Origin of the sequence: Vibrio sp. V15_P4S5T153 (assembly GCF_963874485.1) — a bacterium.
Taxonomy (GTDB): domain Bacteria; phylum Pseudomonadota; class Gammaproteobacteria; order Enterobacterales; family Vibrionaceae; genus Vibrio; species Vibrio anguillarum.
Genome location: NZ_CAWNHR010000020.1, coordinates 57,672 through 173,014 on the forward strand (window position 1 = coordinate 57,672; position 115,343 = coordinate 173,014).

Here is a 115,343-nt window from a genome sequence, read left to right on the forward strand (position 1 = left end):
TAATGAACTCTTGTGCGCTTAACGTACCTGTACCCATGACCGCTGCTGCAATAATTCCAACTTTAATCAATTTATTCAATGCCATGAATTTTCCTTCCTTATTCATTATTAACCCCATAGATAATTGTTGTTACACCCTTCCCACCTGAAGTTGCTGTGGTGTTGGCTACGTTCGTTCACCCCAATCACAGAATTATCCATGCTTATGACGACTGACTCACTTGCCGCCTACCCGCAACTTCAAGTTGTTTGGGTATCGGGGGAGTTTCCTCATCTAGAAACGGCATCTTTTTCAATCCGTATGTTGAAAAAGTGGCTAAATAATACCAAAAAATCGATACATAATTACAGGAATGTTAAAAAATGTAGCGAAATTGGCTATCAATAAGCGTCATTGTCAGAGCCAAAATATGGCAATAGCTTGCCTATCAAGGAGTTATTCCTCTTTCTGCTGTGACAACTTATTGCTGAAGATGTGAAGAGAATCACGCCGACTTGACTCAGTGTGATTCTACTAGAGAGTGAGATGAAATGCGTTTAGTGACAAATTACCCTGCGTAATCAAACAGATCACAGACTGAATCAAACAGCTGCTTTGTCGTTACGTTCAGTGTCGGTGTGATAAAAATGGTATCGTCACCGGCCACCACACCCAAGATGCCTTCTGATTTGCCCAGAGAATCAAGTAACCGAGCAATAAGCTGCGCCGCCCCTGGCCCGGTATGAATCACTACCAGCGCGGCATTGTGATCTATATCTAGCACTAATTCACGCAGTGAACTTGATACGGTTGGTACACCGAGTTCAGCAGGAAGGCAGTAGACCATCTCCATTTTTGCGTTGCGAGTGCGTACCGCGCCAAATTTAGTCAGCATGCGAGATACTTTGGATTGGTTGATATTATCAAACCCTTCATTACGCAGGGCATCGACAATGTCACCTTGAGATCCAAAACGTTCTTCTTTTAATAGATTTTTAAAAGCACGAACCAGATTATCTTGCTTATCATTATTGTTGCGCATAGTTATCGTCTTCGATTAGCCATTTATTGCTGCATATTCTCGCATAGCTATGCAGTCATCGCCAAATTATCGTCCAAAAGTGTCTAAAAGGTCACTGTAAACTTTTATGTAAAACTTTGGTCGAATGGCAACTTAACTCTTTGTCGGTAAAGATAAACAAGGTCATAATTGCCATCGGTGCTGTAGCACGATTTTAGCGAATTGCGCGAGGTCGCAAAGCTAGCGTTAATTGATTGTAATCATATTGTGATTGCTATAGTTTTCTAGCTTAAAAATACCCTACACAAAAACATTTATAAGAGATTTATTCTCAAGGAGAACTACGATGAAAGTAGCTGTTATTGGTGCCGCTGGTGGCATCGGTCAAGCCCTAGCACTTCTACTTAAAAACCATCTTCCTGCTGGTTCCGATCTGGCGCTGTATGACATCGCACCGGTGACTCCGGGCGTTGCTGCCGATCTAAGCCACATTCCTACTCCCGTATCGATCAAAGGCTATGCTGGCGAAGATCCAACACCTGCGCTTGAAGGTGCGGATGTAGTCCTTGTTTCTGCTGGTGTCGCTCGTAAGCCGGGTATGGATCGCGCAGATCTGTTTAATGTTAACGCTGGCATTGTGAAAGCATTGGCTGAAAAGATTGCGGTTGTCTGTCCGAAAGCCTGTGTGGGCATTATCACCAACCCTGTTAATACAACAGTACCTATTGCAGCGGAAGTCTTGAAAAAAGCAGGCGTTTACGACAAGCGTAAGCTATTTGGTGTGACAACGTTGGATGTGATCCGCTCAGAAACGTTTGTCGCGGCGCTAAAAGATAAAAACCCTAGCGAAATTATTGTGCCTGTGATTGGCGGCCACTCAGGCGTCACTATCCTTCCTTTGCTCTCGCAAATTGAAGGGGTTGAGTTCACGGCCGAAGAAGTGGAAGCCCTAACTAAGCGTATTCAAAATGCAGGCACCGAAGTGGTGGAAGCGAAGGCGGGTGGCGGCAGTGCAACACTGTCAATGGGTCAAGCGGCTTGCCGTTTTGGCTTATCATTAGTCAAAGCACTACAAGGTGAACCAGGTGTTGTGGAATGTGCCTACGTTGACGGTGGTAGTGAGCATGCTTCATTCTTTGCACAACCGATTAAACTCGGTAAAGAGGGTGTCGAAGAAGTGTTGAGCTATGGTGCATTGAGTGCCTATGAACAAGCCGCGTTAGATGGAATGCTGACAACACTGAAAGGTGATATTCAGCTAGGTGTTGATTTCGCCAAATAAAGAATAACCTTATCTTATACAAAAATGCCGCTTGCTCATCCAAGCGGCATTTTTTATGGTTTTTACCAATATTTTTGTATGATGATGCTTTGAACTGTGTAATATGCGGTTTTTTTTACTGAGCAGTGCATTATTTTCGTCGTGAACTTACAAACTTTTTGATCCCTAGCAATGAATTTTACTATTGACTCACTATCTCAGTGATCGCGATCACATAGGGATTGATGTCTGGTAAATATGTTCTCTAAAATAGCACCTTCCTCTAATGTGTAAACACTCACTGGATAGTTCCCATGGATAATAAGCTTGGTTTGGGCTCACTAACAGCACTGGTCATTGGTTCAATGATTGGCGCTGGTGTTTTTAGCCTGCCACAAAACATGGCCTCAGTCGCCAGCCCTTTGGCGGTAATGATCGGTTGGGGGATCACTGGCGTTGGTATGATCTTTCTCGCGCTCTCTTTTCAACAACTTGCCATTCATAAACCTCATATTAATAGTGGCGTATTTGGTTTTGCTCGAGAAGGATTTGGTGACTTTGCGGGTTTTTGTTCCGCATGGGGTTACTGGTTTAGCGCCATGGTGGCTAATGTCTCTTATCTGGTAATTGTTTTTAGTACCTTAGGTATGTTGTTTGATACACCAGATAACGTGATGTTTGGGGCGGGTAATACGTGGCTTTCCATTGGGAGTGCATCAGTATTACTTTGGTTGGTGCATGCGTTGGTCAAAAAAGGAGTACAAACGGCCGCATTCATTAATCTGATTACCACCTTTGCTAAAATGATCCCTCTCGTGTTGTTCATCATTTGTGCCGCTTTTGCTTTTTCTTGGGATAAATTCACATTGGATTTTACAGGCTTACACTTCGGTGCTGGCCATGATCTGCTGGATCAAATAAAAAGCACTATGTTGATCACGGTATGGGTGTTCATCGGAATAGAGGGAGCGGTTGTTGTGTCAAGCCGTGCTCGCCACCGTGCTGATATCGGTAAAGCTACTATTCTCGGTTTGCTTACGGCGTTGACCATTTATGTATTGGTCACCTTATTGTCGATGGGCGTGATTAAACCAGTTGAATTGGCGCAATATCAGAACCCTTCAATGGCCAAAGTGCTGACGACTATTCTTGGTCCTTGGGGCGAGTACATTATCGGTGTTGGATTAATTATTTCGGTGTGCGGTGCTTTTCTTAGCTGGACGGTCCTGGCCTCCGAAGCGCCATTTTTATGTGCTAGAGATAAGATGTTTCCTGCCATCTACGCCCAGCAAAACGAAGCGGGGAGCCCAGTAAAAGCGTTAACTCTAACCAATATTTGCATTCAGGTCTCACTGATTCTGGTGATGTACGCAGGCAGTACCTACGATACGCTGCTGATCTTCGCTTCAGAAATGATCCTTGTTCCCTATTTTTTGATCGGCGCCTTTACGTTAAAGATCGCGATTGAACAGAAGAATAAAGGCAAACTTCTGGTGATAGGTTCTTGTGCCACCATTTATGGGATTTGGCTTTTGTATGCCTCTGGTTTGCACTATTTGATGCTCTCCGCGCTACTCTACTTACCTGGGCTCTATTTCTACATGAAAGCTAAACGAGAGCAGGGCATTCATCCTTTTCAAGGCAAAGAAAAGTTAGGAGCTTGTGCTTTAACGATCGTGGCTGTTTTTGCATTTGGCATGATTTGGCAAGGCGGGTTTTAAATAACGCTTAGAATCAAAAGGAGCCTCAATTGAGGCTCTTTTTGTAGCGGTGCATTTTTAGGCAAAGATCGATTCTTCGTCCAAGCTAGCTGCTGTTCTACTTTGTCCTATTCACAGCCATATGAGCTAGAGCTATCAGTGCTTGTTTATATTCACTTTCTGGCAGGATAGACAGCTCATTGATCGCTTTATCGGCTTCTTCGAGCGCTTTGTTGGTTGTGTATTCAAGCGAGCCTGTTTGTTTCATTGCCGCTAGAATCGCATCAAGCTGTTCCATGCCATTGGCTTTTTCGATGGCCTCACGGATCATCTCTTTTTGTTCGGGTGTACCATGCTGCATTGCGTACAATAGAGGAAGTGTTGGTTTGCCTTCCGCTAAATCATCGCCCACATTTTTGCCCATTTCACTGCCATCAGAGGTGTAATCCATCACGTCATCAATGAGCTGGAAAGCCGTGCCAAGGTATTTACCATAGTTCTGTAATGCCGTTTCAATTTCAGGAGAAGCATTACTTAATATCGCACCAATCTGGGTCGCTGCTTCAAACAAACGCGCCGTTTTCGAGTAGATCACCTGTAGGTAATTTTCCTCGGTAGTGTTTGGATCATTACAGTTCATCAATTGCTGCACTTCGCCTTCAGCGATAACGTTCACCGCATCGCTCATCAGCTCAAGGATCCTTAACGATCCTAGTGTAGTCATCATTTGGAAGGAACGCGTGTAGATGAAATCCCCCACTAACACGCTCGCTGCATTGCCAAATGCCGCGTTCGCTGTTGCTTTGCCACGGCGCATATCCGATTCATCGACAACGTCGTCATGCAACAAGGTTGCCGTGTGGAGGAATTCAATAAATGCAGCGGCAGTCGTGTGCGCTTCACCTTGATAACCAAGGGCTCGAGCCGACAAAATAGCCAGCAAAGGACGCAGACGTTTCCCACCTCCGCTGACGATGTAGAATCCTAATTGATTGATTAAAGATACATCAGAGTTGAGCTGAGCTTGAATCGTTTCATTCACTTTTGCCATGTCATCGGCAGTAAGCGTTTGGATAGCTTTAAAATCCATGGTTAATCCGGCTGAAGTTAGAACCTATAAGGTGTTGTGTTCTTCTATAATTCTCGAATAATACACTAAAAAACGTTGATTAATACAAGGCTTAAAGGCATGATTGCGCCACTTTTCATTGGCGATTAGCTTTTCGCCAATTTTTTCAAAATATGGCTTGTCTTGGGGTACTCATTCGCGTAGAATCTGCGCCCTATTGATGATTAGTTTAGCGCACACCCAAATTGCTCAAATAAAAAGCATACGGCTGTGCGGAAAGAGCGGAGTAAAATATGTACGCTGTTTTCCAATCTGGTGGTAAACAACACCGTGTAAGCGAAGGTCAAACTCTTCGTTTAGAGAAATTAGACGTTGAAACTGGTGCAACTGTTGAATTTGATAAAGTTCTACTAGTTGCTAACGGTGAGCAAATCACTGTTGGGGCACCTCTTGTTGAAGGCGGTAAAATTACTGCTGAAGTAGTACAACACGGTCGTGGCGATAAAGTTAAAATCGTTAAGTTCCGTCGTCGTAAACACTCTCGTAAACAACAAGGCCACCGTCAGTGGTTCACTGAAGTGAAAATCACTGGCATCAACGCTTAAGTAATTTAGGAGAGTTTAACAATGGCACACAAAAAAGCTGGCGGTTCTACTCGTAACGGCCGCGATTCAGAAAGCAAACGTCTTGGTGTTAAGCGTTTCGGTGGTGAATCTGTTCTTGCAGGTAACATCATCGTTCGTCAACGTGGTACTAAGTTCCACGCAGGCACTAACGTTGGTATCGGTAAAGACCATACTCTTTTCGCTCTTACTGAAGGTAAAGTGAAATTTGAAGTTAAAGGTCCTAAAAACCGTAAATTTGTTAGCATCGACGCTGAATAAATTTATACCTAACTGAACTCAAAAGCCCTGCCGTTACGGTGGGGTTTTTTATTTATCAGCCGAACAGAAAAGAAGACACTCTAATCACTAGAGTTTCTCCTTATGTGTTCCAATTGTGGATAAAACGAAGGATGATCACGGTCGATCCTGAATGTGTATCTGCTAGAATTTATATCATTGTATGACAATGATATCGCAACGCAAAGAGCGTGGAGTAACAAATGAAATTCGTTGATGAAGCGATAATTAAAGTCGAAGCGGGTGATGGCGGTAACGGTGTCGTGAGCTTTTGGCGTGAAAAATTCGTGACGAAAGGCGGCCCTGATGGCGGCGATGGCGGCGATGGCGGCGACGTTTATATCCAAGCCGATGAAAACTTAAATACCTTGGTTGATTACCGATTCCAACGCTTTTACGCTGCTGAGCGCGGCCAAAATGGTGGCGGTGCTAACTGTACAGGTAAGCGCGGTAAAGACATTACTTTGAAGGTGCCTGTTGGGACTCGAGCGGTTGACATTCACACCAATGAAGTTGTGGGTGAAGTTGCAGAGCATGGCAAAAAAGTGATGGTCGCTAAAGGTGGCTGGCATGGTTTAGGTAATGCTCGCTTTAAGTCATCCGTTAACCGTGCACCACGCCAAAAAACCATGGGTAAAAAAGGTGAGGTGCGCGAATTACGCCTTGAGCTTTTATTGTTAGCTGACGTGGGTATGCTTGGCTTGCCGAATGCGGGTAAATCAACCTTTATTCGTTCTGTTTCAGCAGCGAAGCCAAAAGTCGCTGATTACCCCTTCACTACGTTGATCCCAAGTTTGGGTGTCGTGAGTGTGGTTCCTGAGAAAAGTTTCGTGATCGCTGATATTCCAGGCTTGATTGAAGGCGCGGCCGATGGTGCTGGTTTAGGTATTCGCTTCTTAAAGCACTTAGAACGTTGCCGAGTGTTGCTGCATATGATCGACATTCTTCCTATTGATCAAAGTGATCCTGCGCAAAATGCGCTGACCATCTTTGATGAGCTAGAGCAATACAGTGAAAAAGTGTCACAAAAACCTTGTTGGTTGGTGTTCAACAAAGTTGATCTGATGCTTGAAGAAGAAGCCGATGAAAAGATCCAAGAGATCTTAGATGCGCTGGCTTGGGAAGGGCGATACTTCAAAATTTCGGCAGTAAACCAACAAGGTACGGCGGATTTGTGCCGTGAGTTGGCTGACTATATGGAAACGTTACCTCGTGAGCAGGAAGAGCTCAGTGAAGCTCAGAAAGTCGATTTCATGTGGGATGATTACCATAAAGATGAGATGAACAGCCAAAATGTGATCACTGAAGATGGTGATGACTGGGATGATTGGGACGACGAAGAAGATGACGGCCACGTTATCTATGTTCGTGATTAATTTTCCTGAATTGATTGAGCCGCAATAATTATTGCGGCTTTTTTATAGCTAAATCATATTTAAAGCACCCAATTTCGGGCACACTATTGGGCTTTTAGGACGTTCGGAAAGGAATCATGACATCCAAACAGAGGCTTGTTTCTCGATTGATCGCCCAGGCTGGGCAAATGTTGTTGGCTCATGGTGCGGAAAGTACACTGGTGGGCGATATTATGCGTCGCATGGGAGCGGCGTGTGGCATGAGTGAAGTGGAAGTATCGCTCTCGGCGAGTTCACTTGTGCTAACCACGGTTTACGATGGCCATTGCATTACGACTGCGCGCCGTTGTCCTGATCGTGGGATCAATATGCGGGTAGTGACGCAAGTGCAACGGATCTGCATCATGATGGAAAAAGGGATTTTAGATTATTCCCTTGCGCAGAAAAAACTCAATCAGATCAGCCCTGAACGCTACAACCGTTGGTTGGTTGTGGTAATGATTGGTCTTTCTTGTGCTGCGTTTGCTCGTTTAGCTGGCGGAGATTGGACGGTGTTTACGATGACGTTCATTGCTTCTGCGGCGGGTATGATTGTGCGCCAAGAGATTGGGCATCGCCAATTTAATCCGCTTGTCAACTTTACGGTGACCTCATTTGTCACTTCGATCATTTCAGCGCAAGCTATCATCTACCAGCTAGGCAATAAACCAACCATTGTGATGGCTTCTTCTGTACTGATGTTAGTCCCCGGTTTTCCTTTAATTAATGCGGTCGCGGATATGCTTAAAGGTTATATCAATATGGGTATTGCCCGTTTTGTGATGGCAAGTTTGCTGACGCTGGCAACGAGTTTGGGCATCGTTGCGGCGATGAGCGTGACGGGTGTATGGGGGTGGTAGCGATGGATTGGATGAATTTATTACTCGGTTTAGCCAATGATATGTTTTTTGCTGCAATCCCAGCCGTTGGTTTTGCTTTGGTGTTTAATGTTCCTGTACCAGCCCTAAAATATTGTGCGTTAGGTGGTGCGATTGGTCATGGCTCACGTTACTTAATGATGCAATTTGGAATTCCCATTGAGTGGGCGACTTTTTTTGCTGCAACTATCGTTGGAATGATTGGCGTGCGTTGGTCGCGTAAATTTTTAGCTCACCCTAAAGTGTTTACGGTAGCGGCTTTGATCCCAATGGTTCCCGGGGTTTTTGCCTTTAAAGCGATGATTGCAATGGTTGAAATTAACCATCTTGGTTTTACGCCAGAGCTGCTGGCGATACTGATGGATAATTTTTTAAAAGCGATGTTTATTATCGCGGGCTTAGCGGTTGGCCTTGCGGTGCCGGGTTTGTTATTCTATCGGCGCAAACCCATAGTGTAAGGGCATGGGCTATCTTTCGTGATGACACTTTAGGATCTTATTTATGATCATCAGCATGATTGCCGCGATGGCAGACAATCGGATTATTGGTAAAGACAATCAAATGCCATGGCATTTACCGGCAGATTTTGCATGGTTTAAACGCTGTACGTTGGGCAAACCAGTGATCATGGGGCGAAAAACTTATGAGTCTATTGGTCGTCCGTTACCTGGTCGCCATAATATCGTGATCAGTCGTGATGCTTCATTGGCAATTGATGGGGTGAGTATTGTCTCTTCGATTGAAGAAGCTATTGAGGTTGCGGGTCATGTGGATGAAGTGATGATCATTGGTGGCGGCTCTATCTATCAAGCCTGTATGCCACAGGCCAATAAACTATACCTCACCTTTATTGACTTAAATATTGAGGGAGATACGCAATTTCCCGAGTGGGGGAGTGAGTGGCAAGAAGTTCATCGTGAAATGTATCAAGCGGATGACAAAAATGCTCACAACATGCAGTTTGTGGTTTTTGATAAGCAATAGAGGATTTCGGATCGATATTAAGCAACGATCCGGATCTTTTTATTCGTTAGCCTTTATGGGTTAACGCTGGTTGAGTGAAGTAGTGTTTATCTTCCCAGCGTAGCATGGTCAAACATCCTCCCCACACACAGCCAGTATCAAGCCCTATCACTTCGTCGCTGCGGTAACCTTCTAATGCAGCCCAGTGGCCAAAGAGGACTGTTTTATCGAGTTTAAGGCGTTTGGGTAGGGCAAACCACGGTAACAATTCTTCATCTTTTATTTCTTGAGGGGGAAGTTTGCACGCCATATCAAGACGCCCATCAGCAAAGCAAAAACGCATCCGAGTATAGGCATTGATGGTATAGCGATAGCGGTCAATCCCTTCTAGCTTCGAGCTCCACATATCAGGTGTGTTGCTGTACATCTGCTCGATAAGCCAACGCCAACGATCACTTTGCAAAATACTTTCGACTTCTTTTGCTGCTTGACGTGCAGTTTCAAGATCCCACAGAGGAGAAATCCCCGCATGGCACATAACAAAGTCAGCATGTTCAGCGAGGAGCGGTTGATGGCGCAACCAAGTGAGCAGCTCTGTTGCATCGTTGGCTTGTAATATGGGTAAGGTTTTATCACGAGGTTTACATGGGTGGATGCCCAGCGATACGGCCAGTAAGTGAAGATCGTGATTGCCTAGAACGATACGTGCCGAACTACCCAATTGTTTGATAAAACGTAGCGTTTCTAGAGATTTAGGACCTCTTGCAACTAAGTCGCCAGCGACCCACAGTGTGTCTTGTTGTGGTTGAAATTGCACTTGAGCCAATAAACACTGTAGTTCATCAAAACAGCCTTGAATGTCGCCGACAATATAGTTCGCCACGGCTACCTCTTTTAATTTAAAACATTAGGAATAGCGAGACGAAAAGGCTCAATTTCAACAATAAATTCAGCGTCCGCTTCATCTAACATAATGTAATGACCTTGCATAACACCGACTGGCGTTTCTAACGCCGTACCACTGTTATAGCGGTACTCATCATTGGGCAAGATAATCGGTTGTTCCCCGACCACGCCATCACCTTCCACAGACATCTGTTTGCCATTCGCATCGGTAATTAACCAACGGCGGCTCATCAGCTGTACTTGCTGGTTGCTGAGATTACGGATGGTCATCACATAGGCAAAGATATAGCGGTGTAAGTCGGGATTGGACTGCTCGGGGAGATACTGGGTATGGACTTGGATTTTGATACAAGGTTCAGAGATATCCATGTTAACTCCTTGTTTTTATAGATGAGCGATAGACATTGGCCGTTTATCGCTCAATCGTTATTAGGCGTGATGAGCGTCTAACCAGTTTGCCATAGCAACAAACTGTTCAAGTGTTAGGTTTTCCGGGCGCATGCCAGGGTTGACTCCAAGTTCTTCTAGCGTTTCCACTTCAATCAAACCTTTGTAGCAGTTGCGTACGGTTTTACGACGTTGGTTAAAACCATCTCGGCAGACACGCTCTAACCATTTCATGTTTGTCGTGGGATGCGGCAGTACTTCATAAGGCACCAAACGCACCACGGCTGAATCAACTTTCGGTGGCGGCACAAAAGCCGTTGGCGGAACTTCTAACACAGGAACCACTTTGCAGAAATACTGCGTCATAACCGTTAAGCGCCCGTAAGCTTTACTGCCGGGACCAGCAGCTAAACGGTTGACCACTTCTTTTTGCAGCATGAAGTGCATATCTTGAATATCTTTATGAAATTCAAATAAGTGGAACATTAATGGCGTTGAAATGTTGTATGGCAAGTTGCCGAAAATGCGCAGTTTATTATTCGGCTTCACCAACTGCGTAAAGTCAAAGCGCATCGCATCGCCTTCGTGAATCGTCAATTTACTCGATAATTCTGGGTGGTTGCGCAGGCGCTCAGCTAAGTCACGGTCTAGCTCAATAACAGTGAATTTATCCACTTCGCGGCCGACTGGCTCAGTTATCGCTCCAAGACCGGGGCCGATCTCAACCAAATTTTGTCCCGGACGAGGGTTAATCGCAGAGACGATGCCATCAATAATGTATGGATCGTTTAGGAAGTTTTGACCAAAACGTTTACGCGCTTTGTGCCCTAAGTGGACATCATTTCTCATAGTTTTCTCGAAATTAATTAGGTTTCTTTTCTACCAAGTCAATCGCGTAGGCGAGTGCTGTTCTAAAGCTCCCTGTATCCGCAAGCCCTTTCCCTGCCAATTCGAGTGCGGTGCCATGATCGACCGATGTTCTTATAAAGGGTAGACCAAGAGTAATATTTACTGAACGACCAAAGCCTTTGTACTTTAATACGGGCAGGACTTGGTCGTGATACATGCCTAAAACAGCATCGGCATCTTGCAAGTATTTGTCATTGAAGATGGTGTCGGCTGGTAGTGGGCCAATCAAATTAATGCCATCTTGTTGACGAATTTTTTCTAGCGTTGGAGTGATGGTTTCTATCTCTTCACGGCCCAGACAGCCATCTTCTCCCGCGTGTGGGTTTAAACCACACACATAAATTTTGGGTTGAGCAATGGCAAATTTTTCCACCAAATCTTTATGCAAAATAGTGATGATTTTTTCTAACCGCTCGACCGTTACTGCCTTTGATACATAAGCCAGTGGAATATGTGTTGTCACTAGCGCGACTCTCAACCCTTCTGTTGCGAGCATCATAACCACCAGTGGAGTATTAGATTTTTCAGCAAAGAATTCAGTATGGCCGCTAAATGCAACGCCAGCTCGGTTGATCACCCCCTTGTGCACAGGGCCGGTGACAATAGCATCAAATTCATCATTCATACAGCCTAAAGCTGCTCTTTCTAATGTATTTAATACATAATGTCCATTGGCTTCATTCAGTTTCCCCGTCATCACCGGTGCGCCGAGGGGAATATGATCCACTACTAACCGTCCCGCCTGCTGTGGTTTTGGTGCAGAGATGACTGAGTAGTCTTCCAATATAACGTCAATATTGAGCTCTTTAGCGCGCTCTGCAAGCAAGCTTTTGTCCGCGCATACCACCAGTTGATGTGCCCAATCTTCTTTTGATAAGGCCAGCACCAAATCTGGGCCAATACCCGCGGGCTCGCCAGCGGTAACCACGATGCGTTTAATTGTCATCTTGGTTGTCCTGTATAATTTCTACAAAGGCACTGGCACGCATTTCTTGTAGCCATGCGCTGGCTTCTTCATTGAATTTTCGATTAAAAAGAATGCGATAAGCTTTGTTTTTCAGTGCAGAGTCGGTGCGGTCAACTTCACGGCGATCAAGCACTTCGACAATATGCCAACCATGAACTGTTTTAAAGGGTTCACTGATTTGCCCAATAGCTAATGTTTCGATTTGATGTTGAAACTCCGGCACATACAGATCTGGTGTTTGATAACCCAGTTCACCATTTTGCGCTGCAGAGCCGGGATCTTGGCTGTATTGCTGAGCCAGTTCGCCAAAGGTCGCTTCACCAGCTTTAATGCGACGGATGAAGTCATTAAGCTCTTTTTGTACGCCGTCATCACTTAAAATAACGGTGGGTTTAACCAAAATATGACGCGCATTGACTTCCGTGACCGCGACGGTTTCTAACCCTTTGACATCATCAATTTTAAGAATGTGGAAACCGACGCCACTACGAAATGGTCCAATAATGGAGCCTTTGTTTTGCATTTTGATTTGGTCGGCAAAAATCGTCGGCATTTCTTCTTTGCGCATCCAGCCCCAATCACCACCTTGCAGTGCTTTCGGGCCTTTTGAATAGGTATAAGCCATGGTGCTAAAATCAGCGCCTTGGTTGAGTTTTTCGACTAAGGTTTTGGCTTGCTGTTCTACTGCGGTTTTATCTTGAGTATCGTCAACACGCAGTTGGATGTGACTGATTTTATATTGCACCGTTGCATTGGTTTCTTGCGCAAGAATATTGGCTAAGTTGTCCACTTCGTCCGGTAATATATTGATCCGGCGACGAACTAAAGCATTGCGCGCTTCACTTGCTGCAATTTCTTTACGTACTTGTTCGCGGAATTCCGCATAAGTCAGCCCTTCAGCAGTAACAGAAGCGTTAAGCTGTTCTAGGGTTTGATTATTGTTTTTCGCGATGTCGGCGATCGCGTCACTGAGTCGGTTATCGTCAATGCGAACGCCAATGCGTTGTGCTTCTTGTTGCTGAATGGTATCAATAATCAATTTTTCAACCACTTGCTCACGCAACACTGTGTCTTCGGGTAGCGTTTGACCATTTTTCTTTGCATTAATGGTCAAGGTTTTTAATGCACCATCAATGTCACTCTGTAAAATAACGCCACTATTGACGATGACGGCGACGCGATCGAGCTCAACAGGAGCAGCGTATGCGGTGTTTAGGCTTAATGTTGCCATCAATCCAATCAGTGTGTGTTTCCACAATTTCATTTGTAGTCCTATCAAAATGAGCAAGGGCCTTTACGCTTAAGCAAAGGCCGGATAAATTAGTTGTTTAGGAAAAATGGACGACCATAACTTAATGAATTTCCAGCGCTGTCTACGCCCGTCGTTCCGGAACCTGCACCAATCGTGGTGCCAAAACCGACAATACCAAAGTTCAAACTAAAGTTATTTTCGTAGAGTGGCGTAGCATTAGGATCAGTAACAAAATCACCATCCCATTTCCGCAGTTGATTACTATAAGTAAAACCAATATACCAACAATCTGAGGTGTAGCTTAGGTTAGCCAGCCACTCCAGGCTCTTTTCCGTGGTTAAATCGTAGAAGTACTGTCCGCTAGCATTCCACTTTTTGGAGATCTGATACCCAGCCAGTAAACCGGCTTGTGAAATGCCATCTTTGGTAATGGCATTAATATTGGTAATTGTATCGCCAACGGTATTATCAATATACTCTTTGGTGACGTAACGATAGTTAGTTTGAATGTATCCAGAACCCACTCGATACTCTAGGGTACTGTTGGCCAGTTGCATCTTACTGCTGTCAATGTCGTACTGAACCCCGCCATGGTAGAAGAGTAAATCATCATAGTTGAAGTCCATTTCGACGGCCCAAGCCGAATAGTTGGAAGTGTTGGCTGAATTATCTCCCTCATTAGGGGAGGAATTCTTGAGATCTTTTTTGAGGTAAAAAATCTGGCCAAAAGAGATATTTAAACGTTCTTTATACTGATCGTCGAAAAACCGTGAAGAGGCACCGTAGCTGATCTGATTTGCCGGGGCAATATAATCGACACCACTGTATTTACGGCTGCGGAATAAACCATAATAATCGGTTTGCAGTAGCGTTGTATCGTACAGCCCGATATTGCGCTGATCTTCTCTCGGTACGTACAGGTACTGAATCTGCGGCTCAAGTGTCTGCGTATAATCATCAAACAGAACCGTATCTCTTTCCAGTACTAATCCCGCATGAGTTCTAAATTCCGGAATGATGCGTGAAACGCTCTCTTTTAGGTCTTTATAGTTATCCGAATTGAGGTCAACACCGCTGAGATCTTGTTGGTAATAAGTACCAAGCACTCGCGCTTCGGTTGTCCAAGTGCCCCAGGTGTTACTGATAGGAATAGTAAAGCCCGGTTCAATGTGCGCTCGGGTGGCTGCAGGTTTTCCTCTTGCATCGGTTTCAAAACGCGATAGATGGCTCACCATATCAAAGTTCAAATACGGTAATAATTCGGGCGCATAGTAATTAAACGCAATCTGTGGCATCAAGCGATAGGGTTGGTTGGTGCTAGTTTTGTCTTCTGTAAGCAGCTGAAAGTCGCGAACCAGTATCGATGAATCCCAATTGTGGGTCCGGTAGGTGGCTTTACCTTCTTGGATAAGCTGACCATCTTCTCGGTTACCGATACCTGAGTCTAAGTCACTAAAGTAGCTAATGTCACTGACTTGAGAGTAGTCAATTTCAAACTTCCAAGCTTGGTTGAAAATACCACTGTGTTGGTATTGGAAGCCCCAGCGGCTGCCCTTTTCTGGATGTTTTTGGTCATCAGGTAAATATTCAGATTTAATGTTACCTGTACCAAAATCATTCAGATAACGGAATTCACTGTTTAATTGCGTACCGCGTTCTTGCATATATTTAAAGGTCGTTTCTAGGTCATAGTTTGGCGCTAAGTTCCAATAAATAGGTACTTGGGCTTCAAAACCATCGCTAGAACCGTAAGAAACGGTAGGGTATAAAAATCCCGTTTTACGTGTGTCGCCAATCGGCACCGTAAGAAATGGCAGATAAAAAATCGGAATATTTTGAATCTCGAAGCGCGGATTATAAAAAGTGGCTTGCTCTTCATTTTGGTCAATATCAATGCTGGATGCTTTCAATCGCCATGCATTATTACCTTCAGGGCAAGAGGTAATCGAACCATCTTCTATCTCATAAACGGCCTTACCCGTTTTGGAAATATACACAGCTTCACCACGGCCGGGTTCACACAAAAATTGATATTTTGTGTTCTCTAATGTCATTAAATCCGTATTAAGATTGTTTGTGGCTTTGTCAGAAATGGTCCTTACTTCACCGTCACTGAAGTTGACATTACCTTGCGCAACCACAATATTATCTTTCTGATGCAGGGTAACGGTATCCGCTAGAATGCGTTTTTTACCTTGAACAACGACCACATTGCCTGAGTAGTTTGCGCGTTCACCGTTCACGGCTTCTAGCGTATCAGCCTCGACATTAATCGGTTGCTGACTTGAGTTTTCTGCTTCAGGTTCGTTGATCAAACATTGATCTATAGCGGGCATTTCCTGCACACTATTGTCTAACATAGCTTCTGCTTGAGTCTGTGGCACAAAAAGAGCTGCGCTAATTGAAGCGGCTAACAAGGTGCGGGAAAAACATGACATCGAGTTGTACTATCCTGTTTGAACTTGATTGATTCGGAAGATGGATGGCCGAATGTAAAATAAAACGTTTCTTATCATAAAGGAAATTGAAGCTCCCGGCACTATCAGACCGCTTTACTCCTGAAAAATTCATAGATTGAGAGCACATAATGCATATTTTTGGCAAAATTCTTGGCGCTTTTTTTGGCTTCTTATTTGGAGGACCGTTTGGCGCATTTTTTGGTTTGTTTCTCGGGCATCAATTTGATAAAGCTCGTCGTTTGAATCAAGCGGGGTTTAAAACTAGCTCATTTGGTTCAGGGCCAAGCCAAACTGAGCGACAAGACGAATTTTTTAAAGCCGCTTTCGCGGTCATGGGACATGTTGCTAAAGCGAAAGGGCAAGTCACCAAAGAAGAGATCCAGCTAGCTACCATCATGATGGAGCGTATGAACTTACATGGTGAGCAACGTAAAGCGGCTCAAGATGCGTTTCGTGAGGGGAAAGAGAGTGGCTTTCCTTTAGAGGAAGTGTTGGAGCGTGTGCGCCTTTCGACGGGTGGACGCTTTGACTTGTTGCAATTTTTTCTCGAATTGCAAATATCAGCCGCGTTTGCCGATGGGGATATTCACCCTAGCGAGCGCAATGTACTGCACAAAATCGCTCGTAGTTTAGGTTTCTCATCCGATCAACTGGAAAGACGCTTGCGTATGCAAGAAGCGGCCTTTCGTTTTCAACAAGGCGGAAATTTTGGTGGCCAACAGCAAGGCTATCAGCAATCTGGGCAGTGGCAACAAGCCGCACAAGCTGAACGCCTCACTGATGCTTACGATGTGTTAGGCGTGAGTAAAGATGCGGATGCTAAAGAGATTAAACGTGCCTATCGCAAATTGATGAATGAGCATCACCCAGATAAATTGATGGCCAAAGGCTTACCACCAGAGATGATGAACGTTGCGAAAGAAAAATCGCAAGAGATCCAAAATGCGTACGATTTGATTAAGAAAGAGAAGGGTTTTAAGTAACCGGCTATCGTGAATTACCGCGAACGTTCCAATCGATTGAGCTGGTGAAAACTGGCTCTTTTTATTATGAGCATACGCAAGACACAAAAAAAGCCAAGTTTGAAAACTTGGCTTTAGAAAGTGGCTCCCCCTGCAAGACTTGAACTTGCGACATACGGATTAACAGTCCGCCGTTCTACCGACTGAACTAAGGGGGAACAGAATGTTTGCTTATCTTATGCAGATAAATGGTGCCGACTACCGGAATCGAACTGGTGACCTACTGATTACAAGTCAGTTGCTCTACCTACTGAGCTAAGTCGGCGCCGAATCAATAAGCAGTGCTCATTGATGAAAAGTGGCTCCCCCTGCAAGACTTGAACTTGCGACATACGGATTAACAGTCCGCCGTTCTACCGACTGAACTAAGGGGGAACAGGTTTTAAAGAATGGTGCCGACTACCGGAGTCGAACTGGTGACCTACTGATTACAAGTCAGTTGCTCTACCTACTGAGCTAAGTCGGCACATTTTTATCTTTAAATTTATTGTCTGTGCTAGGCACCAACAATTTAGAAACTGTGGTGCCCGGAGGCGGAATCGAACCACCGACACGAGGATTTTCAATCCTCTGCTCTACCGACTGAGCTATCCGGGCGACGGGGTGTATTAAAAGGTTTTTCGCATTTAACGTCAACAGTAAAATGCAAAAAAAATGTCGTTTGTTGTTTTTCTATACTTAGTGACTCGTTTTTGCCCATTTTCGTTAAAAATTAGTGTCAGATTAGATAGGGAAAGAGGCGTTGAAAAGAAAATAGGAGCTTTGAATGGAGCAAATAGCGAATAAAAGCGCGTTGAAAAACACACGTTTATCCGCTTGGTTACACTAAAGGAGCAAACTCACCAGACTGGTTTTAGTTTTTGACGGAAAATGGACTGACCCATAATTCAATCGTTGTAGAGGTAATCGCTGTAGAGGTAGAGGGGATTGGATAAATATGGCAGGTAATAAAAAAGCCAAGTCGTTAGACTTGGCTTTAGAAAGTGGCTCCCCCTGCAAGACTTGAACTTGCGACATACGGATTAACAGTCCGCCGTTCTACCGACTGAACTAAGGGGGAATTATCTGTGTAAGTCTAAGACTTCGCACCAAATAATGGTGCCTCGAGGCGGAATCGAACCACCGACACGAGGATTTTCAATCCTCTGCTCTACCGACTGAGCTATCGAGGCAATAAATGGTGCCGACTACCGGAATCGAACTGGTGACCTACTGATTACAAGTCAGTTGCTCTACCTACTGAGCTAAGTCGGCGCACTTTATTTATTGCTTGCTGCTACTTTAACAAAAGCACCAACAATTTAATTTGTGGTGCCCGGAGGCGGAATCGAACCACCGACACGAGGATTTTCAATCCTCTGCTCTACCGACTGAGCTATCCGGGCAACGGAGCGCTATTAAACGGATTTTCCCTTCAATCGTCAACTGCTTTTTGGAAATATTTTGAAAAAACGGTTTGTTTGCTGCGAATTTAGACAAAGCTGCGCTTTTTTATCCACCTGAGTTAAATTCCTTTTTGAATTTTGCTACTTTTTCTAAGTACCTTCTCGATTCAGCATTAGGGTGTTTTTGGGTCAGCGCCCAATAGACTTGATTGGGTTGCAGTGAATTTAAGTCCCTCATCGCTCGTTTCCTATCTTTGCTAAAGGTATTGAGTACTCCTCCTGTACCGCCGTTGTAGGCCGAAATCATACTGTATTCGAGCGACGTTGGATGGCTGACCTCTTTGAGGTAGCGGTTTTTCAGAATATAAAAATAGGCCGTTCCCGTATCAATATTTTTTTCGGGATCAAACAGATATTCAGGGCTGGGCTCACCAGATTTATTTTTGACCAGTTTAAAGACATCTCGACCTGCGGTTTTAGGGACCACTTGCATCAGGCCATACGCATTGGCCCAACTGACAGCGTAGGGGTTAAAGCTACTTTCAGTTTTTATGATCGCGTAGATGAGATCTTCGGGAATGTTATATTTTTTCGAGGCTCGGTGCACGATGTCGGCGTATTTATAACCTCGTTTAGAGGCATGATCCGCTACCATAGGAATTTCCACATAGTAGGCTTTTTTGAAATCAACGTTCTTAACTTTTAATTTATTTTCAATAAGATAATCAGCAAATCGATTCGCGCGCCAACCCCACTGGATCGGTTGTTTATCTTGATCAAGTACTTGATTGTACAAAAATGGCTGACCATTCAATTCGATATTTTGTGAAGAGAAAAGGTCAACGTGTGCGGGATCATCAGGCGTGAGCAAGGTGGTAATAATGGCATTGCGCAGATGTTTTTTGGGGTCAGTTGGGGAAACTGTTTCGATAATAATGGTTCCCGTGGAGAAATTAACTTCAGAGCGACTCAGGTAATTATCGATGTATTTTACATAGTTGCTTTTACCGGCCACTTTGATCTCTTTACTGCCCCAACGTTTCTCAATGTTGCCAGAAAAACTGCTGATCAGTGCATCTAAGGCGGCGGTATCTTTGACAAATTGCCCGGGTAATTGCGCTAAGTTTTTGGCAAAACGGTTGGTCGGCTCATAATCGACGCTGTATATGCGTTCAACTAATTCTCGGCTACAACCGGCCAGTAGCATTGCAATAAAAAAGTAAGTCAGCTTTCTCATTATCTTCCCAATACAAAAATGACATCAGAGCGTTTACCATGATGTCATTGATTATCCTCGAAATAAATAAGGTATCTCTTATTTGCTTGGTGGCGTGTAGCCTTCGATATGGACCTCTTTTCCTTCAAATAGGAAGTTGGTCATTTCGGTTTCCAGCAATTTACGATGTTCAGGGTCCATCATATTGAGTTTTTTCTCGTTGATCAGCATGGTTTGCTTATGCTGCCATTGTGCCCAAGCCTCTTTTGAGATGTTGTCAAAAATACGTTTACCCAATTCACCTGGGTACAGTTGAAAATCCAAACCGTCGGCTTCTTTATTTAGTCGAGCACAAAATACAGTGCGGCTCATGGTCACTTCCTCTTCGGTGTTTTAAGGGTTAATTTCAAATGGAAGGCTTTCTAGCAACTGTTTTACAGGAGCGGCTAAGCCGATTTGTTCCGGTTGGGCTAAGTTATACCAAAGACCTTTGCTTGCTTCCATGATGATGTTCGGTTGTTGAGATAACTCCACCAAGATCGGTGTGATCTCTAAATGATAATGGCTAAACGTGTGGCGAAAAGCGATGAGTGGGCGAATAGAGCGGATAGCGCTCTCTTTGATGGCTCTGTGATCAAGTTGATCTTCGATGGCGCTATTGGGGTTTTCAGGGAAGCAAAATAATCCACCCCAAATTCCACTTTGAGGGCGCTGTTCTAACCATACTTGATGGTTATGGTGTAGCATCACAAACCAAGTTTGCTTGGTTGGTTTGTCTGTTTTTGGTTTTTTGCCCGGATAATCGAGTGGGTTATTTTGTTTATTGGCGATGCAAAAAGATTCAACTGGGCAGAGCGTGCATTTCGGTTTGCTGCGTGTGCAGACCATCGCCCCCATATCCATCATGGCTTGGTTATATTTATCAACATCTTGCGCTGGCGTATTTTGTTCGGCATGTTGCCACAACTGAGTTTCAACCTTTTTTTGCCCCGGCCAGCCTTCGACAGCAAAACAGCGGGCTAAAGTACGCTTTACGTTACCATCTAAAATGGCGTGCGGCTGCTTATAAACCGAAGAAAGCACCGCCGCAGCGGTTGAGCGGCCAATACCCGGTAGAGCATTCATCTGTTCGATATCAAGGGGAAACTCACCGCCATATTCGCTGGCCACTATTTTGGCTGCTTTGTGTAGATTGCGCGCACGTGCGTAATAACCAAGGCCGGTCCATAGGTGCAGTACCTCGTCTTGTTCTGCATTGGCTAAATCAATCACGGTTGGAAAACGTTGCATGAAGCGTTCGAAATAAGGGATTACCGTTGCGACTTGAGTTTGTTGGAGCATAATTTCCGACAGCCAAACGCTGTAGGCCGTTTTGTTTTGTTGCCACGGCAAATGTTTGCGCCCATAGGCGTCATACCATTTTAAAATGGCGTTAGCGAAAGGTGTCACGACAGGCTCTTTGGTTTATAGTTTTAGTGGAGCAAAATTGCACCACATAAATGTGACGTTGTAAAACGGACAAATTGTGTGGATTTATCCAACAAGTTTATTTCGATAACACTTGCACCGAGAATAATTCTTTGGATAATCCCCGCTTTGATTAATCAATGTGCAGGCAAGATCAATGAGTGAAGTAACCACCAACGAATATACCGAAGAAGGCAAAATACTGCGTCGAATCCGTAGTTTCGTTCGTCGTGAGGGTCGATTAACCAAAGGCCAAGAAGCGGCAATGAATGAATGTTGGCCAACAATGGGTATTGATTTCCAGCCACAATTGCTCGATTGGGCGGCGGTTTTTGGTAACGATAACCCGGTGGTTTTAGAAATCGGTTTTGGTATGGGCGCTTCATTAGTTGAAATGGCTAAAAATGCACCGCAAAAAAACTTCTTTGGTATTGAAGTGCATAGCCCAGGTGTTGGCGCCTGTTTGTCAGCCGCTCGTGATGCTGGCGTGACTAATTTACGCGTGATGTGCCATGATGCAGTGGAAGTATTTGAACACATGATCCCTGATGGCAGCCTGCATACACTGCAACTGTTCTTCCCTGATCCTTGGCATAAAAAACGTCACCATAAGCGCCGTATTGTGCAGTTAGAATTTGCGGAAATGGTGCGTCAAAAACTAAAAATGGAAGAGGGCATCTTTCATATGGCGACGGACTGGGAAAACTACGCTGAGCATATGATTGAAGTGATGAATCAAGCGCCGGGCTTTGCCAATATTGCCGCAGAAGGTGACTATATTCCTCGTCCAGAAGAGCGTCCTTTGACTAAATTTGAAGCGCGTGGTCACCGTTTAGGTCATGGTGTGTGGGATATCAAATATAAACGCACCACGTAACGACTCACTTTTGTTGCTGCAACAAAATTAGCGATTAAAGAAAAGCCAACATTGTTGTAATGTTGGCTTTTTCGGCCTTAGCGCCCTACGAAAATCATTATAAAAATAGAGAAAAACATTTCTCACCCGAGGTAAGGTCACCCATGAAGCTAACACCCAATCTACTTGCTGATATTTTGTGTGAGGTTCGCCCACTGATCGGCAAAGGAAAAGTCGCCGATTACATTCCTGCTTTAGCCAAAGTACCGAATAACAAGCTGGCGATCGCGGTTTACACCAATCAAGGTGAAGTGATTTCGGCTGGAGATGCCACGGAAGGATTCTCAATTCAATCCATCTCTAAAGCTTTGAGCTTAACGCTCGCTATGATGCTTTATAAACCAGAAGAGCTATGGCTTCGTGTCGGAAAAGAGCCTTCAGGCCAAGCGTTTAATTCGATGATCCAGCTTGAAATGGAGCAGGGCATTCCGCGTAACCCTTTTATCAATGCTGGAGCTATTGTGGTGGCGGATATGCTGCATAGCCGTTTATCAGCCCCTCGGCAGCGCTTACTGGAGTTTGTACGTCAGTTGTCGGGTGAAGAGGGCATCGTATACGACAAAGTGGTAGCGGCTTCAGAAATGATGCACAGCGATCGCAATGCCGCCATCGCCTATTTGATGCGATCGTTTGGTAATTTCGATAATGACGTTATCCCGGTACTGCACAACTATTTTCACGCTTGTTCACTTAAAATGAGCTGTGTTCAATTAGCGAAAACCTTCAGTTATCTGGCGAATAAAGGGGTGTCCGTGCATACCAAGGAAGCGATAGTAACGCCGACACAAAGTAAGCAGATCAATGCCTTATTGGCGACTTGCGGTTTGTATGATGGCGCAGGAGAGTTCGCTTATCGTGTTGGCATGCCGGGTAAATCGGGCGTAGGTGGCGGTATTATTGCTGTTGTTCCTGGGGAGATGACGATTGCGGTTTGGTCGCCAGAGCTTGATGCGTCAGGTAATTCTTTAGCGGGCACTAAGATGTTAGAACTCTTGGCTGAGCGTATTGGTCGCTCTATCTTTTAAGTTCAATATTTTCTGACAGCCCGTGTTTTTGGCAAAAGATTGGCTACCGATTAGGTTAGCCAATCTCTGTTGGGGTTATCTTTTTAGTCGTCAGCCATAAAGGCTTCGAGCAAGTCATTAAGAAACAGTTTTCCTTTTTCTGTGATTTGCCAGTGACTTTCGGTTTGCGTTAAATAGTGTTCGGCTAGTGCCCAATCTATCGTTGACTGAATCACGCTTAAACTTAATCCAGTTGTTTCAACAAAGTCTTGTTTCGGACAAGGTTCCATCAAGCGAAAGCGGTTCATGAAGAATTCAAAAGGGCGATCCGCAGCGGCGACTTCAAATTCGTCATCCAAGTAAGGTTTGAGTAAATTGAGATAGCCACGCGGATGCTTCACCTTAGTGGTGCGTACAATACGCCCATTGCTAAAGCTGAGCTTGCCATGCGCGCCACAACCAATCCCTAGATAATCACCAAAGCGCCAGTAATTTAAGTTGTGTTGGCATTGATAGCCGGGCTTGCTATAGCCAGAAATTTCATACTGCACGTACCCAGCGGCGGCCAATTTTTGGTGACCCAGCTCAAAAATATCCCACAGCGCGTCATCATCTGGCAAAGTAGGCGGTTTAAAGTAGAAAACCGTATTAGGTTCAATGGTCAGTTGATACCAAGAAAGATGAGGTGGGTTTAGTGCAATCGCTTTGTCTAAATCGGCCAGCGCTTGTTCACAGTTTTGATCGGGTAAGCCATGCATCAAATCTAAGTTGAAGCTGTTTAAGCCAATTTGATGAGCTAATTGAGCGGCATTAACCGCTTCTTGCTGACCATGAATTCGCCCTAAACGTGCCAGTTTTTGTGGCTCAAAACTTTGTACACCAATCGAGATGCGCGTCACCCCTGCTTGTCGATATCCAACAAAACGGTCAGCTTCTACCGTGCCCGGGTTGGCCTCCATGGTGATTTCAATCCCAGGCTTAAACGCAATACGCGCTTCAATGCCTTGCAGCAGGCGAGCAATACCTTCAGCAGAAAAAAGACTCGGTGTACCACCGCCAATAAAAATGGAATGCAATGGGCGAGGATGGTCTGCAAGGCGATATTTGGCGATATCGGTATCGAGATCCTCCAATAGCGCATCAATGTATGCACGTTCAGGAATATCGTGCTTTAGCGCGTGAGAGTTAAAATCACAATAGGGGCATTTTTGTACACACCAGGGGATGTGCACGTACAAACTCAGCGCGGGTGGTTGCAACATTATGAATTTTGCTCGCTTAAGGTTTTAAATAGCATTTTTAGCGCTTTGCCACGATGTGAAAGCTGCTTTTTACGTGCAGGTAGCAGTTCTGCTGAAGCGCAGTTATCTTCGGGGACAAAGAAGATCGGATCATAACCAAAACCGTTACTGCCGTGAGCTTGGTGCAAGATGCGACCTTGCCACGTACCATGGCAGACCAATGGTGTTGGGTCATTTTCGTGACGCATGAAAACCAGCACGCAATGAAAACGAGCGGTGCGTTGTTCGTCTGGTACACCTTCCATTGCCGCTAATAATTTTTCTAGGTTTTGTTGGTCACTGGCATTTTCACCGGCGTAGCGCGCCGAGTAAATCCCCGGAGCACCTTGCAGATAATCCACTTCTAAGCCGGAGTCATCGGCAATCGCAGGTAAGCCAGTGATTTTGGCAGCATGTCGTGCTTTGATGATCGCATTTTCAATAAAGGTGGTGCCAGTCTCTTCGGCTTCTGGGACGTTTAATTCTGTTTGCGCCACCACATCAAAACCGAAATCAACCAGCAGATCAGCCATTTCGCGCACTTTGCCTTGGTTTCCTGTGGCTAATACTATTTTTTTCATTGCACTATTTCTCTATTCTTCGACGTAGAATTTTTGGGTGAATTTAAGCTTACCGGTGCCTTTTAAGCCCGCATCAACCTCAATGTCAAAACTCAAATTCTCTTCATTGGTAATGGGGAATTCAGCGAGGTAATAAATCGCGTTGCCCTCTTTGAATTGTTTAAATTCAAGTTCACGTACCTGACCGATTAGGTTTTTCGCATTGCCTTTGAGTGTCGCTTCCATAGCTGGTTTACCTAAGGCCGAGTTATCTAATACGCTGATGTTTAAAATAGCCGAGTAACCATTACGTTTTAACTGATAACTGCGCGCCACTTGTGGCGTTAAAAATGTTGAGTTGAAAGCTGAGTAGTGAACTTCAACATTCTTGATGGTTTGAAACTGCTCGGCGAGTGTGGGTAGCGAAATAAAGGCTATAACAAACGCTATCATCCATTTACGCATGTGGTGCTCCTTACAAAACAGAGTGGGCTAAATAAAAAGCCATCACAAGATGGCTTCAATCGGCTCTGGTATCACTTGAGGTGAATGAATTCGGACTTGTTTATGACGTCCCAATTCCCCTTTTTCTATCTCGATTAAACCTTTGGCGACTTTAAATTGTTTGGCCAAGAATTTGGTTAAATGCGCGTTGGCTTTGCCATCAACAGGCGGGGCTGTGATGGCAATTTTGAGCTCCTCACCATGCAAGCCGACGATACTATCGCGGCTTGCTTTGGGTTGGATATAGAGCTTGAGGATTAGATCCTCTCCCTCTTGCCAAACAGCAGATGACATTACAACTGATACCATACTGGGCCAATAAAATCGCCCATTAGGAAGTTCGCAAACTGCAGCACAATAAACAGCACCAATACACTTAAATCAAAACCACCCATCGCTGGTAGGATACGGCGGATCGGCGCAAGCATCGGCTCTGTTAATTGATGAAATACGTATTCAATCGGGCTGCGGCCTTGGCTAACCCAACTGAGAATAGCGCGGATCAACAGCACCCAGAACAGCAAACCGCCAGCGGCTTTGACTAACGAGAGTAAGCCTAAGAATAAAAAGTAGACGCTAAAACTAACCGCACCACCTGATGCCACCAGCATTAAGGCAATAAATTTCAATACGCACAGCACGTACGCAAAGAGAACCGTGGCCAAATCTAGGCTACCAATGGATGGAATCGCTCGGCGCAGTGGGCCAACCACAGGTTGCGTTGCTTTGACGATAAACTGGGAGAATGGGTTATAGAAATCGGCACGCGCTGCTTGTAACCAGATACGTAAAATTACGACCATGATGTACAGATCAAACAGGGTGGAGATCAAAAAACTCATTGAATTCATAGCTAGCCCTTAATATGAGTAGAGTGTCGTTTGCGCTTTTGCGCTATAGCTTAGTGAAACGCCACTAGGATTAAAACAGTTTTTCCATTTCTTGTGCACGAGTTACGGCCGCTTGCATCGCTTGTGCAACGATATTGGCAAGTTGATGCTCGTTAAAGGTGCGAATCGCCTCGGCGGTGGTGCCGCCTTTGGAGGTCACTTGTTCACGCAATGTCGAGAGTTCAATCTCAGGGTTTGCCACCACCATTTCGGCTGCGCCTAACGCCGCTTGTTGTACTAACAAACGGGCCGTTTCTTTATCAAAGCCTTGAGCGATGGCTTCGTTTTGCATCGCTTCCATAAACAAAAAGAAGTAGGCAGGCGCACTGCCTGCAGCGGCGATGATGCCATTAATGGCGGACTCGTTTTCAACCCAGCACACTTCACCAACGGCTTGTAGCAATTGTGCGGTAAAGCGTTTGTCTTGCTCTGATACGCTTGGAGTGGCAAATAGACCGCTCATGCCTCGATTGATCAGCGAAGGTGTATTGGGCATGGCGCGTACTAGTTGCAGTTCGGTCGCCAGCATCCCATTAAGGCGTGCCGCAGAAACACCTGCTGCAATGGAGATCACCAACTTATTTCTAAAATCAATGGATTGCAAAGGTTGACAGACACTGGCCATCAACTGCGGTTTGACCGCCAGTACCATCACATCGGCTTGCTGCGCTGCGGCAAGATTATCGCTGGTGGTGTGAATGCCATAAGCACTTTCCAGTGGTTTGCGTCTTGTTTCTGACGGTGCGGTCGCGGTAATTCGATCAGCTGGATAACCGCTGGCGACTAAGCCTGCAATAATTGCTTTGGCCATATTGCCTGCACCGATAAATGTGATGTTTCTCTGCTGCATCTGCTGACCTCTAATTGCTTGTCGCTGATTGATTATTATGTGGTTGATAGATAAGCCAGTGCTAAGCGTAATCACGCGCACCAAAAATAGCGGTGCCGATCCTCACCATAGTGCTACCAGCTTCAATCGCCGCTTGCATGTCGCCACTCATGCCCATTGAGAGCGTATCTAACCCTGAAAAACGTTCAGACAATTGCGCTTGTAAGCTCGCCAGTTTTTGAAATGCGGCAAGTTGCGCAGCGTAATCGGGGACATTCTCAGGAATAGACATCAGTCCTCTTAACGTGAGGTTGGGTAGCGCGGATATCAACTCTGCCAACTCAACTATTTCGTGTTCACCAATGCCCGATTTCGAGCTTTCGCCGCTGGTGTTGACTTGAATCAAGACCTGTAGTTGTGGCATGCCTGCTGGGCGTTGATCATTTAAACGCTGGGCAATTTTACTTCGATCCACCGTATGCACCCAAGCAAAGTTCTCGGCCACAATGCGCGATTTATTGGACTGAATTGGGCCGATAAAGTGCCATTCTAAATCCAGTTCGGGGTGCAAGGTATTGAAGTATTGAACTTTATCCGCGCCCTCTTGCACATAGTTTTCACCAAATAAACGTTGCCCAGCGCGCGCCGCTTCTAGAATTGCCTCGACAGGTTTGGTCTTACTGACCGCTAAAAGTTGCACTCTCTCTCGAGCGCGTCCACACTTTTGTTGTGCACTTTCAATTTGTGAAGTGATCTGTTCAATGTTTTGTTGAATACTACTCATAGCCTGACTTTACTAAGGAAATTAAATGGATATCGCTGAGCTACTGGATTTTAGTGTAAAGCACAACGCTTCGGATCTACACCTATCTGCAGGTGTTCCACCTATGGTACGGATAGATGGTGAAGTAAGAAAGCTCGGAGTGCCTGCTTTTACTCATGCTGACGTGCATCGTTTGATTTTTGAGATCATGAACGATGCTCAGCGTAGTGAATTTGAAGAGAAACTGGAAGTGGATTTCTCATTTGAGCTGCCTAATGTAGGGCGTTTTCGTGTCAATGCTTTCCATCAATCTCGTGGCTGCTCTGCGGTTTTCCGGACGATTCCTACGGTGATCCCAACCTTGGAAGAACTACAAGCACCTGACATTTTTAATAAAATCGCCAATTATGAGAAAGGATTGGTGCTGGTGACTGGGCCAACAGGGTCGGGTAAGTCGACCACATTGGCAGCAATGGTTGATTACATTAATTCTCATCACAACAAACACATTTTAACCATTGAAGACCCAATTGAGTTTGTGCATAGCAACAATAAATGTTTGGTTAACCAACGTGAAGTGCACCGAGATACCCACAGTTTTAAAGCGGCGCTACGCTCGGCGCTGCGCGAAGATCCGGATGTAATCTTGGTCGGTGAGCTGCGCGATCAAGAAACCATCAGCTTAGCGTTAACCGCGGCTGAAACCGGGCATTTAGTGTTTGGCACGTTACATACCAGCTCTGCGGCGAAAACCATCGACCGGATCATTGATGTGTTTCCCGGTAGTGATAAAGAGATGGTTCGTTCAATGCTCTCTGAATCATTGCGAGCAGTGATTGCGCAAAAGCTGCTAAAACGTTTAGGTGGGGGCCGCGTCGCATGTCATGAAATTATGCTTGCCACTCCAGCGATTCGTAACTTGATCCGCGAGGATAAGGTTGCGCAGATGTACTCCATCATCCAAACGGGTGCGGCGCATGGCATGCAAACCATGGAACAGAATTCCAAACAGTTGATTGCGCAAGGTATTGTCGATCAAGAAGAAGTGCAGAAAAAACTGGAAGTCAATTCATCACCATTTTAAGAGAGAGCTCATGGAACTGAACCAATGTCTTGAGGGTATGTTGACTCAAAAAGCTTCCGACTTGTACCTCACCGTAGGAGCGCCAGTGTTATTTCGCGTCGATGGAGAGTTAAGAGCTCATGGCGAAAAGTTATCCCAAACGCAGGTGATGGCGTTGTTAGATGCCATGATGGATGAGGATCGCCGCCGTGAATTTCAACGCACACGTGAAGCCAATTTTGCAGTAGTGAGAGAGATTGGCCGTTTTCGTGTCAGTGCTTTTTTTCAGCGTGAGCTGCCCGGTGCGGTGATCCGCCGTATTGAAACTCATATCCCCACTTTTGAAGAATTAAAGTTACCGGGCGTGTTGCAAGATCTCTCGATTGCAAAGCGTGGGCTGGTGCTGGTGGTCGGCGCGACGGGGTCGGGCAAATCGACCACCATGGCGGCCATGACGGGTTATCGTAACTCGCACCGAACTGGGCATATTTTAACAGTGGAAGATCCGATTGAGTTTGTGCATGAGCATCAGCGTTGCATTGTGACCCAGCGAGAAGTAGGGTTGGATACCGAGAGTTACGAAGTGGCTCTGAAAAACTCTCTGCGCCAAGCCCCTGATATGATTTTAATTGGTGAGATCCGTTCACGTGAAACGATGGAATATGCGATGACCTTTGCCGAGACAGGTCATTTATGTATGGCAACGTTACATGCTAACAATGCCAACCAAGCGCTTGAGCGAATTTTGCATTTGGTTCCTAAAGAGCAAAAAGAGCAGTTTTTGTTTGATCTGTCGATGAACCTCAAAGGCGTCGTGGGGCAGCAGTTGATCCGCGATAAAAATGGCAAGGGACGACATGGTGTGTTTGAGATTTTACTCAACAGCCCTCGAATTTCCGATTTGATCCGCCGCGGTGATCTGCACGAATTGAAAGCGACGATGGGCAAATCAAAAGAAGTGGGGATGCAGACTTTTGACCAAGCACTATATCAACTGGTCGTTGAGGACAAAATCAGTGAACAAGATGCACTGCACAGCGCTGACTCGGCTAACGATTTACGTTTAATGTTAAAAACAAAGCGTGGCGAAGGGATCAGCAGTGGCACATTGGATAACGTGCAGATTGATATGGAATAGTCGCAGTTTAAGACGAACAATCCCGAACTCGATTCGGGATTGTGCTGCGCCGCTGTATTAAAGTTAAGTTACGCGCCCCATTGCGCTTCAAACCAGCTCTCTAAGATCACTACAGCTGATTGGCAATCGACATTGCCTTTGCTCAGCGCCTTATAGCCGCCCATGGCAAATAAGTCGGCGCGGGCTTCCCGGGTTGAAAGCCGTTCGTCATGCATCTCGACGGCTAAGCCAAAGCGCCCGTGTAAACGCTGCGCAAATTTTTTGGCTCGTGGGGTAATGGTTTCTAATGCTTTGCCGTGCAAATCTGTTGGTAGCCCTACCACCAATAAATGGGGTTGCCACTCTTTGATCTGCTTTTCGATCTCTTCCCAATGTGGAATTCCGTCATTGGCTTTAAAGGCTTTAAGTGGTGATGCGGTGCCTGTAACTTCTTGGCCAATCGCACTGCCGATGCTTTTGGTGCCAAAGTCAAAAGCCATAATGGTTCTGGATGTCATAATCAGTATCTTGAATGGTGCAATAAAGGCTCTAAAAAGGCGCGTTACCTAGTTAGAGCCGTAAAGGTTAGAGCCGTAAAAGTTAAGCATGCCCAGCTTGCGCTGAGAGTTGGATGGGATCAATGCCGAGTTTTTTAATCGCCTGATTCCACTTATCGTGAATGGGCGTATTAAAGATAACCTCTGGATCGGCCTCAATGGTTAACCAAGAATTTTCAGCCAGCTCTAACTCAAGCTGACCCGGCTCCCAGCCTGAATAACCCAGAGCCACAAGATAGTGACTTGGTTCGGCATCTGTGCCCAGTACCGCTAAAATATCTTTCGATGTGGTGACGGCAATGTCATCGCTCATACGGATGCTGGACTCATAATGATCTTTCGGTCGATGTAGAATAAACCCACGATCTTCAGAAACAGGACCGCCATTCAAGACGGGCCTTTTTAGGCTATCAAGTTGAAGCTTCGGATAGCTTGGCTCAACATCGACTTGGTTTAACATGCCGCCCACGGTGATATCAATCGGCACATTAATCATCAAGCCCATCGCCCCTTCTTCATTGTGCTCACAGATGTAAATAACACTGTGCTTGAAGTAAGGGTCTCTCATACTTGGCATGGCGACTAAAAAATGATTTGTAAGATTCATACTGCCTCCAACCTATCGCAAATTACTGGGCAAGAGTTTGCCCAGTTCAGCATGACTTGTTGATTCGACGCTCAATCGCGTCCATCAACTTACCGGTAATTGAGATATCAAAGGCGGCCTCTATTTCACGAATACACGTAGGGCTCGTCACGTTGATCTCAGTGAGCTTGTCGCCAATAACGTCAAGTCCGACAAAGATTAAGCCTTTTTCTTTCAATGTTGGAGCAATAGTTTGAGCAATTTTTTTATCGGTTTCGCTTAGCGGACGCGCTTCACCACGGCCACCAGCTGCCAAATTGCCACGGGTTTCACCTTGTGCCGGAATTCGCGCTAGGCAGTAAGGCATTGGTTCACCATCGACCACTAAAATACGTTTATCACCGTTGCTGATGTCAGGTACAAAAGTTTGCGCCATACAGTAGTTTTGGCCGTGGTTAGTTAATGTTTCGATAATGACAGATACGTTTGGATCACCCTCTTTAACGCGGAAGATAGATGCCCCGCCCATACCGTCTAACGGTTTTAAAATCACATCACCATGTTGCGCGTGGAAGGCTTTAATTTTTTCCGCTTTACGCGTCACTATGGTGGTTGGCGTTAGTTCAGGGAACCATGCCGTAAACAGTTTCTCATTGCAGTCACGTAAGCTTTGCGGCTTATTGACGATTAATGTTCCTGCTTCTTCTGCTCGTTCTAGAATGTAGGTTGCGTAGATATATTCAGTGTCAAACGGCGGATCTTTACGCATCAACACTGCATCGAGATCAGCCAGTGGAATAGTTTGCTCAGATAAAAACTCATACCAACCGTTCGGATCTTCTTTCAATGTAACCACTTTGGTATCGGCAAAAGCGACACCTTGATCTAAGTGTAGATCATTCATCTCCATATAGTGGATTTCATAACCACGACGCTGCGCTTCTAGCAACATGGCAAAGCTGGAATCTTTTTTGATGTTAATGGACGAGATAGGGTCCATGACGATACCAAGTTTAATCATTGTTTTTCTCCGGTTAGCCAAGATCGCCAAAGCGAACTTGAAGAGCAGTAATAGCCGTTAAGGCCGCAGTTTCAGTACGCAGTACGCGTGGGCCTAGCAAGGTTTCTTCAAAATGGTACTGTTCAGTCATGCTAATTTCTGATTCTGATAAGCCCCCTTCAGGGCCAATCAACAAACGGACTTTATTGATGGGTTGAGGCAGGGTATTAATCGAATACTTCGCACGTGGATGTAAGTTGAGCTTGAGCGCATCACTGGGTTCGGCACACCACTCTTCCAACTGCATAATTGGGCGGATCAGCGGCACTATATTGCGGCCGCACTGCTCACAAGCGCTGATTGCAATTTTTTGCCACTGTTCCAGTTTTTTCTCAAAACGTTTGGCATCTAATTTCACGCCGCAACGTTCAGAAATCAAAGGCGTGATGGTATTGACGCCAAGTTCGACCGATTTTTGAATGGTGAACTCCATTTTGTCTCCACGCGAGATCACCTGCCCAAGGTGTAAATTAAGAGGCGACTCACAGCTGCTTTCGACTCTTTTCAACACATTGACCAGCACATTTTTTTTGCTGACCTCGGTAATTTCCGCTGGGAATTCCGCGCCACTGCCATCAAAAAGCAGTACTTCTTGGCCCGCTTGCATGCGTAACACCCGGCCAATATGCCCAGCCGCATCATCATTGAGAGCAATAATGCTTGAGGGTTGAAGAGGAGTCGGATGATAAATTCTAGGGATACGCATGGATAGTTCCTACCTGACGTTGAATAGCCATTAACATGGATGCTTTACACTGAAAAAACAAGGGGCAAGGGCGAGTTTCAATCACGAAAATGGCCCACAAAAAGTACCTCATGAACGGCACTGTTGCTGCACAAATGGGTTGTGATTGCCTTGAACTTTGGCAATTCGCTGATCGCGTTTGCATTCCCACTCATCGGCTGGGTATTGGCGATTCCACGCTTGCATTAGCTGTGTTTGAGACTTGGATAACTGAAAGCCATAGTTTTGGCTCATGTACAGATAGGTACGAGCAATTGAGCCACGTGCTCTATCGGGTGGCATGACTTTGCGTTGTTTAAAATCGACCTGCATTTCACAACGGCCATAGCTTTCACCTTCTACGCCATTCCACTGACTGAAATTGTAGTTTGAACGGTCGCCGTTGACTTCGCCAATCGCCGGCGTCAGGTTGTGGAGGTCAGCTTCCATCGAACGAAAAATAGTATCATTTTTGGTGCAATTTTTACGCCCACCTTGTTGCCAGCACTGACGCTGGTGGCCAAATTGCCAAGCCGGGACGACGTGTTCCCATTCAATGCGGCTGGCGCGAGTTTGCTGTTTGCGAACTTGGTAACCACAAGCTTGTAAGTCGGGCGTGCCTTTCTTACCTTGCCATGCTATGTCACAACCGCAGTAAAAGCTCACTGGATGATCATGATAGATTTTCAATGCTTCTTTTTTAGCTTGAGAAAAGGAAGCGGGAGGCGCAGCTAGGGCACAAAACGAGAACAGAGCTAAGCTGCTATTCACAAGCAATAAGCGAAAATAGGACATCATTTAGACTGATATAAGTATGGTTTTTATAAGTCTAACACTCAGATTAAAGAATAATAAATGATGTTTTTGTTGTTAATTGCAGATGAGTGTAATCACACCGCTGTGGATTCAAGTAGCAGCAACCAAAGTTTATTTAGGAAAGCTGCACGCCAGTAAAATGGAGCGTTTGTGCACAGTGTTGGCAGCGGTAGGTGGCTTGATTGCGCATCACTTTATTGTGGCGACGGACAGTGAGCGGGTAATGCGCACAGGCGCAGCGATATTCAAAGGTTTTACCTTGCACTGAAGAGACTTCAAAGCGATGAGTGGTATTGGCTGGTAAATGAAACACTTGATTCATCACAGCCTGCCACTCTTTACCGTGTGGAGGAACGCGACCATAGCGCTGGTAGGTAATTAGGTGGGCGATTTCATGTGGGATCACTTCATCGAGAAAGGCGCGTTGATTTTCAGCAAACAGCACTGGATTCAGTCTGATTTCCCAACGTTGTAAATAAGCCTTACCTGCCGCCTTTCCCCGCAACTGATAGTTGATACTCGGCATAGGGAAGTCGTGTTGAAAATAGTGACGAGCGGTTGTGATGCACTGCTTTGCTTTTACTTGCGCACGGTAATGTAGCTCAAAATTAGGCACAGATTCATTCCTAGAAAAAAGCCCTTGCGAATGAGCAAGGGCTTACAAATTTAAACTAGGTTGAAAATTACTTCAAGCCAGCAAAGTCACGTAGGATGGCGGCTTTGTCAGTCGCTTCCCAAGGAAACTCTTCACGGCCGAAGTGACCGTAAGCGGCAGTTTTCTTGTAGATCGGTTGCAGTAAATTGAGCATTTCTTGTAGGCCGTATGGGCGTAGGTCGAAGTGCTGGCGTACCGCTTCAATGATGATCTCTTGGGATACTTTCTCAGTACCAAAGGTTTCGACCATGATTGAGGTTGGATCTGCAATACCAATCGCGTATGACAACTGAATTTCACAACGATCAGCAAGGCCAGCCGCTACGATGTTTTTCGCTACATAACGCGCCGCGTAGGCTGCACTACGGTCTACTTTTGATGGATCTTTACCAGAGAATGCACCACCACCGTGACGCGCTGCGCCGCCGTAGGTATCAACGATGATCTTACGACCAGTTAAACCACAGTCGCCCATTGGGCCGCCAATCACAAAACGACCGGTTGGGTTGATGAAGAATTTGGTCTCTTTGCTAAGCCACTCGGCTGGCAACACAGGCTTAATGATCTCTTCCATGACGCCTTCGCGTAGGTCAGCTGTCGAGATAGAGTCGCAATGTTGCGTTGAAAGAACGACGGCATCAATTCCAACAATTTTACCTTGGTCATATTGGAAGGTAACTTGAGATTTTGCATCAGGACGTAGCCAAGAAAGCGTGCCATTTTTACGCACTTCTGCTTGTTTTTGCATCAAGCGGTGAGCGTAGGTGATCGGTGCTGGCATCAGGATTTCAGTTTCGTTGGTCGCGTAACCGAACATAATACCTTGGTCACCGGCGCCTTGTTCTTTAGGATCGGCCTTATCAACACCTTGGTTGATATCAGGTGACTGTTTACCAATGGTATTCAAAACGGCGCAAGAATTGGCATCGAAACCCATCTCTGAGTTGACGTAACCAATTTCACGAACGGTTTGGCGAGTAAGCTCTTCAATGTCCACCCATGCAGAGGTCGTGATTTCACCACCAACCATGACCATGCCGGTTTTCACGTAAGTTTCACAAGCAACGCGCGCTTTGATGTCTTGTTCTAAAATCGCATCCAAAACTGCATCAGAAATTTGGTCTGCAATTTTATCTGGATGGCCTTCTGAAACGGATTCAGAAGTAAACAGGTGCTTAACCATGAGAGCTCCACTTTTATTCGTTGGACTATGGCAAGCTTTGCTCACCATCGTTATTCATTAGTTTATGTAGGTGTTTCTACATCTAGACGTCTATTCTAGTTTTGAATAGTCGAATTACAAGTTATTTTTACGCCTGTCTGTAAACCAAACGTTTGCTTATAATTTAGATGAAAAATTGGAGTTTGGTTTTTTATCCTAAAAATAAGCGCTAAAGAGCACTATTTCTCCAGTAAAACGTTTGCAGTGAGAAAAGTGCTTTGAGAGAATAGCCGCGCTATTTTCAGCCCATTTCCGTTAATTTGAATTCGCTTAATGCACTCAGGAGCAGACATGTCTTCCCGTAACCTTGTTTCTAATAAAGAACTCGCCAATGCCATCCGTGCTCTTAGTATGGACGGTGTTCAACAAGCTAACTCTGGTCACCCTGGTGCACCGATGGGTATGGCCGATATCGCTGAAGTTCTTTGGCGTGGCCACTTAAACCATAACCCACAAAACCCACAATGGGCTGACCGCGACCGTTTTGTGCTGTCGAACGGCCACGGCTCAATGCTGATTTACTCTTTATTGCACCTGAGCGGTTACGCGCTGTCGATTGATGATTTGAAAAACTTCCGTCAATTGCACTCAAAAACACCGGGTCACCCAGAATACGGTTACGCGCCGGGCATTGAAACCACCACGGGCCCACTAGGCCAAGGTATTACCAATGCGGTCGGCATGGCGATGGCTGAAAAAGCACTGGCGGCGCAGTTCAACAAACCGGGTCACGACATCGTTGACCACTTCACTTATGTGTTCATGGGTGATGGCTGTTTGATGGAAGGCATCTCGCACGAGGCGTGTTCTCTGGCGGGCACACTGGGTCTTGGCAAACTGATTGCGTTTTGGGATGACAACGGCATCTCTATCGATGGTCATGTGGAAGGCTGGTTCTCTGATGACACGCCAAAACGTTTTGAAGCGTACGGCTGGCATGTTATTGCTGCAGTTGATGGCCATAACGCTGAAGCGATTAATGCCGCGATTGAGGCTGCGAAAGCAGACCCTCGTCCAACCTTGATTTGCACCAAAACCATCATCGGTTTTGGCTCGCCAAACAAAGCGGGCTCACACGACTGTCACGGTGCCCCTTTAGGCGCTGAGGAAATCAAAGCGGCGCGTGAATTCCTGGGTTGGCCGCACGCACCTTTCCACATCCCTGCCGACATTTACGCGCAGTGGGATGCCAAAGAAGCTGGCCAAGCGAAAGAAACCGCTTGGAATGCCAAGTTTGAAGCCTACGCCACTGCGTACCCTGAGCTTGCAGCTGAGTTCAAACGTCGCGTAAATGGCGAGTTGCCAGCAGAATGGGAAGCGAAAGCGAGTCAAATTATTGCTGACCTTCAAGCTAACCCAGCCAATATTGCGTCACGTAAAGCGTCACAAAATGCGCTGGAAGCGTTTGGTAAAATGCTGCCAGAATTTATGGGCGGCTCGGCGGACTTGGCACCGTCTAACCTCACCATGTGGTCGGGCTCTCAATCGCTCACCGCGGAAGACTTCTCGGGTAACTACATTCACTACGGTGTACGTGAATTCGGTATGACGGCCATCATGAATGGTATCGCGTTGCACGGTGGTTTCGTTCCTTACGGCGCAACCTTCCTGATGTTTATGGAATACGCCCGTAACGCGATGCGCATGGCGGCGTTGATGAAAATCCAAAACATCCAAGTCTACACTCATGACTCGATTGGCTTGGGTGAAGATGGTCCAACCCATCAACCGGTTGAGCAAGTGGCTTCACTGCGTTTGACACCGAACATGAGCACATGGCGTCCGTGTGACCAAGTGGAATCAGCCGTCGCATGGAAGTTGGCGATTGAGCGTAAAGATGGCCCATCAGCGCTGATTTTCTCTCGTCAAAACCTCGCGCAGCAGCCACGCAGCGAAACGCAAGTTGCCGATATCGCGAAAGGTGGTTACATCCTAAAAGAGTGCGCGGGTCAGCCTGAGCTTATCCTGATTGCCACTGGCTCTGAAGTTGAACTGGCGGTAAAAGCTGCAGAGCAACTTACAGCCGAAGGTAAGAAAGTGCGCGTAGTTTCGATGCCATCGACTGATGCGTTTGATAAACAAGACGCAGCTTACCGCGAAGCGGTATTACCAGCGGCCGTGACTAAGCGTATCGCCATTGAAGCAGGTATCGCAGATTTCTGGTACAAGTACGTGGGTTTTGGTGGCAAGATCATCGGTATGACTACCTTTGGTGAGTCAGCGCCGGCGGATCAACTGTTCAAAATGTTCGGCTTTACGAATGAAAACGTGGTGAAACAAGCACAAGAGCTGCTTGCTTAAGTCTTCTTATTTTTAATGCAAAAGCCCAGCGAGTCATTCGCTGGGCTTTTTTGATCTTGATGTTTATGATGCTTTCCATTCTTCAGGACAGGCTTGACGTAGCGCGTCGATAAACAGACGCAGTTTGAGCGGATGTCTGCCTGCTGGATAATGACAACTAATTTCAGTGGGTGGCGACAACCATTCTGGCAAGCATGCTTGCACACTGTTTGGGTGCGCTTGTTCAAAGCCTTTGGCAAACCATGTCGGCAGTAAGCCGATGCCTCTTCCTTTGGCTATCGCATCCGCTTGCATAGCTAAATTATCACTCTGCAAGCGGCTTGTGAGCGCAGGTAAAAGATAGCTGCCGTGAATAGGATGGATGAGAGCCAAGGCTTCTTGGCGAAAAGCGATAAAATCAATCCAAGGATGTTTGACTAGATCCTGTGGATGCTCTGGCATGTCGTTATTGGCAAGATAGTGTGGCGACGCATAAGGTGAATATTGCCAATGGCCGAGCAATTCACGTCTCCAGCCTTGTTGAGCAAACGGGCCAATCCAAATCAGTAAATCAGGCTCAAGATGCGACTCTTCTGCCACATATTGGCTGTAGAGTCGAATGTTGATTTCGGTGTGGGTTTGCATGAATTCATCCAATACATTGCTCAACCAGCCACGAATTAAGTTCGGATGAACCACCAAGGTCATTTCACCGCTGATTTGGTTATTAAACTCTTGCAGTGCTTCATGGCTTTTTTCTGCTAATTCAAGCAGTTGTTCTGTATAAACTGCAAAAACTTGCCCAGCTTTAGTCAAAGTTAGACGGTTGCCTTGCCGAGCAATTAAGGCTTGTCCGAGATCGTTTTCCAAAGACGCCAAACGTCGACTGAGGGTGGACTTAGGCTGTTCCAGCGCTTTCGCCGCCGCAGTCAGGCTTTTGTATTGACAGAGAGCATGGAAAGCTTTGATCGCACTGAAATCATGCATAAGTAAAATGGCCTTTTAATCTAATCATCACTGTGTTCCATATTTGGTATCGACCATTCCATCTGTCTATCTATCTCAATCATCAAAATTATGAATAATCCACTCCTGAAATTAATAATCATTATCATTTAAAGGAGTGGTACATGTCCAGACTCAATCCGCTGAATGTTGCAATTACTGCGGCGCTCGGGTTATTCACCTCATCACACGTGTTCGCTGAAGAAATTCAATCTTATGAGAAATTAGTGGTGACGGCGGCTGGTTTTGAACAAACACAAGCGCAGGCTCCAGCGAGTATCAGTGTGATTACACGAGAAGAGTTGCAATCACGTTATTATCGTGATGTAACCGATGCACTGCGCAGTGTGCCGGGCGTGTTGGTGACTGGAGGTGGTGACAAAACAGACATCAGCTTGCGCGGTATGAGTTCAAACTACACCTTGATGTTAGTCGATGGTAAGCGTCAATCTTCACGTCAAACTCGACCAAATAGTGATGGCCCAGGTATTGAGCAGGGATGGATGCCACCACTGCAAGCCATTGAACGAATTGAAGTGATTCGTGGCCCAATGTCGACTTTGTATGGCTCAGATGCCATTGGTGGTGTGATCAACATCATCACACGAAAAGATAATCAAGAGTGGTCAGGCAGTGTTCAGTTGGATACGGTTTTCCAAGAAAATCGCGATTCTGGCGATCAGAACGGCGTCAACTTCTTCCTGACAGGGCCACTGGCCGACAATCTTTCTCTGCAAGTTTATGGACAGAGCACCGAACGCGATGAAGATAAGATTGAACGTGGCTACCAAGACAAAAGCTTAAAAAGTTTAACTTCAAAGTTGAACTACCAACTTAATGAGCAGCATGATCTGACTTTTGAAGTGGGCACTTCCGCACAAGATCGCCGAGGCAATGTAGGGTTATCCGTGCCAACGACAGGTTGTAAAGGTGGGTGCGAAGACAGCTTAAACGAATACCGTAGAACCTATATTTCCCTTTCTCACCAAGGGGATTGGGGCGACTATGGTGTGTCGGATACTTATGTCCAACGTGAAGTAAGTAACAATAAAAGCCGTGAGATGGAGATCATCAATACGGTGGCTAAATCAAGCTTAGTGGTGCCATTGACTAACAATACGGCAACCGTAGGCATTGAGGCTTCACATTCAAAGTTAGAAGATTTTACCTCAAATAAAGCCTCTGATTTAACTCAGATTGAAAGCACTCAATGGGCGGCGTTTGTTGAAGACGAGTGGCGCATGACCGAGTCGTTTAACCTAACCTTAGGTGGCCGTGTTGACCACGATGAAAATTATGGTTCTCATTTTAGCCCAAGAGCGTATGGCGTGTGGACCATCAATCCAGCGTGGATTCTGAAAGGTGGCGTGGCCACGGGTTTCCGTTCACCGCAGCTCAGAGAAGTCACGCCAAATTGGGCGCAGGTGAGTCAAGGCGGTAATATTTACGGTAATCCAGACTTAAAACCCGAAACCTCGATTAACAAAGAGTTGGGGTTGATGTACAAAAATGGAGAGGGTCTTAACGCGAGTTTGACTTTCTTCCATAATGATTTCAAAGACAAAATTACCCGTGTTGTGTGCCCAAGCAACGTCTGTACTGCAGGCCCGAACGAGTGGGGCTCTGATCCCACTTATCGAGTGAACGTTGATGAAGCGTACACGCGTGGGGTCGAAAGTACGCTCGGTTTACCTATCACAGAAACGGTTTATTTCAACGCGAGTTATACCTTTACTGACTCAGAGCAAAAAACCGGAAAATATCAAGGTATGCCACTTGAGCAACAACCTGAGCATCGCTTCAGCGCTGATATTGATTGGCAAGCGACTGACAACTTGAGCAGTTGGTTGAAGCTGACTTATCGTGGAAAAGAGAGCAACCCAGTCACTGGCCCTTCTCGTAGCAGCTTGATTGAGCCAGCTTATCAGTTCATCGATACTGGCATCACTTACGCGCTTTCTTCTCAAGTAAGCTTGAAAGGTGCGATTTACAATCTACTCGATGAAGAAATTTCATACCAAGAATATGGCTATGTAGAAGATGGACGTCGTTATTGGTTAGGTATTGACGTTAACTTTTAAACCATCAATACCGCAAATGAAATGGCTCCCGTTTGGTGAGCCATTTTTTATGGTCATCTTTCTTGTCGTAGCCGCCGTTGCTTGTACCTTGAGTCCGTTTAGAAACGGAATCTTTTGCGACAACTGATGGCTTGGGGTGTTGCTCTTGGTCGCTATCGGTTACTATCTGTACCACGAAAAAAGTTAAGACGATGGAATGATGCTTAAAGTCGCGATCAATGGTTTTGGGCGTATCGGGCGTAACGTGCTGCGTGCGATATATGAAAGTGGAAAAAGTCAGCAGATAAAGGTGGTGGCGGTGAACGAGCTGGCGCTACCTGATGCGATGGCGCACCTACTGCAATACGACACTACTCATGGTCGATTTGGTAAAAAGATCACCAATGATCAAGAGCATATCTATGTTCATCATGGGCTGGATGAGTATGACTCGATTCGAATTTTGCACCTTAGTGAAATCAAACTTCTGCCATGGCGCGATTTAGGCGTTGATATTGTGCTCGACTGCACGGGTGTGTACGGCTCAAAAGCCGATGGTTTGGAGCACATTGAGGCAGGCGCAAAGAAGGTACTCTTTTCACATCCCGGCTCACATGATCTCGATAATACGATCATTTATGGGGTCAACCATGAGACGCTAACCGCAGAACATCGCATTGTGTCGAACGGATCCTGTACCACCAACTGCATTGTACCGATTATTAAAGTGCTTGATGAAGCGTTTGGTATCGATTCAGGAACCATTACCACTATTCACTCGTCAATGAATGATCAACAAGTGATCGATGCCTACCACACCGATTTGCGTCGAACACGTTCCGCCAGCCAATCCATCATTCCAGTGGACACCAAGTTGCACAAAGGAATTGAAAGGATCTTTCCGAAATTTTCTAACAAATTTGAAGCGATATCAGTGCGCGTACCGACAGTTAATGTCACCGCGATGGATTTGAGTGTCACAATTAATACAAATGTGAAAGTTAATGACGTAAATCAAACCATTGTTAACGCATCTCAGTGTACATTACGTGGCATTGTTGACTATACTGAAGCTCCGCTTGTTTCCATCGATTTTAACCACGATCCCCATAGTGCGATTGTTGATGGTTCACAAACAAGAGTGAGCAACGGGCAGCTTGTTAAAATGCTCGTTTGGTGTGATAACGAATGGGGCTTTGCGAATCGCATGCTGGATACGGCACTCGCAATGCAAGCATCCGAGTAGTAGCAGGATGATGGAGATTTATTTATTTTCAGGCTTGAAATAAATAACTCAAATCTCCATATCGATAACCAGTTTGAAGAATTTATAGGCTCGGCAAGGTTGCCGGGTTTCCAAAAACTTTATTTATTAATATTTGAGAGGACAAACCATGTCTGTAATCAAGATGACCGACCTGGACCTAGCAGGTAAACGCGTATTTATCCGTGCTGACCTAAACGTACCAGTGAAAGATGGCAAAGTAACTTCTGATGCACGTATTCTTGCATCGCTACCAACAATTCAGCACTGCCTAGCGGCGGGCGCTAAAGTGATGGTTACTTCTCACCTAGGTCGTCCAACTGAAGGCGAATACGCGGAAGAGTTCTCTCTACTACCAGTGGTTAATTACCTAAACGACGCTCTAGATTGCGAAGTGAAACTGGCAAAAGATTACCTAGATGGCCTAGAGCTAAACGCAGGTGAGCTTGTTGTTCTAGAAAACGTTCGCTTTAACAAAGGCGAGAAAAAGAACGAAGAAGAACTATCTAAAAAATACGCCGCTCTTTGCGACGTATTTGTGATGGATGCATTTGGTACGGCTCACCGTGCACAAGCCTCAACTCACGGCATTGGTATGCAAGCACCTATCGCTTGTGCTGGTCCACTATTGGCAGCAGAACTTGAAGCACTAGGCAAAGCTATGGATAACCCAGAGCGTCCATTAGTGGCTATCGTTGGTGGCTCAAAAGTGTCTACTAAACTAACGGTTCTAGAATCGCTATCTAAAATTGCTGACCAACTGGTTGTTGGCGGTGGTATTGCTAACACTTTCATTGCAGCAGCAGGCCACAACGTAGGTAAGTCTCTATATGAAGCAGACTTGCTTGAAACGGCTAAAAAGTTGATGAAAGAGTGTTCTATTCCAGTAGCAACAGATGTTGCTTGTGCAAAAGCCTTTGATGAAAACGCAGAAGCGGAAATCAAAAACGTGGCGGATGTTCAAGATGACGATATGATTTTCGACCTAGGTCCAGACTCAACCGCACAACTGGCTGAAATCATCGCTAACGCAAAAACCATTCTATGGAACGGTCCTGTTGGCGTATTTGAATTCAAAAACTTCGAAGCAGGTACAAAAGGTATCTCTGAAGCGATTGCGAAATCTGCAGGTTTCTCAGTGGCTGGTGGTGGTGACACACTAGCGGCAATCGACAAGTTCGGTATCAAAGCCGACGTATCTTACATCTCTACTGGCGGCGGTGCATTCCTTGAGTTTGTTGAAGGCAAAGTACTACCAGCGGTTGAAATGCTAGAAGCACGCGCGAAAGCTTAATGACTAATGAAAGCGGGAGTGATTCCCGCTTTCTTGTTTGCTGCACGTGTGTTTTTATTCTGATAGAATGACGCCAGTTGTGAGCAAACGTTTGCAAGAATTTAAACTTAACTGTTTTATTTTTAAAACGATAGAAAAAATAGGATCAAATCCATGTCTAAGATCTTCGATTTCGTAAAACCAGGCGTAATTTCTGGCGATGACGTACAGAAAGTATTTGAAGTTGCAAAACAAAATAACTTTGCTCTTCCTGCAGTAAACGTAGTGAACACTGACTCTATCAATGCGGTTCTTGAAGCTGCATCTAAAGTTAAAGCGCCAGTGGTTGTTCAGTTCTCTAACGGTGGCGCGGCTTTCTTTGCTGGTAAAGGCGTTAAACTTGCTGGTCAAGGTGCACAAATCCTAGGTGCGGTTGCTGGCGCGAAATATGTTCACGCTGTAGCAGAAACTTACGGTGTGCCTGTTATTCTTCACACTGACCACGCTGCGAAGAAACTACTTCCTTGGATCGACGGTCTACTAGACGCAGGCGAAGAGTTCTTCGCTCAAACTGGTAAGCCTCTATTCTCTTCTCATATGCTAGACCTTTCTGAAGAGTCTCTAGAAGAGAACGTTGAAACTTGTGCGAAATACCTAGAGCGTATGGCTAAAATGGGTATGACTATCGAGATCGAACTGGGTTGTACTGGTGGCGAAGAAGACGGCGTAGACAACTCAGACATGGATTCATCTGAGCTGTACACTTCTCCTGAAGACGTAGCTTACGCTTACGAGAAATTGAGCGCAGTGAGCCACCGTTTCACTATCGCAGCTTCTTTCGGTAACGTACATGGTGTTTACCAAGCGGGTAACGTGGTACTGACTCCAACTATCCTACGTGATTCACAAGCGTATGTTTCTGAGAAATTTGGCCTTCCAGCGAACTCTCTAAACTTCGTATTCCACGGTGGTTCTGGTTCTTCTGAAGCCGAGATCAAAGAGTCAATCAGCTATGGTGTTATCAAAATGAACATCGATACTGATACTCAGTGGGCAACTTGGGACGGTATCCGTCAGTACGAAGCTGAAAACCATGATTACCTACAAGGTCAAATTGGTAACCCTACGGGTGAATCTGCGCCAAACAAGAAATACTACGATCCACGCGTATGGCTACGTGCTGGTCAAGCATCGATGGTTGCTCGTTTAGAGAAAGCCTTCGCTGACCTTAATGCGATCGACGTACTATAAGTTCATTTATCTGGACTAAGTGATGAACCCGCTCAATGAGCGGGTTTTTTTATGGCCGAGATTCAGACAAAATGACTGGCGGATTGTTAAAATATTGCTTAACCTCTAACAAGCTCATATCAATGCTTCCAAGTAACTATTTGTTTTGTCAGTGTTTACATAAAACTGACTTTGCAACATAACCAAAGTGAGATATTGTGCCAAAAAACTGACACTCTACTGTCAGTCGTTTTTTGTCTTTGATGTTCAGTGGTAACAACAACATTCAAAATGATTTTATAAAGAGGAAATGCAATATGTCAGGTGAATCAATGGGCATCGAAGCTCCATTAGTCGATGGTTTAGCGCAAGCCAATACTTGGCTGACCAATAATTCAGATCTTTTGATACAATACGGCGTCAATATTATTTCCGCTATTCTGATCCTATTTATCGGTAACATTGTTGTTAAAGCTGTGGCTGGAAGTGTTGCCAAGGCTCTGAAAAAGAAAGACATGGACAAAGCAGTTGTTGAGTTTGTTCATGGTCTAGTCCGTTATACGCTATTTGTGGTGGTATTAATTGCCGCTTTAGGTCGCATTGGTGTGCAAACCGCTTCTGTTGTAGCCATTATCGGTGCGGCTGGATTGGCGGTTGGTTTAGCGCTACAAGGCTCCCTATCAAACTTTGCTGCGGGCGTTTTGATTGTGGCATTCCGCCCATTCAAATCCGGTGATTACGTGGAAGTTAGTGGTACTGCTGGATCGGTTGAATCGATTCAAATTTTTTCAACAGTACTGCGCACGCCTGACAATAAAATGGTGATTGTGCCTAATGGTTCGATCATCAGTGGCCCAATTGTTAACTATTCACGCCATGACACTCGTCGTATTGATTTGGTGATTGGTGTTTCTTATAAGTCCAATCTGCAAAAAACCAAGGAAGTGCTGGCTAAAGTAGTCGCGGCAGAGCCTCGTTTGTTGAAAGATCCTGCACCGACTATCGGTGTAATGGCCTTGGCCGATTCTTCAGTCAATTTTGTGGTTCGCCCTTGGGTGAAAACGGCAGAGTATTGGGCTGTTTATTTTGATTTGTTACAAGCCATCAAAGAAGAGTTAGATAAAGAAGGTATTGAGATCCCATTCCCACAAATGGATGTTCATCTGAATAAAATGAATTAATTCATTTTCAATCAAGTGAAAAGGGCATGAAATGATTATTCAGTTCATGCCCTTTCTTTTTGTTGGTTATACACTTACACCAGATATTGAATTGCCAGCCCTTTTGCAAGGATAAAGGCGATGCTAAACATCATTGCAGCCACGGCCATGTCTATTCCTTTCTTCACGTTAGGCTTTGAGAGCGTCGGCCCCAGCTTCGCAGCACCAATTGATAAAGAATAAAACCATACAAAAGAGGCCATCATGGTTCCTAGCGCAAACGCGATGCGATCATGGCCTTCAAACTGACCACCAATCGATCCCAAAATCACAACCGTATCTAAGTATAAATGTGGGTTAAGCACAGTAACGGCTAACGCGCCTAGAATAACCGTTCGTTTACCACGTGCGATCACTTCGCCATCCGATTCATTAGTGCTTGTTGAAGTGAAGGCACTCCTTAAAGAAATAAATCCATAAAATGAGAGAAAAGCAACACCGCCTAAGGTAACCGAGGTCAGTAAGATTTCGTTACTTGAGAGTAGGGCACCGCCACCAAATATACCCAGAGAAATAAAAATCACATCCAGTAGACTACAGATGGTCGCCGTCGTTAAGTGGTGATTGCGCTTAATTCCTTGGTTTAGCACATAGGCATTTTGTGCACCAATAGGAATAATCATCGTTGCACCTAATCCAAAACCTTGTAGCAAAATCCACACATTCACAGCTCACCTCATCGTAATAATTCAATACAGTGAGCGCACAATAGCGAGAGTATAAAAATAAGTATAATTAATGATTTTAATATTATATTAGTAATACTAATAATCATAAAAAGGAGCCTAGGATGAGAGGGCTAGATTACAAATGGATTGAGGCATTAGATGCGGTACTGCAACAAGGAAGCTTTGAACGAGCCGCTGAAAATCTCTATATTTCACAATCGGCTATTTCTCAAAGAATCAAGCAACTAGAGAGATTTATCGCCCAACCGGTCCTGATTCGAGAGCAGCCACCAAGGCCAACGCTGGTGGGAAAAAAATTGCTAGGGTTGTATCGTAGGGTGTGTTTGCTTGAAAATGAACTGGTGCCTGAATTGATGAATGAGGAGAATACGCGGCCCGTTTCAATAGCTATTGCCACTAATGCGGACAGTTTGGCCACTTGGTTACTTCCTGCGTTATCGAATACGATGAAAACGCGGCAAGTTGAGTTGAACCTGACGGTTTTTGGTGAGTCACGTACGATCGAAAAAATTAAAAATGGCGAAGTAGCTGGCGCAATAAGCTTAGAATCGCAAGCCATTCCTGGTTGTCATGCTGACTACTTAGGCCGAATGGACTATGTGTGTGTTGCCAGCCCGGAGTTTTATCAGCGTTATTTCTCTCAAGGTGTGAACTTTCATACTTTAAAAAAAGCACCAGCGGTATCGTATGATCAGTATGATGATCTGCATAAAAAATATTTGCATGATCACTTCAATGTGCCAAGAGATGCCGTCATAAACCATACCGTGGGTAGTTCAGAAGCTTTTGTTAAATTAGCCCTATCCGGTGCGGCGTATTGTTTGATCCCCCGCTTACAGATAGCACAAGAGCTCGAAATAGGCACGCTTACCGACATTACACCAGGGTTCATTTTAACCAACCGTATTTATTGGCATCATTGGCAGTTAGAAACGGGAATATTACAGGAAATTTCTCAGGCCATCGTTCAATATGCTCACCAAGTGTTGCCGCAATGACAAAAGTTCAACGTCAAAGTTGTGTCATTTCATAAGCTATTAACTGTGCTTATATAGAGTATCGCCTATGATGTATTCACCCATTTGAGTAAGGTAACTCCCATGAAATTAATGACAAGTGTAACGCTATTATCTGGATTGCTCAGTTTTGGTTCTATGGCGCAGGAAATCAATTTTCCTCATCTTTCAACGACAGGTTATGGTGAAGTCGTTGCGGTACCTGATATGGCTGAGTTTTCAGTTAAAGTGGTTGAATCAACGCTGACGGCGGAGCAGGCAAAAAGAGCGGTCGACAAAGTGGTAGAAGCATTTGTGGCGCGTTTGAAAGAATCCGGTGTGACTTCCCAACAAATATCGAGTTCAAATCTCTACCTTGCCCCTCAATATCACTACCCTAAGTCCGGCAAGCCTGAGTTAGTGGGTTATCAAGCAACAAGAAGTGTCACGGTTGAGGTTGAAGATTTAAGCCAGCTTAATCAATACCTTGATGTAGCGCTCGGTGAGGGCATTAACCAAGTCGACAATATTCAACTTAAAGTTCGGAATCAAGATCAATACCAGCAACAAGCTCGGCTAGCGGCGATTCAAGATGCGAATACCAAAGCACTATCATTGGCGGAAGGATTTAAGTTGAAATTAGGTGATGTGTGGCAGATAGACTACAACTCGCCCAGCGTGCAGCCGATTATGATGCGTGCTATGGCAATGGATGCAAAATCTGAATCTAATAGTTACCAAGACTCGACGCTTATTATTCGCGATAGGGTGGACGTAGTCTATCAATTAAACAACTAAGCCCTTACCTAAGCTACTGATTGATTTGTTAATTTAAAATGGATAAAAACGAGCCTTTACTTCCATAAATTGATTGTATTATTAATCGGTAGCTTTTTGTTTTGTCTATTTTTTAAGATGCTATAATCCGCTCATCACTATTTAGGGTTAATATTTAGACAAGTCATGAGATACACAAAAATAATCAGCATCCTTCTCATCATTTGTTTCTTATTCAGCGCAATAGTGACTGGGTATTACTATCAGCGCTACCAAGAAGTGAAAGACAACGCAACGCAAAACACGGTAGCGGAGGCGTTTGATCAACTCAATGAAAGTGAGCGACAGTATCGGGGGTTGAAAGCTCAGGTCGGTTCCATTATTGATTTGCTTAGTCGAAGCCAAAGTTTGTATGAATTTATTTTTTCTCCTTCAGAGATAAACCAGCAGCATCTTGAAAATATATGGTCTTCTGTTGCTGAAAAGCAGACATGGTATAGTTCGATTACACTTTTGGATTTATCTGGGCATGAGCGACTTCGTATTGATTATTCTGCGGACAACCATTTAGCCTCTAGTGCAAAAAATCTTCAAGACCTGTCACATCATGGTTATGTTGCCTTTGCAGAAAACCTGTCAGAGGGAGAAGTGGGGGTTTGGGGCATTGCATTGGCTAGTGCTCGAAGTGCTGCGGCTATACAGCCGATGCTATGTGTGATTACGCCAGTTACCGTATTAGGGGAGCGAAAAGGCTATTTAGTCCTCAATGTTGATATTTGGTCACAATCTTCGCGTTTAAATCATGTCCGTGATCCACAATTAACTCCTGAGCTGATCGGCGATTCAGGTTTCTATTGGTCTTCCAACGATAAAACCAAATTATTTGGAGACTTATTACCGTCCAATCAATACGAGAATCTTGCACTTCTGCTACCGAAAACTTGGCAGCAGATGCAGACAACTCCTTCTGGCTATGTATTCGAAAATGGCAAGGTTACGGTTTATAAAACCCTTAAATTTGCTTCATTGAAACCTGTTTTTTTGATGATTCAACTCACCGATGAGCAATTAGATCATCGAGCGAAGCGTGACGTCAACGATTTAATCAAAGAAGCTTTTTTTGTCTTCTTCGTTATACTCATTTTTGCGCTTCCCATGGTTTCTATGGCGTTGCATTACCATCATCGAAGTATTGAAAGCAAACTGGCAAGAGCGGCCTTGAATGGTATGTCTGCAGTGATGATCTCAGACAGAAAGCACAAAGTGATGATGGTTAATGGCGAATTTGAAAAGATCACCGGTCTGACTATTGACGAGATAAAAGGCAGTAACGCATTAAAGTTACTGCTCAGTCCAAATGGTATGGAGTTTATGCTCGAGGTGCTTGAAGAGGTATCGCAGCAACATTTCTGGGAAGGTGAAGTAGAAATGGTCAATACACAAGGTGAGACTCTAACCGCCATCATGAGAATTCAAGCGATTAAAGAGGCGACTAAAGTCAGTTATTACATCACCTCTTTAGTCGATATTACTCAGTACAAAGTCTTAGAAAACCGATTGCGAGAATTGAGTGAAAAAGATGCGTTAACTCAGCTATGGAATCGCCGTAAATTTGAAGCAGAATTGCAGCATCATACGCACATCATTCAACGTTATCCCGAAAGCCATCATGTTTGCCTTGTCTTAATTGATATTGATTACTTTAAACGAGTGAATGATGAACAAGGACATGATGAAGGGGATCGCGTCATTATTAAAGTTGGTGAGATTTTGAGCCAAACATTGCGTACCACGGATTTTCTGGCACGTATTGGCGGTGAAGAGTTTGCGATTATTATGCCGCATACTTCTGTCGAAGAGGCGGAGATTGTCTTGAACCGCTTACGAGTCGCAGTAGAGGTAGAGCAAAGTCTTACCGTGACCATCAGCGCTGGCTTTACTGACTTAACCGCAGATGGTAAACGCTCGTATAAATGCGCTGACATTGCTTTATATGAGGCCAAAACCTTAGGGCGAAATCGAGTTTCACTGTGTAAAAGTAGTGATGATCTTGCTTAAGGCATACTTACAAAGAGTGATGGGCTTGGTAAGTAAACGTAAATAGCGGAAATAAAAAATCGGGGCAAGCCCCGATTTTTTCTGCTTTGTATTCGACGTTCGATTATAGAACGTGAACAGAAGCTGTGTTGGTTGTACCTGAGGCAACAAGTGCACCAGAAACCATCACTACGATGTCACCCTTCTTGCCTAGACCAGAAGCCAGTGCAATCTCTTTACCATTGATGTAGAACGCATCAGTGCTGTCGATAGTATCAACAACAACCGGTGTTACACCTTTAGTTAGAACGAGTTGAGCCGCCGTTTTCTTGTTAGTAGTTACAGCAATGATGTTCGCAGTTGGGAAGTACTTACGCACTGAACGAGCTGATTTACCCGCTTCAGTTGCGACCACGATAAGTGGAGCCGCCAATTTCTCAGCAGTATCTACTGCACCTTTACATACGGCTTCAGTAATGCGTAGGCGTGGGCTGTCTAAACGAGAACCCAACTCCGCTTGTAGAACGCGGTCTGTACGAGCACAGATTTGCGCCATGATAGTGACCGCTTCAACAGGATATTTACCTTTTGCTGTTTCGCCAGAAAGCATCACTGCATCTGTACCATCCATTACCGCGTTGGCTACGTCGCCAGCTTCTGCGCGAGTTGGACGTGGGTTCTTGATCATTGAATCAAGCATTTGAGTTGCTGTGATAACCACTTTACGTGCGCGGTTACATTTTTCGATCATCATCTTCTGTGCAAAGATAACTTCTTCAGCAGGGATCTCAACACCTAGGTCGCCACGAGCAACCATGATACCGTCAGAAAGCTCAAGAATTTCGTCGAAGTTATCAACGCCTTCTTGGTTTTCAATTTTAGAGATGATTTGGATATCTGCGCCGCCGTTTGCTGTTAGCAGTTCGCGGATTTCACGTACGTCGTCAGCTTTACGAATGAAAGAAGCTGCAACAAAATCAACGCCTTGCTCACAACCAAATTTAAGGTCTGCTTTATCTTTTTCAGAAAGAGCTGGAAGGTTCACTGAAACGTTAGGAAGGTTAACACCTTTGTTTTCACCTAGCGCGCCGTTGTTCAGCACTTTACATTTCACTTCAGTTTCTGTGGTTGCAATCACTTCCATTTCAATCAGGCCGTCATCAACCAAAATTTTGTTACCTACAGTAAGGTCTTTAGCAAAACCTAAGTAAGTCACGGCAACTTTATCTTTGTTACCTACAACGGTTGCATCAGTAGTGAAAGTGAAATCCTGGCCAGCCACGAGATCAACGTCATCACCATTTTCTAGTTTGATGGTACGGATTTCAGGACCTTTAGTGTCTAAAAGGATCGCAAGCTGTTTACCAGTGTTTTCCATTACTTTACGGAAGTTCGCAATACGAGTGCCGTGTTCTACGAAGTCACCGTGAGAGAAGTTCAAACGCATAACGTTCATGCCAGCATTCACTAGCTCAGTAAGCTTCTCTACAGATTCAGTTTTAGGGCCAATCGTACATACGATTTTGGTCTTTTTCATGGAAGGTTCTCTCCGGTAAATATGATTACAATTTGAAGTTGGTTGAGTGTTCTAGCGTCATCACAAGCGGCAATTTTTCTTATCTATTACCCAACAATATTAATGTGATTTTGTGACATTAGAGCTGAAAGTCTTTCAACAGTTTAGTCATTTTATGACCAAGCATTGTCGATTTTATAGCGTTATTTTGCCACTTATTGAGTTTAAATCGGTTAAGTTGCAAAAGAATAACAGTCAATTCTGTAATTTTTTTTCTTTTCGGCGCGAATTCTACCACCTAATGAGTTCAATATCACTGCCTAAGAATTGTCTTAGGACAAGGTTTTAGCGTGAATTATTAATTTTTTAGATCGAAATAAATAGACAATAAAGTTTCGATTCGATTAATATTGCTTTCGATTCGTAATCTTGAAGAAAAATATAAATGTCGAAACGAAACACACAACTGAGAAGACACACCATCGCTAACCTTGTGAATGAACAGGGTGAGGTCAGTGTTGATGCACTCTCTGCTCAGTTTGAAACCTCAGAGGTGACGATTAGAAAGGATTTGGCCTCTTTAGAGAAAAACGGTCAACTCTTGCGCCGTTACGGTGGTGCGATTGCACTGCCTAAAGAGGTGGTCAATGATGAGTTTAATCCTAAAGTTTCGAATCGAAAGATAAAGCTGGCTAAGGCGGCGGCTAAGTTAATTCGAGATCACAATCGCATCGTTATTGACTGTGGTAGTACTACGGCAGCATTAATTCAGCAACTGAATGATAAACGCGGTTTGGTTGTGATGACCAACTCATTGCACGTAGCGAACGCCCTTAATGAACTAGAAAGTGAACCGACACTATTAATGACGGGCGGTACTTGGGATACCCATTCAGAGTCATTTCAGGGCAAAGTGGCTGAATCGGTACTGCGTTCTTACGATTTTGACCAACTGTTTATTGGCGCTGACGGTATTGATCTTGAACGTGGCACCACCACCTTTAATGAACTGATTGGCCTGAGCAAAGTGATGGCCGAAGTCTCACGAGAAGTGATCGTGATGATCGAATCAGACAAAGTTGGCCGAAAAATTCCCAACCTTGAGCTCGCTTGGGAGCATATCGACGTGTTAGTGACCGATAACGATCTAACCGTTCAAGATGCCGCATTGATTGAATCGCACCAAGTGCGAGTGATCCGAGCTTAATTAACCCCTATTCAACCATTCCTAAATAAAGGCCTTCGCTTGCGGCTTTAGGGATGAAGCATAAATCTAAAATGGAGTAAAAACCTTATGTGTGGAATCGTCGGTGCAGTAGCACAACGAGATGTGGCTGAAATTTTAGTGGAAGGACTACGCCGTTTGGAATACCGCGGTTATGATTCAGCCGGTGTTGCTGTGGTGGATAGTGCGAGTCAATTAACGCGCGTTCGCCGTTTAGGCAAAGTGCAAGAGCTAGCCGATGCAGTCGAAAAGCAACATGTTGCCGGAGGCACAGGCATTGCGCATACGCGCTGGGCGACACACGGTGAACCTTCCGAAATTAATGCTCACCCACACATGTCGGGCGATATTGCGGTTGTGCATAACGGCATTATCGAAAACCATGAAACGCTACGTGATGTTCTGCGTGAACGCGGCTACCTTTTTGAATCGCAAACCGATACTGAAGTGATTGCTCACCTTGTTGAGTGGGAACTGCGCACGGCCAGTTCACTTCTTGAAGCGGTGCAAAAAACGGTTAAACAACTCGAGGGTGCTTACGGTACTGTGGTGCTTGATCGCAAAGATCCAAGCCGTGTTGTGGTTGCTCGCTCCGGTAGCCCGATCGTGATCGGTTTTGGTGTCGGTGAGAATTTCTTAGCTTCAGACCAATTAGCTTTGCTGAATGTTACACGCCGCTTTATGTATCTTGAAGAGGGTGATGTCGCGGAAGTTACGCGCCGCGATGTGACGGTTTTTGCTGCAAACGGCGAACAGGTGACGCGTGAAATTAGCGAATCTAACGCAGAGCACGACGCTGGCGATAAAGGTAAATATCGTCATTTCATGCAAAAAGAGATCTTTGAACAGCCAACGGCATTGATTAACACCATGGAAGGCCGTATCACCAAAGACAGCGTAGTGACAGAAAGCATTGGTGTGAACGCTGCCGAAATTCTTAGCCAAGTGGAACATGTACAAATCGTCGCTTGCGGAACGTCGTACAACGCAGGCATGACAGCGCGTTATTGGTTTGAAGCATTGGCAGGCGTGAGTTGCGATGTGGAAATTGCCTCTGAATTTCGCTATCGCAAATTTGTGACTCGTCCAAATAGCTTGTTGATCACGCTTTCTCAATCCGGTGAAACGGCAGATACCTTAGCCGCTTTGCGCTTGGCGAAAGAAAAAGGTTACATGGCCGCGATGACTATTTGTAACGTAGCAGGTTCTTCGCTGGTTCGTGAATCTGACTTTGCATTCATGACTCGCGCTGGAACAGAGATTGGTGTGGCGTCAACCAAAGCCTTCACTACTCAGCTTGCAACCTTGCTAATGTTAGTGACCGCTCTTGGTAAACAAAAGCAGTGCATTAATAAAGAAAAAGAGGCGGAAATTGTTGAAGCACTGCATGCACTGCCTGCACAAATTAATGCAGCCCTTGCCTATGAAAAGCAGATTGAAGCACTGGCTGAAGATTTCGCAGATAAACACCACACTCTATTCCTAGGTCGTGGTGAGTTTTACCCTATCGCGCTTGAAGCGTCATTAAAGCTGAAGGAAATCTCTTACATTCATGCTGAAGCATACGCGGCGGGCGAATTAAAGCACGGCCCATTAGCACTGATTGATGCTGACATGCCCGTTGTCGTGGTCGCGCCAAATAACGAGCTGTTAGAGAAGCTAAAATCGAACATTGAAGAAGTACGTGCTCGTGGCGGCTTGCTGTATGTGTTTGCCGATCAAGACGCTGGCTTTGCGGCTGATGAAACAATGAAAATCATCACCATGCCACACGTGAGTGAAATTACCGCGCCGATCTACTACACCATTCCAATGCAGCTTCTTTCTTACTATGTCGCATTGATCAAAGGCACGGATGTCGATCAACCTCGTAACCTGGCCAAAGCCGTAACGGTTGAGTGATACAAGGTGGTTAGAGCGCATATTGTCGGAAGACAATAAAGTTTGATCGTTTTTCTTTGCTCAAACACTTGGCCGAGGTGATGTAAACAAGCGACTCGGCACAAACCCGCTTCTGCCACTTAATGCTTCAAAGTAGAAGCTCATAACGCTTTTGTTCCTCCCTCTTTTAGGGGAGGAAATCAGTTTTGTGAGCGTTGGGAGTAAGCCATTTATTATAATGGATGCAGTTTGCTAAAACAGTTTTTGTCCCATTACGAGTTTGCGTAACAAAATGATGCTCTTCCTTCGCAGAATATTGTCCGATTCATGCCTAATGACTGACCATTCAAAACCGATGCGTACTTTCTAATAATGTCGTTAGTCATACCGCGTATGCTAAGCAGCCTAAATTTGCATATCATTTCGATTAGCAAAGCCTCTGCCTCTAAAGAAGTGGTTTAGGTGAAGTCTTTAACGGAACTTATTTTGCTTCCTATAGACTTTTATCTAAATTTGCGTGGCGCTGTAAATGTTCAATAAATATCGGGATCTTTTTTGCCAAGTGTTTTCTGGAAGAGTAAAAGAGATATAAAACCAAATCTTCAGGCTCGTACTCCATTTTTATTATTTCCAGAGAACCTACCTCTATCTCATTACGACAAGATTCGGTTGGCAATATCGCGAACCCCAAACCAGCTAACGCACCTAATTTAGCTAGATGTCCACTATTGACTTTAAATGAAGACTTTACCTTTTGGGTTGTCAGCTCACCTTTAGCGTTTTTAAATACCCACGGTGTCCCGTTTAACGCCGTAAAACTACTTATACAAGGAACATGTTTCAAATCGGTAATCTGGAAAGGTCTTCGCGTAGTCTGAAGGAATGTGGGAGATGCCACCACCGCACTTGGCCAACATTTAACCTTCTTCGCGACCCAATTAGTGTCTTCGAGGCTTCCTCGATGAAAGCTTAAAATGATGTCAAACCGATCAAACAAATCCTCTTTAGGGCTAAGACTCGTATCGCAACATAATGAAATTGAGGGATGTTGAGTACAAAACGAAACCACTGCTTGGGCTAAAGCTGGTGCATCAGGCATCAACACTCTCAGTTGACCCATGACTTCATGGGAGTGCAGTGCCACTTCCTCAAGAGCATCATTAAGTTTGTCTAGCAACGGCTGTGTGCGTAAGTAAAGATGTTCTCCTGCGTCTGTCGGAGCGATTCGGCGTGTGGTTCTGTCAAATAGTCTTATATCTAGCCGCTCTTCGAGTAAAGCGATATGGCGACTGACATTTGAACTCGGTAAAGATAGACATTCCGCGGCTCGTTTAAAGCTTTTGTTCTCATAAACGCAGTGAAAACTTTTTAGCCACTGCTGATCAATCTTATCAAGCATCTCATTTAATCCCATTAAGTTGGATTATCAAACCCATTTAAACCACTTTATTACCAGAAGTTGGCTTATACAATATTCCTCACTACGTTACCTAGTGAGGCATCCCATGAGTTGGTTAGAAAGGTTAATAGATAAGAAGAAGATCATCAGTACACATAAAGCGCCGATTCCCGAGGGAGTATGGATTAAATGTCCGTCCTGTGACCAGATCTTGTACCGTATAGCCCTCGAGGGAAATTTAGATGTGTGCCCAAAATGCGATCACCATATGAGGATGTCAGCTCGCCGCCGATTAGATAGCTTTTTGGATAAAGCAGAGCGAATTGAGATTGCCAGTGAATATGAGCCGAAAGATTTGCTGAATTTTAAGGATCTAAAACGCTACAAGGAACGTCTTGTTCTCGCCCAGAAAAGTACAGGAGAAAAAGATGCGTTAATTGTAATGAAAGGAAAACTAATGGGCTTACCTATTGTGGCCTGTGCATTCGAATTCTCTTTTATGGCTGGTTCAATGGGGGCAGTGGTAGGCGCACGCTTCGTTAAGGCTATTAATACGGCTATTGATGCAAATTGTGGATTGGTATGCTTTTCTGCTTGTGGGGGCGCTCGAATGCAAGAATCACTCATCGCATTGATGCAGATGGCTAAAACCAGTGCTGCCTTGAATCAGTTATCAATGGCTAAGTTACCCTACATATCTGTGCTGACCGATCAAACTTATGGGGGGGTATCTGCAAGTATCGCCATGTTGGGTGATATTAACATTGGTGAGCCGAAAGCAAGGATCGGATTTGCAGGACGCCGAGTTATTGAACAAACCGTTCGAGAGAAACTACCAGAGGACTTTCAGCAAAGTGAATTCCTCTTAGAACATGGTGCTCTAGATATGATTGTGGATAGACGTGAGATGCGCAAACGAATTGGTGGACTGGTCGCTAAAATGACCAATACCACTATTCCACTGGATGTATAGTTTATAGGCTCAGTTATGCTCTAGAGCGGAAGTTGATAAACGTTCTGTACCTCCCCTTGAAGGGGAGGGAATCAGTTTTGTGAGCGTTGGGAGTAAGCCATTTTTAATTTGAAAGCGCCCCTGATAGTGCTATCCAATATGCGAAACTCAGCTCTGTTTTCTTCAAAAGGAGTGCTAGGTTGGGGGAGTGTGTTATAGGGATACCTCCCCTTAAAAAGAGGAGGTATAAACAACCCGAACAACAGAGTTAAAGCGTGTGATGGGTGAGGTATTCGTATGCTTCCTTAGTGCCCATGTAGCGGCTTAAGCTGCGCACCGGAACGTTGCGTAAATCGACCACAATCAAGCCATCTAACGAATCATTAAAATCAGGGTCTACGTTAAAACTGACTAACTTGCCATTTAAACCGAGGTATTGACGCAGTAGCACCGGTACGCTTTTCCCTTCATCCAACCGGGCAATCACTTTTGAAAGCAGCTGTAAATCAGCCAATGCACTCAGCAAACTGGCATTCCAAGGAGCTTGTTGCTTGGGGAGTGGGTTACTTGCCTCAACCAAATGGGCGTGTTGGTTATTGTAGTAGTGCTGCGTCATTGTGTCGGCTAATAAACGGCGCGCACTTTCACTGTAATCATTGCTGATACTTACGGGTCCAAATAGGTGCGTATAGTGCGGGTTTCGGTGCACATAGGTTGCGATTCCCTTCCAAAGCAGCAATAGCGGAGCCATACTTTTTTGATACTCGATGTCGACGACTGAACGCCCCATTTCAATTGCATTACCTATGGTATTGAGAAAGCGGTGGTCATACTGAAACAGCGTTCGTGAGTACAAACCTGCAATACCGCTTATCGGCACAATACGGTCGACCAAGCCTAAACGGTAAGCTCCGACCAATTTCTGCGCTTCGCGATCCCAAATGAATAGATGCAGGTAGTTGCGATCGTATTGATCGATATCGAGGGCGGTGCCAGTGCCTTCACCTACCAGCCTGAAATTGTGCTCTCGCACTCGTCCTATTTCGTGCAGTAACGAGGGGATGTTTTCTGCGCTGGTACAATACACATCGAATTCGTTATGCCTTAATAGATGATCAGAAAAAGAAAGCTGCTCAATATCGTGTAACAAAGCGCTTAGGGGGAGCCGCTGTGCAATGGGTTGTAACGGCTCATCATTGGTTTTATTGCGCTTGGTTGGGTTGATGTGACTTAAAAGGTAGGTGTTGAGCCTTAAATAGCTGACCAGCGTCTCATCACACAGATGTTGGATTTCTTTATGATTGATCGCATCGCCAATGGCGATTTCGATACGCTGATGCTTTTTATTGAGCAGTTCACGGCCCAACATTAACGTTCTTAGTAGCGGGTGGATTTTTCCAGCCACGTAAAAGCGTTTCGAATTTTGCCCGTTGATGAACACAGGTAACGCCGTCGCTTGATGCTTTTGTATCAGTCGGCTGACTGAACGGCTCCACTGTTTGTCTTCCAGTTTCTGCGTTTTACTATCAACCAATTGTGACACTTCGCCCGCAGGAAACATCAATAGCAGCCCTTCTTGAGCAAGGTGTTTATTGGCAGCTCTCAAGGCTTGCATATTCGCTTTTTGCGCGGCTTTGTCTTCAAAAACATCCACACCAATGAACAGCGAATCTAACTCTGGTACGGTTTTTAAATAGTGATTGGCTAATATCTGCACGTCTGAGCGAATTGAAAGCAGCATCTCAGCCAGAATAACGCCTTCCACACAACCAAGTGGGTGATTTGCAACAACGACTGTCGCGCCTTGAGTGGGAACTTGAGCTAATGATCCTTTCACCACTTGGTAGTCAATACCCAATACCTCTAACGTAAAACGCAAAAATGTTGCGGTATCGCAATGGGGTGGGCGTTGTGCATAAAACTTATCTAAACGAGTTAGGCCTGTCGCCCACTCAGTGAAGTGTTCGCCTAGTCCAAACGGCGTTTTTCTCGGTAATTTAAAAGGGCTTATCGTGAGCATAGCAACCTCGCATTTTATGCTTTGTGCTTATGCTAGAGAGGGAAGATGACAATCTGGCTGCGATTAAGTGAGTAATTGATGGCTGTTTTTTTACAGTTTAATGAAATCCGTCTCAAACTGGAGATAAATTAGAATCTTGGATGCAACAATGATTTTTTAGTAAAACTAAATAATTTATTGCTCACAAAATGAAGCAAATTTGTGTTGATGCGACATTTTTGGTGTTAGCTTGTAATGGCTGTAAAAAATATAAAAATGTCAATTGAACCTTTGTTTTGCTGATCTGGAATAGACGGGAGCTTCGTGCTCCCGTTGCTGTTTTTAGCGCGAGGTTGCTTATTTCTTTTCTTCTTTATTTTGCCTTGCTGCCAATCCATTCATTTAAAAAGAGACTTTACCGCGCAATGATTTATTGGCCGCTATCCGTTTTTTCTCGTCAACTCGCCGACGTTGAGAGCTTTTTGTCGGTTTGGTTGCCCGGCGCGGTTTTTCTATCACCATCGCAGAAAGAATAATTTCTTTGAGGCGTTTGAGTGCATCTTCTTTATTCAGCTCTTGGGTGCGGTGAGATTGCGCTTTGAGGACAATAACGCCCTCTTTGGTCATTCTGGAATCTGGTCTTTCGAGTAATTTTTGTTTGTAGATGTCCGGTAACGTTGAGCGTCTGATGTCAAAACGTAAGTGGATCGCACTGGAGACTTTATTGACGTTTTGCCCGCCATTTCCGGCTGCACGAATCGCAGTAAGTTCGATTTCCCAGTCTGCCAGTTCAATAGTGTTGGATAGTTTGAGCATACAACCAAAGTAAAAATGTGTTCAATCCGCATTCTAGTTGAGGTGGCTAAGGTTATCTACCGCAGATTGTGGCTAGATTAGGAAAAGCGATACAGAGTGACGTATTGCGAAATCGCAGCGAAAACTTGCTTGATACGAGCAAGTTTCTACCCGGACGAGCAAGTTCTTGCTCGAAAATGAAAGCTTGTAATCTAATTGATTGAAATTTAACTATTTTTGTTTTGGCATCCCCTTTGCTTTAAGAAACATTACATAACGCGATGCAATTTCCATCGCTTTTTCTTACTGAATAAGGATTAAGTCATGCCAACTCCATGTTATATCTCTATCGAAGGCGAAACTCAGGGTCTCATCACTGCAGGCGCTCTTTCTACTGACTCTATCGGCGATGCTTTCGTTGAAGGTCATGAAGATCAAATGTTGGTTCAAATGTTTGACCACGTTGTGACAGTACCGACTGACCCACAATCAGGTCAGCCTTCTGGTCAACGTGTTCACAAACCATTCAAATTCACCGTTGCGCTAAATAAAGCGGTTCCTCTTCTTTATAACGCGTTGGCGTCTGGCGAGAAGATGAAATCGGTTGAGCTAAAGTGGTACCGCACGTCTATTGAAGGCAAACAAGAGAACTTCTTCACCACTAAACTTGAAAGCGCGTCTATCGTGGACATTCATTGCGAAATGCCACACTGCCAAGATCCTGCGAACGGCGACTTCACGCAAAACGTTACGGTTTCTATGTCTTACCGTAAAATCCTGTGGGATCACGTGAACGCGGGTACTTCAGGTTCAGATGACTGGCGCAAACCAGTAGAAGCGTAAGCTTTGATTTGGGTGGCTGGTTGATGTTGCGTAAGCAAAGCCAATCCGGCCAGCCACCTTTTTTAGCCTTAAGCAAAGTGCATTCAATGAGTGTGACTTGCTTAAGGCTTTGCTGTTTCTAGTGTAAAGAGGATGGAAGATGGCCACGCTGAATTTTACGTTAAAGGTTGACGGGCTCGCCGACGATGCATTTGTGGTGCGAGAATACCACGGACAAGAATCCTTATCGGAGAGTGTGCTGGCTAATGGCGAGCCTTGTTATGGGTTTCGTTACCACATTGAGCTCGCAAGCCGTCAATCAACTTTGAGTGCAATCGATGTCGTCGACAAAACGGCTCAGCTAACGATTTTTCGTAATGACGGGGTGGTGCAGCGCGTGCATGGCATCGTGCGCCAGTTCAGTAAAGGCGATATTGGTCATCATCACACCTTTTACTCACTCACTTTAGTACCTGCATTAGAGCGCTTGTCGCTGCGCCAAAATAGCCGCATCTTCCAGCTTAAAACTGTACCTGAAATTCTTTCCATTGTGCTACATGAGATGGGCATTGACGACTATGCCTTCGCACTTAAACGAGAATGTCTTCAGCGCGAATTCTGCGTACAGTACCGTGAAACCGATATCCACTTTTTACACCGCTTAGCCGCCGAAGAGGGCTTGGTCTACCACCTCCTGCATGAAGAAGGTAAACATACCCTCATTTTCAGTGATGATAGCCAAAGCTTAACGCAGCTTGATACACCGATCCCTTACAATGTGCTGTCCGGTGGTATCGCTGATACGCCTTACATTTCCAACTTAATCAGCCACACGCAATCGCAAGTGGCGGAAAGCCAATTGGCGGATTACAGCTTTAAAAAACCGACTTACGGTTTTAAGCAAAGTGCACTCGGCACCGCGATGGATTACCAGCAGACCCACTATGAACATTTTGATTTCCCGGGTCGATTTAAAGACGATGAGAGCGGCAAAGCGTTTAACCAAATTCGTTTAGAGTACTTAAGAAGGCAGGCGCGTACTGCACAAGGTCAAAGCAATGAAGCGCGTTTGCAAGCCGGAACCCTGTTTGATTTGGTCGAGCATTTAGATGATAGCGCGAACCGTGATTGGGTTGTGGTGCAAGTAAACCATCAAGGCCGGCAGCCGCAAGCATTAGAAGAGTCTGGCGGTAGTGGTGCAACGACCTACAGTAACCAATTTACCTTGATCCCGGCCGATGTAACGTGGCGCGCAACACCACACACCAAGCCGCAAGTGGATGGCCCATGCATCGCCCACGTGGTTGGCCCCGATGGCGAAGAGATCTTCTGCGATGAGTATGGCCGCGTTAAACTGCATTTCCCATGGGACAGATATTCCAACGGCGATGAGCACAGTTCATGTTGGGTGAGGGTGTCGCAAGGTTGGGCTGGCAGCCAATACGGCATGATGGCTATCCCAAGAATTGGCCATGAAGTGATTGTCGATTTTTTAAATGGCGATCCTGATCAACCCATCGTCACGGGCCGCGCTTATCACGCCACCAATAAAGCGCCCTACACACTGCCAGATAACAAAACCAAAACCGTACTGCGCAGTGAAACGCATCAAGGTGAAGGCTTTAATGAGCTGAGTTTTGAAGATCAAGCAGGGCAAGAGAAAATCTACCTGCACGCGCAAAAAGACTATGAAGCGCTAGTGCTTAATGATGCCACCACCCACATCAAACACGATAAACACCTGACAGTGGATAACGACCAGTTCAGCCACATCAAAAATAACCAACACCTAACGGTGGAGGGCGAAAGCCGTCAGAAAATAGCGTTAGATCGTAGCTTTGAAGTGGGTGGTTCACTGCACCAAAAAATCGGTGAAAAAACGGTTTTTGATTCAGGTAATGAAGTGCACCTTAAAGCAGGCAATAAGTTGGTGTTAGATGCGGGTAATGAGATCACCATTAAAGCTGCGGGCAGTTTTATCAAAGTGGATGGCGGCGGAGTGCACCTAGTCGGGCCTGCGATCAACCTTAACTCCGGTGGCAGCGCAGGCAGCGGCTCGGGTTATGGCGGTGTTGTAGCGGCGTTGCCTATGGGGTTGGCAGCGCCAAGTGCGCCGGATGAAATATTGCTTGCTCCAATTTCTGCATCAATGACCAGCCTATTACCAGCGTTGGCTACATTAGATTTACCCATCACAGAGCTATGTCAAAAGAAGGCTGATGGCAGTTGTCCAAAACCTAATTGTGAGTGTGTCTGATGAAGAGCGATGATAACCAATATTTGCTTGTGGTTGATGCACTTAGAGTGACCGATGCCAAACAAATTTGTACACAAGACAATAACGAGTGGGGGCCTCTTTATTTGGGAACGGAGTGGCAACCACAATTGGAAAACAGCCCCATCTGGGTCAAAGTGACACCAGATGATCCTTTATGGCAGTTGTGGGAAAATGACCAAACTTGGGCAACGAGCGCCGTGATATTCGTATATTCTGATAACCAAGAGCTCAACGATATTGTCACCTCATTGCAGAATAACATTACCGCGCTAAGCGCGGATGGGCGTTTATTTCTGCTGCGCTTTTATTCTCCTTACACTCTATCAGTTATCGCAAAATATGGTGATGAGGCGGTCACTAATGCTGTTTTAGGCGCTGCTCGTTCGGCTTGTTTATCACCGCTTATTTCTCAGGAGTACGGGATGGAGAACGTTCAACATACCCGTTTCAATAGCCAGCAAACTCCGCTTTCACTTCCTAGCGCACTTATTGAGGAATTATTGCAATGAGCTCCCATATAATTCAACCCGGTGATACGCTCTCTGTATTAGCCAAACGTTACAATACCGATATCAAGACTTTACAGCGGTTGAATGCCCAACAGATCAAAGATATTGATCTCATTTACAACGGTAATACTTTGGTTTTACCGGAAGTCTACGATTTGGCTAGTGGTGAGCGAGAGGCTAAGCAAATCTTATCCAATGATCTGCTTACTCTCTCTGAATGCAGTGTTCCGCAATTTGTCGATGCTTTATATGTTCCAGAGCATCCGAATACCAGAAAACAGATGCTGATATTGCTTACCGCAGAGGCCAAAAAATATGTGCTTGAAGATAACCAGCGTTGTAAGGCCGCTTTGCAAGGGGATAAAGAAACCGTTCTTAAGCAGCTCACTAAACTGGGTGTGATGGATCAATTCAATAGCATCGCCCATGAAGCTTTTTTAAAGCATATTGATGAGCAAAAAGCCAAGGATTACCGAGAAGCGCTGTTGGAACACATGGCCTTATCCTACTGTTACCAAAACGATGTACTGCAATTTCCTTTAGACAATGAGCGTATAGGGCTCAGTAGTATCAATTCACGTCAGCAAAAAATTGAAGAACGATATGAAGACGCATTACGTGATATTGAACAACGTTCCCAAGGTTCAAACTGGCTTCCCATCGGAGGAATGATGGGAGAAATCATGTTAACTAAAGATGCGATTGCCGGAGCTGATAATTACCGAGTTGCACAACTCAAAAAATTACAGAAGTCTCTGATAAAGCAGCTCGAAAAAAGCATTCAACGCTTTGAAAAAGAGGCGATGGATTTTGCTGCCAAAACGAGCCTTGAGGAGCAAGGTAAACATTACCAATTTTCTGATAAGCATGCCTATTACACCTCAAACGTTGAGCTTAAAATTTATAACGCATTAGAAACTATCAAAAAAGAACGTAAAAAGCTTGGGTTATGTGACGATATCGACAGCGCAGATTTAACTATTTCTACCGCGATACCCTCATTAAAAACCGCGTATGAAAGTTATCAGTATTGGCAAGGCACTGCGCATACGGTTTTAAATCGTCTAATGAATCAAAGAGGTCGTTGGGACCCTAGGGCTTTTTTCACTAGTACTAAGAGTGATAACCGACTGCAAAATCCGTATTTTTATGCTGCGGTATACCAGCTTAATCAGACCGGAACGGTACTTAAAGAGCAGTGCTTAACGGAAGATGAACTCTTTAAAGGCTGGGAGCAGGTTGAGCAAGTAAGGATTGCGATTAAAGAGCAGCGCGCCAGTATTGCTGATTTACAAAAGCTGTTGAATAGCATTGAGCGGCAGACGCCCATTGATAGTGCAATGGGGTATTATTGCGTTTATGTACTGAACTTGCTTTTACTGCAAGAGGTCGCGCTGCGAGTAGAAAATTTTGCTGAGCGGTTGGGGGAGAATGCGCAGTACGCTCAATACGTTAAAAGTTTATTGCGCTACGCGGAAGCGGCGCAGCAACGTCGTGAAAGTCTCTCGGCACTGGCCACTCAAAATGTCAACTCCCCCCACTGGGATTACTTGAAAAGAGACATTACCTTTATCGGCGATGTTCCAGTTTGGGATGATTCATCCCGTACGGTATTGGTCCGCGAAACTCACTGGCAACCCCAAAACCTCAATAACCAGATTTTTGCCAATAGTGGTATTAATCAGCGAACCGTAGTGGAATGTGCCCTCTCTTCTGATCCAAAGACCGCGCTTTATATCTTGTCTGATAGCCCTGTGCTTTCTTCCAATGTGGCTGAAAATAAAAAATGTACTTCGGTGATTTCGTTAAACCTGGCGACATTAGCTGCACGGGAGAAAGGCAAAATCACGGCAGGACTCAAAAAGGCACTGGGCAGTGAATCGGTATTGAAAAGTCTGAAGTTTGAGCAAACCGCAACTTGGGCTAACGTTGAAGACATTGTGTTTCCTTGGCAAACAAAACGTTTTGAAAATGAAATGTTTGGCATTAATACTGCTTACGAAACCAGCGGTGGTGTACAGTTTGCCCGTTATGTTTACAGCGCTGAGGCAAAAGTTGATCATGAACTGATCAAAGCCGATTCCTCTACGCTAGTGAAAATCGATCTGAATGCTGGTTTTTCATTAGCCAGTGCTGAGCGCTGCTTCACGATACGATTCCCTAATTCGGGATCCTTACCATTAGATATTCCGTATCGTGTCAGAGAGAGTAACGAACGTCGAATCAAAAACATAGGCACGGCCGTCTTAGTGATTGAGGGCAAAGTCTATGGCGTATTAGGAGCCAGCCTTAAGTTGGGGACGGAGCTGAATATTGGCAATATCGAAGAAGCTCGTGCAGGATTTGGAGCCCAACAAGTCAAGCCGCTTGGCATCAAGGGGACGGTACCGAATAGAGCGGATTACAGCTCTTACGCTGTATCATCATTGGGTACACGCGGCAGCAATGACAATGCGATTGGAGCTGGTATTAAAGCGGAAGCCTCTGCTTTTGCTGGGCTTGAAGCGGGCGGTATGCTGAGCTGCAAATACGATTGGACAAAAGATCTAAAATCGCCACCGCAAAACCTGTTTAAAGTCAGCCAAGATTTTAAAATGAGCCTAGGCATTGGCTATGATGGTGTGTTGCAATGCACTTTTCAAAATGGCCGCTTTATTTTTATCACGGCGCTGGGTGCCAGTACCGGGCTGGGAATTGGGGGTAAGTTTGCCACCGAACTTAACCCAGCGGCTGCGAACGACTTTTTCGCCGCTTTACTCGCGGTGATGCAAAATTCGGGCTTCCAACGTTTTGAATTTTTTGATGAATCAGGAGAGGTGAATACCTTTGCTGCGTTTAACACAATATTGACCGTGGCGGCAGCTTTTGGTCTTACGGTTGGGCAAGTGATGATGTTACCTTTTAACATCATCAGCAATATGGAAAAGCAAGCCAGTGATAAAGATAATGCTTATTTTGTGGCGAACTTTTTACTTTCGAAGGAGCATCAGCGAGAAAACCAACAATGGATCGCCAATATGCCCGCTGAAACGTTAGCTAAGCTATTGTCGGTACTGGTCCATTACAATGATATTCCTTTTTGGGGAGATGCATCGAGACTGAGAGCGGCTACTCGTAATGAAAATCAGCGTAAGGCGATCAACCAAATATTACTCTGGTTAGGGGGAGAAAAGGCTAATCAAAGTGGTATGCGCCGTTTTGAAAATGCGCTGCAGCGCATGGGGCTAGCAGATCCTACTCAATTAGATAAAGCGGAGCAGTGGCCGCGTTATGCAAAAAATGTATTAAGTTTACGCGATTTCTTTAGCAAAGGTTTTTCTCAACCGTATGAGAATCCAAATGATCAAGATAAAGGTAAATATATGAGAGACCTTGGGGATCAGTATAATGACTTCCGTAGAAATATTAATTGGCTGACTAAAGAGAGTAAGATTCTAGTAAAAAACACCCTGAGCTCAGCACGCCGTGCTCGTTTAAGTACCGACTATACCGCACTGCCTGCTAGTGATAAGGCGCAGCTTGAATACCTAAAAACCAAGGGCTATCGACTTGTTAACTGGTTACCAGAGAAATAAACATGAAAAAAATTATCTTTATCTGCCTGATTCTATTACATAGCGCCGTTTGGGCGATGGAATCTGTTGAACAGGGCATTCGCTTGTTTAATCAAAAAGAGTATCAACAAGCGCAGCAAATTTTTCAGCAGCAATCGGATTCTGGCAGTGCTTATGCGACGTTTTGGTTGGGCGTTACCCAGTACAAAAATCGCCAGCACTTTGAGGCTGGAGATACTTTTTTAAAAGCGGCAGAGATGGGCGACCCATGGGCAATGGGGGTGTTATCTGAGTATGAGTATTACGTTAACCATCCTTGTGGTTATTTGGGGTGGCCTTGTGATAAAAAATGGTACGACTTGGCGATAAAGGGCTGGAAGAAAGAAGTTGAAAAAGGAAATGGGAAGGCGCTATTGCAACTACAGTTTTTTACAAACCAATGGCGCAATTATATTCCATTTTTAGGGCGTTATCTTATTGATAAAAAATATATCGAAGCTTTTGAGCTCGGTAGTTTAAATGCCGTTCTTTATGTGAGTCGATTTAGTAATATATCTGTCGAGGATGAAATTAAATACCTCAAGTTAGCCGCCAATCAAGGCTATGCACCGGCAATGGAAACACTTTATTATCGGATCAATACCATTGGTTATGATGAAGCTATGAAATGGATTAATAAAGCGATCGAATTAGGTTATGCGGAAGCGGCGAGAACGCTATACCTTGCCTATCGAGTAGGTGAAAAAGACCGTGATGGTAATGTCATTCTTCAACCAGACCCTAAAAAGGCCTATTTCTACAACCGGTTAACAGGAGCATTAGGTGGCGAAGAAAAATTAGCGCGTTTAATTACTCAGGAGCCTGTACATGATAAAGATGGGATTCCTTTAGCTGATGAAAATGGTGAACCTGTGTTTGAAATTCTCGTTACTGAGCAAGAACAGGCTGAAATGGATAAACAAGTAGCTGAATTTGTAAAAGACATTAAGCCTAATCTATTTTTGGATGAAACCTCGATTGATTTGTTCTAATTCGTCTGTACTTATGGTGGTGCGCTATTGGTCTTACTGTGGTTTTGATGAATACGTCGCCTTTCTGTGTTGCGCAATTCATCGAAGTTAATGGCAAATTCATAGCCTACACGGCAAAAGCATAAACTACCTAAACCCTTAAAGTAAAAGCAACATCGCAACAAGCTTAATCAACGAATCTGATAAGGAGCAAATCAATGGCAAATGGTGCATTAGTAGGAGATATCGGATCCGATCATGATGGTTTTCCTCCGACGCCGATCACCGCTGGGTCACCGACGGTAAAAATTGATGGCAAAGCGGTGGCAAGGCAGGGCGACCCGCTAGAGCCTCATGACAAACCGAAAAACCCAAGCCATCCACGTGCAATTAAAGGCGGCTCGGGTAGCGTTATGATTGATGGCAAGCCCGCCGCGCGAGTAGGCGATGCCGTTGACTGTGGTGGCGTAATTATTGGTGGTTCATCGGTCAATATTGGTTAGGGTTGTAGCCCATTTAATCAATAAAGCGGCGCTTCAAATCTTGAGTGCCGCTTTATTGTTTTAAGCACAGCAGCTTTAGCACCAGTGAGCCAGCGTTATCCCTCTTTATGAAAAGAAATTCTACGGCCAGAAACGGAGCGAACAATGATCCGCCATATCTTATTAATCAAATTCAAACCACAAACTCAGCCTGCCGACATCCAACAGCTCAAGTCGCTGTTTGAAGCCATGCCAGAGAAAATTGAGGGGGTCTCCGCTGTTGAGTGGGGCGTGAACGACAGCCCAGAAGGTAAAAACCAAGGTTATACCCACAGCGTTTTAATGACATTTACCGATGAGCAAGCACGCCAAAATTACCTACCTCATCCAGAGCATAACGTGCTAAAGGATGTCTTTCGTCCTTTGCTCGAAGAGATCATCGTTTTCGATTATTCGATTTAGTCACAAGCCAATAATCCTATAGGCGCTCACCCCATGTTGGATAGGATGGACTCTAGATTCTTTAGCTTGTTTGGCTTGAGTGTTAGCTAAGGGGCTATTCTTTTCGCCATGATGTACCACCAGAACAGTCGATATTTAGCCGTTAGTACATTCGATGGTACATTAAATCATCGATGTCACAAGAGACTATGAATGCTGAATAATTTGGTACGTATTGATTTAATTGGCTTTGTGGGTTTTGATGGATGTTATCGGAGAGAAAGTGGTGGCCCCTCCCAGACTTGAACTGGGGACCAATCGATTATGAGTCGACTGCTCTAACCACTGAGCTAAGGGGCCAAATTAGGTGTGTGATTATAGGGGATGGAGTTATGAGTGTCTACCCGCAAAATAGGGTAAATGCGCTTAGTTTTTATCCACTTAAACTATGAGATAAAAAAAGGTGAGCTTGTGCTCTAATGCCGATCAGTTAAGACTTTAATCGGCAGATCAGTTGAATGATCCTACCTTTATGTAAAAATCCGATAGACCTTGTTTATCGGATTTTTTTATGCACATTTCTCAAGCCCTCAATATCATCAACAGTTATAAACCCAATCAAGTTGAAACACTCGCAGACCTCTTGCCCATTGAGCTCATCAATAGTGCTTATGAGCTTACGGATACCGTTACTCTAAGAAAACGAAAGCTCACTTTAGAGTCGATGGCATGGTTACTGGTTGGCATGGCTATTTATAACGATAAATCCATGGCTGACATTGTCAATATGCTCGATATTGTTGACCGCACAGGTAAGCCATTTGTTGCTCCAAGTGCATTAACACAGCAAAGAAAAAATCTTGGTGAATCAGCGGCTAAAGCGCTTTTTGAGTGTACGCAAAGTCATTGGTTCAAACAGGCTAACTTACCAAACTGGAACGGACTTACGTTACTGGGTGTTGATGGGGTTTTATGGCGAACAGAAGACTCGAAAGACAATGCTGAAGCGTTTGCTAAGCCCACTAATCGGGATGGTAAAGAAACACAGTACCCACAGGTGCGCATGGTCTGTCAGATGGAGCTGAGCAGTCATTTAATCACAGGCAGTGCTTTTGACTGTTATACCGTCAATGAAATGAAGCTGGCAGAGCAGCTTATCGAAACGACCCCCGATAACAGCTTAACGCTCTTCGACAAAGGCTTTTACTCCCTAGGTTTACTTCAAGCATGGCGTTCGCACGGCATCAATCGCCATTGGCTTATCCCGATGAAAAAAGGGCTGATTTATGAAGTCGTTCAGTCTTTTGGCCGACAAGATAAACTGATAAAACTGAAGAGTAATCCGCAAGCGCGTAAGAAATGGCCAGAGCTAGAAGAAGAGGTTGTGGTACGTTTAATCACGAGAGTCAAAGAGGGTAAGCAATACGATGTTCTCACCTCAATGGTTGACCCTATGCGTTATCCCAAATCAGATATAGCCGGTTTATATGAATACCGTTGGGAAATTGAACTGGGGTACCGAGAGCAAAAACAATACATGCTTGGTAACCGCCTTACACTGCGAAGCCGACTCCCAGAGCTCGTGAGACAAGAGCTCTGGGGAATACTACTGACATACAACTTAGTCAGATATCAAATGGTGCAGATGTGTAATACGTTGAATGGAGACTACTTGCCATACCAACTTAGCTTCAATGGAGCGTTAGCCCACATCATGCGCCTAATAGTGGGGCTTCCCTACTAGTCACCGGGAGCCATACCGAGACAACTCCAAAACTTCTATGCAATGAGTGGGAGCTTAATACTTGAGCCAAGGCGAGAAAGAGCCTTCCCTAGAGTCGTGAAGAAAAAGCCAAGCCGATACCCTAGAAAATACAATGCCGCTCACCTTAAGTGAACGGCATTAGAGCTTGTGCTCACCTTTTAGATTGGATAGGTTGCGATTACTCGTCTAGGAAGCTGCGCAATGTTTCAGAGCGGCTTGGGTGACGCAGTTTACGCAGTGCTTTCGCTTCAATTTGGCGGATACGCTCACGCGTTACGTCAAACTGCTTACCAACTTCTTCTAGCGTATGGTCTGTATTCATGTCAATACCGAAACGCATACGCAGTACTTTCGCTTCACGAGGGGTTAGGCCAGCAAGAACGTCACGAGTCGCTGCTCTTAGGCTGGTGGCCGTAGCAGAATCAAGTGGTAGTTCAAGGGTTGTATCCTCGATAAAGTCACCAAGATGCGAATCTTCGTCGTCACCGATAGGTGTCTCCATAGAGATTGGCTCTTTAGCAATTTTCAGTACTTTACGAATTTTATCTTCTGGCATTTGCATGCGTTCTGCCAATTCTTCTGGCAGAGGCTCACGGCCCATCTCTTGCAGCATCTGACGTGAGATTCGATTCAGTTTGTTGATCGTTTCGATCATGTGTACTGGAATACGAATAGTACGTGCTTGGTCTGCAATTGAACGTGTGATAGCTTGGCGAATCCACCAAGTGGCGTAAGTTGAGAACTTATAACCACGGCGGTATTCAAACTTATCTACCGCTTTCATCAGGCCGATATTACCTTCTTGGATAAGATCCAAGAACTGCAGGCCACGGTTGGTGTATTTCTTCGCGATAGAAATAACCAGACGCAAGTTTGCTTCAACCATCTCTTTTTTCGCTCGACGAGCTTTCGCTTCACCGATAGACATGCGACGGCTGATGTCTTTAATGTTTTGTACATTCAAAGACGTTTCTTCTTCGATCATTTTCAATTTATGAATTGAACGACGAATGTCTTCTTCTTGCTGTCTGATTTTTTCTGCATAAGGTTTTTCTGAAGCGAGTACTTCATCTAACCATGCATCGCTTGATTCATTGCCAGTGAATAAGGCAATGAATGATTTCTTAGGCATTTTACCGTATTCGACCGCTGCTCTCATGATCAGACGTTCTTGAGTACGAACACGATCCATAGAGGTGCGAAGCTTGTTGACTAGGTAGTCAAATTGCTTTGGCGTGAGTCGGAATTCACGGAAAATATCCAGCATCAACTCGGTAGCTTGGGCGGCTTTATTGCTGTCATAGCCATGCTCATTTTTCGCGAGTTGAAGATTTTGATACTTGTTGCGTAGTTCGGTGAATTTTTCTAGCGCAAGCTCAGGGTCGATTCCTGCATCTTCTTCAGAGTCAGTATCTTCGCTGTCGTCATCGTCGTCATCATCGAGGTCGTCTTCATCAGCAAGGTCAGCACTAGCAAGCTCTGAACCGATATGGGTCGCTGTTGGGGCGTTCGTTGCATCTGAGTCAGGATCAACAAAACCTGAGATCAGGTCTGTTAAACGAAGTTCTTCAGCAAGAACTTTGTCAAATTGCTCTAAGATGTATGGAATGGTGCCTGGATATTCAGCCACTGCGCGTTGAACTTGGTTAATACCATCTTCAATACGCTTAGCGATATCAATTTCACCTTCGCGAGTCAGCAGTTCTACGGTACCCATTTCGCGCATATACATGCGCACAGGGTCGGTAGTACGACCAATTTCGCTTTCTACACTGGATAATGCAGCGGCTGCAGCTTCGGCAGCATCCTCATCGGTGATTGCGTTGTCATCATTTAGCGCAAGATCATCGGCATCAGGGGCAGTTTCTACCACCTTAATGCCCATGTCATTGATCATCTGAATGATATCTTCTACCTGCTCGGAATCTACGATTTCTGCTGGTAGGTGGTCATTTACTTCGGCGTAGGTCAGATAGCCTTGCTCTTTGCCTTTAATGACAAGTAGTTTTAGCTGTGACTGCGGATTTTGATCCATAGACGGTATCCAACTTCATATCTGGTGAAGGAATTAGTATGCGAAATGCAAACCACATATACTAACAAATTTATTCATTGCTGACTATTTAAACTGGGTTACGCTTTCAAGTCTTTCATTAAGTCTTGAAGCTCCCGTCTCTCTTCGGCTGATAAACCGACGCTTCTTTCTTTTGCCTGCAGGTTTTCAATTTGCTTTTCGATGCATTGAGCCAATATTTTGTCCAATGAATCTAAAAATAGTTCTTCTTGGTTGTCTTCAACAAGTGGAATTTCCCAACTTGCGAGGCGAGACAGAAGGGTCTCGTTTTTATTACCGCGCCAGTGTTCAAGCAATTGGCCTGTAGTAATATTGGGGTACGCTTGACAATTCTCAAGTACCTCAATTAATAAACTTAAACCGGGTATGGGCAAGGATTGAACGCTGGAAATATCAGGCACCATTTCAGCATAGCTTGGATTTTGAATAAGCAAAGCGATCACTTCACGCATCGGTGTGCGTTTGAGCTCTTTGTGTGGCTGTGAGCGGTGTTTGTCTGATTCTGGCAGTGATGGCTTTTTATAAATCCCAGTCTTTTGCCCTAATATTTTGAGCAATTGCGCTTGTAGAGATGTGTCTGGCACTTTATTAATCAGTGGTAATGCCAGCGCCTCAAGCGCTGCTTTCCCTTCGTTATTACCGACATCAACTTGTGACAGTAGGTTGGTAAATAGGTATTTGGATAAGGGTTCAGCATCTTGCACTAACTGTTCAAAGGCCGCTTTTCCATGGGTTCTGATGTAGCTATCTGGGTCTTCACCATCAGGTAAAAACAGAAATTTAAGAATATTGCCACTTTTGAGATAACTCAACGCATTTTCCAGTGCGCGCCACGCCGCTTCTCGCCCTGCTCGGTCACCATCATAGCAACAGACCACCGTATTGGTTTGGCGAAAAAGCAGTTGTAGGTGATCGCCAGTGGTTGAGGTTCCTAGCGAAGCAACCGAGTAGTCCACTCCATATTGCGCCAGTGCCACCACATCCATATAACCTTCAACAACTAATATTTGCGGGGGTTCACGATAGGCTTGCATGACATCGTATAGGCCATACAGCTCTTTACCTTTATGGAAAATGGGGGTTTCTGGGGAGTTCAGGTATTTTGGCGTTCCATCACCGGTAACGCGTCCACCAAAGCCGATCACTCGTCCGCGGCGGTCGCGAATGGGAAACATAATACGCCCACGAAAACGATCGTAGCGATTGCCTTTGTCATTTTCGATCAACATGCCGCCGGTGACGAGCATATCTTGGCTTTCTTGTTGTTGGCCGAAGTTTTTGCGCACTAAATCCCATTCGTCAGCAATATAGCCAATACCAAATTTCTGTACGATTTCGCCAGAAAGACCGCGATCTTTTAGGTACTCGATGGCATGACGATTACCCGGAACTTTGAGTTGGTTACGGTAAAACTGCGCAATGCTGCCCATTAAGTCATAAAGGGTGCGTTTTTCTTCACTATTGGCTTTAGGGGCTGATGAGAAATGGCCACTAGAGCGTTGCTCTCGGGGAACTTCTAGCCCAACAAAAGAAGCCAATTCTTCGATAGCTTCTACGAATTCAAGGCGTTCATATTCCATCATGAAGTCGATGGCGTTGCCATGCACGCCACAACCAAAGCAGTGATAGAACTGTTTTTCTTGGCTTACACTAAATGAGGGTGTTTTTTCATTATGGAATGGGCAACAAGCACCATAGTTCTTGCCTTTTTTCTTAAGTTTTACACGTGCGTCTATGATGTCGACAATATCAAGTCGAGCAAGGAGATCATCAATAAAACTGCGAGGGATGTGTCCTGCCATAAAACCTAAAAGAAAAGACCAAAACGAATAATTAGATACAAACAAGCCGTGCGTTCCAGAGGATAGCACGGCTTGATGCAATTTGATGCGGGCATTTAAGCGAGTTTAGTTCGAACTAATCCGCCGACTTTACCCATATCTGCACGCCCTTGAATTTGCGGTTTCAAAACAGCCATCACTTTCCCCATGTCTTGCATGCCAGCAGCAGCGGACTGTGTGATTGCATCATCAATTAATGCGCTCACTTCATCATCGCTCAACGGCTGAGGCATAAATGCCTCAAGGATAGTGATTTCTGCTTGCTCTGCATCTGCGAGATCTTGACGATTGGCAGCTTCATATTGAGCGACAGAGTCGCGACGCTGTTTAACCATTTTTACCATCACAGCAAGAATATCGTCGTCGTTCAGAGTGATCTGCTCGTCGACTTCTCGTTGTTTGATCGCGGATAAGGCTAAACGAATAGTGCCAAGGCGTACTTTATCCTTGGCTTTCATCGCTAATTTTTGCTCTTCTTTGAGGATATCAATTAGAGCCATAACGCTCGTTCCTTAATGGAAAAAGGTTATTAGTACAGGCGAACGCGACGTGCGTTTTCGCGAGCTAGCTTCTTAGCGTGACGCTTTTGAGCTGCTGCTTTAGCGCGTTTGCGAACGGTAGTTGGTTTTTCATAGTGCTCACGACGACGCACTTCAGAAAGGATACCTGCTTTTTCGCAAGAGCGCTTGAAACGACGTAATGCAACATCGAACGGTTCGTTTTCACGTACTTTAACTATTGGCATATGCCTTTCACCTCAGGGGTTATTCGTTAACGCTGATATTTTGAGGCTTAAACCACAAGATTTCTTGTCTGTTTGCTCGGTTATCAGCTTGATCAAAAATGGTGCGGAATTTTAATCCGATCGCAATAGCTTTGTAAAGCACTTTGTCGATTATAGTCTGTACAAAATTTGTTTACGGAGCCAAGGCGGGGTAACATGGCGGCCATTTCCAATTGTTGATGAAAGCGTGCTGAGAAAATTATGCGCATTATTGGTATTGAAACCTCGTGTGACGAGACTGGCATCGCCATTTATGACGAAGAGAAAGGCTTACTTTCTCATCAATTGTATAGCCAAGTAAAACTGCACGCCGATTACGGCGGTGTGGTGCCGGAGCTTGCTTCTAGAGACCATGTTAAAAAAACCATTCCACTGATAAAAGCAGCGATGGCTGAAGCGAATTTGACGCCTGCGGATATTGATGGCGTGGCTTACACCGCCGGTCCTGGTTTAGTGGGTGCGCTGCTTGTTGGCGCGACGATTGGCCGTAGTTTGGCTTATGCGTGGAATGTGCCAGCGGTGCCTGTTCACCATATGGAAGGGCACCTTTTAGCTCCGATGCTTGAAGATAATCCGCCTCCGTTTCCGTTTGTGGCCGTACTGGTTTCCGGTGGTCATTCCATGATGGTAGAGGTGAAAGGGATTGGTGAATATAAGATCCTCGGAGAGTCTATTGATGACGCGGCCGGTGAGGCGTTTGATAAAACCGCGAAGCTGATGGGGCTTGATTATCCCGGGGGGCCATTGTTGGCTCGTTTGGCAGAAAAAGGAACGCCAGGGCGTTTTAAGTTTCCGCGTCCGATGACGGATCGACCAGGGTTAGACATGAGTTTCTCTGGTTTAAAAACATTTACAGCCAATACGATTGCAGCTAATGAGAATGATGATCAGACCCGAGCGGATATTGCGTATGCCTTTCAAGAGGCGGTGTGTGGCACTTTAGTGATTAAGTGCAAACGCGCCCTTGAGCAAACTGGCATGAAACGCATTGTTATTGCCGGTGGCGTGAGTGCCAATAAACAGTTACGCGCAGAGCTTGGCGCACTGGCGAAAAAAATTGGTGGTGAAGTGTATTACCCGCGTACTGAGTTTTGTACCGACAACGGTGCAATGATTGCTTATGCGGGTATGCAGCGTTTAAAAAATGGTGAAACAGTCGATTTAGCGGTGCAGGCAACACCTCGCTGGCCGATTGATCAACTTAAACCCATTATTTAGCGGGTGTCGCAACGGTCTCTTTTTAGAGGCCGTTTTGTTCTTTGGTACTTCCGTTTCTGTGGCGTTCTGTATTGATTTTAATTAGCCATTGCTTACATTCTGCTCTGAGCTGTTATCGCTCATATCAATGCTACAATGCCAACCTACTTTACTAATATTGGATTCACAATGAAGACATTTATTATTGATGATTGCCAGATGCGTTATTTGGATCAAGGGCAAGGTGAAGTGCTTGTTTTCGGTCACAGTTATCTGTGGGACAGCGCAATGTGGGCACCTCAGGTGGAAGCGTTGAGTCAACACTACCGCTGTATCGTGCCTGATTTATGGGCGCATGGTCAGTCAGATTTTGCACCGTCATCCATGAACACACTGAAAGATTATGCTCAGCATATTTTGGCTTTGATGGACCACTTATCGATTGAGCAGTTTTCTATCATTGGTCTTTCTGTAGGTGGAATGTGGGGGGCTGAGTTAGCCGTTCTTGCGCCTGCGCGCGTGAAATCATTAGTGATGATGGATACCTTTGTTGGTCTAGAGCCTGAAGTCAGCCATGCAAAATATTTTGCCATGCTCGATGCGATTGCGGCGATGCAGCAAGTGCCATCACCGATTGTTGATGCAGTTGTACCGATGTTTTTTGCAAAAGATGGCGAGCAGCAATCTCCGGCATTAGTGGCTGGATTCAAGCACCACTTATCGGCGCTTACTGGTCAACAAGCGGTGGAAGTGGCTCGGTTGGGGAAAATGATCTTCGGTCGTCGTGACATGATTGAAGAGGTGGAGCAATTGAGGTTGCCAGTACTGATTGCAGCTGGCGCTGAAGATATGCCTCGTCCGCCTCTTGAGGCTTACTTAATGAATGATGCCATTCACGGCAGTGAGTTAGATGTTATTGATAATGCTGGACATATCAGTAACTTAGAGCAACCTGAATACGTTACCGCCATGTTGACCCGTTTCTTGAAAAAAGCGCTTAGCTAGTCTTCCCTTATTAGCGGGTCATGCTTAATCGAAAAAGGCTTCGTAAGAGGCCTTTTGCTTATTCGTCATTGACGTTATTTGCAAGCGGGTTTATCCATCATCCAAGCTAGCTCAAGAACCAAGAGTTTTTTTCTCACCCACTTTCGGCTCTGTGCCAGCCAATAACCGTTTAATATTTTGGTGATGACGAAACACGATAAGGCAGCACAGCATTGCTACCGGTAAGGTATATTGTGGTTTGATCAACCAAGTGTAGAACGGAGCGAGCAGCACGGTAACCAAAGCCGCTAAGGATGAATAGCGAAATAAAAATGCAACGCTGACCCAAGTCAATATGATAAGTGCGGTGAGATCTAAACCGATCGGTGCGATTGCTCCCAGTGCTGTTGCAACACCTTTTCCGCCTTTAAAATGAAAGAAAATAGGATACATATGGCCAAGGCAAGCGGCGATGGCGACTAGGCCCAATAGAATGGGGTCAATCCCCAAATAGTAGCTGCCCCATACTGGAATAGTACCTTTGAGCATGTCACACAGCAGTACCGCGATGGCGGCTTTTTTTCCACCAATGCGTAATACGTTAGTTGCACCGGGGTTATTTGAGCCCATATTGCGAGGATCGGGCAGGCGTAATAAACGGCAGATCAACACCGCACTTGAGATCGAACCCAGTAAATAGGCAGAAATGATCATTATCAGTGCGAGTGGTGTCATAAGTACCTCTGCAGTGGAAATGCCCTAAAGCAAGTTCACAAGCCATTGTTAACCATGATGAAAAGCAAAAAAATGTTTTGGATTTCGCATCTCGACTCAGTTTGGGTATATGATATCGCGATTAGGCAAAATAGTACGATTTTTTACGCAATTAGGGTATCCGACCTCTAGAGGAAGAGACGCAAAAATGGATAAAGTCTTTATTGAACAGCTGACGGTGATCACCACCATTGGCGTGTATGATTGGGAACAAGAGATCAAGCAGAAATTAGTGCTCGACATCGAAATGGCGCACGACAATCAACCCGCAGCTAAAAGTGATGATGTAAGTGATGCGTTAGACTACGCACAAGTGAGTCAAGCGGTGATCGCACATATTGAAAATGGTCGCTTTTTATTGGTAGAGCGTGTTGCAGAAGAAGTAGCAGAGCTTATCATGCAGCGCTTTTCTGTTCCTTGGGTCAAAATTCGTTTAGCCAAGCCTGGCGCGGTAGCACAGGCATCCAGTGTTGGCGTTATCATTGAACGAGGCCATGCATGACGACGGTCTATGTTGGCGTCGGTTCTAATATTGAAAGACGCAAACATATCGAAGCGGCCATCGAGGAATTGTCGACCATCGGAAATCATCTACAGATCTCGACCATTTACGAATGTGCATCGGTTGGTTTCAATAGTGCGGCTTTTTATAATTTAGTCGTTGCGCTTGAAACAAGGCTTTCGTTGAGTGATTTCGTGGCGCAACTTCGAGCGATTGAATCTCGATGGGGGCGCGACCCGCAGGCGAAAAAATTTCAAGATCGCACCTTAGATCTCGATATCATCTTGTTTGGTGAAGAAATTTCAGCGCAAGATCCTGAACTGCCACGCAGTGATATCTTTAAATATCCATTTGTCATACAACCACTTTACGATTTGTCACCGGAACGGATCGTTCCCAATGATGGTCGTAGTGTGCGTCAAATATGGCAACAGGCGATCAACTTAGAATCGCTCACCCCTGTCAAACTTTGGTTCGACATTAATTAATAAGAGTCAGTAATGAGTTATTTAGAAGCGTTTTTTTTGGCTTTGATTCAAGGCTTAACCGAATTTTTACCTATCTCCAGCTCCGCCCATTTAATTTTGCCTTCAGCCATTTTAGGCTGGGAAGATCAAGGTCTTGCCTTTGATGTGGCGGTGCATGTCGGCACATTAGCTGCCGTGGTTATCTATTTTAGGCAAGAAGTCGTGACTTTACTGCGCGCTTTTTTTGCCTCGATTTTTAAAGGCGAGCGCAGTAAAGAATCGAAACTGGCATGGATGATCGTACTAGCAACCATTCCTGCCTGTATTTTCGGCTTTTTTATGAAAGATATTGTTGAACTCTACCTACGCAGTGCTTGGGTGATAGCAACCACCACTATTATTTTTGGTCTATTACTGTGGTATGTCGATAAAAACGCTCCATTAGCGGATGATGAATACCAAGCCGATTGGAAAAAATCGCTGATGATTGGTTTGGCACAAGCGGTTGCGGTTATCCCCGGTACCTCTCGCTCAGGAGCGACCATCACTGCGGCGTTGTATCTTGGTTTTACTCGTGAAGCGGCCGCGCGTTTTTCTTTCTTGATGTCGATTCCTATCATTGTTTTGGCGGGTGGCTATTTAGGGTTAAAGCTAGTGACCAGTGGCGAACCTGTGCATTTTGGTTTCTTAACGACGGGTATCCTGACCTCCTTTATCAGTGCTTATATTTGTATCCATTTCTTCTTAAAACTGATTTCTAAAATGGGTATGACTCCGTTTGTCATTTACCGTTTAATTCTGGGTGGCGGCTTATTTGCGTTCCTAATGATGAGTTAAATAAAGGCTTGTGGTATAAATAGCCATCATTTTCGTGCTGTGTTAGAGCGTCACTTTTTTTAAACAGCACGCTTTGTTTATCGTTTACGTTCTCTTTCATAGTGAACGTTTTGAATGGTTATAGATGTGATGCGACTTTTTGCGGTGACATTGGCGTTATTATTCGGTTTATTACAGTACGATTTGTGGCTCGGTAAAAATGGCATTGCTGATTATCGAACCATTGTCGATGAAATTGACGTGCAGCAACAAGTAAACGAAAACCTAACGCTACGAAATTCGGAAATGTTCGTCGAAATTGATGATTTACGACAAGGATTGGACGCGATTGAAGAGCGAGCGCGTCATGAATTAGGAATGATAAAAGCAGGTGAAACTTTCTATCGATTGGTCGGTGAGGATAGTCAATAAATGCCGCACAGTACGCTTTCTCTTACCGCGATTGTACCGGCTGCTGGTGTTGGCAGTCGAATGCAAGCAGATCGTCCGAAACAGTATTTAACCATACACAACAAAACCGTTCTCGAACACACAATAGCGACGCTGCTCGCGCACCCTAATATTGATCGCGTTGTTGTCGCCGTCAGTGACGATGATCCTTACTATTTTGCTCTGCCATTAGCCACTAACCCCAATGTTATTCGCGTCAGCGGTGGTCAAGAGCGAGCCGACTCGGTGCTCTCGGCGCTGCAATATGTTTTAGCTAATTCCCTAGGTGAATGGGTTCTCGTGCATGATGCAGCGCGGCCTTGTCTTACTTTTGCAGATATTGACCGATTGATTACGACGGCTAAAGAGCATCCGGTAGGTGCGATTTTAGCTGCACCCGTTCGAGACACAATGAAGCGTGCTGATGGCGAAAACAACATTGATCATACCGTTGATCGCGTCGCATTATGGCACGCACTCACCCCCCAGATGTTTAGAGCCAAGCCACTTTTTGAGGCTTTGTCGGACGCGTTAGATCAGCAAGTCATCATCACCGATGAAGCATCCGCAATGGAGTGGCAAGGGTTACATCCAGCGTTGGTCGCTGGGCGGGCGGATAATCTAAAAATTACGCAACCCGAAGATCTCGCTTTAGCTGAGTTTTATTTAGGTCGTACTTCTTCACTAGCCGCAATAGGAAATAACCATGATTAGAATTGGCCACGGTTTTGATGTTCATAAATTTGGCGGTGAAGGCCCAGTCATCATTGGGGGAATTGCCGTTCCTTATGAACAAGGCTTAATTGCTCATTCCGATGGTGATGTCGCCTTGCATGCTTTAAGTGATGCGCTGCTTGGCGCGATTGCCGCAGGTGATATTGGCCGCCATTTCCCCGATACCGATGATAAATGGAAAGGGGCAGATAGCCGTGAATTATTGAAAGATGTCTATCGCCGTGTGAAAGCGCAAGGCTACCGTTTAGGAAATGCCGACGTCACCATTATCGCGCAAGCGCCGAAGATGGCGCCGTATATTGAAGCGATGTGCGCTGCCATTGCGCAAGATCTTGAAACGACGCTAGATAATATTAACGTCAAAGCAACCACAACCGAGCGCCTTGGTTTCACTGGGCGCAAAGAAGGTATTGCTTGCGAAGCGGTTGTCTTATTGATCAAATGTACTACAGATTAAATGCACGGTTGATCAAAGCATAATATTGCCTTAATAAAACGACCCAACAAATTGAAGAGGTAATTCACTTACCTCTCCTTCTATGTAAAAACACGTTATTGATGGACTACCGCCAACGAATGGCACGCTCAGTAACGCGCAATAGCGGCTCATGCGTCGCTGTTTTTATTATTACCGCCAACTCGCGTCAGCGACGGATGAAAACATGTCAGATATATTATCTTCATTGGCTTACCTTTGTGGTAAACCAGCCGCTAAAGCCAAACTAAAAGCCAAGCCAGAGCACTTTAAAGTGATTGAAGACTTAGGATTCGAACTGGCAGGAAGCGGCGAGCACTTAATGGTTCATATTCGTAAAACCGGTGAAAATACCAGTTTTGTGGTCAATGAATTGGCTAAAGCATGTGGTGTGAAATCAAAAGATGTGAGTTGGGCTGGTCTGAAAGATCGTCATGCGGTTACGCAGCAGTGGCTCAGTGTGCATTTACCAAAAGGTGAGACGCCAGATTTCACCGAGTTTTTGGCTCAATATCCGAGCATCGAAATTCTGGAAACTACGCGTCACAATAAAAAGTTGCGCCCCGGAGATTTAGTTGGCAATCATTTTGAAATCACGCTTTCTGAAGTCACCGACACCGGCGAAGTCGTGACGCGATTAGAGCACATCGCCACGCACGGTGTGCCTAATTATTTTGGTAGCCAACGTTTTGGCAATCACGGCAATAACCTCAGTGAAGCGCGTCGCTGGGGAAAAGAGAACGTGCGTTCACGTAACCAAAATCAGCGCAGTTTGTATCTTTCGGCGGCCCGTTCGTGGATTTTCAACCAAATTGTCTCTGCCCGTATCGAGCAAGATAAGTTACACCAATTTATCGAAGGAGATATCGCACTTGAGGGAGAGAAAACGACCTTAGTTACCTTGGCGAATCTTACCGATCTCAATAACAAACTGGCATTGAATGAAGTGCAAATAAGTGCTGCTTTGGCGGGCGATAACGCACTACCGACACAAGGTGAGGCTTTAGATTTAGAACAAGTTCACCTTGATGCTGAACCTGACTTGATGGCACTGATCCGCAGCAATCGTATGCGTCATGAGCGCCGGGCGCTGATGCTTAAGCCTCAGAATCTTTCTTGGACAGTTGAACAAGACAATGTGACGTTACGTTTTGATTTAGATGCAGGAAGTTTTGCTACCTCAGTCATTCGCGAATTGGTTGAAGAGATAGCGGTTGAACGCGAGTTCTAAGGATAAAACTCGATGAAGATTTTATTAAGCAATGATGATGGTGTATACGCGCAAGGTTTAAATACCCTAGCACGCGCGCTGGCGGATCTCGCCGAGATCGTGATTGTCGCGCCGGATCGTAATCGGTCAGGAGCCTCCAATTCGCTGACATTAGAGCAGCCGCTTCGTGTGGATCTCATTGCACCTAATACCTATTCAGTGCAAGGCACACCAACCGATTGTGTGCATTTTGCACTCAATGAACTGCTCAAAGATGATCTGCCTGATTTGGTGCTGACAGGCATCAATCATGGTGCGAATTTGGGCGATGACGTGCTCTATTCGGGCACGGTTGCGGCGGCGATGGAAGGGCACTTTCTTGGGGTGCAAGCGATCGCGTTTTCACTGGTCGGGACGGCTAATTTTACTACGGCAGCCCAGATAGCACGCCAGTTGGTCGAACAGCATCTCAATGCCCCGATCCCAACCAATCGATTATTGAATGTGAACGTACCAGATCGTCCATTTGAGGAGTTAGCGGGTATTCAAGTGACGCGTTTAGGTGCTCGCCATCACGCAGAAAGTATGATTAAGCAGAAAGATCCTCGTGGGCATGATATTTATTGGTTAGGTCCTCCGGGTAAAGAGCAAGATGCAGGGCAAGGGACTGATTTCTATGCGATTGAGCATGGTTATGTCTCCTTGACGCCGTTGCAGGTTGATCTCACGGCTCATGAGTCACTGCCAAGTATGGATAACTGGTTGAAGGAAAAAGGGTAATGGCCAATCCACATGCCGACAGATTAATTGAATTTCTGATCGCGAATGGTATCCAAGATCAAACCGTTTTGGATGCCATTCATTGTTTGCCAAGAGAAAGCTTTGTTTCTCAGGCGATGATGCATCAAGCCTATGACAACAATGCCTTGCCGATAGGCCAAGGACAAACGATTTCACAACCTTACATTGTGGCAAAAATGACGCAGCTTTTAGAACTTGAGCCGCAGAGTAAGGTCTTAGAAATTGGCACAGGATCGGGTTATCAAACCGCTGTGCTTGCCCAGTTGGTTGAGCACGTGTATTCGATTGAACGGATCAAGTCATTACAGTGGGACGCGAAGCGTCGTTTAAAGCAACTTGATATTTATAACGTCTCCACTAAGCATGGTGATGGCTGGTTGGGCTGGGATGCTAAAGCTCCTTTTGATGCGATCATTGTTACGGCGGCGGCCGAATTTGTCCCAAATGCGCTGCTTGATCAGCTTGCGGAAGGTGGCCGTTTAGTGATCCCTGTCGGCAGTAGTGAGCAACAGTTATTGAAAATAGTTCGCCAAGGCGATGATTTTATTTCTAACACCATTGAGATGGTGCGTTTTGTTCCTTTAGTTGCCGGTGATTTAGCTTAGTGATGATGAGTAACCTAAGAAACAGAGTAATAATGGTGCTAATTAGTAGCGTCCTTATCGGATGTGCTGCTCATACTCCTGCACCCGTTTCTGGGCTCAATAAAGACTATAATGCCATTCCTCGTGGTAGTTATCGCGGCAGTTTTTACGAAGTGCAAAAAGGCGATACGCTCTATTTTATATCTTATGTCACAGATAAAAATGTAAACGACTTGATCCGTTTCAATAATTTAAAAAAACCTTACACCATTCATCCTGGTCAAAAACTCAAATTATGGATCCCCAATTACACGCCTCCTGCTTACGGTGGTAATGGTGTAACAGAAGTCATTGTGGCTGCAACCCCTTCGAGCACAATGGCTGGCTTAGTTTCCCCCCCAATGGTTGTAGACGGAGTGAGTAAAAACTCTAATCAAAATAGTGGATCTAATGCCGCAAGTTCTTCGACCAAAGTCGCAAAAAAAGATCCTCCTAAGGTAGTTGAACAATCGAAATCAAAAGAGTATGTTGATTCAAAAGGTAAGCAAAATGTTAATGCTAATGTAACCTTTGCTAAACCAAAAGATGATAAAGTTTCAAAATGGTTATGGCCGACACAAGGGAGAATAATTAAAAACTTTTCAGCAGGCGATCAAGGAAATAAAGGGATCGACATCGCAGGACAGCGTGGTCAATCCATTTTATCAACTGCTGCAGGAACCGTTGTCTATTCGGGAAATGCATTAAGAGGTTACGGCAATCTTGTGATTGTAAAACATAATGATAACTACCTCAGTGCTTATGCTCATAACGATCGGTTACTGGTAAAAGAAGGACAAAGTGTTAAAGCTGGCCAAAAAATAGCAACCATGGGCAGCTCAGGAACCAGCAGTGTTCGTTTACACTTTGAAATTCGTTATCAAGGTAAGTCGGTGAATCCAAAACGCTACTTACCGTAAACATACTTGAAAGAGTCATGTAGCGACATTAGAAAGTAGTAATGTCTTGCTAGCTCGCCAGGGGGAGGCGCTATGAGTATCAGCAATGCAGTAACGAAAGTCGAAGAGTTTGAAGACCAAGAGATCATGGATTCGATTGAGGTTGATGAAGAACTCACCACCACTAAAAGCCAAAGCGATGACGATGTTCAAATCGAAGATGCCAAAGAAGGATTTGATGCGTCAACAAAAAGCTTAGATGCAACACAGATGTATCTTAGCGAGATTGGTTTTTCTCCATTATTAACAGCTCAAGAAGAAGTACTTTATGCTCGTCGTTCACTGAGAGGCGATGAAGCTGCTCGTAAACGCATGATCGAAAGTAACTTACGTTTGGTCGTTAAAATTTCTCGCCGTTATGGTAATCGTGGCTTAGCTTTACTCGATCTAATTGAAGAGGGTAATTTAGGCTTGATCCGTGCGGTAGAAAAATTTGATCCAGAACGTGGCTTTAGATTCTCAACCTATGCTACTTGGTGGATCCGTCAAACCATTGAACGTGCATTAATGAACCAAACGCGCACTATCCGTTTGCCAATTCACGTCGTTAAAGAGTTGAATATCTACCTTCGCACGGCTCGCGAGCTATCGCAGAAGTTAGATCATGAACCTACCGCAGAAGAAATTGCGTTCCAACTGGATAAGCCAGTAGAAGATGTCAGTAAAATGCTGCGTCTGAACGAGCGTATCAGTTCTGTTGATACACCGATTGGCGGCGATGGTGACAAAGCACTACTCGATATCATCCCAGATGCGAACAACTCTGATCCTGAAATTTCTACGCAAGATGATGATATTCGTGAATCACTACTGAATTGGTTAGATGAACTGAACCCAAAACAAAAAGAGGTACTTGCACGCCGTTTTGGGCTATTAGGTTATGAACCGTCCACCTTAGAAGAGGTAGGCCGCGAAATTAACTTAACTCGTGAACGAGTTCGTCAAATTCAAGTGGAAGGCCTACGTCGTTTGAGAGAGATCTTGGTTAAACAAGGCTTGAACATGGAAGCGCTGTTTAATGTTGAATACGACTAAAGGTTGGTTCAACAAGACCTTGATTCATAAAACCATTGATTTATAAAACTATTGCATAAAAGCACAAAAGGCACCGACTTAAAATCGATGCCTTTTTTATTTTTAATATCAGATTGTTACATTAGCTTCTTCAAGCGATAAAGTGCTTCTAACGCTTGGCGAGGCGTTAGATCGTCAGGATCAATAGCTGCTAATGCCTGTTCGACTTCGCTTGGGTCTGGGATCAAACTGAGTTGATTAGCAATATCTACAGTTGAGCTTTTACTGCTATTAGGTTGTTGCTGGCTTAGTAATTCAAGCTGCGACAGTTTAGCGCGCGCGTTTTTGATCACTGTTTTAGGCACGCCAGCAAGACCTGCCACTGCTAGGCCGTAAGATTTACTTGCCGCTCCTTCTTGAACCGCATGCATAAAGGCAATGCTATCGCCATGTTCCACGGCATCTAAATGCACGTTGGCTAAGTGAGGTAGCTGGTTTGGCAGCTCGGTCAGTTCAAAATAATGAGTGGCAAATAGCGTTAGCGCGCCAATTTGGCTTGCGAGCCATTGTGCACTTGCCCAAGCCAATGATAACCCATCATAGGTACTGGTGCCGCGGCCAATTTCATCCATCAATACCAAGCTATTTTGTGTCGCATTATGCAAAATGTTGGCAGTTTCGGTCATTTCAACCATGAAAGTAGAGCGACCAGAGGCGAGATCGTCCGATGCACCAATGCGGGTGAAGATGCGGTCAATCGAACCGATGTGTGCTGCTTCTGCTGGCACATAGCAACCGATATGCGCTAATAAAGTAATCAATGCAGTTTGGCGCATGTAGGTCGATTTACCGCCCATGTTAGGCCCGGTAATGATCAACATTTTTCGTTGCGGATTGAGCTCAATTGGGTTGGCAATGAAGGGGTCATTCATCACTTGCTCAACGACAGGGTGACGGCCCGCTTGAATATGGATCGCTGGCTCTTTACTCAAGGTCGGGCGACAGTAGTCTAAGCTTTCAGCGCGCTCGGCAAGGTTTTGCAACACATCGAGCTGCGATAGCGAAGATGCAAGGTTTTGCATCTGCTCTAAATGAGGCAACAATAAGTCAAATAACTCTTCCCAAAGCTGCTTTTCCACTGCCAGTGCTTTTGATTTCGAGTTGAGCACTTTATCTTCATGCGCTTTTAGCTCGGCAATAATATAACGCTCGGCATTTTTCAGCGTTTGGCGGCGCACATAGTGGGGAGGAACAAGGTGACTTTGGCCACGGCTGACTTGAATGTAGAAACCGTGAATCGCGTTGTAGCCGACTTTTAGCGTATCAATGCCGTGACGTTCGCGCTCTTCAGCTTCTAATTTATTCAAGTATTCGGTTGCGCCGTTGGCTAAATCACGCCATTCATCCAGTTCGGCGCTGTAGCCATCGGCAATCACGCCACCATCACGAATCACAACTGGTGGGTTGTCTTTGATTGCTCGCTCAAGCAGTGTGCACAGCTCATCCAATGGCTGTACATGATGAGTTAACTGAACTAAGTGGGGTTGCGACAAGGGTTGCAGTATTTCACTGAGCTGCGGCAATTGCTGCATCGCATGTCGCAGGCGTGCTAAGTCTCTTGGGCGAGCGGAACGCAATGCCAAACGAGCAAGAATACGTTCAATATCGCCAATCTGTTTCAGCACAGGTTGTAATTCACTAAACAGAGCAAGCTGTTTCAACTCGCCGATCGCATCAAGGCGTTGATTCAGCGTATCAATACAGCGCATCGGTTGGTGTAACCAGCGTTTGAGCATGCGGCTGCCCATTGGGGTGGCGCAGTGATCGAGCACTTCCGCTAAGGTGTTATCAAAGCCACCGGACAAGTTCTGCGTGATCTCTAAATTACGGCGCGTGGCGGCATCTAAGATCACCGAGTGATCTTGGCGATCAAACGTCAGCGAACGAATATGAGGCAGTGCAGTGCGCTGCGTATCTTTCACGTATTGAATCAAGCAGCCAGCGGCGCATAAGCCCAGTTTAGCCTGTTCTACGCCAAAACCGACCAAATCACGCGTACCAAATTGTTGGTTCAACTGCTGTTTTGCTGTCTCTAACTCAAATTCCCAAATAGGGCGGCGACGGTTTCCTTTGCGGTTGCCCATTAAAGTGACTGGCGTGAAATCTTCAGGGAAGAGCAGTTCGCGCGGTGCGGTGCGTTGCAGTTCGGCGGCCATCGCCTCTTCGGTTTCTGGCTCACTCAGTTGGAAGCGCCCTGAAGTGATGTCTAAGGTTGCGTAGCCAAAGCGACCATCGTGGTGGTAGATGGCAGCAATTAAGTTATCGACTCGCTCAGAGAGCAAGGCTTCATCCGTGACCGTACCGGGCGTGACAATCCGTACCACTTTACGCTCAACGGGGCCTTTGCTGGTGGCAGGATCGCCAATTTGTTCACAAATCGCGACAGATTCGCCCTGTTGTACCAATTTCGCTAAGTAACCTTCCACGGCATGATAGGGAACGCCCGCCATTGGAATAGGCTCACCCGCAGAAGCACCGCGTTTGGTGAGTGATATTTCCAGCAATTGCGATGCGCGTTTAGCGTCATCGTAAAACAGCTCGTAGAAATCGCCCATCCGATAAAAGAGCAGAATATCGGGGTTTTCGGCTTTCAATTGCAGATATTGCCGCATCATCGGGGTGTGCTGTGGTGAAGACTCGGCGGAAGATGCGCTGGATTTGCTCATGTTATTCGTCACTCGATTATCAATGGCTGACTGTGAAAATGACCACTGTACAGGAATGGCAGCGGCCTTAGCTCTGACATGAGTTAGAAAGAATCGTCAGAACATGCATTTAAATAGTTGGAGAGGATAACAAACTTCGCTATTGCTGAGCAATCAAGGGATGCTGATGTGAAAGCAAAGCCAAGGGCTAAAGAGTGATGAGCGCGTCAGCACTGATTAGCCCGTTGGGTTGGAGATTTGATCTAAGAAAAAAGACCGGATGAGAGATAACGATCGCCTCGATCGCAAATGATGGCAACAACCACCGCTCCGGGATTTTGTTGCGCGATTTGTAACGCAGCGAAAACGGCGCCTCCAGAGCTGACGCCAGCGCAAATACCTTCTTGGGTTGCCAAAGCACGAGCCGTATTGATGGCATCTTGCTCTTCGATATCGAGTACCACATCAACACGTGATGATTCAAAAATGCCGGGTAAATAAGCTTGAGGCCAGCGGCGAATGCCCGGAATTGCACTGCCTTCTGCTGGTTGTAAACCGACAATGCTTATCTCTGGATTTTGCGTTTTTAGATAGCGAGAAGTGCCCATGATGGTGCCCGTTGTGCCCATACTTGAGACAAAGTGGGTGATTTCCCCGTAGCTTTGTTGCCAAATTTCTGGGCCAGTAGAATCGAAATGAGCTTGCGGGTTGTCGGGGTTATTGAATTGATCGAGTACTTTTCCTTTGCCTTCACTTTGCATTTTTAATGCTAAATCGCGCGCTCCTTCCATGCCTTGCTCTTTGCTGACTAAAATGAGCTCACAACCATACGCTTTCATCGCGTCTTTACGCTCTTGGGTGGCATTATCTGGCATGATTAAAATCATTTTGTAGCCTTTGATGGCGGCCGCCATTGCCAGCGCAATACCCGTGTTGCCGCTGGTCGCTTCAATGATGGTATCGCCCGGTTGGAGCTCTTGGCGACGCTCTGCTTGCACTATCATATTGAGTGCTGGGCGATCTTTGACTGAACCTGCTGGGTTATTGCCTTCTAGCTTGACCAATACGGTGCTTGAGGTGTGAGCCGCCAGTCGCTGCAAGCGAACTAAAGGCGTTTGCCCGACATATGCTTCAATCGTTGGAAAGTCCGCCATCATGTTGTCCTTAATTTTTTTAGTCGGAAGAGTAAGATGACGTATCCACCTTACCGAACACTACTATAAAGTCGTGCTGGTAATTGGCATACAATTTATTGCTAGAGTTTATTCCAAAAAGTTCTAGTTATCCTCTTTGTTATAATTCATTTTCCTCATACTCTAATTGCCAAGGACGCCATTTTGGCCGTAGTGATTAGGGAGTAGCAATATATGAAGTTCATCAAGTCAGCCTTAGCCAGCTTATTAGCCGTAGGATCGTTGAATGTTTCGGCCGCGGATCAAACCATTCTCAACTCATCGTACGACATCGCTCGCGAGCTGTTTGCTTCTTATAACCCAGTGTTTGAAAAACACTGGCAACAAAAGACAGGCCAAACAGTGGAGATCAAACAGTCGCACGGTGGGTCATCTGCGCAAGCTCGCTCAATTTTGCAGGGGTTAGCCGCCGATGTAGTGACATTCAATCAGGTAACGGATGTTCAGGTGCTGCACGATCGCGGCAAGCTTATCGATTCTAATTGGCAAGAAAAATTGCCCAATGCAAGCTCACCTTACTACTCCACGACCGCATTTTTAGTGCGCAAGGGAAATCCAAAAAATATTCAAGATTGGGGCGATCTCGCCAAAGCTGATGTGGCCTCTGTATTCCCCAATCCTAAAACCTCAGGTAATGCACGTTATACCTATTTGGCTGCGGTCGGTTATGCACAAAAGACTTTTGGCAAAGAGAAACAAGCCGAGCAGGATCAATTCCTCAAACAATTTTTAGCTAATGTTGCGGTATTTGATACTGGCGGCCGTGGTGCGACTACTTCGTTTGTTGAACGTGGCATTGGCGATGTGCTGATTACGTTTGAATCTGAAGTGAACAATATTCGTCAGCAGTATGGCGTGGATGAATATCAAGTTGTGGTACCTAAGACCTCTATCTTGGCCGAGTTTCCCGTGGCCGTGGTGGAAAAAAATGCCAAGCGTAAAGGCACGCTTGAGGTAGCCAACGAATATCTCGCTTATCTGTACAGTGAAGAAGCGCAACGTTTGCTGGCTGGGTTTAATTACCGCGTTCATGATGAAAAAGTGAACGAAGAATTTGCTGATCGCTTCCCTGAAGTTGAATTGCTAACAGTTGAGAGCATTGCTGGCGGGTGGGAAAATGCCATGAAACTTCATTTTGCCAATGGCGCGAAGCTTGACCAACTTCAACGTCGTTAATTCGTCATCGCCACCTGCGCTGAGTGTGGGTGGTTTTCTTACGCATCCGTTTTGTTTCGAGGGTTTATGAGCCATTTCTTCACCGCTTCTTTATCTCGCCCACGCCATAAAAGGGTGCTGCCCGGATTTGGCATTAGCCTCGGTACTTCGCTGTTTTTTGTCAGTTTAGTGCTGCTATTGCCCGCCAGTGGTTTGATTATGCAGACGAGCCAAATGTCGCTCACCGAGTATTGGCAGGTGGTGGCGGACCCTCGTGTACTGGCCAGTTACAAAGTAACGGTGGGCGCGGCACTCATCGCCTCATTGTTTAATGGCTTGCTAGGATTATTACTCGCTTGGGTGCTGGTTCGTTATGATTTTTATGGCAAACGTATTCTTGATGCTTTAGTCGATTTACCGTTTGCTTTGCCTACCGCCGTTGCAGGCATCACGTTGGCGACGCTTTACTCATCCAATGGCTGGGTGGGCAGCGTACTTGGCGAGCTTGGAATTAAAGTGGCTTATACCCCCTTGGGTATTGTTGTCGCGATGGCGTTTACCAGTATTCCGTTTGTGGTACGCACGGTACAACCCGTCTTGGAAGAGATCTCCAAAGAAGAGGAAGAAGCGGGAATGACGTTAGGCGCATCAGACAGCGCCGTATTTTGGAAAGTGATCATGCCTTCGATTCGTCCAGCACTATTGGTTGGTATTGCACTCTCATTTACGCGTAGCTTGGGCGAGTTTGGTGCAGTGATTTTCATTGCGGGCAATATGCCTTACGTCAGTGAAATTACCTCATTAATGATTTTTGTACGCTTACAAGAATTTGATTTTCCGGCGGCGAGTGCCATTGCTTCAGTGGTATTGATGGCATCGTTATCGCTGCTACTACTGATCAATCTATGGCAGGGCGCATACCTGCGTCGAATTCATGGACGTTAAGGAACCGATGATGAAAGCACATCAACCGTTACGAGTCGGTGAAGCACCTTGGGTGAAGTGGAGTTTGATTGGCTTTGCGCTGTTTTGGGTTGCATTGTTGCTGATTATCCCGCTAGTGAGCATTTTCAAACAAGCCTTTGCCAGTGGTTTATCGACTTATATTAGTCATTTAATTGAACCCGATACGCGTCATGCCATTGGTTTAACGCTACTAGTTGCGCTACTCACGGTGCCAATTAACTTAGTGTTCGGCGTGTTATTGGCTTGGGCAGTGACTCGTTTTGAATTTCCGGGTAGAAAAATATTAACCACTTTAATTGATATTCCGTTTGCCGTATCACCGGTTGTTGCAGGCCTTCTGTATTTACTGCTTTACGGCAGCAGCGGTTGGTTAGGCGAGTGGTTGTTTGAGCGCGATCTGCAAGTTATGTTTGCTTGGCCGGGAATTTTATTGGTCACGGTTTTTGTGACTTGCCCGTTTGTCGCGCGTGAGCTGATCCCGCTGATGCAGCAGCAAGGCCGATCGGATGAAGAAGCGGCGGTTATTTTGGGTGCATCTTGGTGGCAACTGTTTCGTCGCGTCACCTTACCAAATATAAAGTGGGCACTGATTTACGGTGTCATCTTAACCAATGCGCGTGCCATTGGTGAATTTGGCGCAGTAGCGGTTGTGTCGGGCAATATTCGTGGTGAAACCAATACCTTACCGCTACATGTGCAGCTACTGTATGAAGATTATCAATCGGAAGCGGCGTTTGCTAGCGCCTCGTTATTGGCTTTCATTGCATTATTAACCTTAGTTTTTAAAGCTTATGTTGAATGGCGTCAACACAACAATCAGACAAAAACGAACAGAGAGCAAGAGACGGTATGAGTATACGTTTAGACAACATTTCCAAACAATTTGGTCAATTTCAAGCGCTCTCTCCGCTCTCGTTACAGATTGATGATGGCGAGATGATTGGCTTACTTGGTCCTTCAGGCTCAGGCAAAACCACTTTGTTGCGCATTATTGCCGGCCTTGAAGGTGCTGATAGTGGAACCATTCATTTTAGAGATCGCGATGTGACTCATGTCCACGTCCGCGAGCGCCGAGTTGGCTTTGTGTTCCAAAACTACGCACTTTTTCGTCATATGACGGTGGCCGACAATGTCGCGTTTGGTTTGCAAGTGATGGATCGCCGTCATAGACCAGCGGCGGCGGAGATCACCAAAAGAGTCAAACAGCTATTGGATATTGTACAACTTGGCCATTTAGCTGAGCGCTATCCTGAACAACTGTCCGGCGGGCAAAAGCAGCGCATCGCCTTGGCTCGCGCTCTTGCAACAAAGCCGGAAGTGCTACTGCTGGATGAGCCTTTTGGCGCACTGGATGCCAAAGTGCGTAAAGAATTGCGCCGCTGGTTGCGCAGCTTGCACGAAGAGCTCGGTTTTACGAGCGTATTTGTCACCCACGATCAAGATGAAGCACTTGAACTCTCTGATCGCGTGGTCGTAATGAGCAATGGCCGCATCGAACAGATCGACTCGCCAGTGCAGCTTTATGCTCAACCGAACAGTCGCTTCGTCTTTGACTTTTTTGGCAATGTGAATGTCTTCCAAGCCAACTGGAATAACGAGCAGTGGGTCAACGGTCAATCGTTTATCTTACCGCCGAAAGATCACGCGATTAATCAATCAGGAAAGTTGTATGTACGCAGCCATGAGTTGAGCCTATCGAACAAACAAAATAGCCAAGCTTCATTGCCTTTTGAAGTGGTCTCTGTCAATCCTGTTGGCGCGGAAGTGCGAGTGGAACTCGTGCCAGTAGGCTGGGAGAGTGAGCAATTATGGGAAGCAAAATTAACCCATAGAGCATTGAGTGAACAACCGCTCACACGAGGTGACAAAACCTTTGCTACACCACAAGTGGGCTACTTTTTTGGTGGGGAGAGCAGCACTCCGCACACCATTCGTTGGCCATTCTTAGACGCAGATAGTTTAATGTTTGAGATCTAAATACAACGGACGAACGATTCAGAATGGGCACGCTTGCGTGCCCATTCTGTTTTCTGATGATTCAATCTGCTATAAAGGTTCAAGCGAAAATAACGTGGCTTTGGAGAGGGCGTAATGAAAGCGATTTTTGCATTAAGTGAGCAATTAGGTCAGCAATTGTTAGCACAAAAAGAGATCCTCACCAGTGCTGAATCATGCACTGGTGGTGGTGTGGCATTTGCACTTACCGAGGTTGCAGGAAGTTCGGCTTGGTTTGAACGGTCATTTGTGACCTACAGTAATCTCGCTAAACAAGAGATGCTCGGTGTCAAAGCACAGACACTGGTGGATTTTGGCGCGGTTTCAGAACCCGTTGTGCGCGAAATGGTACAAGGAGCACTTTTGCATTCCCAAGCCACTATTGGTGTAGCGATCAGTGGTATTGCTGGTCCTGACGGCGGTAGCGCAGAAAAACCAGTGGGAACCGTATGCTTTGCATGGGCTTCTAAGCAAGGCTGGGAACGTGCTGAGACGCTTTGTTTTAAAGGCGATCGCGCACAGGTGCGCAAGCAGGCGATTACTCATGCATTACAAGTGGTGAGTCACTTTTTATCGCAGCCAAATTGAACCTAGTCGAAATTTTTTCGACACAGCTATAGACACTGTATGAATCAACAGTATAATTAACCCCAATTGGCGACTAAAGAGTCGATAAAAAATTTAACGAGCCGCTACCCACAGCGACAGTTTGGAGAAAGTAATGGACGAAAATAAGCAGAAGGCGCTAGCCGCAGCACTGGGTCAAATTGAAAAGCAATTTGGTAAAGGTTCGATCATGCGCCTTGGTGACAACCGTACAATGGATGTTGAAACCATTTCTACCGGTTCACTTTCTTTGGATATTGCATTGGGTGCTGGCGGTTTACCAATGGGACGTATCGTTGAAGTCTACGGCCCTGAATCATCAGGAAAAACAACGTTAACGCTGGAATTGATCGCAGCAGCACAACGAGTGGGTAAAACCTGTGCTTTTATCGATGCAGAACATGCCCTTGACCCAATTTATGCTAAAAAACTGGGTGTAAACATCGATGAGCTGTTGGTTTCACAACCTGATACGGGCGAACAAGCGCTTGAAATTTGTGATGCCTTGGCCCGTTCTGGTGCCATTGATGTTATCGTCATTGACTCTGTGGCTGCACTGACACCAAAAGCTGAAATTGAAGGTGAAATGGGCGATAGCCATATGGGCCTTCAAGCACGTATGCTTTCTCAAGCGATGCGTAAGTTAACGGGTAACCTAAAACAGTCCAACTGTATGTGTATCTTCATCAACCAGATCCGTATGAAAATTGGTGTGATGTTTGGTAACCCTGAAACTACAACAGGTGGTAATGCCCTTAAATTCTACGCTTCAGTTCGTTTAGATATTCGTCGTACAGGCTCTATTAAAGAGGGTGACGAAGTCGTGGGTAACGAAACGCGTATTAAAGTGGTTAAGAACAAAATCGCGGCTCCCTTTAAACAAGCGGATACTCAAATTCTTTACGGACAAGGTTTTAACCGTGAAGGTGAATTGGTTGATCTTGGCGTGAAACATAAATTGGTTGAGAAAGCGGGTGCTTGGTATAGCTATAACGGTGATAAAATTGGTCAAGGTAAAGCAAACGCCTGTAAATTCTTGAGAGAGAATCCAGCCGCCGCCATGGCTCTTGATACTAAGTTACGTGAAATGCTGCTCAATCCAGCCGAGTTAATTGTTGAAGAACCTATTTTGAGCGAAATGCCTCAAGAAGAAGAGTTGTAATATTCTCCACGTTTATATTTCAACAAAGCCCTGCAATGCAGGGCTTTGTTTTATCCATGACCAATAGGGACAGTATGTATTCCTCTAAATTCAAATCGACGTTATCGTGCAAAGAGTGCGCATTGCAATTACTGAGCCGGCGAGATCACAGCGAGCATGAGCTACAGCAAAAGCTCATGAGTAAAGGGTATGATGCGGAAATTATCGTTCAAACAATGAGTTACTGCCTTGAGAACCATTATTTGGATGAACTGCGCTATGCCGCAAGTCAAATAAGACAACATGTCACTAAAGGTCATGGTGAGCGGCGTATTCGACAAGAGCTGAGCCAAAAAAGAGTCAGTAGCGATGATATTGAAACCGCTTTATATCAAGAGCCTCAAGATTGGTTTGAATTGGCAAAAGCAGTGGCTGAAAAAAAATTCAGAGAACCTGCGGAAAAAGGTTCAAAAGAACATGCCAAACAAGTGCGTTTTTTGCAGTATCGAGGCTTTAGCTTCGAGCAAATTAGCTACGCTTTATCATCATCGGAAGCTTAACTCTTCGTCTGATCCGCAATTTATTTCCTGCCATGCCTTTTCTATAAGAAAACTAGTCGAACTCTTGTCCATGCTTTACAATAACGCAAAATTCTAACTTGAGTATTTCAGGAAGAGCTGCATGTTTATGAGCACTGATGAGGTTCGCCGCGCGTTCCTCTCGTTCTTTGAAAGTAAAGGACACCAAATTGTTGATAGTTCATCATTAGTCCCCGCTAATGACCCAACCCTGTTGTTCACAAATGCAGGAATGAACCAATTTAAAGATTGTTTTCTTGGTTTAGAAAAGCGTGCTTATACACGTGCAACAACGGCGCAACGTTGTGTGCGAGCTGGTGGTAAGCATAACGATCTGGAAAACGTTGGTTTTACCGCTCGTCACCATACCTTTTTTGAAATGTTGGGTAACTTCAGCTTTGGTGATTACTTCAAAGAAGACGCTATTGCATACGCGTGGGAGTTTCTTACTGTAACACTCAAGTTGCCCGCTGATCGTCTACTGGTTACCGTGTATGAAACCGATGATGAAGCATTTGATATCTGGAATAAAAAAGTAGGCATTCCGGCTGAGCGCATTATTCGCATTGGCGATAAACCGGGTGGTAAAGCTTATGAGTCAGACAACTTCTGGCAAATGGGTGATACGGGGCCGTGTGGTCCTTGTACTGAAATTTTCTATGATCATGGCGATCATATCTGGGGTGGTCCTCCAGGTTCTGCAGAGGAAGATGGCGATCGTTTCATTGAAATTTGGAACAACGTCTTCATGCAGTTTAACCGTCATGCCGATGGCACGATGGAGCCACTTCCAAAACCTTCCGTTGATACCGGTATGGGTATTGAACGTATTTCTGCGATCATGCAGGGTGTTCACTCAAACTATGAAATTGATGTGTTTCAAGCCTTGATTAAAGCCGCCGCTGATGTAACGGGTTATGACGATCTTTCCAATCAATCGCTACGCGTTGTTGCTGATCACATCCGTTCTTGTGCTTTCTTGATTGTGGATGGTGTGATGCCATCGAATGAAGGCCGTGGCTATGTACTGCGTCGGATTATTCGTCGAGCGGTACGTCATGGTAATAAATTGGGCGCACAAGGTGCCTTCTTCCACAAACTGGTTGGCCCATTAGCACAAGTGATGGGAACGGCTGGTGAAGAACTGAAAAAGCAGCAAGCGCTTGTAGAAAAAGTGCTGCGCATTGAAGAAGAGAACTTCGGTCGCACTCTTGAACGCGGTATGGCGATCCTCAATGATGCACTCGATAATTTAGAGGGTAGCGTACTGGATGGTGAAACTGTCTTTAAACTTTACGATACCTACGGTTTTCCGGCTGATTTAACTAATGATGTTGCACGTGAACGTGAGTTGACCATTGACGAACAAGGTTTCGAAAAAGCGATGGAAGAGCAGCGTCAACGAGCGCGTGAAGCGGGCCAATTTGGCACTGACTACAATGCAATCATTAAAGTTGATACCAATACCGCTTTCTGTGGCTACAGCGCGACACAAGGCGAGAGCCGCATTGCCGCTATGTTTGTTGACGGCAATGAAGTTGACACTCTATCTGCGGGTGATAAAGCGATTTTGATCTTGGGCGAAACACCTTTCTACGCTGAATCCGGTGGTCAATGTGGTGATGCGGGTGTTATTCAAACGGCCACGGGCTTGTTTAAAGTTGAAGATACACAAAAACTCGGCAACGCCATTGCTCATCACGGTGAACTCATCGAGGGCGTACTCGCCAAAGGCGATGAAGCGAAAGCCATTGTTGATGCTAAGCGCCGCGCTGCAATTTCACTGAACCACTCCGCCACACATTTGTTGCATGCTGCACTTCGCCAAGTATTAGGTACGCACGTGGCGCAAAAAGGCTCATTGGTAAAAGCGGAAAGCTTGCGTTTTGACTTCTCTCATTTAGAAGCAATGACGCCCGTAGAGCTAAAAGAAGTGGAACGTCTAGTGAACGCGCAAATTCGCCGTAACCACACGATTGAAACCAATATTATGGACATCGAAGCGGCAAAAGCCAAAGGTGCTATGGCACTGTTTGGTGAAAAATACGACGATGAAGTTCGTGTATTGTCGATGGGTGATTTCTCAACCGAACTGTGTGGTGGTATTCACGCAAGTAACACCGGTGACATCGGCCTATTCAAAATAGTTTCTGAAGGCGGTATTGCTGCTGGCATTCGTCGTATTGAAGCGGTGACGGGTGAAGGCGCGCTGGATCTATTGGATCAACAGCAGGCTCAATATGAAGTCAAAGTGGCTGAAATGGCGGCTAAAGCGAAATCTTTGGAAAAAGAGTTGCAGCAGTTAAAAGATAAACTTGCAGCGAAAGAAAGTGCCAATCTGATCAGCAATGTAAAAGAAATTGCGGGTGTGAAAGTGCTAGTTGCTCAACTTAATGGCGCTGATAACAAAGCGCTGCGTGGTATGGTTGATGAGCTAAAAAATCAGTTAGGCAGTGGCATTATCATGCTGGGTAATGTGGCTGATGATAAAGTGGGTTTGATTGCGGGTGTGACCAAAGATCTTACCGCCAAAGTTAAAGCAGGGGAGCTGGTCAATATGGTTGCCTTGCAAGTGGGTGGCAAAGGTGGCGGCCGTCCGGATATGGCTCAAGCGGGAGGTACGGATGTTAATGCCTTGCCTAGCGCTTTAGCTTCAGTAGATGCTTGGATTGCTGAGCATCTATAAACCGCTGTAATAAGTCACGCTCAATCACTGTTTTTTGATTGGGCGTAATTTTATTTACCAAACCAAGTGGTCTAATTGGCGCAATAGGATACGAGCCAGTTATCTGCTTGGTTTTGTTTTTGTAACTACTGAATCGATACTCAACATAGTGCTCTGCTTTCGATTTGGTCCTAATGAGACTTTGGTCTTGGGAAGGTGAAGATAGGTGAAAAAGCCCCTTATCGTGCAAAAGTTTGGCGGAACCTCGGTGGGTTCAATAGAACGAATCCATACCGTCGCTGAACACATCATTAAGGCGAAGAATGATGGTAATCAAGTGGTTGTAGTTGTTTCTGCAATGTCAGGAGAAACCAATCGACTGTTGGGCTTAGCACAACAAATCGATAGTGTACCAACTGCAAGGGAACTTGATGTTTTGCTCTCTGCTGGTGAGCAAGTGTCTATGGCGCTATTAGCGATGACACTCAATAAATTAGGCTATTCAGCTCGCTCACTAACCGGAGCTCAAGCGAACATTGTGACCGATAATCAACACAATGACGCGACGATTAAAATGATTGATACTCGAACGATTACCAAGTTGCTGGCACAAGATCATATTGTGGTGGTAGCGGGTTTTCAGGGTGTGAATGAGAATGGGGATATCACCACTTTAGGACGTGGAGGTTCTGATACTAGCGCTGTGACGCTAGCGGGAGCTCTTAAAGCCGATGAGTGTCAAATATTCACTGATGTGGATGGTGTTTACACATGTGATCCACGTGTGGTTGCAACGGCTCAAAAATTAGAGATCGTTGATTTCCCGTCAATGGAAGAAATGGCACGTAAAGGCGCTAAAGTTCTGCATTTACCTTGTGTGCAATATGCGTGGGAAAATGAAGTTCCTTTACGCGTATTGTCTACTTTTGATGTAAACGCAGGCAGTCTAATCAAAGGTGAGCAGTGTCATAAAGCAGTATGTGGCATTGCGATTCAACGCGACATGGCGCTTATTACTGTGCAACATGATCATTTCCCGAGTTTAGCCAAGCAGTGCCAAATGCTCGGTGTGGAAGTGTGGAGTGTGATCGAAGAGGCAGAATGGACAGGTGTCATTATAAAACGAGACGCATGTGCTAAATTAGCTCTGGTTTTCAATGACAAAATCCGTAATAGTGAACCCGTTAGTTTATTGACCACGGTAGGTTTACTAGCTCAGGAATTAGTTGAACGCTCATGTGAATTACTTGCAGAACAAGGGATCGAAGTGAGCTCCCTTTCGGTTGATAAACAATCGTTAATGCTAGTTATGCAGCCACAACATGTTGATAAGGCAGCCAATATTTTACATGAGGCCTATATAACGTCAGATGAGCTATTAGCTTTTCACCTAAAACATGTCTCTTTAGGGTGAGAGCGCACTAATAGATAGTTTACGAAAATATAACTTTTAGTGGATAATAGCGCAGTTGCAATATAATACAGAGATTACTCAAGGAGCAAAGAATGCTAATTTTGACTCGCCGCGTTGGCGAAACACTAATGATCGGTGATGAAGTGACAGTAACAGTTCTTGGTGTAAAAGGTAACCAAGTGCGTATTGGTGTGAATGCACCGAAAGAGGTTTCTGTGCACCGTGAAGAAATCTACATGCGCATTCAAGCTGAAAAAGGTAATGGTAGTGTTGCACCTAGCAACTACTAATTATCACAAGGAAGGCTAGCGAATTTTGCTGGCCTTTTTTATGCCTTGAAGTCACTGATATGACAGAAAAGTTTAATTTCACAGCGCTTTGATTAAATAGCCAACGGTTGATTTGATTTTTGTCGCTTTTACCAAGAAAGTGTTTGACATATTTTTGGTAAAAAGTAATATGTGCCTCCGCAAGACGGTGAGGTGGCCGAGAGGCCGAAGGCGCTCCCCTGCTAAGGGAGTATACGGTTTATAGCCGTATCGAGGGTTCGAATCCCTCCCTCACCGCCATTCTTGCTTATTTGGTTTAGCATCCAAATAAAGAACAATGTGCGTCCTTAGCTCAGCTGGATAGAGTACCTGGCTACGAACCAGGCGGTCGGAGGTTCGAATCCTCCAGGACGCGCCATATTCTTTCGTAAGATTGAATGTGAAAATGCGGTGAGGTGGCCGAGAGGCCGAAGGCGCTCCCCTGCTAAGGGAGTATACGGTTTATAGCCGTATCGAGGGTTCGAATCCCTCCCTCACCGCCATTTATTGACCATGAGTCAATTTTTTTGTTCAGAAATAAAATTTTTGTGATGTAATTCACATCTTGCGCGCTCATAGCTCAGCTGGATAGAGTACCTGGCTACGAACCAGGCGGTCGGAGGTTCGAATCCTCCTGAGCGCGCCACTTATTTAAAGTTAGTGATACTTTCATTAACTCTGCGCGTCCTTAGCTCAGCTGGATAGAGTACCTGGCTACGAACCAGGCGGTCGGAGGTTCGAATCCTCCAGGACGCGCCACTTATTCAAAGGGTCACTGATCCTGATACTGTTAGCGATTATCGCTGATTAATATCAAAACCTTGCGCGCTCATAGCTCAGCTGGATAGAGTACCTGGCTACGAACCAGGCGGTCGGAGGTTCGAATCCTCCTGAGCGCGCCACTTATTTAAAGTTAGTGATACTGTCATTAACTCTGCGCGTCCTTAGCTCAGCTGGATAGAGTACCTGGCTACGAACCAGGCGGTCGGAGGTTCGAATCCTCCAGGACGCGCCACTTATTCAAAGGGTCATTGACCCTGATATTGTTAACGATTATCGCTGATTAATATCAAAACCTTGCGCGCTCATAGCTCAGCTGGATAGAGTACCTGGCTACGAACCAGGCGGTCGGAGGTTCGAATCCTCCTGAGCGCGCCATTTATTAAGAAGCCTCGCATTGTGCGGGGCTTTTTTTATGTTGGTTTTTTGTTGCTATTTTGTTAAATTTAAAATGGCAACTATTTGTTTTATCTTGTTAATCTGCAATGTTTTAACTCCCTCTCAGTATCTGCATCATTTTTTGATTAACGTAGCCGTATTGGCTAGTTAAATGCCCTTCTTAATAGAGAAAATTCAGAGTTTTGTGATTTGTGTGAGTAATTGTTCGCCGATTTTGTGTGTTATCTACAAGAGTCCCTTAAACAAAATTGACAATTATTAACCAATCGAGATAATCCTAGTCCACTTGCCAAGATCTCATTTGTAAAAATGCGTAGCAATTGTTGTCAGGATGACACAGAAAGGAAGCAACATGACTACTATTGGAAGCCTATTAGTTGACGCCGCCACCCTTATGATTACGGGGATGGCTGTAGTCTTTATTTTTCTAACTATTCTCGTTTATCTCGTTCGGTTAATGTCAACCTTGGTACCGGAAGAAGTACCACAACCGATCGCAGCGCCGATTCAACATCGAAAAGTTCAACCAACCCCTTCAGCTGTGAGCCCGCAAATTGTGGCGGCAATTTCTGCAGCAGTGCATCAGCACCGCGCATTAGCTAAATAGCATAGAAAGGATGAAAAGGAGTTTATGAGCATGTCTAAACCACTAGCTATTACGGATGTGGTCCTTCGTGATGCCCATCAGTCACTATTTGCCACGCGCATGCGTATCGAAGACATGCTGCCTATTGCAGCAGAGCTCGATAAGATCGGTTATTGGTCACTGGAAACTTGGGGAGGAGCAACGTTTGATGCTTGCATCCGTTTTCTCGGTGAAGATCCATGGGAGCGTTTACGTTCGCTTAAGCAAGCGATGCCCAATACCCCAATGCAAATGTTGCTACGCGGCCAGAATTTACTAGGCTATCGCCACTATGCTGACGATGTTGTTGAAAAGTTTGTCGAACGAGCTCACGCGAATGGTATGGATGTTTTCCGTATTTTTGATGCGATGAATGATGTTCGCAATTTTGAAAAAGCGGTCAAAGCGACAATTGATGTTGGCGCACACGCGCAGGGCACACTGTCTTACACCACTAGCCCTGTTCATAATTCAGATACTTGGGTTGATCTTGCCAAGCGGTTGGAAGATCTCGGCTGCCACTCTTTGTGTATTAAAGATATGTCTGGGTTGCTCAAGCCGTATGAAGCTGAAGATCTGATCACCCGTATTAAATCCTCTTGTGCCGTACCTTTAGCGCTACACAGCCATGCAACGACTGGTCTTTCAGCGGCAACAGCCGTTAAAGCGGTAGAAGCTGGTATCGATATTTTGGATACCGCTATCTCTTCAATGAGCCAAACTTACGGGCACACACCAACCGAAACAGTGGTCGCTATGCTTGAAGGAACCGAGCGTGATACGGGCCTGAGCCTGACACAGCTTGAACCGATTGCCACTTATTTTCGTGAAGTGCGTAAGAAATACGCTAAATGGGAAGGGCAGTTAAAAGGTGTCGATTCTCGTATTCTTATTGCGCAGGTTCCTGGTGGTATGTTGACTAATATGGAAGGTCAACTAAAAGAACAAGGAGCGGCCGATCGCCTTGATGAGGTTCTTGAAGAGATTCCTCGTGTGCGAAAAGATTTAGGTTTCATTCCCCTTGTGACTCCAACATCTCAAATCGTGGGAACACAAGCGGTGATCAACGTTCTTACTGGTGAGCGCTATAAGAGCATCACGAAAGAAACTGCAGGGGTATTAAAAGGTGAATACGGTGCCACGCCTGCGCCAGTGAATACTGAGTTGCAAGGCAAGGTGTTGGGTAATCTTACGCCGATCACTTGTCGTCCAGCCGATTTGTTGGATGCAGAAATGGCCGTGTTGACCACTGAATTGCTTGAAAAGGCAAAAGCAGAGGGAATTTCATTAGCTACAGATACGGTGGATGATGTTCTGACTTACGCATTGTTCCCACAAGTCGGTTTGAAGTTCTTGAAAAATCGTCACAATCCGGATGCATTTGAGCCTGCGCCAACCTTGGAGTCAGCCAAACCTACACCTGCCACTGTTGTGACAAAAGGTGGTATTGAAACCTACAGTGTTAAAGTGGATGGGCAAATTTACACGGTTGAAGTGGGGCCACAAGGCCAGCTTAGCTCGATTTCTGCCAGCCAGTCTCAAGCTGCACAGTCATCGGCCGTGCCGGCAAGTAACAATGCAGAAGCCGTTCCTTCACCACTCGCTGGCAACATTTTTAAAGTGAATGTTCAAGCTGGTTCTGAGGTGTTAGAAGGGGATGTGTTAGTGATTCTGGAAGCGATGAAGATGGAAACCGAGATCCGTGCGGCACGTGGCGGTATTGTTCAAGATCTTCATGTCAAAGAGGGTGATGCTGTGACTGTTGGTGCACCATTGCTGAGCTTAGCGTAAGGGAGAACCATGGACGGATTATTGACCTTATGGTCTGAAACAGGGATCGCTAATTTTCAGCTAGGCCAAATCTGCATGATTTTGGTCGGTTGTTTACTGCTGTTTTTGGCTATTCGCAAAGGCTTTGAGCCACTGCTGTTATTGCCGATCGGCTTTGGTGCGATTTTAGCGAATATTCCGAATGCGGGTTTTACCGAACCCGGCGGTCTGCTTTATTACGTTTATCATGTTGGTATTGAGACGGGCGTTTTTCCACTGCTGATTTTTATGGGCGTGGGCGCGATGACCGATTTCGGGGCATTGATTGCAAACCCTAAAACGTTATGGCTAGGTGCGGCCGCTCAGTTTGGTATTTTCGCCACCCTGTTTGGTGCGATATTACTCAACTATGTACCGGGTATGGAATTTACCATGGCCGATGCTGCGTCCATCGCCATCATTGGTGGAGCCGATGGCCCAACCGCTATTTTCCTTGCCAGTAAATTATCGCCGGATTTATTAGGTGCAATCGCTGTGGCGGCTTATAGCTATATGGCATTAGTTCCTATCATTCAGCCACCGATTATGAAGGCACTTACAACACCTGAGGAGCGAAAAATCAAAATGGCTCAGCTACGCCACGTTGGGAAGACAGAAAAAATACTGTTTCCTCTGGCGGTGCTATTGATGACGATTCTATTTTTACCGTCAGCAACGCCATTAGTGGGTATGTTCTGTCTAGGTAATTTAATGCGTGAATCGGGTGTGGTTGAGCGTCTATCCAAGACAGCGCAAAATGAACTGATCAACATCGTTACTATCTTCTTAGGCTTAGGCGTTGGTTCTAAACTGCAGGCTGATAAGTTTTTGAACTTGGAAACATTAGGTATTTTGGCGCTCGGTGCTATTGCTTTCAGTATTGGTACGGCTGGTGGTGTGTTGATGGCGAAAGTGCTTAATAAATTCTCGAAAGAGGATATTAACCCTCTCATTGGTGCGGCTGGTGTGTCTGCGGTACCGATGGCGGCGCGAGTAGTGAACAAAGTGGGGCTTGAAGCTAATCCACAGAACTTCTTATTGATGCACGCCATGGGGCCAAATGTAGCAGGTGTACTGGGCTCTGCAGTTGCGGCGGGTGTTTTGCTTGCTCTTGTTGGCTAAGCCTAGACGAGCTGATGGTTATTTTGCGAGCTAAAGATTAACTAGAAGCAATAAAATGGTATATATTCAAAGGGATGCTGAGGCATCCCTTTCTTTTTATCAATAGGGAAGTTTGACATGGATAATAAACAGATCGCAATTACTGAGTTTGGTGGACCAGAGGTGCTCGTTATTCAAACCAGTGACGTTCCTCAACCTAAAGCTGGCGAAGTGTTAGTAAAAGTGGCGTTTGCTGGTGTAAACCCTATTGATGTAAAAACTCGGGCTGGTCTGGGGTGGGCTGCAGCGCAAAACAAAGATAAGCTGCCATGGGTGCCAGGTTACGATATTTCTGGACAAGTTGTTGAGGTGGGGGAAGATAATCGCCGTTTTCAAATTGGAGATAATGTGGCGGGCTTTGTTGGGTTTCCGTTGCGTGGTGGCGGTTACAGCCAATACCTGTGTGTGGCAGAAAGCGAACTCAGCCTTGTTCCTGATGCTGTGACCTTAGAAGCCGCAGCAGTGCTGCCACTGGCAGGGCAAACGGCGGCGCAAGCCCTAAATAAAGCGCAAGTGAAAGAGGGGGATCGCGTATTGATCCTCGCGGGCGCTGGTGGTGTCGGGCACTTAGCGGTACAAATTGCTTTAGCAGCAAAAGCCGAAGTGTATACCACGTGCAGCGAACAAAATTTGGATTATTTAGCGACTCTTGGTGCTCATGCGATTAATTACAATTTTGCTCCTGCTTCACAGCGTTTAGAAGAAGTGGATGTGCTGATTGATTTAGTCGGTGGTGATGCGGCTCTCGACGCTTTGAAATGCTTGAAAGATCATGCGCGTGTCGTTACTGTTCCGACTCTAAGTGCTGAGCTTATTTGTGAAAAAGCAAAATTACTTGGTTTTGAAGCCACAGGCATGTTAGTTGATCCTAATCCTGAACAGCTTGATACCATGCTTTATATGGTCAGCGTTGGCTTATTGAAAACGGAAATTCAAGCTGTTTATCCGATGGCGGAAGTGGCTGCGGCTCATCAACAGATTGAAACAGGCCATACTCGAGGCAAAGTTCTTCTTGATATGAAATGTTAGACATTTTTAGCACCTATTTGGAACCGCTCTCGTATTGGTTTGCTGGCTCTGCTCTGTGGGTGCTTTTTTTTAGTGGTTTTCTCAGTGCTACCTTATTACCGGGAAGCTCAGAAGCGAGTTTATTCGCCACATTAAGCCTGAATCAATTTCCCGTATTTTGGGTTATCGCCGTTGCAAGCGCTGGCAATACCCTCGGCGGTCTGACCAACTATTGGCTCGGTATCTGGTTGCCTAATCGAACTGAAAGCGAAAAGCACGGTCATAAAGCGTTAGCTTGGCTCAATAAATATGGTTATTGGGCTCTCTTATTTAGTTGGCTACCTGTGGTGGGTGATGTGCTTTGTTTGGCCGCAGGTTGGCTACGCATGAAATTTTTACCTACTTTTGTCATTATTTTGATCGGCAAAGCACTGCGTTACATCATGCTTGCCGCTGTATTCTATGGTTTTTTCTAAGGAGCTGTTATGAGAAAAATTTGGCTAGGTGCCCTTTCTCTTATTGCCATTTATGGCTGTTCATCAACGGTCGCACCTATCGCTTTTTTTTCATCATTACCGAAAGGGGTTACGCTGATTGAGCAAGTGGATGCTCAACCAGAAAAAGTGATGATCCCTTATGCAAAATATCAGCTCGATAATGGTCTTACTGTCGTGCTCTCACCGGATCACTCAGATCCTTTAGTGCATGTCGATGTCACTTATCATGTCGGTTCGGCACGTGAAGAGGTTGGAAAATCAGGGTTTGCTCATTTCTTTGAACACATGATGTTTCAAGGAACGGAGCACGTTGGCGATCAAGAACATTTTCGTCTGATCACCGAAGCGGGAGGAACCATGAATGGGAGTACTAACCGTGACCGTACTAATTATTACCAAACCGTGCCTTCAAATCAGCTAGAAAAAGTGTTGTGGCTCGAATCTGATCGGATGGGATTTTTACTCAACGCGGTTTCTCAACGTAAATTTGAGATCCAACGTGACACAGTAAAAAACGAACGCGCACAAAACTACGACAACCGCCCCTATGGCTTGATGTGGGAAAAAATGGCGGAGGCGATGTATGCCGAAGGACACCCTTATTCATGGCAAACCATTGGTTATGTCGAAGATCTTGACCGAGTGGACGTCAACGATCTTAAAGCGTTTTTCTTACGTTGGTATGGGCCGAATAATGCAGTGCTGACTATTGGTGGTGATATTGATGTTCAGCAAACACTTGAATGGGTTAATCAATATTTTGGCACCATACCGGCAGGCCCAGCCGTTGATAACGCACCTAAACAGCCGGCCCAGTTGGTGCAAGATCGTTTCATTACCCTGGAGGATCGCATTCAGCAACCCATGGTTGTGGTGGGCTGGCCGACAGAATATCGCGGTGCTCAAAGTCAAGCCTCGTTAGATGCGCTTGCCAAAGTGTTAGGCAGCGGTACCAATAGTTATCTCTACCAAGCGTTGGTCAAAACTCAAAAAGCCGTCAATGCGGGTGCATTCCAAGATTGCGCCGAATTGGCTTGTACCTTCTATGTTTATGCCATGGCCCCTTCGGGTGAAAAGGCTCAGCTTGCTCCCTTGTATCGAGAGTTAATGCAAACGCTCAGTCAGTTTGAGCAGCAAGGGGTAGATCAGAGTCGACTAGATCAAATTACCGGTATGGCGGAAGCGAATGCGGTCTTTGCGCTGCAAAGTGTATCTGGAAAAGTGACGCAGCTTGCGTCCAACGAAACGTTTTATGGGCAGCCTGATCGCCTCGAGCAACAATTAGCTCAGATTCATGCGGTCACCCCAGAGTCAATTCAACAGGCTTATCAGCGCTTCATTGCTCATCAACATAAGGTTACCTTAAGTGTTGTGCCTAAACATAAAGCCGATCTTGCCGTTCAAAAAGCTAATTTCGTACCCCCTAAAAGAGTGCTGCCCGAGCATCAAACGATAACCGAAGATCAATTGGCTTATCGCCAGGTTGAAGATCAATTTGATCGCTCAATCATGCCTTCTGTAGCAAAAGGTGTGAAAGCACAAATGCCGACACTGTATGAACTCTATTTTGATAACGGTATTGAGTTATTAGCCACACAAACCAGCGAAACGCCGACCGTGCTAATTAATATCAATTTACCAGCAGGAGAGCGACATGCCGCGCGTGGCAAAGAAGGGTTAGCTAATTTAACCGCGGCGCTACTTGAAGAAGGCTCAACTCGACGCTCAGTGGAAGCGATTCAAGCTCAACTCGACACGTTAGGTTCGACTATCAGTGTTACTGCCAATGAGTATTCGACCAGTATTATGGTCTCTAGTTTGAAGAAGAATGTTGCAGCAACATTGGATGTGGTTGAAGAAGTTTTATTTCATCCTGCTTTCAAAGAGAGTGATTTTACACGGCTGAAGCAGCAGATGCTGGAAGGGTTGGTTTATCAGCATCAAACACCGGGATGGCTTGCTTCACAAGCTACTCGTCAAGTACTGTTTGGCAACTCTATTTTTGCGCGTTCAAGTGAAGGCACTGAGCAATCACTAAACGATTTAACATTAGAAGATGTAAAACGCTTTTATGCGAAACATTACACGCCACATGGTACGCAAATCGTTGTCGTTGGCGACATTTCCAAAAAAGAGGTCGCTAAACAGTTAACCTTTTTAGGGCAGTGGCGCGGTGAAGCTTCTCCTTTGTTACGTCCCCAAGTAGTGAACCCACTGACAGAGCGGAAGATATATCTGGTTGATAAGCCTGATGCGCCGCAGAGCATCGTCCGTTTTGTGCGAAAAGGGTTGCCTTTCGATGCCACTGGCGATCTTTTTCTCAGCCAACTGGCTAACTTCAATTTAGCGGGTAACTTTAACAGCCGCATTAATCAGAATTTGCGTGAAGATAAAGGCTACACCTATGGCGCTGGGAGTTATTTCGCGAGCAATCGAGAAGTGGGCGCTATCGTTTTCAATGCTCAAGTGCGTGCTGATGCCACTGTAGCTTCAATCGTTGAAATAGAAAAAGAGATGGCAACATTCAGTCAAAGTGGCTTAACCGACCAAGAGCTAAAATTTATGCGCCTTGCTGTCGGCCAACAAGATGCACTGACGTATGAAACACCATCACAAAAAGCGCAGTTGCTTAGTAATATTTTGACCTATAGTTTGGATGAAGATTACCTACAGCAACGAAATGAACTGGTAGAAAACGTAAAAAAATCAACGCTCAATAAACTCGCCGCTAAATGGTTTGCACCACAAGAGTATCAAATTATCGTGGTGGGTGATGCGAAAACGTTGAAGCCACAACTTGAAAAATTAGATATTCCCGTAGAAGAGCTTGAAATCATCCGCTAGAGTACACATTTATAGGGGGCAGATTGTTTGCCTCCATTCTACTCTCTTGCTGAGTTAGAGCCGCTTTCATTCGGATCATTCACCTATAAGCGAATCATTATTTTGACTAATTTTGCCGCACGACTTGAACAAGTCACTAAAAAATCAGAAGTGTTTAAGCAGTTTGGCCGAGGCGTTGAGCGTGAAACGTTACGCTATACCCCAGAAGGCTCGTTAGCTCTGACTCCTCATCCAGAAGCACTCGGCAGCGCATTAACCAACCGTTGGATCACCACTGATTTTGCGGAGTCATTGCTTGAATTTATTACACCAGTCTCTCATGACGTGCCGACTTTACTCTCACAACTGGCGGATATTCACCATTTTGCTCAAACCAAATTGGGTGACGAAAAGATGTGGCCGCTTTCTATGCCTTGTTATGTTGGCAGCGAAGATGATATCGAACTGGCGCAATATGGTTCATCGAATACGGGTAAAATGAAAACCCTTTATCGAGAAGGCTTAAAGCGTCGTTACGGCAGCTTAATGCAGATCATTTCTGGCGTGCATTTCAATTTTTCATTTCCAGAATCATTTTGGGATGCCTTGTATGGCGAGCAAACTGAATCCCAGCGTACTGAGACAAAATCGGAAGCCTATTTTGGTGTGATTCGTAATTACTACCGTTTTGGCTGGCTTATTCCCTATTTCTTTGGCGCATCACCTGCGTTATGTTCATCGTTTGTGCGCGGACGTGAAAGCCATCTGCCATTTGAAAATATTGGTAAAACGCTTTATTTGCCTCATGCTACCTCGTTGCGTCTCAGTGATTTAGGTTATACCAATAGCGCGCAAAGTGGCTTGCAAATTGGTTTTAATAGCTTGGATCAATATCTAGAAGGGTTGAATCAGGCGATCCGCACTCCATCAAAAGAGTTTGCAGAACTAGGCGTGTATGTCGATGGTGAACATCGTCAGCTCAACAGCAATGTTTTGCAGATAGAAAACGAACTCTATGCACCGATCCGTCCTAAGCGTGTGGCCAAAAATGACGAAAAGCCGTCACAAGCGTTAGAGAGAGGCGGAGTCGAATACATCGAAGTGCGTTCGTTAGACGTAAACCCGTTTAGCCCGATTGGTATTACTGAAGATCAAGTGCGTTTTCTCGATCTGTTCCTCACTTGGACCGCTCTTTCAGATTCAGATCCGATGGACAATTGTGAGCTGGCATGTTGGCGAGATAACTGGAACAAAGTGATTTTAGAAGGTCGTAAACCAGGTTTAGAGTTACAAATTGGCTGTCGCGGTGAGAAACTGACGCTGCAAGCGTGGGCGCATAATGTATTCGATGACTTACGCAAAATAGCGCAAGTAATGGATAGCGCTTGTGGTGGCAACGCATACCAAGCCGTATGCGAGAAACTAAGCTCGTGGATTGATAATCCAGAATTAACCTTTTCCGCCCAACTACTTGAACAGACTAAACAGTTTGGAGGGCTCGGTAAGGTAGGTTGTGCATTAGGAACCGAATACCGACAAGCCAACCTGGCACATCACTATCAAACTTATTCTGAGTCTGTGATGGAAGAGGAAGTGCTGCGTTCTCGAGCCGCTCAGCAACAGATAGAACAACACGATACTCAAAGTTTTGAAGAATTTCTTGAAAGCTATTTTTCGTACCTAAAATGATCTCTCGATCATAATCTAACATTGATAGGCAGAGCATCGCTCTTTGCCAAATAAGGAGAAAGCAATGCCGTTACTCGACAGTTTTACTGTAGATCACACTCGTATGCATGCGCCTGCGGTACGTGTGGCAAAAAATATGCAGACGCCTAAAGGGGATACAATCACCGTATTTGATCTCCGTTTTACTGCTCCAAACAAAGATATTCTTTCAGAAAAAGGGATCCACACTTTAGAGCATTTATACGCTGGCTTTATGCGCGCGCACTTAAATGGTCATGATGTAGAAATCATCGACATCTCACCTATGGGCTGCCGCACAGGTTTTTACATGAGTTTGATTGGCGCGCCAACAGAAGCGCAAGTGGCGCAAGCGTGGTTAGCGGCGATGCATGATGTGCTAAAAGTAGAGAGCCAAGATCAGATCCCTGAACTAAACGAATACCAATGTGGTACAGCCTCAATGCACTCGTTAACAGAAGCTAAAGAGATTGCTCAAGCGATTATCACGGCAGGTATTGCGGTGAATAAAAATGATGAGCTTGCTTTACCTGAGTCGATGCTCAAAGAGCTGAAAGTGGATTAAAGATCGCTAGATCTGGCCCTTTAAAAACAATTTAAAAACAATTTAAAAACAAAAAGCTTGGCAGTGACCAAGCTTTTTTTCTTTCTTTTATGCAGTGACTGGCGATTAATGTTTTTTGGTTTTGCGTGGAAAGACTTTAACCTGCTTAATGCGGTTTTCTTCTACATCCACAATCTCCATCGCATGGCCAGAAACTTTGACACTTAAATGGCTACTTGGAATATCTTCAAGGTGCTCCAAAAGTAAGCCGTTTAAGGTTCTTGGCCCCGTCGTTGGCAGTTTCCACTTCAGCCCTTTGTTAATGTCACGGATATTCGCGCTGCCATCAATCAAGAAGCTGCCATCACTTTGTGGTGTAATTTCATCGGCTAAGCTTGGTGCCATCGAGGTGGTGAATTCCCCCACAATCTCTTCGAGAATATCTTCAACAGTGATCAAGCCATTGATATCACCGTATTCATCAACGATCAGGCCAATCCGCTCTTTGTTGCGTTGGAATTTAAGTAATTGTACGTTGAGCGGTGTGCCTTCCGGGATGAAGTAGACTTCATCAGCGGCACGTAAAATCATCTCTTTGTTGAACTCTTTTTTTTCCAACATTAAACGAGAAGCATCACGAAGGCGCAATATGCCCACCGCTTCATCAATTTTATCTCGGTAAAGCACCACGCGTCCGTGTGGCGAGTGAGTTAACTGACGCACAATAGATTTCCAATCGTCGTTAATATTGATGCCAGTAATTTCGTTACGTGGGATCATGATATCGTTCACCGTGACATGCTCGAGATCGAGAATGGAAAGCAGCATATCTTGGTGGCGACGAGGAATAAGACCACCCGCTTCGTTGACGACGGTTCTTAATTCTTCAGAGCTTAGATGATCCTCCGCCCCATGCTTGGCCTTAAGGCCTAGTAAGCGGATGAAACCATTGGTGATGAAGTTAATGAACATCACCAATGGTGACAATATCTTCATTAAGAAGGTCAGTAAGATGCTGCTGGCGTAAGAGACGCGTTCAGGGTAAAGCGCTGCTAATGTTTTTGGCGTCACTTCAGCAAAAACCAGAACGACCAACGTCAGCGCACCAGTGGCAATGGCCACTCCTAGATCCCCATAAAGGCGCATACCAATAATAGTGGCAATTGCAGAAGCTAAAATATTGACTAGGTTGTTGCCAATGAGGATCAAACCAATGAGGCGATCTGGACGATCAAGCAGTTTTTCGACACGCTTTGCACCTTTGTGGCCAGTATTGGCCAAGTGCTTTAAGCGGTAGCGGTTCAAAGACATCATGCCGGTTTCTGAACCTGAAAAATAAGCCGAAATTACGATGAGACCCGCGAGTAGTGCAAACAATATACCCGTTGAAATGTCGTCCAAAACGTGGTGTTTCCTTATAAATAGTGTGATTAAGTAATGATCTAATTAAATGAATGTGTCAATACGCTATCAAACGTGTTGAGTTAGCTCAAAATGATTTCTTTTACAAAACGGCTACCAAAGTAGGCCAGTGTGAGTAAGGTTGCACCAGCGACAGCAAACCAAGTCACTTTTCTACCGCGCCAACCTTTTCGGTAATGTCCCCACAACAATACAGAATAGACAACCCAAGCAATGAAAGACAAAATGCCTTTATGCGCTTTGCCTTGAGCAAACATATCACCGACAAAATCAAAACCAGTAATCAAGGTACCAGTAAGTAATACGTTACCTATCAAGATGATTTTAAACAGTTGCCTTTCTACCATCAGTAGTGGTGGTAAATTTGGGTTGATGGTTAGCATCTTCTTTTTCTTTAGCTTGTGGTCCAGCCAAGCCAATTGCAAAGCGTAGAGTGCGCCAATCGAAAGGGTTGAATACGAAAATAGTGCTAGAGAAATATGCAACAACAGTGGTGGATTGTTTTCTAAGTGAGTCATGAACATGCTGGGAAGAAATGAGGCGGCGCTGACGTTGATCGCGGCGAAGCTATACACCACCGGCAACAGAAACCACAAGCGCGTTTTTAACATCGCAATGCTCATCACCAGTGAGATGATAAAGCTGATCAATGATGCCACATTGAGCATGCTGAGGTTTTGCCCATTAGCGTTGAAGATTAAATCACTCAGTAACCACGCATGAAAAGCCAGCGCCAGTGCTGAACTGAACAATACTGTCTGCGCACGAATCCCAGTTTGATTAACTAAGCCTGGAATAATGGTCGCTATGGATAAAAAATACAAAATAGTGGCGACTATTGCGATTAAGTTTTCCATACTTCTTACAAAATGGTGGCTGAATTGGCGAATTATACCTTGCATCACGATAATGAGCTACGTTGGATACCGATTGATTTGACATATACCCACCTTAGTTGAGGTCATGGTGCAAATAATTAACAGGGTGAAGGCTT

At 45.3% G+C, this 115,343-nt stretch carries 104 protein-coding genes, 18 tRNA genes and 1 pseudogene (1 of these 123 only partly in view); 72 read left to right on the top strand and 51 right to left on the bottom strand.

Features of this window, described 5'->3' with window-relative positions; all coding sequences use genetic code 11:
- Together AACT42_RS21405 and argR are read right to left on the bottom strand one after the other, a co-directional pair.
- Window positions 1-85 carry the start of a TAXI family TRAP transporter solute-binding subunit gene (locus AACT42_RS21405; protein ID WP_026027829.1) on the bottom strand. The gene continues 884 nt to the left of window position 1, outside the view, so the window shows 85 of its 969 coding nt (coding positions 1-85); its start codon is at window positions 83-85; the stop codon falls past the left edge of the window.
- Window positions 86-548: 463 nt separating this feature from the next.
- The gene (gene argR / locus AACT42_RS21410; RefSeq protein WP_013857844.1) at window positions 549-1,022 is read right to left on the bottom strand and encodes a transcriptional regulator ArgR; all 474 of its coding nucleotides are present in this window, start codon (window positions 1,020-1,022) and stop codon (window positions 549-551) included.
- A gap of 325 nt (window positions 1,023-1,347) precedes the next feature.
- Between argR and mdh the strand changes: the two genes are divergently transcribed.
- Together mdh and AACT42_RS21420 are read left to right on the top strand one after the other, a co-directional pair.
- On the top strand, window positions 1,348-2,283 hold the full coding sequence (mdh, locus tag AACT42_RS21415) for a malate dehydrogenase (RefSeq protein WP_017043806.1): 936 nt from the start codon (window positions 1,348-1,350) through the stop codon (window positions 2,281-2,283).
- A 293-nt stretch (window positions 2,284-2,576) separates the two neighbouring features.
- Window positions 2,577-3,983 (top strand): basic amino acid/polyamine antiporter, encoded by a 1,407-nt coding sequence (locus AACT42_RS21420; RefSeq protein ID WP_094133412.1) that lies wholly within the window; start codon window positions 2,577-2,579, stop codon window positions 3,981-3,983.
- 97 nt (window positions 3,984-4,080) lie between these two features.
- On the opposite strand, the gene ispB is transcribed toward AACT42_RS21420, so the two are convergent.
- Window positions 4,081-5,052 carry an octaprenyl diphosphate synthase gene (ispB, locus tag AACT42_RS21425; RefSeq protein WP_017047084.1) on the bottom strand — a complete coding sequence of 324 codons (972 nt, stop codon included), beginning with the start codon at window positions 5,050-5,052 and terminating at the stop codon, window positions 4,081-4,083.
- Window positions 5,053-5,324: 272 nt separating this feature from the next.
- On the opposite strand from ispB, the gene rplU reads away from it, so the two are divergent.
- The 6 genes from rplU (at window position 5,325) to folA (ending at window position 9,189) form a co-directional block, all read left to right on the top strand.
- Window positions 5,325-5,636, top strand: a complete 312-nt coding sequence (gene rplU, locus AACT42_RS21430; protein ID WP_010320620.1) for a 50S ribosomal protein L21 — start codon at window positions 5,325-5,327, stop codon at window positions 5,634-5,636.
- 21 nt (window positions 5,637-5,657) lie between these two features.
- The gene (rpmA, locus tag AACT42_RS21435; protein ID WP_010320621.1) at window positions 5,658-5,915 is read left to right on the top strand and encodes a 50S ribosomal protein L27; all 258 of its coding nucleotides are present in this window, start codon (window positions 5,658-5,660) and stop codon (window positions 5,913-5,915) included.
- A gap of 221 nt (window positions 5,916-6,136) precedes the next feature.
- Entirely contained in the window at window positions 6,137-7,309 is a 1,173-nt protein-coding gene (gene cgtA, locus AACT42_RS21440) for an Obg family GTPase CgtA (RefSeq protein ID WP_010320622.1), read from the top strand.
- Window positions 7,310-7,425: 116 nt separating this feature from the next.
- Window positions 7,426-8,187, top strand: a complete 762-nt coding sequence (locus AACT42_RS21445) for a threonine/serine exporter family protein (RefSeq protein WP_013857840.1) — start codon at window positions 7,426-7,428, stop codon at window positions 8,185-8,187.
- Window positions 8,175-8,663 (top strand): threonine/serine exporter family protein, encoded by a 489-nt coding sequence (locus AACT42_RS21450; protein WP_013857839.1) that lies wholly within the window; start codon window positions 8,175-8,177, stop codon window positions 8,661-8,663. The genes AACT42_RS21445 and AACT42_RS21450 overlap by 13 nt, the downstream gene beginning before the upstream one ends.
- A 43-nt stretch (window positions 8,664-8,706) precedes the next feature.
- Window positions 8,707-9,189, top strand: coding sequence for a type 3 dihydrofolate reductase (folA, locus tag AACT42_RS21455; RefSeq protein WP_094133413.1), 483 nt, complete (start codon window positions 8,707-8,709; stop codon window positions 9,187-9,189).
- Window positions 9,190-9,235: 46 nt separating this feature from the next.
- Here folA and apaH read toward each other — a convergent pair whose 3' ends face one another.
- Genes apaH through lptD form a run of 6 tightly spaced genes read right to left on the bottom strand, consistent with a single transcriptional unit; the run spans window position 9,236 to window position 16,027 of the window.
- The gene (apaH, locus tag AACT42_RS21460) at window positions 9,236-10,051 is read right to left on the bottom strand and encodes a bis(5'-nucleosyl)-tetraphosphatase (symmetrical) ApaH (RefSeq protein ID WP_013857837.1); all 816 of its coding nucleotides are present in this window, start codon (window positions 10,049-10,051) and stop codon (window positions 9,236-9,238) included.
- Window positions 10,052-10,062: 11 nt separating this feature from the next.
- Window positions 10,063-10,443 carry a Co2+/Mg2+ efflux protein ApaG gene (apaG, locus tag AACT42_RS21465; RefSeq protein ID WP_094133414.1) on the bottom strand — a complete coding sequence of 127 codons (381 nt, stop codon included), beginning with the start codon at window positions 10,441-10,443 and terminating at the stop codon, window positions 10,063-10,065.
- A 60-nt stretch (window positions 10,444-10,503) separates the two neighbouring features.
- Window positions 10,504-11,310, bottom strand: a complete 807-nt coding sequence (gene rsmA / locus AACT42_RS21470; RefSeq protein WP_013857835.1) for a 16S rRNA (adenine(1518)-N(6)/adenine(1519)-N(6))-dimethyltransferase RsmA — start codon at window positions 11,308-11,310, stop codon at window positions 10,504-10,506.
- A gap of 13 nt (window positions 11,311-11,323) precedes the next feature.
- Window positions 11,324-12,316: a 4-hydroxythreonine-4-phosphate dehydrogenase PdxA gene (gene pdxA, locus AACT42_RS21475; RefSeq protein WP_094133415.1), complete on the bottom strand. Its 993-nt coding sequence runs from the start codon at window positions 12,314-12,316 to the stop codon at window positions 11,324-11,326.
- Window positions 12,306-13,601 (bottom strand): peptidylprolyl isomerase SurA, encoded by a 1,296-nt coding sequence (gene surA, locus AACT42_RS21480; RefSeq protein WP_094133416.1) that lies wholly within the window; start codon window positions 13,599-13,601, stop codon window positions 12,306-12,308. The genes pdxA and surA overlap by 11 nt, the downstream gene beginning before the upstream one ends.
- Before the next feature lie 56 nt (window positions 13,602-13,657).
- A complete protein-coding gene (gene lptD, locus AACT42_RS21485; RefSeq protein ID WP_094133417.1) occupies window positions 13,658-16,027 on the bottom strand; it encodes an LPS assembly protein LptD in 2,370 nt (789 codons plus the stop codon).
- Between the two features lie 149 nt (window positions 16,028-16,176).
- On the opposite strand from lptD, the gene djlA reads away from it, so the two are divergent.
- Window positions 16,177-17,031 (top strand): co-chaperone DjlA, encoded by an 855-nt coding sequence (gene djlA, locus AACT42_RS21490; RefSeq protein WP_094133418.1) that lies wholly within the window; start codon window positions 16,177-16,179, stop codon window positions 17,029-17,031.
- Window positions 17,032-17,152: 121 nt separating this feature from the next.
- Here the strand turns inward: djlA and AACT42_RS21495 are convergent.
- The 12 genes from AACT42_RS21495 to mutY form a co-directional block, all read right to left on the bottom strand.
- Window positions 17,153-17,228: transfer RNA gene (locus tag AACT42_RS21495), tRNA-Asn, on the bottom strand.
- Window positions 17,229-17,259: 31 nt separating this feature from the next.
- Window positions 17,260-17,335: transfer RNA gene (locus AACT42_RS21500), tRNA-Thr, on the bottom strand.
- A 34-nt stretch (window positions 17,336-17,369) separates the two neighbouring features.
- Window positions 17,370-17,445, bottom strand: a tRNA-Asn gene (locus AACT42_RS21505).
- A 15-nt stretch (window positions 17,446-17,460) separates the two neighbouring features.
- Window positions 17,461-17,536, bottom strand: a tRNA-Thr gene (locus tag AACT42_RS21510).
- A 55-nt stretch (window positions 17,537-17,591) separates the two neighbouring features.
- Window positions 17,592-17,667 (bottom strand) — tRNA-Phe (locus AACT42_RS21515).
- A 387-nt stretch (window positions 17,668-18,054) separates the two neighbouring features.
- Window positions 18,055-18,130: transfer RNA gene (locus AACT42_RS21520), tRNA-Asn, on the bottom strand.
- A gap of 36 nt (window positions 18,131-18,166) precedes the next feature.
- Window positions 18,167-18,242: transfer RNA gene (locus AACT42_RS21525), tRNA-Phe, on the bottom strand.
- A gap of 6 nt (window positions 18,243-18,248) precedes the next feature.
- A tRNA-Thr gene (locus tag AACT42_RS21530) sits at window positions 18,249-18,324 on the bottom strand.
- A gap of 55 nt (window positions 18,325-18,379) precedes the next feature.
- A tRNA-Phe gene (locus tag AACT42_RS21535) sits at window positions 18,380-18,455 on the bottom strand.
- Window positions 18,456-18,561: 106 nt separating this feature from the next.
- Window positions 18,562-19,692: a membrane-bound lytic murein transglycosylase MltC gene (gene mltC / locus AACT42_RS21540; RefSeq protein WP_094134267.1), complete on the bottom strand. Its 1,131-nt coding sequence runs from the start codon at window positions 19,690-19,692 to the stop codon at window positions 18,562-18,564.
- Window positions 19,693-19,770: 78 nt separating this feature from the next.
- Window positions 19,771-20,043, bottom strand: a complete 273-nt coding sequence (locus AACT42_RS21545) for an oxidative damage protection protein (protein ID WP_010320634.1) — start codon at window positions 20,041-20,043, stop codon at window positions 19,771-19,773.
- Between the two features lie 21 nt (window positions 20,044-20,064).
- Window positions 20,065-21,120 carry an A/G-specific adenine glycosylase gene (mutY, locus tag AACT42_RS21550; protein WP_013857828.1) on the bottom strand — a complete coding sequence of 352 codons (1,056 nt, stop codon included), beginning with the start codon at window positions 21,118-21,120 and terminating at the stop codon, window positions 20,065-20,067.
- A 175-nt stretch (window positions 21,121-21,295) separates the two neighbouring features.
- Between mutY and trmB the strand changes: the two genes are divergently transcribed.
- The gene (gene trmB / locus AACT42_RS21555) at window positions 21,296-22,015 is read left to right on the top strand and encodes a tRNA (guanosine(46)-N7)-methyltransferase TrmB (protein ID WP_094134266.1); all 720 of its coding nucleotides are present in this window, start codon (window positions 21,296-21,298) and stop codon (window positions 22,013-22,015) included.
- 143 nt (window positions 22,016-22,158) lie between these two features.
- Entirely contained in the window at window positions 22,159-23,079 is a 921-nt protein-coding gene (gene glsB, locus AACT42_RS21560) for a glutaminase B (protein ID WP_026028230.1), read from the top strand.
- 83 nt (window positions 23,080-23,162) lie between these two features.
- Here glsB and hemW read toward each other — a convergent pair whose 3' ends face one another.
- The 7 genes from hemW to AACT42_RS21595 all read right to left on the bottom strand — a co-directional run bounded on the left by hemW (window position 23,163) and on the right by AACT42_RS21595 (window position 27,905).
- The gene (hemW, locus tag AACT42_RS21565) at window positions 23,163-24,320 is read right to left on the bottom strand and encodes a radical SAM family heme chaperone HemW (RefSeq protein WP_094134265.1); all 1,158 of its coding nucleotides are present in this window, start codon (window positions 24,318-24,320) and stop codon (window positions 23,163-23,165) included.
- Entirely contained in the window at window positions 24,320-24,919 is a 600-nt protein-coding gene (locus tag AACT42_RS21570) for an XTP/dITP diphosphatase (protein ID WP_017042394.1), read from the bottom strand. The genes hemW and AACT42_RS21570 overlap by 1 nt, the downstream gene beginning before the upstream one ends.
- Window positions 24,920-24,931: 12 nt before the next feature.
- Window positions 24,932-25,363 (bottom strand): DUF4426 domain-containing protein, encoded by a 432-nt coding sequence (locus tag AACT42_RS21575; RefSeq protein ID WP_013857823.1) that lies wholly within the window; start codon window positions 25,361-25,363, stop codon window positions 24,932-24,934.
- Between the two features lie 42 nt (window positions 25,364-25,405).
- Window positions 25,406-25,696, bottom strand: coding sequence for a DUF167 family protein YggU (gene yggU / locus AACT42_RS21580; RefSeq protein WP_026028959.1), 291 nt, complete (start codon window positions 25,694-25,696; stop codon window positions 25,406-25,408).
- Window positions 25,696-26,253 carry a YggT family protein gene (locus AACT42_RS21585; RefSeq protein ID WP_010320643.1) on the bottom strand — a complete coding sequence of 186 codons (558 nt, stop codon included), beginning with the start codon at window positions 26,251-26,253 and terminating at the stop codon, window positions 25,696-25,698. The genes yggU and AACT42_RS21585 overlap by 1 nt, the downstream gene beginning before the upstream one ends.
- Before the next feature lie 70 nt (window positions 26,254-26,323).
- Window positions 26,324-27,142 (bottom strand): pyrroline-5-carboxylate reductase, encoded by an 819-nt coding sequence (proC, locus tag AACT42_RS21590; protein ID WP_094134264.1) that lies wholly within the window; start codon window positions 27,140-27,142, stop codon window positions 26,324-26,326.
- A 61-nt stretch (window positions 27,143-27,203) separates the two neighbouring features.
- Window positions 27,204-27,905, bottom strand: a complete 702-nt coding sequence (locus tag AACT42_RS21595) for a YggS family pyridoxal phosphate-dependent enzyme (RefSeq protein ID WP_094134263.1) — start codon at window positions 27,903-27,905, stop codon at window positions 27,204-27,206.
- Window positions 27,906-27,930: 25 nt separating this feature from the next.
- On the opposite strand from AACT42_RS21595, the gene AACT42_RS21600 reads away from it, so the two are divergent.
- Entirely contained in the window at window positions 27,931-28,968 is a 1,038-nt protein-coding gene (locus tag AACT42_RS21600) for a type IV pilus twitching motility protein PilT (RefSeq protein ID WP_013857819.1), read from the top strand.
- Between the two features lie 10 nt (window positions 28,969-28,978).
- Window positions 28,979-30,085 (top strand): PilT/PilU family type 4a pilus ATPase, encoded by a 1,107-nt coding sequence (locus AACT42_RS21605; protein ID WP_017048293.1) that lies wholly within the window; start codon window positions 28,979-28,981, stop codon window positions 30,083-30,085.
- Between the two features lie 68 nt (window positions 30,086-30,153).
- Here AACT42_RS21605 and ruvX read toward each other — a convergent pair whose 3' ends face one another.
- From ruvX to metK, 7 genes are all read right to left on the bottom strand, one after another.
- Entirely contained in the window at window positions 30,154-30,582 is a 429-nt protein-coding gene (gene ruvX / locus AACT42_RS21610; protein WP_017045508.1) for a Holliday junction resolvase RuvX, read from the bottom strand.
- A gap of 82 nt (window positions 30,583-30,664) precedes the next feature.
- Window positions 30,665-31,228 (bottom strand): YqgE/AlgH family protein, encoded by a 564-nt coding sequence (locus AACT42_RS21615; RefSeq protein WP_017045507.1) that lies wholly within the window; start codon window positions 31,226-31,228, stop codon window positions 30,665-30,667.
- A gap of 46 nt (window positions 31,229-31,274) precedes the next feature.
- Entirely contained in the window at window positions 31,275-32,228 is a 954-nt protein-coding gene (gene gshB, locus AACT42_RS21620; protein WP_094134262.1) for a glutathione synthase, read from the bottom strand.
- 13 nt (window positions 32,229-32,241) lie between these two features.
- Window positions 32,242-32,973 (bottom strand): 16S rRNA (uracil(1498)-N(3))-methyltransferase, encoded by a 732-nt coding sequence (gene rsmE / locus AACT42_RS21625; protein ID WP_013857814.1) that lies wholly within the window; start codon window positions 32,971-32,973, stop codon window positions 32,242-32,244.
- A gap of 108 nt (window positions 32,974-33,081) precedes the next feature.
- Window positions 33,082-33,789: a deoxyribonuclease I gene (gene endA, locus AACT42_RS21630; protein ID WP_013857813.1), complete on the bottom strand. Its 708-nt coding sequence runs from the start codon at window positions 33,787-33,789 to the stop codon at window positions 33,082-33,084.
- A 133-nt stretch (window positions 33,790-33,922) separates the two neighbouring features.
- Window positions 33,923-34,423 (bottom strand): SprT family zinc-dependent metalloprotease, encoded by a 501-nt coding sequence (locus tag AACT42_RS21635; protein ID WP_010320653.1) that lies wholly within the window; start codon window positions 34,421-34,423, stop codon window positions 33,923-33,925.
- A gap of 67 nt (window positions 34,424-34,490) precedes the next feature.
- Window positions 34,491-35,645 carry a methionine adenosyltransferase gene (gene metK / locus AACT42_RS21640; RefSeq protein ID WP_026027375.1) on the bottom strand — a complete coding sequence of 385 codons (1,155 nt, stop codon included), beginning with the start codon at window positions 35,643-35,645 and terminating at the stop codon, window positions 34,491-34,493.
- A 330-nt stretch (window positions 35,646-35,975) separates the two neighbouring features.
- Here metK and tkt point away from each other — a divergent pair, with 330 nt between their 5' ends.
- Window positions 35,976-37,985, top strand: a complete 2,010-nt coding sequence (gene tkt, locus AACT42_RS21645; RefSeq protein WP_094183045.1) for a transketolase — start codon at window positions 35,976-35,978, stop codon at window positions 37,983-37,985.
- Between the two features lie 63 nt (window positions 37,986-38,048).
- On the opposite strand, the gene AACT42_RS21650 is transcribed toward tkt, so the two are convergent.
- Window positions 38,049-38,951 (bottom strand): LysR family transcriptional regulator, encoded by a 903-nt coding sequence (locus AACT42_RS21650; protein ID WP_094125364.1) that lies wholly within the window; start codon window positions 38,949-38,951, stop codon window positions 38,049-38,051.
- Window positions 38,952-39,094: 143 nt separating this feature from the next.
- Here AACT42_RS21650 and AACT42_RS21655 point away from each other — a divergent pair, with 143 nt between their 5' ends.
- The 5 genes from AACT42_RS21655 (at window position 39,095) to mscS (ending at window position 45,977) form a co-directional block, all read left to right on the top strand.
- A complete protein-coding gene (locus AACT42_RS21655; RefSeq protein WP_094134261.1) occupies window positions 39,095-41,050 on the top strand; it encodes a ligand-gated channel protein in 1,956 nt (651 codons plus the stop codon).
- Between the two features lie 199 nt (window positions 41,051-41,249).
- A complete protein-coding gene (epd, locus tag AACT42_RS21660; RefSeq protein ID WP_026027970.1) occupies window positions 41,250-42,275 on the top strand; it encodes an erythrose-4-phosphate dehydrogenase in 1,026 nt (341 codons plus the stop codon).
- Between the two features lie 148 nt (window positions 42,276-42,423).
- The gene (locus AACT42_RS21665; RefSeq protein ID WP_026027969.1) at window positions 42,424-43,587 is read left to right on the top strand and encodes a phosphoglycerate kinase; all 1,164 of its coding nucleotides are present in this window, start codon (window positions 42,424-42,426) and stop codon (window positions 43,585-43,587) included.
- Between the two features lie 153 nt (window positions 43,588-43,740).
- Complete coding sequence (gene fbaA, locus AACT42_RS21670) at window positions 43,741-44,817, top strand: class II fructose-bisphosphate aldolase (protein ID WP_013857804.1); 1,077 nt, start codon at window positions 43,741-43,743, stop codon at window positions 44,815-44,817.
- A 233-nt stretch (window positions 44,818-45,050) separates the two neighbouring features.
- Window positions 45,051-45,977, top strand: coding sequence for a small-conductance mechanosensitive channel MscS (mscS, locus tag AACT42_RS21675; protein WP_013857803.1), 927 nt, complete (start codon window positions 45,051-45,053; stop codon window positions 45,975-45,977).
- 74 nt (window positions 45,978-46,051) lie between these two features.
- Here the strand turns inward: mscS and AACT42_RS21680 are convergent, their stop codons facing one another.
- Window positions 46,052-46,684, bottom strand: a complete 633-nt coding sequence (locus AACT42_RS21680; protein ID WP_017047512.1) for a LysE/ArgO family amino acid transporter — start codon at window positions 46,682-46,684, stop codon at window positions 46,052-46,054.
- A 122-nt stretch (window positions 46,685-46,806) separates the two neighbouring features.
- Here AACT42_RS21680 and AACT42_RS21685 point away from each other — a divergent pair, with 122 nt between their 5' ends.
- From AACT42_RS21685 to AACT42_RS21695, 3 genes are all read left to right on the top strand, one after another.
- Window positions 46,807-47,703, top strand: coding sequence for a LysR family transcriptional regulator ArgP (locus AACT42_RS21685; protein ID WP_094134260.1), 897 nt, complete (start codon window positions 46,807-46,809; stop codon window positions 47,701-47,703).
- Window positions 47,704-47,805: 102 nt separating this feature from the next.
- Window positions 47,806-48,498 carry an oxidative stress defense protein gene (locus tag AACT42_RS21690; protein ID WP_176432257.1) on the top strand — a complete coding sequence of 231 codons (693 nt, stop codon included), beginning with the start codon at window positions 47,806-47,808 and terminating at the stop codon, window positions 48,496-48,498.
- Window positions 48,499-48,663: 165 nt separating this feature from the next.
- Window positions 48,664-50,535 carry a sensor domain-containing diguanylate cyclase gene (locus AACT42_RS21695; RefSeq protein WP_094134258.1) on the top strand — a complete coding sequence of 624 codons (1,872 nt, stop codon included), beginning with the start codon at window positions 48,664-48,666 and terminating at the stop codon, window positions 50,533-50,535.
- A 103-nt stretch (window positions 50,536-50,638) separates the two neighbouring features.
- Here AACT42_RS21695 and pykF read toward each other — a convergent pair whose 3' ends face one another.
- Window positions 50,639-52,051 carry a pyruvate kinase PykF gene (gene pykF / locus AACT42_RS21700; protein ID WP_026027602.1) on the bottom strand — a complete coding sequence of 471 codons (1,413 nt, stop codon included), beginning with the start codon at window positions 52,049-52,051 and terminating at the stop codon, window positions 50,639-50,641.
- Window positions 52,052-52,475: 424 nt separating this feature from the next.
- Here pykF and AACT42_RS21705 point away from each other — a divergent pair, with 424 nt between their 5' ends.
- Together AACT42_RS21705 and glmS are read left to right on the top strand one after the other, a co-directional pair.
- Window positions 52,476-53,237, top strand: a complete 762-nt coding sequence (locus tag AACT42_RS21705) for a DeoR/GlpR family DNA-binding transcription regulator (RefSeq protein WP_013857797.1) — start codon at window positions 52,476-52,478, stop codon at window positions 53,235-53,237.
- 87 nt (window positions 53,238-53,324) lie between these two features.
- A complete protein-coding gene (gene glmS, locus AACT42_RS21710) occupies window positions 53,325-55,157 on the top strand; it encodes a glutamine--fructose-6-phosphate transaminase (isomerizing) (protein WP_017045440.1) in 1,833 nt (610 codons plus the stop codon).
- A gap of 472 nt (window positions 55,158-55,629) precedes the next feature.
- Here glmS and AACT42_RS21715 read toward each other — a convergent pair whose 3' ends face one another.
- Window positions 55,630-56,535 carry a LysR family transcriptional regulator gene (locus tag AACT42_RS21715; RefSeq protein ID WP_443085602.1) on the bottom strand — a complete coding sequence of 302 codons (906 nt, stop codon included), beginning with the start codon at window positions 56,533-56,535 and terminating at the stop codon, window positions 55,630-55,632.
- 106 nt (window positions 56,536-56,641) lie between these two features.
- On the opposite strand from AACT42_RS21715, the gene accD reads away from it, so the two are divergent.
- Window positions 56,642-57,508: an acetyl-CoA carboxylase, carboxyltransferase subunit beta gene (gene accD / locus AACT42_RS21720; protein ID WP_094134256.1), complete on the top strand. Its 867-nt coding sequence runs from the start codon at window positions 56,642-56,644 to the stop codon at window positions 57,506-57,508.
- Window positions 57,509-57,755: 247 nt separating this feature from the next.
- Here the strand turns inward: accD and AACT42_RS21725 are convergent, their stop codons facing one another.
- Together AACT42_RS21725 and arfB are read right to left on the bottom strand one after the other, a co-directional pair.
- Window positions 57,756-59,507, bottom strand: coding sequence for a lysophospholipid acyltransferase family protein (locus AACT42_RS21725; RefSeq protein ID WP_094134255.1), 1,752 nt, complete (start codon window positions 59,505-59,507; stop codon window positions 57,756-57,758).
- A gap of 381 nt (window positions 59,508-59,888) precedes the next feature.
- Complete coding sequence (gene arfB / locus AACT42_RS21730; protein WP_017043428.1) at window positions 59,889-60,302, bottom strand: alternative ribosome rescue aminoacyl-tRNA hydrolase ArfB; 414 nt, start codon at window positions 60,300-60,302, stop codon at window positions 59,889-59,891.
- Window positions 60,303-60,605: 303 nt separating this feature from the next.
- Between arfB and AACT42_RS21735 the strand changes: the two genes are divergently transcribed.
- The 7 genes from AACT42_RS21735 to AACT42_RS21765 all read left to right on the top strand — a co-directional run bounded on the left by AACT42_RS21735 (window position 60,606) and on the right by AACT42_RS21765 (window position 69,398).
- The gene (locus tag AACT42_RS21735) at window positions 60,606-61,124 is read left to right on the top strand and encodes an Hcp family type VI secretion system effector (RefSeq protein ID WP_013857791.1); all 519 of its coding nucleotides are present in this window, start codon (window positions 60,606-60,608) and stop codon (window positions 61,122-61,124) included.
- Window positions 61,125-61,263: 139 nt separating this feature from the next.
- The gene (locus AACT42_RS21740) at window positions 61,264-63,360 is read left to right on the top strand and encodes a type VI secretion system Vgr family protein (protein ID WP_094133662.1); all 2,097 of its coding nucleotides are present in this window, start codon (window positions 61,264-61,266) and stop codon (window positions 63,358-63,360) included.
- The gene (locus AACT42_RS21745) at window positions 63,360-63,890 is read left to right on the top strand and encodes a DUF4123 domain-containing protein (RefSeq protein ID WP_094133661.1); all 531 of its coding nucleotides are present in this window, start codon (window positions 63,360-63,362) and stop codon (window positions 63,888-63,890) included. The genes AACT42_RS21740 and AACT42_RS21745 overlap by 1 nt, the downstream gene beginning before the upstream one ends.
- Complete coding sequence (locus tag AACT42_RS21750) at window positions 63,887-67,465, top strand: LysM peptidoglycan-binding domain-containing protein (protein WP_094133660.1); 3,579 nt, start codon at window positions 63,887-63,889, stop codon at window positions 67,463-67,465. Before AACT42_RS21745 ends, AACT42_RS21750 begins: the two co-directional genes overlap by 4 nt.
- A gap of 2 nt (window positions 67,466-67,467) precedes the next feature.
- The gene (locus tag AACT42_RS21755; RefSeq protein ID WP_094125543.1) at window positions 67,468-68,475 is read left to right on the top strand and encodes a sel1 repeat family protein; all 1,008 of its coding nucleotides are present in this window, start codon (window positions 67,468-67,470) and stop codon (window positions 68,473-68,475) included.
- Between the two features lie 197 nt (window positions 68,476-68,672).
- Window positions 68,673-68,957: a type VI secretion system PAAR protein gene (locus tag AACT42_RS21760; protein ID WP_010318209.1), complete on the top strand. Its 285-nt coding sequence runs from the start codon at window positions 68,673-68,675 to the stop codon at window positions 68,955-68,957.
- Between the two features lie 144 nt (window positions 68,958-69,101).
- Window positions 69,102-69,398, top strand: coding sequence for a Dabb family protein (locus AACT42_RS21765; protein WP_094125542.1), 297 nt, complete (start codon window positions 69,102-69,104; stop codon window positions 69,396-69,398).
- Between the two features lie 263 nt (window positions 69,399-69,661).
- Here AACT42_RS21765 and AACT42_RS21770 read toward each other — a convergent pair.
- Window positions 69,662-69,737: transfer RNA gene (locus AACT42_RS21770), tRNA-Ile, on the bottom strand.
- 211 nt (window positions 69,738-69,948) lie between these two features.
- Here AACT42_RS21770 and AACT42_RS21775 point away from each other — a divergent pair.
- A pseudogene (locus AACT42_RS21775) lies at window positions 69,949-71,274 on the top strand (IS4 family transposase).
- Between the two features lie 46 nt (window positions 71,275-71,320).
- Here the strand turns inward: AACT42_RS21775 and rpoD are convergent.
- From rpoD to rpsU, 4 genes are all read right to left on the bottom strand, one after another.
- Entirely contained in the window at window positions 71,321-73,177 is a 1,857-nt protein-coding gene (rpoD, locus tag AACT42_RS21780) for an RNA polymerase sigma factor RpoD (RefSeq protein WP_013857727.1), read from the bottom strand.
- 98 nt (window positions 73,178-73,275) lie between these two features.
- Window positions 73,276-75,018, bottom strand: coding sequence for a DNA primase (dnaG, locus tag AACT42_RS21785; protein ID WP_088720863.1), 1,743 nt, complete (start codon window positions 75,016-75,018; stop codon window positions 73,276-73,278).
- Between the two features lie 95 nt (window positions 75,019-75,113).
- Window positions 75,114-75,557: a GatB/YqeY domain-containing protein gene (locus tag AACT42_RS21790; protein WP_088720864.1), complete on the bottom strand. Its 444-nt coding sequence runs from the start codon at window positions 75,555-75,557 to the stop codon at window positions 75,114-75,116.
- A gap of 29 nt (window positions 75,558-75,586) precedes the next feature.
- Complete coding sequence (rpsU, locus tag AACT42_RS21795) at window positions 75,587-75,802, bottom strand: 30S ribosomal protein S21 (RefSeq protein ID WP_004396009.1); 216 nt, start codon at window positions 75,800-75,802, stop codon at window positions 75,587-75,589.
- A 240-nt stretch (window positions 75,803-76,042) separates the two neighbouring features.
- On the opposite strand from rpsU, the gene tsaD reads away from it, so the two are divergent.
- Entirely contained in the window at window positions 76,043-77,059 is a 1,017-nt protein-coding gene (gene tsaD / locus AACT42_RS21800; protein ID WP_017046706.1) for a tRNA (adenosine(37)-N6)-threonylcarbamoyltransferase complex transferase subunit TsaD, read from the top strand.
- A gap of 135 nt (window positions 77,060-77,194) precedes the next feature.
- Entirely contained in the window at window positions 77,195-78,043 is an 849-nt protein-coding gene (locus AACT42_RS21805) for an alpha/beta fold hydrolase (RefSeq protein WP_094131711.1), read from the top strand.
- A gap of 111 nt (window positions 78,044-78,154) precedes the next feature.
- On the opposite strand, the gene plsY is transcribed toward AACT42_RS21805, so the two are convergent.
- A complete protein-coding gene (gene plsY / locus AACT42_RS21810) occupies window positions 78,155-78,757 on the bottom strand; it encodes a glycerol-3-phosphate 1-O-acyltransferase PlsY (RefSeq protein ID WP_017047525.1) in 603 nt (200 codons plus the stop codon).
- Window positions 78,758-78,944: 187 nt separating this feature from the next.
- Between plsY and folB the strand changes: the two genes are divergently transcribed.
- The 11 genes from folB (at window position 78,945) to rpoS (ending at window position 86,869) form a co-directional block, all read left to right on the top strand.
- Complete coding sequence (gene folB / locus AACT42_RS21815; protein ID WP_017043752.1) at window positions 78,945-79,298, top strand: bifunctional dihydroneopterin aldolase/7,8-dihydroneopterin epimerase; 354 nt, start codon at window positions 78,945-78,947, stop codon at window positions 79,296-79,298.
- The gene (folK, locus tag AACT42_RS21820) at window positions 79,295-79,786 is read left to right on the top strand and encodes a 2-amino-4-hydroxy-6-hydroxymethyldihydropteridine diphosphokinase (RefSeq protein ID WP_017047527.1); all 492 of its coding nucleotides are present in this window, start codon (window positions 79,295-79,297) and stop codon (window positions 79,784-79,786) included. Before folB ends, folK begins: the two co-directional genes overlap by 4 nt.
- Window positions 79,787-79,798: 12 nt before the next feature.
- Complete coding sequence (locus AACT42_RS21825; protein ID WP_094131712.1) at window positions 79,799-80,602, top strand: undecaprenyl-diphosphate phosphatase; 804 nt, start codon at window positions 79,799-79,801, stop codon at window positions 80,600-80,602.
- Between the two features lie 129 nt (window positions 80,603-80,731).
- Window positions 80,732-81,013, top strand: coding sequence for a cell division protein FtsB (gene ftsB / locus AACT42_RS21830; RefSeq protein ID WP_026028366.1), 282 nt, complete (start codon window positions 80,732-80,734; stop codon window positions 81,011-81,013).
- Window positions 81,014-81,745 carry a 2-C-methyl-D-erythritol 4-phosphate cytidylyltransferase gene (gene ispD / locus AACT42_RS21835; RefSeq protein ID WP_010320457.1) on the top strand — a complete coding sequence of 244 codons (732 nt, stop codon included), beginning with the start codon at window positions 81,014-81,016 and terminating at the stop codon, window positions 81,743-81,745. It begins immediately after the preceding gene.
- Window positions 81,738-82,223, top strand: coding sequence for a 2-C-methyl-D-erythritol 2,4-cyclodiphosphate synthase (gene ispF / locus AACT42_RS21840; RefSeq protein ID WP_013857718.1), 486 nt, complete (start codon window positions 81,738-81,740; stop codon window positions 82,221-82,223). Before ispD ends, ispF begins: the two co-directional genes overlap by 8 nt.
- Before the next feature lie 151 nt (window positions 82,224-82,374).
- Window positions 82,375-83,472: a tRNA pseudouridine(13) synthase TruD gene (gene truD, locus AACT42_RS21845; protein WP_094131713.1), complete on the top strand. Its 1,098-nt coding sequence runs from the start codon at window positions 82,375-82,377 to the stop codon at window positions 83,470-83,472.
- 12 nt (window positions 83,473-83,484) lie between these two features.
- Entirely contained in the window at window positions 83,485-84,231 is a 747-nt protein-coding gene (gene surE, locus AACT42_RS21850; RefSeq protein WP_010320454.1) for a 5'/3'-nucleotidase SurE, read from the top strand.
- The gene (locus AACT42_RS21855; protein ID WP_013857716.1) at window positions 84,231-84,857 is read left to right on the top strand and encodes a protein-L-isoaspartate(D-aspartate) O-methyltransferase; all 627 of its coding nucleotides are present in this window, start codon (window positions 84,231-84,233) and stop codon (window positions 84,855-84,857) included. Before surE ends, AACT42_RS21855 begins: the two co-directional genes overlap by 1 nt.
- Window positions 84,858-84,862: 5 nt before the next feature.
- Window positions 84,863-85,795, top strand: a complete 933-nt coding sequence (gene nlpD / locus AACT42_RS21860; protein ID WP_041769244.1) for a murein hydrolase activator NlpD — start codon at window positions 84,863-84,865, stop codon at window positions 85,793-85,795.
- Window positions 85,796-85,867: 72 nt separating this feature from the next.
- Complete coding sequence (rpoS, locus tag AACT42_RS21865; protein WP_017047531.1) at window positions 85,868-86,869, top strand: RNA polymerase sigma factor RpoS; 1,002 nt, start codon at window positions 85,868-85,870, stop codon at window positions 86,867-86,869.
- Between the two features lie 116 nt (window positions 86,870-86,985).
- Here rpoS and mutS read toward each other — a convergent pair whose 3' ends face one another.
- On the bottom strand, window positions 86,986-89,574 hold the full coding sequence (gene mutS / locus AACT42_RS21870; protein WP_094131714.1) for a DNA mismatch repair protein MutS: 2,589 nt from the start codon (window positions 89,572-89,574) through the stop codon (window positions 86,986-86,988).
- Window positions 89,575-89,816: 242 nt separating this feature from the next.
- Window positions 89,817-90,707 (bottom strand): cysteine synthase CysM, encoded by an 891-nt coding sequence (gene cysM / locus AACT42_RS21875; RefSeq protein WP_094131715.1) that lies wholly within the window; start codon window positions 90,705-90,707, stop codon window positions 89,817-89,819.
- A gap of 213 nt (window positions 90,708-90,920) precedes the next feature.
- Here cysM and cysP point away from each other — a divergent pair, with 213 nt between their 5' ends.
- The 26 genes from cysP (at window position 90,921) to luxS (ending at window position 112,948) form a co-directional block, all read left to right on the top strand.
- Window positions 90,921-91,922, top strand: a complete 1,002-nt coding sequence (gene cysP, locus AACT42_RS21880; protein WP_094131716.1) for a thiosulfate ABC transporter substrate-binding protein CysP — start codon at window positions 90,921-90,923, stop codon at window positions 91,920-91,922.
- A 66-nt stretch (window positions 91,923-91,988) separates the two neighbouring features.
- Complete coding sequence (gene cysT, locus AACT42_RS21885) at window positions 91,989-92,846, top strand: sulfate/thiosulfate ABC transporter permease CysT (protein WP_094131717.1); 858 nt, start codon at window positions 91,989-91,991, stop codon at window positions 92,844-92,846.
- 10 nt (window positions 92,847-92,856) lie between these two features.
- Window positions 92,857-93,720, top strand: a complete 864-nt coding sequence (gene cysW / locus AACT42_RS21890) for a sulfate ABC transporter permease subunit CysW (RefSeq protein ID WP_017046720.1) — start codon at window positions 92,857-92,859, stop codon at window positions 93,718-93,720.
- Window positions 93,717-94,844: a sulfate/molybdate ABC transporter ATP-binding protein gene (locus AACT42_RS21895; protein ID WP_094131718.1), complete on the top strand. Its 1,128-nt coding sequence runs from the start codon at window positions 93,717-93,719 to the stop codon at window positions 94,842-94,844. Before cysW ends, AACT42_RS21895 begins: the two co-directional genes overlap by 4 nt.
- A gap of 114 nt (window positions 94,845-94,958) precedes the next feature.
- Entirely contained in the window at window positions 94,959-95,450 is a 492-nt protein-coding gene (pncC, locus tag AACT42_RS21900; RefSeq protein WP_013857707.1) for a nicotinamide-nucleotide amidase, read from the top strand.
- A gap of 133 nt (window positions 95,451-95,583) precedes the next feature.
- Window positions 95,584-96,630 carry a recombinase RecA gene (gene recA, locus AACT42_RS21905; protein ID WP_010320444.1) on the top strand — a complete coding sequence of 349 codons (1,047 nt, stop codon included), beginning with the start codon at window positions 95,584-95,586 and terminating at the stop codon, window positions 96,628-96,630.
- Between the two features lie 35 nt (window positions 96,631-96,665).
- Window positions 96,666-97,169: a recombination regulator RecX gene (gene recX / locus AACT42_RS21910; protein WP_081265451.1), complete on the top strand. Its 504-nt coding sequence runs from the start codon at window positions 96,666-96,668 to the stop codon at window positions 97,167-97,169.
- 121 nt (window positions 97,170-97,290) lie between these two features.
- Window positions 97,291-99,873: an alanine--tRNA ligase gene (alaS, locus tag AACT42_RS21915; RefSeq protein ID WP_094131719.1), complete on the top strand. Its 2,583-nt coding sequence runs from the start codon at window positions 97,291-97,293 to the stop codon at window positions 99,871-99,873.
- 205 nt (window positions 99,874-100,078) lie between these two features.
- A complete protein-coding gene (locus AACT42_RS21920; RefSeq protein ID WP_094131720.1) occupies window positions 100,079-101,266 on the top strand; it encodes an aspartate kinase in 1,188 nt (395 codons plus the stop codon).
- A gap of 92 nt (window positions 101,267-101,358) precedes the next feature.
- Window positions 101,359-101,556: a carbon storage regulator CsrA gene (csrA, locus tag AACT42_RS21925; protein ID WP_010320440.1), complete on the top strand. Its 198-nt coding sequence runs from the start codon at window positions 101,359-101,361 to the stop codon at window positions 101,554-101,556.
- Between the two features lie 186 nt (window positions 101,557-101,742).
- Window positions 101,743-101,835, top strand: a tRNA-Ser gene (locus tag AACT42_RS21930).
- A 41-nt stretch (window positions 101,836-101,876) separates the two neighbouring features.
- A tRNA-Arg gene (locus AACT42_RS21935) sits at window positions 101,877-101,953 on the top strand.
- Window positions 101,954-101,984: 31 nt separating this feature from the next.
- A tRNA-Ser gene (locus AACT42_RS21940) sits at window positions 101,985-102,077 on the top strand.
- A 66-nt stretch (window positions 102,078-102,143) separates the two neighbouring features.
- Window positions 102,144-102,220 (top strand) — tRNA-Arg (locus AACT42_RS21945).
- 36 nt (window positions 102,221-102,256) lie between these two features.
- Window positions 102,257-102,333: transfer RNA gene (locus tag AACT42_RS21950), tRNA-Arg, on the top strand.
- Window positions 102,334-102,399: 66 nt separating this feature from the next.
- Window positions 102,400-102,476, top strand: a tRNA-Arg gene (locus AACT42_RS21955).
- 36 nt (window positions 102,477-102,512) lie between these two features.
- A tRNA-Arg gene (locus AACT42_RS21960) sits at window positions 102,513-102,589 on the top strand.
- 66 nt (window positions 102,590-102,655) lie between these two features.
- Window positions 102,656-102,732 (top strand) — tRNA-Arg (locus AACT42_RS21965).
- Window positions 102,733-103,105: 373 nt separating this feature from the next.
- Entirely contained in the window at window positions 103,106-103,360 is a 255-nt protein-coding gene (locus AACT42_RS21970; protein ID WP_038148642.1) for an oxaloacetate decarboxylase subunit gamma, read from the top strand.
- A 24-nt stretch (window positions 103,361-103,384) separates the two neighbouring features.
- The gene (gene oadA, locus AACT42_RS21975) at window positions 103,385-105,169 is read left to right on the top strand and encodes a sodium-extruding oxaloacetate decarboxylase subunit alpha (RefSeq protein ID WP_161441851.1); all 1,785 of its coding nucleotides are present in this window, start codon (window positions 103,385-103,387) and stop codon (window positions 105,167-105,169) included.
- Between the two features lie 9 nt (window positions 105,170-105,178).
- On the top strand, window positions 105,179-106,309 hold the full coding sequence (locus tag AACT42_RS21980; protein ID WP_013857700.1) for a sodium ion-translocating decarboxylase subunit beta: 1,131 nt from the start codon (window positions 105,179-105,181) through the stop codon (window positions 106,307-106,309).
- 117 nt (window positions 106,310-106,426) lie between these two features.
- Entirely contained in the window at window positions 106,427-107,377 is a 951-nt protein-coding gene (locus tag AACT42_RS21985) for an NADP-dependent oxidoreductase (RefSeq protein WP_017045772.1), read from the top strand.
- Entirely contained in the window at window positions 107,371-107,832 is a 462-nt protein-coding gene (locus tag AACT42_RS21990; protein WP_013857698.1) for a YqaA family protein, read from the top strand. Before AACT42_RS21985 ends, AACT42_RS21990 begins: the two co-directional genes overlap by 7 nt.
- Window positions 107,833-107,841: 9 nt before the next feature.
- Window positions 107,842-110,697 carry a M16 family metallopeptidase gene (locus AACT42_RS21995; protein WP_094131722.1) on the top strand — a complete coding sequence of 952 codons (2,856 nt, stop codon included), beginning with the start codon at window positions 107,842-107,844 and terminating at the stop codon, window positions 110,695-110,697.
- Window positions 110,698-110,799: 102 nt separating this feature from the next.
- The gene (gene gshA, locus AACT42_RS22000) at window positions 110,800-112,365 is read left to right on the top strand and encodes a glutamate--cysteine ligase (protein ID WP_094131723.1); all 1,566 of its coding nucleotides are present in this window, start codon (window positions 110,800-110,802) and stop codon (window positions 112,363-112,365) included.
- Window positions 112,366-112,429: 64 nt separating this feature from the next.
- A complete protein-coding gene (gene luxS, locus AACT42_RS22005) occupies window positions 112,430-112,948 on the top strand; it encodes an S-ribosylhomocysteine lyase (RefSeq protein WP_010319518.1) in 519 nt (172 codons plus the stop codon).
- 105 nt (window positions 112,949-113,053) lie between these two features.
- On the opposite strand, the gene AACT42_RS22010 is transcribed toward luxS, so the two are convergent.
- Both AACT42_RS22010 and AACT42_RS22015 read right to left on the bottom strand, forming a co-directional pair.
- A complete protein-coding gene (locus AACT42_RS22010; RefSeq protein WP_017046996.1) occupies window positions 113,054-114,328 on the bottom strand; it encodes an HlyC/CorC family transporter in 1,275 nt (424 codons plus the stop codon).
- 83 nt (window positions 114,329-114,411) lie between these two features.
- Window positions 114,412-115,206 carry a cytochrome C assembly family protein gene (locus AACT42_RS22015; RefSeq protein WP_026028540.1) on the bottom strand — a complete coding sequence of 265 codons (795 nt, stop codon included), beginning with the start codon at window positions 115,204-115,206 and terminating at the stop codon, window positions 114,412-114,414.
- Between the last annotated feature and the right edge of the window lie 137 nt (window positions 115,207-115,343).

Excerpts from the sequence above, each read along its gene's own strand:
- argR (WP_013857844.1), bottom strand. The coding sequence starts at position 1,022 with ATGCGCAACAATAATGATAAGCAAGATAATCTGGTTCGTGCTTTTAAA.
- mdh (WP_017043806.1), top strand. The coding sequence starts at position 1,348 with ATGAAAGTAGCTGTTATTGGTGCCGCTGGTGGCATCGGTCAAGCCCTA.
- AACT42_RS21420 (WP_094133412.1), top strand. The coding sequence starts at position 2,577 with ATGGATAATAAGCTTGGTTTGGGCTCACTAACAGCACTGGTCATTGGT.
- ispB (WP_017047084.1), bottom strand. The coding sequence starts at position 5,052 with ATGGATTTTAAAGCTATCCAAACGCTTACTGCCGATGACATGGCAAAA.
- rplU (WP_010320620.1), top strand. The coding sequence starts at position 5,325 with ATGTACGCTGTTTTCCAATCTGGTGGTAAACAACACCGTGTAAGCGAA.
- rpmA (WP_010320621.1), top strand. The coding sequence starts at position 5,658 with ATGGCACACAAAAAAGCTGGCGGTTCTACTCGTAACGGCCGCGATTCA.
- cgtA (WP_010320622.1), top strand. The coding sequence starts at position 6,137 with ATGAAATTCGTTGATGAAGCGATAATTAAAGTCGAAGCGGGTGATGGC.
- AACT42_RS21445 (WP_013857840.1), top strand. The coding sequence starts at position 7,426 with ATGACATCCAAACAGAGGCTTGTTTCTCGATTGATCGCCCAGGCTGGG.
- AACT42_RS21450 (WP_013857839.1), top strand. The coding sequence starts at position 8,175 with ATGGGGGTGGTAGCGATGGATTGGATGAATTTATTACTCGGTTTAGCC.
- folA (WP_094133413.1), top strand. The coding sequence starts at position 8,707 with ATGATCATCAGCATGATTGCCGCGATGGCAGACAATCGGATTATTGGT.
- apaG (WP_094133414.1), bottom strand. The coding sequence starts at position 10,443 with ATGGATATCTCTGAACCTTGTATCAAAATCCAAGTCCATACCCAGTAT.
- rsmA (WP_013857835.1), bottom strand. The coding sequence starts at position 11,310 with ATGAGAAATGATGTCCACTTAGGGCACAAAGCGCGTAAACGTTTTGGT.
- pdxA (WP_094133415.1), bottom strand. The coding sequence starts at position 12,316 with ATGACAATTAAACGCATCGTGGTTACCGCTGGCGAGCCCGCGGGTATT.
- surA (WP_094133416.1), bottom strand. The coding sequence starts at position 13,601 with ATGAAATTGTGGAAACACACACTGATTGGATTGATGGCAACATTAAGC.
- lptD (WP_094133417.1), bottom strand. The coding sequence starts at position 16,027 with ATGTCATGTTTTTCCCGCACCTTGTTAGCCGCTTCAATTAGCGCAGCT.
- djlA (WP_094133418.1), top strand. The coding sequence starts at position 16,177 with ATGCATATTTTTGGCAAAATTCTTGGCGCTTTTTTTGGCTTCTTATTT.
- mltC (WP_094134267.1), bottom strand. The coding sequence starts at position 19,692 with ATGAGAAAGCTGACTTACTTTTTTATTGCAATGCTACTGGCCGGTTGT.
- AACT42_RS21545 (WP_010320634.1), bottom strand. The coding sequence starts at position 20,043 with ATGAGCCGCACTGTATTTTGTGCTCGACTAAATAAAGAAGCCGACGGT.
- trmB (WP_094134266.1), top strand. The coding sequence starts at position 21,296 with ATGAGTGAAGTAACCACCAACGAATATACCGAAGAAGGCAAAATACTG.
- glsB (WP_026028230.1), top strand. The coding sequence starts at position 22,159 with ATGAAGCTAACACCCAATCTACTTGCTGATATTTTGTGTGAGGTTCGC.
- hemW (WP_094134265.1), bottom strand. The coding sequence starts at position 24,320 with ATGTTGCAACCACCCGCGCTGAGTTTGTACGTGCACATCCCCTGGTGT.
- AACT42_RS21570 (WP_017042394.1), bottom strand. The coding sequence starts at position 24,919 with ATGAAAAAAATAGTATTAGCCACAGGAAACCAAGGCAAAGTGCGCGAA.
- AACT42_RS21575 (WP_013857823.1), bottom strand. The coding sequence starts at position 25,363 with ATGCGTAAATGGATGATAGCGTTTGTTATAGCCTTTATTTCGCTACCC.
- yggU (WP_026028959.1), bottom strand. The coding sequence starts at position 25,696 with ATGTCATCTGCTGTTTGGCAAGAGGGAGAGGATCTAATCCTCAAGCTC.
- AACT42_RS21585 (WP_010320643.1), bottom strand. The coding sequence starts at position 26,253 with ATGAATTCAATGAGTTTTTTGATCTCCACCCTGTTTGATCTGTACATC.
- proC (WP_094134264.1), bottom strand. The coding sequence starts at position 27,142 with ATGCAGCAGAGAAACATCACATTTATCGGTGCAGGCAATATGGCCAAA.
- AACT42_RS21595 (WP_094134263.1), bottom strand. The coding sequence starts at position 27,905 with ATGAGTAGTATTCAACAAAACATTGAACAGATCACTTCACAAATTGAA.
- AACT42_RS21600 (WP_013857819.1), top strand. The coding sequence starts at position 27,931 with ATGGATATCGCTGAGCTACTGGATTTTAGTGTAAAGCACAACGCTTCG.
- AACT42_RS21605 (WP_017048293.1), top strand. The coding sequence starts at position 28,979 with ATGGAACTGAACCAATGTCTTGAGGGTATGTTGACTCAAAAAGCTTCC.
- ruvX (WP_017045508.1), bottom strand. The coding sequence starts at position 30,582 with ATGACATCCAGAACCATTATGGCTTTTGACTTTGGCACCAAAAGCATC.
- AACT42_RS21615 (WP_017045507.1), bottom strand. The coding sequence starts at position 31,228 with ATGAATCTTACAAATCATTTTTTAGTCGCCATGCCAAGTATGAGAGAC.
- gshB (WP_094134262.1), bottom strand. The coding sequence starts at position 32,228 with ATGATTAAACTTGGTATCGTCATGGACCCTATCTCGTCCATTAACATC.
- rsmE (WP_013857814.1), bottom strand. The coding sequence starts at position 32,973 with ATGCGTATCCCTAGAATTTATCATCCGACTCCTCTTCAACCCTCAAGC.
- endA (WP_013857813.1), bottom strand. The coding sequence starts at position 33,789 with ATGATGTCCTATTTTCGCTTATTGCTTGTGAATAGCAGCTTAGCTCTG.
- metK (WP_026027375.1), bottom strand. The coding sequence starts at position 35,645 with ATGGTTAAGCACCTGTTTACTTCTGAATCCGTTTCAGAAGGCCATCCA.
- tkt (WP_094183045.1), top strand. The coding sequence starts at position 35,976 with ATGTCTTCCCGTAACCTTGTTTCTAATAAAGAACTCGCCAATGCCATC.
- AACT42_RS21650 (WP_094125364.1), bottom strand. The coding sequence starts at position 38,951 with ATGCATGATTTCAGTGCGATCAAAGCTTTCCATGCTCTCTGTCAATAC.
- AACT42_RS21655 (WP_094134261.1), top strand. The coding sequence starts at position 39,095 with ATGTCCAGACTCAATCCGCTGAATGTTGCAATTACTGCGGCGCTCGGG.
- epd (WP_026027970.1), top strand. The coding sequence starts at position 41,250 with ATGCTTAAAGTCGCGATCAATGGTTTTGGGCGTATCGGGCGTAACGTG.
- AACT42_RS21665 (WP_026027969.1), top strand. The coding sequence starts at position 42,424 with ATGTCTGTAATCAAGATGACCGACCTGGACCTAGCAGGTAAACGCGTA.
- fbaA (WP_013857804.1), top strand. The coding sequence starts at position 43,741 with ATGTCTAAGATCTTCGATTTCGTAAAACCAGGCGTAATTTCTGGCGAT.
- AACT42_RS21685 (WP_094134260.1), top strand. The coding sequence starts at position 46,807 with ATGAGAGGGCTAGATTACAAATGGATTGAGGCATTAGATGCGGTACTG.
- AACT42_RS21690 (WP_176432257.1), top strand. The coding sequence starts at position 47,806 with ATGAAATTAATGACAAGTGTAACGCTATTATCTGGATTGCTCAGTTTT.
- AACT42_RS21695 (WP_094134258.1), top strand. The coding sequence starts at position 48,664 with ATGAGATACACAAAAATAATCAGCATCCTTCTCATCATTTGTTTCTTA.
- pykF (WP_026027602.1), bottom strand. The coding sequence starts at position 52,051 with ATGAAAAAGACCAAAATCGTATGTACGATTGGCCCTAAAACTGAATCT.
- AACT42_RS21705 (WP_013857797.1), top strand. The coding sequence starts at position 52,476 with ATGTCGAAACGAAACACACAACTGAGAAGACACACCATCGCTAACCTT.
- glmS (WP_017045440.1), top strand. The coding sequence starts at position 53,325 with ATGTGTGGAATCGTCGGTGCAGTAGCACAACGAGATGTGGCTGAAATT.
- AACT42_RS21715 (WP_443085602.1), bottom strand. The coding sequence starts at position 56,535 with ATGCTTGATAAGATTGATCAGCAGTGGCTAAAAAGTTTTCACTGCGTT.
- accD (WP_094134256.1), top strand. The coding sequence starts at position 56,642 with ATGAGTTGGTTAGAAAGGTTAATAGATAAGAAGAAGATCATCAGTACA.
- AACT42_RS21725 (WP_094134255.1), bottom strand. The coding sequence starts at position 59,507 with ATGCTCACGATAAGCCCTTTTAAATTACCGAGAAAAACGCCGTTTGGA.
- arfB (WP_017043428.1), bottom strand. The coding sequence starts at position 60,302 with ATGCTCAAACTATCCAACACTATTGAACTGGCAGACTGGGAAATCGAA.
- AACT42_RS21735 (WP_013857791.1), top strand. The coding sequence starts at position 60,606 with ATGCCAACTCCATGTTATATCTCTATCGAAGGCGAAACTCAGGGTCTC.
- AACT42_RS21740 (WP_094133662.1), top strand. The coding sequence starts at position 61,264 with ATGGCCACGCTGAATTTTACGTTAAAGGTTGACGGGCTCGCCGACGAT.
- AACT42_RS21745 (WP_094133661.1), top strand. The coding sequence starts at position 63,360 with ATGAAGAGCGATGATAACCAATATTTGCTTGTGGTTGATGCACTTAGA.
- AACT42_RS21750 (WP_094133660.1), top strand. The coding sequence starts at position 63,887 with ATGAGCTCCCATATAATTCAACCCGGTGATACGCTCTCTGTATTAGCC.
- AACT42_RS21755 (WP_094125543.1), top strand. The coding sequence starts at position 67,468 with ATGAAAAAAATTATCTTTATCTGCCTGATTCTATTACATAGCGCCGTT.
- AACT42_RS21760 (WP_010318209.1), top strand. The coding sequence starts at position 68,673 with ATGGCAAATGGTGCATTAGTAGGAGATATCGGATCCGATCATGATGGT.
- AACT42_RS21765 (WP_094125542.1), top strand. The coding sequence starts at position 69,102 with ATGATCCGCCATATCTTATTAATCAAATTCAAACCACAAACTCAGCCT.
- rpoD (WP_013857727.1), bottom strand. The coding sequence starts at position 73,177 with ATGGATCAAAATCCGCAGTCACAGCTAAAACTACTTGTCATTAAAGGC.
- dnaG (WP_088720863.1), bottom strand. The coding sequence starts at position 75,018 with ATGGCAGGACACATCCCTCGCAGTTTTATTGATGATCTCCTTGCTCGA.
- AACT42_RS21790 (WP_088720864.1), bottom strand. The coding sequence starts at position 75,557 with ATGGCTCTAATTGATATCCTCAAAGAAGAGCAAAAATTAGCGATGAAA.
- rpsU (WP_004396009.1), bottom strand. The coding sequence starts at position 75,802 with ATGCCAATAGTTAAAGTACGTGAAAACGAACCGTTCGATGTTGCATTA.
- tsaD (WP_017046706.1), top strand. The coding sequence starts at position 76,043 with ATGCGCATTATTGGTATTGAAACCTCGTGTGACGAGACTGGCATCGCC.
- AACT42_RS21805 (WP_094131711.1), top strand. The coding sequence starts at position 77,195 with ATGCCAACCTACTTTACTAATATTGGATTCACAATGAAGACATTTATT.
- plsY (WP_017047525.1), bottom strand. The coding sequence starts at position 78,757 with ATGACACCACTCGCACTGATAATGATCATTTCTGCCTATTTACTGGGT.
- folB (WP_017043752.1), top strand. The coding sequence starts at position 78,945 with ATGGATAAAGTCTTTATTGAACAGCTGACGGTGATCACCACCATTGGC.
- folK (WP_017047527.1), top strand. The coding sequence starts at position 79,295 with ATGACGACGGTCTATGTTGGCGTCGGTTCTAATATTGAAAGACGCAAA.
- AACT42_RS21825 (WP_094131712.1), top strand. The coding sequence starts at position 79,799 with ATGAGTTATTTAGAAGCGTTTTTTTTGGCTTTGATTCAAGGCTTAACC.
- ftsB (WP_026028366.1), top strand. The coding sequence starts at position 80,732 with ATGCGACTTTTTGCGGTGACATTGGCGTTATTATTCGGTTTATTACAG.
- ispD (WP_010320457.1), top strand. The coding sequence starts at position 81,014 with ATGCCGCACAGTACGCTTTCTCTTACCGCGATTGTACCGGCTGCTGGT.
- ispF (WP_013857718.1), top strand. The coding sequence starts at position 81,738 with ATGATTAGAATTGGCCACGGTTTTGATGTTCATAAATTTGGCGGTGAA.
- truD (WP_094131713.1), top strand. The coding sequence starts at position 82,375 with ATGCGTCGCTGTTTTTATTATTACCGCCAACTCGCGTCAGCGACGGAT.
- surE (WP_010320454.1), top strand. The coding sequence starts at position 83,485 with ATGAAGATTTTATTAAGCAATGATGATGGTGTATACGCGCAAGGTTTA.
- AACT42_RS21855 (WP_013857716.1), top strand. The coding sequence starts at position 84,231 with ATGGCCAATCCACATGCCGACAGATTAATTGAATTTCTGATCGCGAAT.
- nlpD (WP_041769244.1), top strand. The coding sequence starts at position 84,863 with ATGAGTAACCTAAGAAACAGAGTAATAATGGTGCTAATTAGTAGCGTC.
- rpoS (WP_017047531.1), top strand. The coding sequence starts at position 85,868 with ATGAGTATCAGCAATGCAGTAACGAAAGTCGAAGAGTTTGAAGACCAA.
- mutS (WP_094131714.1), bottom strand. The coding sequence starts at position 89,574 with ATGAGCAAATCCAGCGCATCTTCCGCCGAGTCTTCACCACAGCACACC.
- cysM (WP_094131715.1), bottom strand. The coding sequence starts at position 90,707 with ATGGCGGACTTTCCAACGATTGAAGCATATGTCGGGCAAACGCCTTTA.
- cysP (WP_094131716.1), top strand. The coding sequence starts at position 90,921 with ATGAAGTTCATCAAGTCAGCCTTAGCCAGCTTATTAGCCGTAGGATCG.
- cysT (WP_094131717.1), top strand. The coding sequence starts at position 91,989 with ATGAGCCATTTCTTCACCGCTTCTTTATCTCGCCCACGCCATAAAAGG.
- cysW (WP_017046720.1), top strand. The coding sequence starts at position 92,857 with ATGAAAGCACATCAACCGTTACGAGTCGGTGAAGCACCTTGGGTGAAG.
- AACT42_RS21895 (WP_094131718.1), top strand. The coding sequence starts at position 93,717 with ATGAGTATACGTTTAGACAACATTTCCAAACAATTTGGTCAATTTCAA.
- pncC (WP_013857707.1), top strand. The coding sequence starts at position 94,959 with ATGAAAGCGATTTTTGCATTAAGTGAGCAATTAGGTCAGCAATTGTTA.
- recA (WP_010320444.1), top strand. The coding sequence starts at position 95,584 with ATGGACGAAAATAAGCAGAAGGCGCTAGCCGCAGCACTGGGTCAAATT.
- recX (WP_081265451.1), top strand. The coding sequence starts at position 96,666 with ATGCAGGGCTTTGTTTTATCCATGACCAATAGGGACAGTATGTATTCC.
- alaS (WP_094131719.1), top strand. The coding sequence starts at position 97,291 with ATGTTTATGAGCACTGATGAGGTTCGCCGCGCGTTCCTCTCGTTCTTT.
- csrA (WP_010320440.1), top strand. The coding sequence starts at position 101,359 with ATGCTAATTTTGACTCGCCGCGTTGGCGAAACACTAATGATCGGTGAT.
- AACT42_RS21970 (WP_038148642.1), top strand. The coding sequence starts at position 103,106 with ATGACTACTATTGGAAGCCTATTAGTTGACGCCGCCACCCTTATGATT.
- oadA (WP_161441851.1), top strand. The coding sequence starts at position 103,385 with ATGAGCATGTCTAAACCACTAGCTATTACGGATGTGGTCCTTCGTGAT.
- AACT42_RS21980 (WP_013857700.1), top strand. The coding sequence starts at position 105,179 with ATGGACGGATTATTGACCTTATGGTCTGAAACAGGGATCGCTAATTTT.
- AACT42_RS21985 (WP_017045772.1), top strand. The coding sequence starts at position 106,427 with ATGGATAATAAACAGATCGCAATTACTGAGTTTGGTGGACCAGAGGTG.
- AACT42_RS21990 (WP_013857698.1), top strand. The coding sequence starts at position 107,371 with ATGTTAGACATTTTTAGCACCTATTTGGAACCGCTCTCGTATTGGTTT.
- AACT42_RS21995 (WP_094131722.1), top strand. The coding sequence starts at position 107,842 with ATGAGAAAAATTTGGCTAGGTGCCCTTTCTCTTATTGCCATTTATGGC.
- luxS (WP_010319518.1), top strand. The coding sequence starts at position 112,430 with ATGCCGTTACTCGACAGTTTTACTGTAGATCACACTCGTATGCATGCG.
- AACT42_RS22015 (WP_026028540.1), bottom strand. The coding sequence starts at position 115,206 with ATGGAAAACTTAATCGCAATAGTCGCCACTATTTTGTATTTTTTATCC.